This is a genomic window from Nannocystis pusilla (genome assembly GCF_026626665.1).
GTDB classification, from domain to species: domain Bacteria; phylum Myxococcota_A; class Polyangia; order Nannocystales; family Nannocystaceae; genus Nannocystis; species Nannocystis pusilla.
Genome location: NZ_JAPNKE010000002.1, coordinates 4915626 through 5029783, shown reverse-complemented (window position 1 = coordinate 5029783; position 114158 = coordinate 4915626). Strand labels below are relative to the sequence as shown.

The window sequence follows — 114158 nt, the reverse complement described above, 5'->3', positions numbered from 1 at the left end:
GCGACGCGTGACGGCGTAGGTCGGGGCGATACGGATGTGCCCGCCGAGGAGCGGGGCCGGATCGGTCGATTCACCGAACTCGACGCGACGACCTGCGCGAGTCACGAACCACGGCTCGACCGAGAGGTTCGCGGTCGCGCGCAGCTCGAACCGGCCGCGAGTCAGCCACGCACCCGCGCCCAGGCTGACGCGCACGCGCGCGAGCCCGAACCGCTCTTCACGACTTTCCGGACCCATGCCGACGGCGGTGTGGCCAGCCGCGCGCACCCCGGCGGTGACCAGCCAGCGCCGCGAACCGCGGAGATCGACGCGGACCTCGCCGCCGCCCCCCCGCACGCCAGGGTCGGGCCCCAGGCCGAAGAGCGGGCCGCCGGCGAGGCCGAGGCCGAGGATCGGGCGCCTGTCTTCGAGGACAGGTGAGGGCGTGGCGCCGGGCGGCGGCTCGACGAGGTCGTCGGCGAGCGGTGGAGGTGACATGTCCTTCGGAGCAGGCGCGGGCGGAGGCGGGACGGGCTGCGGAGGGTCGGGGGTCGGCGAGGCGGCGAGGGGCTCGGCGGTTGGTTCGGCAGGCGGCTCTCCAGTCTCCGAGGACATGTCCTCGGGGACCTGTTCCGCAGGCGTCGCGGCGAGCGCGGGGCTGGCGGCCCGCTCGGGCAGCGGGGCGAGGGCGTCGTCGGCGATGGCGGCGAGCATCGAGGCGCACAGGCGGGCGGCGTCGCGAGGGCCGCCGCGAGGGCCGCGGCGGACGAACACGCGGCCGTCGCGGAGGATGACGGTGACGGCCAACTCGCCGGCCTGCAGCTCGACGTCGACGAAGGTGTGGTCGGGGTCGACGCTGGCGACGTCGCGCAGCAAGACGACGTCGGCGCCGCCGGAGCGCGGCCGCAAGGCGTCGGCGAGGGCCCGCTCGTCGAGGCCGCGCGCGCGCACGACGAGCGTCGGGGCGCGCGCGGCCGCGGCCGGCGGGACCGCGTGGGTGGCCGGAGGAGCGGGAGCGGCGAGGAGCGCCGCGAGGAGGAGCGCCGCCTGCGTCATGCGAGGGCGGCGGATGTTAGCAGCGCGCCGCGGTCACAGGCACACACTCATGATGCACGCCTGGGCGGGGGCGCAGTCGGCGTCGGTGTTGCACGGCGCAGGGCCGCAGTCGGGGTCCTGCGGGACGTTGGGATCGCACACGTTGTCGGGGCAGGAGTCGCCGGCGCACACGCACACTCCGTTTTCGCACAGGCTGCCGGGGCCGCAGTCGGCGTCGCTGGTGCAGACGAAGCCGCAGTCGGGGTCGAACGGGAGCATGGGGTCGCAGACGCCGTCGAAGCACATCGGGTCGACGTTCGGATCGCACTGGTCGCAGTCCGGATCGGCGGGGTTCATCGGATCGCACACGCCGTCGGGGCAGCCGGGATCGTTGGGGTCGCAGCCGCCGCACTGGGGGTCGTTGGGGTCGGCGCAGAGGCAGAGGCCGTTCACGCACGCCTGTCCCATGGGGCAGTCGGCGTCGGAGACGCACATGAACCAGCAGTCCGGATCCATCGGATTCATCGGATCGCACCAGTTGTCCGGACAATTGGGGTCGCCGGGCGGGCAGTCGTAGCAGTCGGGATCGCCGGGGACGTTGGGGTCGCACATGCCGTCGGGGCAGGCAGGATCGGAGGGGTCGTCGCACTGGCTCTGGCAGTCCGGATCCTCGAGGTTCATCGGGTTGCACAGGCCGTCGCCGCAGTCGAGGTCGCCCATGACGTCGATGTCGCACCAGCCGTCGCCGCCGCCGTTGCAGTTCGGATCCATCGGATCGGCGCACTGGCAGGCGCCGTTGATGCAAGCCTGTCCCTGGGGGCAGTCGGCGTCGGCGTTGCACTGGTTCTGGCAGTCGGGATCCGACGGGTCCATGGGATTGCAGACACCGTCGCCGCACCCGGGGAGGTTGGGATCGCAGCCCTGGCAGTCGGGATCCTCGGGGTTCATCGGGTTGCACTGACCGTCGTTGCAGTCGGGGTCGCCCATGACCTTGTCGTCGCACCAGCCGTCGCTGCCGCCGTTCGGGCAGTCGGGGTCGCCGGGGTTCATCGGGTCGCAGACGTTGTCAGGGCAATCGGGGCTGTCATCCGGGCACGGCGGCTGGCAGTCGGGATCGCCGGGCTCCATGGAGCAGACGCCGTCGCCGGGCGGGGCCCAGCAGTCGGGGTCGTTGTCGGCGTTGTTCGGGTCGCACTCGCCGTCCCAACAATCGGGGTCCATGGCCTGATTGGGATCGCAGACGGGCTGGTCGCCGCCGGTGTCCTCGTCGAGGCCGGCAGTGTCGCCGCCCTTGATGTCGATCTGGCAGGCGAGGCCGACGAGCAGGGTGAGCGAGAAGACGGACGATGGAAGGCGCAAGAAGGTACGCATGGGACTCCTCGGGACAAAATTTTCAAAGCGGACGCCAGTCAGGGCCCGGCGGTCCATGTCTTGTTTTTTTAATGAAAAAGAAGGGGGAGCTCTCAACAGTCGGGGTCGGCGGGGTTCATCGGGTCGCAGACGCCGTCGCTACAATCGGGATCGAGCGGGACCATGGGATCGCAGAAGCCGTCGGGACAGTCGGGATCGCCCATGGTGTTGGGATCGCACATGCCGTCGCTGGCGCAGTTCGGATCGTTGGGGTCGTTGCACTGGCAGACGCCGTTGACGCACACCTGGCTCATGGCACAGTCGGAGTCGGCGGCGCACTGGCAGTCGGGGTCGCTCGGATCCATCGCGTTGCAGACGTTGTCGTCGCAATCGGGGTCGCCCGGGCCGTCGCACACCCCGTCCATGCAGTCGAGGTCGGTGGGGTCGAGCATGAGGTTGCAGACGCCGTCGTCGCAGTCGAGGTCGTCGAGGTCGACGATGTCGCAGATGTCGTCGTCGCAGTCGCCGTCGCCCATGTTCTGCGGGTTGCAGTCGCCGTCGTGACAATCGGGATCCATCGGGTCGTCGGCGGGGCACCAGCCGTCGTCACAGTCGAGGTCGAATGGATCGGCGAAGTTGCACAGATCGTCGTCGCAGTCGGGGTCGAGCGGATCGTCAGGATCGCAGGCGCCGTCGGGGATGGGGCCGCAGCCGGGCGTGGCGCAGGTGGTCTCGTCGGTGCCGGCGGAAGTGGTGGTGTCGTCCGGGCCGGTGGTGGTGAGCGGGAGGTCGCTGGTGGTGGGCTCGCCGGTGGTCCGCGGATCGGTGGTGGTGGCGGACGAGGTGGTGAGCGGGTCGCCGCTGGCGCTCTCGAGCTCGAGCACGTAGGTGTCGATGCCGCAGGCGCAGAGCAGCGGGAGCCACGGCAAGAGGCGAAGACTGGGGTGTTTCATGGGACAGTGGCCTCGTCGGCCTCGCGCCGGTAGGCGCCGCCCGGAAAACGCTCGCTGTAGGCCCGCCAGCAGGCGGGCGCGCGTCGGCGTCGGTGAGCCGGCAGACGCCGGCGCTGGCCTCGTCGGCGAACCGCCCGCGCGGGAATTCTTTCAAATAGGCCTGCAGGAGCTCGCGGTGGTCGGCTTCGTCGCCCCGCCGCCGGGCGAGCAGCCAGCGGTCGGCGAAGGCGTGCTCGACCGCGGCTCGCCGGCCGCCGATGGCGATCATCTGGCGGTAGCGCGCGTCGGCCTCGTCGAGCGCGCCGGCCAGCAGCAAGGCCTCGGCCTCGTCGTCGAGCCGCGCGAGCTCTTGCGCGAGCGCGTCGCCGGGAGGCTTGCGGGTCGAAGGGCCAGGTGAAGCGGGGACGGATTGTGCAGAGCCGCGGCGGTGGACGGCGGGGGACGGGGGTTCAGGTTCGGCGAGGGTCGACCCGGTGCCGGCGGAGGGGAGAGCGTCGCGGACGGCGGCCGGCGATTCTTCAGACAATGTCCTTGAAGACATGTCACTCGGGATATGTACGCCCGGCCCGCGGGGTTCGGACCGGTGCTGCTTCGGGCGGTCGTTCACGGTGTCGTCGGCCTGAGCGCCGGTGAGCGCGCCTTGGACATCGGCGAGCCGGCGCCAGGCGCCGGCGCCCGCGACGAGCAGCAGCGCGGCGGCAGCGGCGAACACGAGCGAGGGCACCCGCGAGCGAGGGCGCGGGAGCGGCGGCGGCGGACGGCGCAGCTGCACGGCGACGTCGGCGTCGGCGAGGTCGCGCGCGGCGACGAGGAAGGGCGCGAGGTCGGCGGCGTGGCGATCGGTGTCTGACCGATCGGACATGTCGGACGCGGCGGCGTCGACTGGCCGATCGGGCATGGCCGATGGGGCATGTCCGGAGGGCAAGGCAGTGAGCGCGGGGGCTGCGGCCGGCGGGGGCACGGTGCCGGGGGCGAGGCGGTGGGCGCGGGCGAGGACGGCGGCGAAGCTGGGCGGCGGGCGCGTGGTGGCGCGCTCGGCCTCGGCGGCGGCGGCGTCGAGGAAGGGGTCGAGGCGGCGCTCGTCGGTCACGGCTCACCTCCGGGGAGCCAGCCCAGACGGCGCAGCTCGGCGTGGATCTGGGCGCGCGCGCGGCAGACCCGGACGTGGAGGTTGCCGGTGGTGATGCCGAGGAGGGCGGCGGCCTCTTCGCTGGCGAGGCCCTGGAGCTCGCGCACGAGGAAGGCCTCGCGCAGCCGCTCGGGCAGCTCGGCGAGGACGGCGTAGAGGACCCGGCTGCGCTCGCGCTGGAGGTGGGCGTCGTCGGGGCCGACGCCGGCGGGCGGACAGCTGCGGCCCATGGCCTCGAGCCGGGCGTGGGCGGCGGAGGTGTTGCGTTGCCGCCGCCAATACTTGCGCACGACGTTGAGGGCGACGCCGTGCAGCCAGCCCTGGAAGGAGCGCGCGGGGTCGAAGCGCTCGCGGCTGGCCATGGCCTGGGCGAAGGCCTCCTGCGCGAGCTCCTCGGCGACGCCGGTGTCGCCGGTGTAGTAGCGAGCTGGCGGAGGACGGCCGGATAACAGAGCTGGTAGAGGTGAGCCCAGGCGCCGACGTCGCCCTCGCAGGCGCGCGTGACGAGCGCGGGCGTCGGGCCGGCCGAGTCACCCGCGGCGGGCTCGACCGCGCGGAGGTGACTGGCCGCCAGACGGGCAGCGCGTGGGCTCGGGACGCTCATGCGAGGGCTTCATGGCGTCTTACCGCGAGCTGCGGGGGCATTACACGCGAGGGGGAGAAAACCGAGGGGCGCGCGGTCGCGCGTGGGGAGGGCGGCCGCGAAGCTGTCGCGCGGGTCCGATCGGGTCAGCGCGACGGCGGTGGTGATCAGGAGCTGGCGCGCTGGTCGAATCGTGGCACCGGCATGTGGCAATACGGGGTCTTGCGGGTGCGCACATAATAATTTTGGTGGTACTCCTCGGCGGGCCAGAACTTGCCGGCGTCCTCGACGGTGGTGGCGACGGCGTAGCCGTTGGCCTTGAGGCGGGCGATCAGCGAGTCGACGATCGCGCGCTGCTCGGGGCCGGTGACGAACACGGCGGTGCGGTACTGCGGGCCGATGTCGGGGCCCTGGCGATCGACCTCGGTGGGGTCGTGGATCTCGAAGAAGCGCTTGGCCACCGCCTCGTAGCCGATCTGCTGCGGGTCGAAGGTGACACGCACGGTCTCGGCGTGGCCGGTGACGCCGCTCGAGACCTGCTCGTAGGTGGGCGCGTCGACGGGGCCGCCCATGTAGCCCGACTCGACGTCGATCACGCCCGGCATCTGCTCGAGGAAGTGCTCGACGCCCCAAAAGCAGCCGCCGGCGAAGTAGCCGAGCTCGGTGGCGCCGCTGGCGGTCGGCGTCGGGGCGGCGGCGGGCGCGGGCTTCTTGTGGTTGGACTCGGTGGTGCCGCAAGCGGCGAGGACGAGCAGGCCGATGAACAGTCTTCGCGTGGTGGTGAGCATGGCGAGCGCTCCGGGGCTACGCGGGCGGGGCCGACGAGGTTACACGGGCGAGGTGGGCGAAAAAGCGCCGGGGGGCGAATCAGGCGCCGGGGCGGGCAGGAACTCGGCGGTGAGGCTGGCGACGAGCTCGAGGACGGGCGCGACGCGCTCGGGATCGCGGGCGCGCCAGGCGGCGAGGACGGCGCGCACGGCCGCGGGATCGTCGGCGCGAGGCGGGTCGTCGAGGAGGGCGGCGCGCAGGGCCATGGCGGGCGAGGGGGCGGCGCCGGCGGGCCAGACCGGGCGCGGGTGGTCGTCGGCGACGAGGCGCAGGAGCAGGGCGCGCAGGACCGGGCGCAGCTCGACGGTTTGACCGTCGGCGAGCCGAGCGAGCAGCTCGCCCTCGAGCCGGGGGTCATCGGCTGTCCTCGGGGACAGGCTGCGGACGTGGACCGCGGCGCTGCGGATCGCCACCGGCGGACCTCGTCGTTGCAGTCGCCAGCCGCTGGTGTCGACGCGGATGAGGGCGATCCGGCCGCGCGCGGCCAGACCGGCGAGCGCGGCGGCGACGATCCGCGAGGGGTCGCCGGTGGAGTGCGCGGCTGCCTCGGAGGACATGTCGAAACAGTCAGGCGCCGGCACTGCCGAGCGGACGGTGCGGACGACGCCGCCGCGCACGGGAGCGCGGACGCGGACGAACACTTGGCCGACGACGCGGTCGTCGTCGCGGGCCGCGGCGTCGTGGAGGTGCCAGCAGCGGCCGCGGTAGAGCTCGGGGATGGCGAGGACGACGCCGATGGCGAGGAGCGAGCTCGGGAGGGCGACGAGGCCGATGCAGAGCGCGCCGGCGATGTGGAGGGGCGATTCGGGCGGCCAGAACGGGTACAGCCACCACAAGAGCGGGCCCAGGCCCATGAGCGCCGCGGCGAGCAGGAGGGCGAAGGAGGCCCGGACCAGCAGAGCGCCGAGACCGTCCCACCACGGCGGGCGCAGCCAGACGAGGCGAGGGTCGCGGGGGTGACCACAACGAGGGCGGCAGTCCGGCGACCAGGTGCCGCAGGTGGTGCAGAGCGAGAGCTCGCGCCGGGCCATCGCGGCGCATCGTAGCGCACCCGCGACGCGCGGGCCCGGGAGGCGGCTTCGGGGGCTGCTGCGAGGTCGGCCCAGCGCGAGAGCTCGCGCCGGGCCATCGCCGCGCACGGGAGCGCACTCGCGGCGCGCAGAGCCGGAGACGGCGCCGCCGATCGCTGCGAGGTCGCGGCGGGGCCGGGCTGTTCGCGGAGCGCGGGCGTGGGTGCGGTGCTCTTGCGAAGGGGCGGCGCGGCGGGTCTCACGGGCTCGTGCTCGGGCGCGCGAGGCGGGCCTTGAGTCGCGCGGCCTCGCGGCCTACTGTCCTTCGGGTCATGCCGCCGCCGCTGTACTGCGTCACCGACGCGACCGTGCCGGCGACGACGACCGAGCTGCTGGCGGAGGCCTGTGCGGCGCAGGGCGTGGCGTACGTGCCGGTCGACGTCGGGCGCTTCGACCCGTGCGAGGAGATCGAGCTGCGGGCCGGCGATCTGCTGTTCCGGCCGGCGGTGTCGTACGCGGCGGTGCGGGTCGAGCAGGCGCTGTTCGCCGACTCGGTGGCGACGTTCTACGCGAGCGGCGAGGCGCTGTGCTTCGACGGCGCGGCGGCGCCGCTGCTGTTCGCGCGCCGCGGTCTGCCGATCCCGCGCACCGTGACGCTGCTGCGCAACGATCGGGCGCAGCAGCGCCGCGCGGTCGAGCTGCTCGGCGGGCTGCCGCTGGTGGTGAAGGTGCCGGGCGGCGAGGGCGGCGTGGGGGTGATGCGGGTCGAGAGCTGGGCGTCGCTGGTGTCGCTGCTCGACCACCTGTTCGCGGGCGGGCGCACGCCGCAGCTGATGACGTACGTGGCCGACGCGGTCCACTGGCGGGTGGTGGTGGTCGGGTCGCGGGCGGTCGCGGCCTATCGCAATCATCCGTATCCCGACGACTTCCGCAGCGGGCCGTCGCACGACCCCGCCGACTACGAGGTGCCGTCGCCGTCGCCGCTGACGGAGCTGGCGGTGGCCGCGACGCGGGCGATCCGGCGCGAGCTCGCGGGGGTCGACATCCTCGCCCACGCGAGCGGCCGCCTGTACCTGCTCGAGGCCAACTTCCCGTGCTACTTCCCGCAGGCGCAGGTGGTCGGCGGGATCGACGTCGCAGGGGCGATGCTGGAGCACCTGCTGGCGAAGTCGCGGCGCCTCCTCGAGATTTGATAAAGTGGCGTTTCAGACATGTGCACGAGAGCATGTTCTTTCGGACATGCGCTTCAGGCTATGCTTCCAGGGTCATGTGATGCCCAGCGCGGGGGCGACTCGGCGCCGTGCCTCTGCATCCAGCGCACGTGCGAAGGTTCGGCGCGGCTGGCGACGTGCCCCTGCAGCCGGGACGCGTGCGAAGTTCAGCCCGGTGCGCCTGACGGCGTGCTCCGCTGCATCCGGGGCATTTTTAAAGAAATTCAGCGCGACTTGGCGGCGTGCTCGCGGGCTCGCAGCTCGACGCGGACGGTGTCGTGCTTGCCGGCCTCTTCGACGGCGCGGGTCTTGAGGGCCTGCTCGGCGACTTCGCTGCGGGCGGCCTGGGCGGCGCGTTCGCGGGCCTCGAGGGCGAGGGTGGCCTGGCGCCGCTGGAACTCGGCGAGGCGGTCGGCGCGGTGCTGCTCGCGGGCGGCCTCGGCTCGCTGGCGGTCCTGCTCGCGCGAGGGGCCGGGGGTCGCGGCGGCGCGCAGGACGGCCTTGTCGTCCTGCTCTTCGGTTCGGGCCCCGGCGATGTCGGCCCGCCAGCGGGCGTCCTGGGCCGCCTGGACCTGCTTGTCGCGCTGTTCGCCGGGCTGCAGGCGGCGCTCGGCGAGGGCGGCGACGAGGGCCTTGTGGGCCTGCTCGTGGGCCGGGCCGAACTCGCCGGCCAGCTTGGCGTGCTGCTCGCGGGCGGACAGCGCGGCGGCGGGGCCGACGAGGTCGCGGCTGAGTGGGTCGACCTCGGTTTTGGCGGCCTGCTCCTCGGCGAGCAGGGGGGCGACGGATCGTTTGCGGTCGGCCTCGCGGGCCGCGGCGAGTTCGGGGGCGAGCTCGACGCGCTGCTTGTCGGCCGCCTCGGCGGGGGAGTCGGCGCGCTTGGCCGCGGACTCGTAGGCGCCGAGGAGGTCGGCCTCGGCCCTCGCGTGCGCCTCGGCGGTGACGAGCTGCAGCGGCGCGGCGAGGCTGGACGCGCCGAGCTTGCGGTGCTGCTCGGCCTTGCCGCGGTGCTCCTTGTCGACGTGCTCGTGCGGCGGGGCCGCGGCGAGGTGCGGGTCGCCGAGCCCGGGCGGCGAGAGGGCCTGCTCGCCGGACCCGGGCGCGGCGACGGCTTCGGTGGGGACGACGCCGGCCGCGGCGGCGCCGACGAGGGCGCCGAGGACCTCGCGGCGGCCGAGGGGACGGACGGCAGCGGGCGGGCTGACGCGGGCGCGCAGGAGGCCGTGATCGGCGAGCTCGTCGAGGGCGCAGAAGATGTCCTCGGGGACAGCCGAGAGTATTCGCGCCAGCTCGGTCGGGCCGCGCCGGCCGTCGACGAGGTCGAACAGGCGGGCGGCGAGGCCGAGCAGGACGACCTCGCCGCGCTCGCGGCAGGTCAGGACGATCGACCCGGCCGCACGCGTGACCGCCCAGCCGTGGCGACAGAGCTCGGGGTTCACGATGCGGAGCGGGTCATCGCCGGAGGAGGAGCGGCGTCACTCGGCGCCGGCGGTGCGCGCGAGCTTGTCGTAGTCGCCGCTGGTGATCCACTCGTCGAGGTGCTTGGCGCGGAGGATCGGGAACGGGTGGGTGCGCATGGCGGTGATGAGGAACTTGTAGACCTTGTTGAGGGTCGACTCGTCGGCCTCCTCGTAGGCCCGGATCTGCCGCAGGAACTCGTCCTGGTCCATCTCGGCGTAGAGCTTCTGGGCCCCGCCCGCGAGCTTCATGAAGGTGCGGAGGGCGACGTCCTTGTCCTGCACGCACATCAGCGCGGCGCGGTCGGCCGACAGCTCGCTCTTGCGCATCCAATCATACAGCGGCAGCTCGATGCCCTTGCCCAGCAGCGAGCCGAGCCCGAGCGTGGCCTGGCTGAAGATCTCGATCACCGCGGCGATGTTGCGGGCCACGGTGGTGTAAAGCGAGTGCTCGCACTTGATGTGGCCGACCTCGTGCGCCACCGCGAAGAACTGCTCCTGCTCGCCGAGCGCGTCGACGAGGCCGGAGGTGAGGACGATGAAGGGCCGCGTGTGGCCGTAGGTGTAGGCGTTGGGCACGGGATCGAGGCTGACGTACATCTCGGGCTCTTCGACCCCGAGGATCGCGCAGCTCCACTTGAGGTAGCGGTACAGCCGCGGGAACATCTTCTCGGTCACGCGCACGTTGTCGGCGATGTTCTCGAGGTAGAGGATCCGCTCGAGGCCGTACTCCATGACCTTGGCGATCAGGCGGTCGAAGCCGGGCACGCGGTGGAGCGCGGCGGTGGCCTTGATGTCCCACGGGTGCATGAAGTCGCGGGGGCCGAGGCCGGGGTAGGTCCGCAGCTTGCGCTGCTTCTTGGCCGCACCCTGGTTGAGGTTGGGGTCGTTCATGGCGCTCGCAGGGTCTTCTCGATGCGCTGGTGCAGGTCGCGGCGCATGTTGGGGGGGACGGCGTGGCCGACGTCGGGCCAGACCTTGATGGAGACCGGCCAGCCGAGGTTTTGCAGGTGCTCGACGGCCTGCTCGGTGGGCGCGAGCTTGACGGCCTGATCGACGGCGCCGTGAAGGGCGGCGATCGGCGGGGCGCCGGCGGGCTTCTGCCGCGGCCACAGCGGCGGCGGGAGCCAGCCGCCGACCGGGAAGGCCGCCGCGAACAGCTCGGGCGCGCGGACTGCCAGATAGAACGAGAGCATGCCGCCCTGCGAGAAGCCGGTGACGACCGGCTTGCCGACGGTGGGCCGCGTCGCCACGAGCTCGCGCACGAACGGGACGAGGGCGTCGCCGGCGCGGGCGATGCCGCTGGACAGTCCGCTGACGTCGGGGCTGCGCGCGCGGATCGGGAACCACGAGTAGCCACCCTCGGGGAGCGGGTCGATGCCGCGCGGGAGGATCACGCGGGCGGCGACGGGGAGGTCGTCGACGAAGACGGAGAAGCGCTCGGGGCGATCGCCGAGGCCGTGGATGGCGACGACCAGCGGCAACCTGGCCTCCGGGTCAGCCTTGCCGGTGACGAGCTCGATGTACTCGACGCCGGCGAGCGCGCGGTAGGCGGTGGCGGTGGCGGTGGCGGGCGGAGCGGGGGCCGGGGCGGGAGCCGGAGCCGGAGTCGGGGCGGGGGCGGGGGCCGGCGCGGGGGGCGGGGCGCTGGCGGCGGCTGGCGCCACGGGCGGGTCGCAGGCGGCCAGCGCGGCGAGGAGGAGGTGACGGACGCGCAAGCGCAGGGACATCGGCGCGCGTAGCGTGGCACACCGAGGGGGCCCGGTCCAGAGGCACGCGGCCGGCGGACCGATCGGGTCGCTGTCGGTATACCGACGTGAATTCGGGGAAGGCGCGGGACGCCGTGGCTGGTCGTCTTGACCGCCGATGCCGAGGATGTCTGAAGGGACAGGTTCTGAGCTGGGCGGTGGGGTGGTGCGGCTGGCGCGGTGCGAGTGAAGGCGGCGAGGCTCATGCTGTCCGAAGGGACATGAGCGCCACAGGGGACGCGTGGCTCGTGGGTGTCCGAAGGGACATGTCTCGCGGGCTTCGGGCGAGGGGGCTCGTCGTACCTCGCCGGCGAAGCGTGCGCTCGCGCGGGCGGTCCTCGTGGTCAGGTGTGGACGAGGAAGTCGATGGTGCCGGTGGCGGCGAACTCGGGGGCGTCGATCTCGACCTTGCCGCTGCCGCCGGCGAGGACCAGCATCGCCTCGATCACGGCCAGCTGGCCGACCTGCCACACGCGCCGGCGCAGCAGCTCGGGCACGTGCTGGAAGCGGACGGTGGTCGGGCGGGCGAACAGGACCTCGCAGGTGCCGCAGTTGCGGGCGGTGAACTTCTGCGCGTGCGGGTAGGCCCGCAGCAGCTCGACGGGCTCGCGGCCGAAGATGTGGATCACGCCGCGCACCAGCGGCTGGAACATCGGCATCGCGGGCGCCGCGGTGACCATCTCGGCGGCGAGCTCGTAGACGCCGGTCTCGCCGAGGACCGCGGCGACGGCCTCGTAGATGGCGGGCCCCCACGCGCCGGGCAGCCACTGCGTCCGCGAGGCCTCGGCGATCTCTCGCTGGACCTGCGGCTCCATGCGGCGCCGCACCTCGTCCGCCTCGGGCAGCTCGTCGACGTGCTCGAGCATCATCTTGAGCACGCTGGCCTTGAAGGCCGGCTCGGTGTCGAGCAGCGGTCGCAAAGCCGGGCGAACATATCCGTGCGCAGGCCGCAGGTCGAGGGTCGAGGGGCGAGGCGCGGCGGTCGCGGCGCCAGGACGTCGCTCCGGCGATGCGGACGGCTGCTGTCCGAAGGGACATGTCGTGACGACCCGTGGGCCGCCGGGGACATCGCGTGGGGGCGACCGACTGCCGACGCGCGTGGCGACTACGCGGGCGCGCGAGGCAGGCGGCGGAACAGGAACAGGCGCTCGACGGCGAACAGCGGGGCGTAGGCGAGGCCGAGCAGCGGGTAGGGGAAGAAGATCGCCATGATCGCCCACACTCCGAGGTGGAAGGTCCAGGCGAGCAGCGACCACACGCGGGCGAACTTCGGGCCGAGCAGGGCGACGGGGGCCAGCAGCTCGAGCAGCAGGCTGGCGGCGGCCAGGGGCGGGAACAGCCAGGCGTGGCGGACCAGCCAGGCGCCGAGCGGCGAGTACCAGTCGCCGAGGAGGTGCTTGCGCAGGTTGTCGTAGGCGATGTAGTTGCGCAGCAGGTCGGAGGTGGCCCAGCCGAGGCCGGACAGGCGCAGCTTGGCGACGCCGGCGACGAAGTAGGAGCCGACGGTGAGCAGGGCGAGCAGGCGCACCGGCCAGCCGTATGTGGTCGAAGGGACAGGTGGGGAGCGCCGCGGCGACGGGCGCGGCGGGCGTCGAGCGACCAGGCGTCGGCGGCCCGCGAGCAGCCGAGCGCGAGCACGTGCATGACCAGCAGGTTCTCGGTGTGGAAGATCATGCCCCAGGCGTTGCGGTAGCTCAGGACCCACAGCAGGACCAGGGCGAAGGCGGGGCCGGTGACGCGGAAGGCGAGGCCGAGGGCGAAGGCGAGGCCGAGGACCAGGGCGACGAGGGCCTGGGCGAGCACCGCGGCCGGCGGGAGCGGGGCCCCGAGGAGCGAGACGACGCCGACCGGGCGGAAGCCGCCGAGGCCGTGCAGGCCGAGCAGGTTGGGCATCCGCGCGGCCAGGTAGACGACCGCGAAGCCGCCGACGAGCAGGCGCAGGGCCGCCAGGCGCTCGGGCGGGGCGACCGGGCGGTACCAGCGGTCGACGGCCCGGGCTGCCCGTGAGAGCATGTCGGAGAGGCCATGTCCTTGCGGACCGGTCGCTTGGGACATGTCCTTCATCGCGGGAGCTTGCAGCGGGCCTGCCGCTTGGGCGGGGCCAGCGGGGTGGGGTCGCCGGCGAAGTAGGCGAGGGCGTCGTGGCGCTCGCTCACCAGCTTGACCGCGACGGCCTCGGCGTGGGCGGGGTCGGCGGCGACGCGGCGGGCGACGGCCTTGCACAGCGCGGCGCTGGCCTTCTTGCCGCGGCGGATCGCGTGGCGCAAGCTGGTGTCGGCCTGCAGCACCTCGTCGCTGCCGAGCGCGCGCGGGGGCAGGACGACCTGGGTGCCGTCGGCCAGGACGGCGACGGCGCGGTGGACGGTGAACACCGCGTCCTTGCGGCCGTGGGCGAACATCGGGAAGCTCGAGAACGGGAAGGAGTCGTAGCCGAGCGGGCGCAGCATCGGCGACAGCGACAGGCCGAGCAGGGCGAGGCCGACCAGCCACGGCCAGGCGGTAGGACCTCGAGTCGCGGGTGGCGCGGAGGACATGTCCTCGGGGACATGCGTGTTCGGGCGCGAGGATGCGTCGCCGGGCGACGCTGGCTCGTCGGCGCCGCGTGGGTCAGCCACCCTGGCTCCGCGGCAAGAGGCCGAGCTCGCGGCCGCCGTGGCCGAGGGCCGACCAGGCGTGCTGGGTGTAGTCGATGCGCACGTCGAGCGAGCCGACCGACTCCGACCAGCCGCCGGTGACCTTCTGCTCGCGCGAGCAGGCGAAGCAGTTGGCGGCGGACCACTGCTGCTCGACGAGGAAGGTCAGGACGAGGGTCATCAGCGCGGCGTCTTCGGGGCGCTGCTGGCCGTCGGCGGCGCGCACGGCCATGGCCGCGGCGAGGGCCTCGCCGAAGCCGGCCGACGGGGTGTTGTGCGGCACGAGCACGTTGCCGAACCCGTACGAGCCGACCAGCTCGGGGGCGACGCCGCTCGACTCGTCCATGATCAGGCGCCGCTTGAAGTCGACGTAGTCGAGGCAGAAGCGCTCGTAACCCGCGTGGCGGTGGACGCCGAGGGCGGCGCGGGCGGCCAGGCAGTGCCAGTTCTCCTCGAGGAAGAAGAAGCCGTAGAGGCCGTGGGCCCAGTAGTCGGCGGCGAAGTAGTCCATGGCCCGCCCGACCGCGGCCTGGACTTCCGCGTGCGCCGGCAACAGCTCGCTCGGGGCGCTGGCGGTCAGCTGCTCGAGCAGGACCAGGGCGTACACCGCCTGGCCGGCGGCGTAGAGGAGGTCGGGGCCGACGTGGGCCTCGCCGGTGGCGAGGGTGACGCGGGCATGGAAGCCGCCGCCTTGCCGCTGCATCGCCAGCAAGTAGCGACCGAGGGCGCCGATCAGCTCGTCGTGCTGCGGGCCGGTGCGGTCGCGGCAGGCGAGGAAGGCGATCAGCGGCAAGGCGGTGCTGCCCAGGTCGCCGAGGACGGGCGGCCGACCTTCCTGATAGGACAGGACCGAATAGCCATGTTGGGGGTAGTCCTTGCGCAGGCCGGCGAGCATGGCGAGCGAGCTGCGGGCGGCCGGGACCGCGGCGGCGGTGCCGAGCTCGCACAGCGCGAGGGTGGTGCCGGCCTGGCGCGGGACGGCGAAGCCGCGCCAGGTGACCTTGCCGGTGAACGGGTGCAGGAGGTAGCGGAAGCGGCCGTCGTCGGCCTGGGCGGCGAGGATGTGGGCCTCGGCGCCGGCGACGGAGGCGGCGAGGCGCTCGGCGTCGAGCCGATCGATCGGGTCGCGCAGGCGCGGCAGCGGGCGCACGCGGCCGGTGCGATCGACGAGCAGGCTGACGGTGGCGAGGCGCGTGAGGCCGTCGACGCCGACGTCGGGCTCGGGGGCCGGGTCGCCCTTGCGCGCGAGGGCCTTGCGCAGGGCCGCCGGCGCGGCGCCGAACCGCAGGTCCTCGATGAACGGCAGCGGGGTGTAGGTGAGGAATTGATTGAGGCCGAGCAGCTGCCACGGGAGCAAGCAGCGCGCGCCGGCGCAGGCGCCGTCGAGGCCGGGCCGCAGGAGCAGCGGCAACGGGCCGGGCAAGCCGTCGCGCAGCGGCTGGGCGCCGCTGACGACGTCGATCTTCATCGGCCCGGGCGCCCCGGCGTCGGCGACCACGGCCCCCAGCGCGGTGACGAGTTCGGCGGCGCTGTCGGCCTGCACGCAGCGCGCGGCCGGGCGCAGCTTGGCCGGCTTGCCCTTCTGCGCCGGCTTGTCGGCGACGGGGTAGACGACGAAGGCTGTGGGGCGATCGACGGGGAAGTCGCAGGTGATCGGCGCACGTGTCCACAAGGACAGGTCGGCGTCGGGCCGCGGGCGCGGGCGCGGGAGGACGTCCTGGATCGCCGCGGCGAGGGCCGCGGGGTCGTGATCGATCACCGCGATCGGCTCGGCGGCGGACGCGGCGGCGGCGCGCCACAGCGAGAAGGTGACGAAGGCGATCGCCACCGCGAGGCCGCCGGTGACGCGGCGGCGCAGGCCGGGGCCGGAGCCGAGGCCCCCGGTGGCGGCCAGACCCCACACCGCGAAGGGCAGGGTGAGGAGGACGAGGACGCCCCACACGGCGGCCAGGGCCGCGAACACGCCCTTGCCCAGGCCGCCGTAGAGGGCGGCGACGTAGGTGCCGGCGCGCGCGGCCACGAGGGTCTGGATCGCGAGATAGAGCAGCGACAGGGCGGAGCCGATCCGCCACACGAGGCCGCGGCGGCGGCTGCCGGCCAGCGCGAACGCGGCGGTGACGGCGTGGGCGAGCGCGAGGCCGGCGGTCATCGCCGCGAACGCGGTCCAGCGCTGCCACGGGAGCACGCTCGCGGCCCAGGCGAAGATGCCCGCGTGGACGAGCGCGAGGGCGGCGAGCGACCAGCGCGGGACAGGACGGGGCGACGTGGACAGACCCGGCGCGCTCGGGTCCTGGGGCGAGACCATACGAGGCGTGTACCACATGCAGGCGATGTCCTGCTTCGCTTGTCCGCGCGCGCGCGTCGGCGTCGGGGGTGCAAGCGGCGAGGAAGGGTGCTATTGCCGAGAGCGGATGGTCGGTTCGGTCGTCGCGTCGGCGCTGTCGCTCGTGGTCGCCGTGTCTCCCGCTCTGCCGCAGGCGGCCGCGCAATCCGGTCGCGCGCCGCGCCGCGCAGACGCGGCCGAGGTGCGTCTGTCGCCGGACGCGCGGCTGGGGCTCGGGATGGGCCTCGGCCTGACCGGCGGCCTGACGATGGGGACGGGGATCGGCCTCGCCTTGCGCGACCGTCACGTGTATCGGACGTTCGTGCCGGCGCCCAACAACGCCGTCTACGTCGCGGCCGTGACCGCGACCAACACCGGCTCGGGGATGATCGGCGCGGGCCTCGGGCTCGGGGCGAGTGCGCTCACCGCGGGGCTCGGGGCGCGCGACCGGGCGCTGTGGAGCGAGGTCGCGGTCGGGGGGACGCTCGCCATCGCCGGGGTGGCGTGGTACGTCACCGAGTGGCAGCGCGTGCAGAAGATGCTCTACGACGGCGGCAAGGATGATGTGGCGCTCGACCTGAGGCCGATGCCCCGCGAAGCGGCGGCGGCGGCCTTCATCGGCGCCGGCGTCGGCCTGGCCTTCGGGGCAGGTGTGGCGCTGCTGACCCGCTACCTCGTGGCCCGTCGGCTGGTCCGCCCGGGCCGCGGGTCGCTCGCCGGCGCGCCGCTGGGCGTCGGGCTGGTGGCGCGCTTCTGACTTTCGACTCGCCATGGCCGCTGCGTCCCGCGTACTCCTCCCCGGCCTCGTCGCCGCCGCGCTGGCGGCCGCGACGGCGCCCGGCTGTCACTCGTCCGGCTGTCGCGACAGCGACTACGCCTGCGCCGCGCTGGCCGACACCAACACGAGCGGCGAGCCGGACACGACCACCACCGAGACGACGACGTCGACGCCGCCGCTGACGACGTCGACGGAGCCGACCTCGACGACCGAGCCGCCGCCGAGCTGCGGCGACGGGGTGGTCGCCGGCGACGAGCTGTGCGACGACGGCAACGCCGACGACCTCGACGCCTGCAAGTCGGACTGCACGCCGACGGCCTGCGGCGACGGGGTGGTCCAGGCCGGCGAGGAGTGCGACGACGGCAACGCCGACGACAGCGACATGTGCGTCGGCACGTGCCGGTGGGCCCGCTGCGGCGACGGCTTCGTCCACGCCGCCAACGAGGAGTGCGACGACGGCCCGGCCAACGACAACCAGGCCTACGAGGGCTGCACCACCGGCTGCGTCCGCGGGCCCCGCTGCGGCGACGCGCTCGTCAACGGCGACGAGGACTGCGACGACAACAACACCGACGAGACCGACGGCTGCATGTCGTCCTGCGTCGAGGCCAAGAGCTGCCTGCAAGTCAAGACGGCGCTGCCCGAGGCGAGCACCGGCCAGTACCGCATCTGGCCCGAGGCGCTCGGCAGCGAGAACAGCGTCGACGTGTGGTGCGACATGGACAGCGACGGCGGCGGCTACACGTTCCTCAAGGTCGACACCGAGTTCGGGCTCGAGAGCGACAAGGGCGCCAAGAAGGCCGAGGAGGTGTGCAAGAAGTACGGGATGCACCTGCTCGTCACGCGCACGCCGGCGCACGTGATGTCGTCCTACAAGGTCGCGACCACCGCCAACGTGGCGCCGGTCGGCGGCGGCACGGTGCCCGCCGGGGTCGACTACCTGGCGATCCTGGCGATCTATCCGGCGACGCCGGGGGCCACGTGCGAGATGAAGGCCCTCAACTCGACCGACTGCCCGGGCTGGCGCGCCGGCGACGACCAGCCGTACTGGGTCCGCGACACGCCCTACGCCGACCAGCCCGACGCCGACCACTGCGCCGGCTGCTCGATGATCTACAAGTGGAACCCCGACGGCACCGCCAAGAGCTACACGACCGTGAGCTTCGGCGAGGGCGCGAGCAGCTACCGCTTCCTCTGCGACATCGGCGACAAGCACCCGTGAGCCGCGGCCGGGCGGCCGATGGCCGTGAGTCGACGACGCGCCCCCGGGGGCGGACGAGGACTACAGCCTGCGCTGAAGTCGTGCCATAACCCGGCCATGATGATCCTCGCGCACCGCGGCGCCAGCGATACCCACCTCGAGAACACGCTGCCCGCGTTTCTCCACGCGCTGGAGCGCGGCGCCGACGGCGTCGAGCTCGACGTGCAGCTGTCCCGCGACGGGGAGGTGGTGGTGTTCCACGACGCCGAGCTCGTGCGCCTCGCCGGCCGCCAGCAGCGGATCGAGCACACCACGTGGGACGAGCTGGCGCAGGTGCAGCTCCACCGCAACCAGCGGATCCCCCGGCTGTCCGACCTGCTCGACGTGTGGCCGACCGACCGCTGGCTCAACGTCGAGCTCAAGGCCGGCGGCGCGGCGGTGGCCCAGAAGACGGTGGCGCTGCTGGCCGGCCGACCGAAGGTGATCCTGTCGAGCTTCGACCCGCGCCTCTTGCTGGCCGCCCGCGCGGCCGGCAGCGCCTACGAGCACGCGCTGCTGCTCGCGGCCCAGAGCCCGCCGTTCCTCCACGTCGGCGGCGCCCAGGCGTTCGGCTGCGGCGCGGTCCACCTCGACCACCGCCTCACCACCGCCGCCACGGTCGCCCGCTACCACGCGCAGGGCCTGGTCGTCGGGGTGTGGACCGTCAACAGCCTGCTGCGCAAGCAAGAGGTCGCCGCCTGGGGCGTCGACCGCATCATCACCGACTGTCCGTGAGGACATGTCGCCCGAGACATGGCCTCAGGCGCATGGCGCGAGGGTCATGTCCCGACGCGCGCCGGCCGCTCGGTGTAGAGCGCCTCGGCCAGGTGCAGCGGGAACCGGCGGACCGACAGCAGGTGGCGCGCCGCGCCGAGCGGGCTCTTGGGCAGCTTGCTGAAGTACCGCATGGCCCGCGGCAGCTCGCCGAAGGTCCGCTCGAGCACGCGGAAGTGGTCGTCGTCGAGGATGTTCTCGCGCACCAGCGAGGCGGTCATCGGCTGGCGGCGCCGGAACTCGCGCACGTAGGCGAGCAGGCGGTCGTGGTACTCGGGGTCCTCGACGGTGGCGAGGATCGAGGCGGCGCGCGGGTGGGTGCCGCCGAGGATCGCCACGACCTGCTCCTCCATCGCGTGCAGGCCGTCGGGGAAGGACTCGAGCAGCTGCAGGTCGTAGTCGGGGTTGGCGTGGACGACCTGGAGGACGTGGCCGATGATGGTGTCGCGCGCGCTGTTGAGGCCCGTGGGGTCGATCAGCGACGCCGGGTCGTCGAGGAAGCGCAGCAGGGTGTGAAAATAGAAGTTGATGCCCTTGGACCGGTAATAGTCGGCCGCGCAGGGGACGATGAAGAAGCGCAGCATGTCGATCGCGCCGAGCATCCGCTGGAGCCGCGTCGGGATCTCCTCGACCCACCCCAGCTCCTTGAGGCGCTGCAGCCGCGGCACGACCTGCCGCTCGTCGCCGTAACTGCGGAGCGCCAGGGCCAGGTTGAGGAGCTTGCGGCGCCGCGTCGGACCGTCACCCATCGCCCTGCGGAGTAAGGTGAAGGGTGGCTCTCGAAGACGGGAAGTCGTCGTCTCGGGTCGCGGTGGAGGCTCGGTCGCTTGCATGGCCATGCTTTCCTGGAACGTGAGGGCGAGGGGTCGGGTGTGCAAGCGCGTTCGCAGCCCCGGGGCTCGACTTGGGTCACACCCCGCAGAGCCCCGTCTGCGCCGTGCTAGCCTGGCTCTGGTGAAGCTCCGTGAGGCGCGCCGGCGCTTGCCCGTGGTGGAGTCGTTGCCGCCCGGTCGCGGCCGCCGCGTGCTCCCGCCGCCGCGGGGCGCGGTGCAGCGGCCGGCGCTGGCGGTGTGGGAGTTCACGCGCGCCTGCGACCAGCGCTGCAAGGCCTGCGGGCCCCGTGCGGGAGTCGCGCGGCCCGACGAGCTGACGACCGAGGAGGCGCTTCGCCTGGTCGACGAGTTGGCCGAGCTCGGCGTCGGCGAGGTGGCGCTGATCGGCGGCGAGGCGTACCTGCGCGCGGATGTCCTTGGGTCATCCGACGCATCCGCGAGCGCGGGATGAGCTGCTCGCTGACCACCGGCGGGCTCGGGCTGACGCAGACGCGCGCCGACGCGCTGGTCGAGGCCGGGCTGCAGCTGGTGTCGGTGTCGATCGACGGGCTCGAGGCCAGCCACGACGCGCTGCGCGGGACGCCGGGCGGCTGGCGCCGCTGCTTCGAGGCGCTGGCACATTGCCGCGAGGCCGGCGCGCGGATCGCCGCCAACACGCAGATCAATCGCCTGTCCTGGCGCGAGCTGCTGCCGCTGTGCGAGCTGCTGGCCGACGCGGGGGCCGAGGTGTGGCAGATGTTCCTGACGATGCCGCACGGCAACGCGGCCGACCACCCCGAGCTGCTGCTGCAACCATTCGAGCTGCTCGAGCTGTTCCCCGCGCTCGACCGCGTGATCGCCCGCTGCGCGGCGCGCAGGATGCGGTTCTGGCCCGGCAACAACCTGGGCTACTTCGGCCCGCTCGAGGGCAAGCTGCGGCGCCTGCAGCAGGAAGACGGCCACTACAAGGGCTGCTCGGCCGGCCGCACGGGGCTCGGGATCGAGGCCGACGGGACCATCAAGTCGTGCCCGAGCGTCGGCGGGGCGGTCAACGCGGGCGGCAACTGGCGCGACCACGGGCTGCGCGCCTTGTGGGAGCGGGCGCCGGAGATCCGCTACGTCGAGGACCGCGGCGTAGATTCGTTGTGGGGCTACTGCCGCGATTGCTACTACGCAGAGACGTGCATGGGCGGCTGCACGGCGATGAGCGAGCCGCTGCTCGGACGGCCGGGCAACAACCCGTATTGTCATCACCGCGCGCTCGAGATGGACCGCATGGGGCTGCGCGAGCGCGTGGAGCAGGTCGCAGGCGCGGACGACGAGGCGTTCGCGCACGGGCTGTTCCAGATCGTGCGCGAGCCGAAGGTGGCGGGGGCGCTGCCGGTGACGATCGAGGGGCCGCGCACGGGCCGAGAGGTGGCGTTCTTCGGCGCCGGGACGCCGCTCGAGCGAGCGGGGGAGACGGAGCCGTGACGCGAACGCGGCGGGCGAGAGCGGGCGCCGATCCGCAGGGCTGCATGCATGGCCCGGCCGTCGGGCAGCGCGTGAGCGGCGATGCGAGGCGCTCGTCTCGCGGCTGTCCGCGGGGACATGTCATTCCCGCGGGCGGCCCGAGCCTCGCGGTCGATCGTCGACCGGATTTGACGCGACATGTCCTCGGGGACAGCTTGACGCGATCGCTTCACGGGGCGGCCGGGAGCGCGCTGGCGAGGGCGACGGGGCGCTGCGGCTCGCCGAACACGCTGCCGGGGATCAGCAGGACCCGGTGGGTGCACAACAGCTCGCGGGCGTCGCCGTCGAGGCCGACGAGGTAGCCGCGCTCGACGGGGAACGGCGCGAGGCCGCGGGCGCGCAGGTCGGCGACGAGGCGAGCGCGGTGCTCGTCGATCGCGGCCACGAGCGCCGCGGGGAGCTCGGCGTGGTCGGCGAGGAGGCGCGCGGCGAGCCACAGGTCGGCCTGCGGGGGGCGGCGGCGCGAAACACCGGACCGAGGCGGTCGAAGTCGCGGGCCGGGAGGTGGGCCACGCCGAACACCCGCGGGTACAGCCAGCCCTTCGACAGTGAGTCGAGGTAGAGCACCTGGCCGCTGGCGAGCAGCTCGAGCGTGGCGGGGGAGAGGCGGCGGCCGAAGCTGTAGACGCCGTCGAGGACGAGGCGGCGGTGCGGATCGCGGGCGAGCCAGGCGAGCAGGGCGGCGCGCTCGTCGGCGGCGAGGCTTCGACCGTGCAGCTTGAGCGGGTCGGGCAGGACGAGGGCGGCGACGTCGGCCCGGGTGGCTCGATCGAGGAGATCGGCGATTGCGAGCTCGGGGAAGGTGGCGACGCCGACGGTGGCGACCCCGGCGGCGCGCGCGAGGTCCCAGTAGACGGGATAGACGTCGGTCGGCAAGGCGAGGCGCCGGCCGGCCACCGCCATGTGGGCGAACAACAGCGAGAGCGCGTGGCGGACACCGGCGCAGATCATGGCGCCGCGGGCCGCGGCGGGCGGGAGGCCGCGCAGCTCGCACCAGGCGCGCGCGAGGTCGCAGCGATGCACGGTGCGCGGCGGATCGGCGCGTTCGAGCGGCGGACGCAGGTCGGCGAAGGCGGCGGAGATCCGCGTCTCGCAGGCCCGCAAGACGGCGGGCTCGCGCACGCCGCCGCTCCAGGCGAGGAACTCCCGAAAATTCATGCGGCGGCCTCGTCGAGGCCGATCGCGCTGGCCCGATCCTCGAGCGAGACGAGGCAGGTGTGATCGGCCATGACGTTCCAGCTGCGCGCGAGGCCGTGGGTGCGCTCCCAGAACAGGCTGGGCTCGGTGTAGGCGGCCACGCGCATCGGGCTGCCGGCGATCGTGCCGGCGTAGACCGGCGCGCCCCAGGGGAGGCGCTCGCGCTCGGCGAATTCGCGGGTGCGTGCCCACTCGTGGACGCGCGACAGCGGGACCTGATGATCGGCGCTGTACTGATTGGCGGCCAGCGAGTGATAGACCGACTCGCGGCTGGTGGAGACGTAGAGCTCCTTGAAGCAGACCTCGTGGGCGCCGCGAGCGGCGGCCCATTGCACATAGGCGTCGATGTCGGCCACCGATTCGACGCCGCCGCGCTGAAGCACGCAGATCAGGCGCGTGCGCAGGGAGGTGCCGCGCGCGGCCTCGAGGACGCGCTCGGTGTGGGTCTCGAGGTTCATGCGCGCGGCGTTGACGGCCTCGTCCCAGTGGTGGCGCGAGACGGCCAGCACGCCGAGGCCCGCGGCCGCGAGGTCGGTGATCCACGCGCGCCGCTCGCCCGCGTCGGCGCCGGCGAAGCGCACGCCGTTGGTGATGAGCACGACCTTGGCGAAGAACTCGCGGCAGGTGCCGACGAGGCCGAGCAGGCGATCGCGGGGGAGCAGGGTCGGTTCGCCGCCGCCGGTGATGACGGCCCGCTCGGCGCCGCGGCGGCGGGCCGCGGCGAGCCAGCGCGCCGCGAGCTCGAGGTCGAGGCGCCCGCCGGCCTGCTCGGCGGAGGCCGAGGCCTCGGAGAAGCAGAACGGGCAGCTGGCCTGACAACCACGCGCGATCGGGAGGAAGGAGATCGATCGCGGAGCAATGCGCGGATAGGGGGCGAAGCGGGCGGCGTGGAGGGCGAGGGCGCGGGCGGTGGCGTCCTCGAGCGGGATGGCGGCACCGAGCTGACCGTCGCCGTCGATGGCGTAGACCCGCTGGACCGGGAGGTCGCCCGAGGGCCACACGCGGCCGAGGCCGTTGCGCTCGTTGACGCGCAGCTCGCCGGCAGGGAGCCGCGCCTCGAGGGCGACCAGTGCGTCGCCGGGCAGGGCCAGCCGCGCGAGCAGGCCCCGAGCCTTGCGCACGCCGATCGCCAGCTCGTCGGCGGCGAGGACGTGCACCACGTCGGGATAGGTGCTCTCGGAGATCAGCGATTTGCGGTAGCGCCGCTGGTACTTGTCGAAGCCGCGCGCGAATTGCTGAGCGTGACGACGTGATACACCGTCGCCCGGGGGAGGCGCTGTCCATGACCGGCGCCAATCTACCACGGCGATCGCAGGCCGGCAGCCGCGCGCAGGCCGCGAAATCGGCGCGGTTTGGCGCGACTCGGGCCCTCGTGCGGGCATTCGCGCGACCGCGCGAGGCGAGCATTCACCGCCCCTGGTGCCATGAATCGCAGGTTCACAGCGAGGCGAGCAGCAGGCAGGCGGCGATCCACAGGCCGCCGGCGAACATCCACAGCGTGCAATAGCCGATGATGTCGCGCGCGCGCACGCCGGTGATCGCGAGCAGCGGGACGGCCCAGAACGGCTGGAGCATGTTGGTCCATTGATCGCCGTAGGCGATCGCCATCATGGCGTGGGTCGGATCGACGCCGCGATCGAGCGCGGCGCTCATGACGATCGGGCCCTGCACGGCCCATTGCCCGCCGCCCGAGGGGACGAAGAGGTTGAGGAAGCCGGCCGAGACGAAGGTGAGGGTGGTGAAGACGCGCGGATCGGCGGCGGCGAACAGGCCCGCCAGCGCCGCGGCCAGGCCGGTGCCCTTCATGACGCCCATGATGCCGCCGTAGAGCGGGAACAGCAGCAGGATGCCGGCGGAGGCCCGGGCGCCCGCGTCGCAGGCGCGCACGAAGGCGTCGGGGCGGCCGTGCAGGACCAGCGCGAGCACCCACAGGGCGAGGTTGATGGCGTTGAGGTCGATGGCCGCGCCGGCGGTGTCACGGGCGGCGAACACCAGCGCGGCGGCGGCCGGCAGCGCCAGCGCCCACACGACCAGCGGCGAGCGCTCGAGGCGGTCGAGGCCGGTGGTGTCCGCAGGGGCATGCGCTTCGGGACCTGTCTCAGGGGGCATGTCGTCGGGAACATGTCCCGAAGGTGCGGGGTGTGGGTCGGGGTCGACGCCGGCGGCCGGGGTGAGGGCCATGAAGACGAGCGGGGCGAGCAGCCACAGGCCGACGGTGACCGCGAGGTTGAGGCCGCCGAGCAGGCTGTCCGTCAGGCCGATCGGGCCGACGCGGGCGGCGAGCTCGGGGCCGAGGACCTCGGTGAGGTCGGCGAGGGTGGTGGCCTTGAGCGGGGCGGTGCCGGACAGGCCGCCGTGCCACACCATCATGCCGGCGTAGCCGGCGGCGCACAGCAGGGGGTAATGCAATGAGAGGCCGCGACGCCGGGCCTCGTCGCCGGCGGTGCGGGCGAACATGGCACCGCAGACGAGGCCGAGCGACCAGTTGAAGAGGCAGAGGGTGCAGGAGACGAAGGCGACGAGGCCGACGAGCCGGCGCGGACCGGGCGCGAGGCGTGCCAGGGCCTCCAGGCCGCGACGCACGGGCGGAGCGGCGGCGAGGGCGGTGCCGAGGGTGAGCATCAAGGCCATCTGCCCGGCGAAGGCGAGCAGCGACCACAGGCCACCCGCGGCGCTCCACAGCCGCACGGCGCGGACGAGGCCGCCGTCGCCGACCGCGAGGGCGCCGGCGACGAGGGTGACGAGGGTCATGCCGACCGCGACGACGAACGGGTCGGGCGTGAAGCGACCGAAGCCGCGACGCACTGCGAACCCGAGGCGGACGAGCGGAGGGAGACGGGGCACCCACGAGGATGGTAGCGCCGTGCGGCGATTTGTGGGACCGCGGCCCGCATGCGCCAGGGACGGCCGTCGACTCGGAGGCCCGCGCGGTTCGCTGGCCGTCGGGAGCCGCGATCCGTGGGACGGGAGGAGCGGCGAAGGGACGGCGGTTGATGTGGGGCTCGTGTAGAGATCGACCTCGGCTCGGCGTCGGCGCGCCGAGCGTGCTCGACTACCGGCCCGGCGCGCCCGGGCCCCGGGGGCTGCGGGGCGACCGGTGGATCGTCGCGGCGCCCGGCTTCGCCGCGTTCGCGGCGGCGCTCGGGCTCACGAAGTGAACGAGGTCCGGAGGACATGGCCCATGGAGCATGTCCTCAAGGGCATGCTCTTCAGGGCATGCTCCGAAGGTCAGGCGCTCGCGGGCGCGGCGGCGGCGGCCTGGCACAGGGGGCAGGCGCGGGCGGCGTGGGGCTCGTCGCGGCGGTGCAGGTCGAGCACGGCGCGGGAGATCTCGGCCAGCTCGCGGCGGACCTCGCGGCGGGCGCCCTTGACCCGGGCGATCTGCATGTCGTCGTAGCCGGTGGTCTGGTGGCGCATCCAGGCGATGACGGCGGCGCGGGCCCGTTCCTCGACGGGGATCCGCTCGGTGCGGGCGACGGTGCCGCTGCCGACCGGCGTGGCGTGCTGGGTGACGCGGGCGGCGACGGTGCGGGCGAGCGCGTCCCAGCGCGGGGAGAAGCGCAGGAACTCGAGCACGGACTGCTCGAAGGTGACGACGTAGGTCGCCTGGGTCCGCTCGCGGCGGGCGACGTCGGCGGCGCGCTTCTTGGCGTGCGACTCGGTCGAGCGCTCGGCCTCGAGCGCGGCGCGCAGCGACTCGATCGTGTCCGCGGGCGCCCACAGCCCCTTTGAAAACACCTTGCGGCCCTTCTTCTCGACCACGGCCCACGACGGGCCGGCGAGCTTGACGCGTCGGGTCAGGGCGGCGTCGCCGGGCGGCAGGCAGGCCCAGCCCGGCGGCGGCGACAGACGGCGGCCGTCGGGGGCGACGAAGACCCGCGGATCGGCGGTCGGGGCGAGGGTCAGCGACTCGCTCATCGTGCGGCGGACTGTGCCAATCCGCGCGCGGGCTGTCGAGGGTGAAGCGCTTGCGCGTCGCGTCGGCGGCGGCGAGCCCGCTGCGGCAGCATTTTTTCGCGGCGCTCGCCGTGTTCGAAAGTGGGACGAGGGAGTGCCAGATCCGGACAGCGCGGCGCGGCTTCGACGGCGAAGCTCGTGAAATCGTTGGTGGCGCGGCGTTTGCGAGACGAGCGGGCGTGGACATCCCTCGCAGTCGGCGCGGATGGCTTGTGCGGCATGGGGGCAAGCTGCTCGCGGCGCTCGTGGTCGTGAGCGGTCTGGTGATCACGACCGTGGCGATCGGTCAGCTGCACGCCGAGCCGCCGACGGTCACGCGCGCGAGCCTATGGTTCGGGACGGTCGAGCGCGGCGAGATGCTGCGCGAGGTCCAGGGCAACGGGAAGCTGGTGCCCGAGCACATCCAGTGGATCACCGCGCTGTCGGCGGCGCGCGTCGAGCAGATCTTCGTCAGGCCGGGCACGGAGGTCGCGGCGGACACGGTGATCCTCGAGCTGCGCAACCCGGAGCTCGAGCTGCAGGCGCTCGAGGCGGAGCGACAGGTCGCGGCGGCGCGGGCCGAGCTGGTCAACATCCGGGCGACGATGCGCGGGCAGAAGCTGCAGCAGGAGGTCGCAGTGACGGCGCTGCAGATCGAGCAGTCGACGGCGCAGCGCAAGGCGGTGGCGAACGCGGAGCTCGGCGGCCGCGGCTATGTGTCCCGCGACGACGAGCACGCCGCGCGGGCGCAGCTCGAGTCGATCGACCGCCGCATGGGCCTCGAGGCCGAGCGGGTCGCGGTGCTGGGCGACGGGCTGAAGCAGCGGATCGCGGCGCACGCGGCCCAGATCGATCGACTGGTGGCGATCGCGGAGTTCCGCCGCGAGCAGCTGGCGGCGCTGGCGATCCGCGCGGGCGTGGCCGGGGTGCTGCAGGAGCTGCCGCTCGAGCCGGGCCAGTGGGTGCAGCCGGGCGGCCTGCTGGCGAAGGTGGCCCGCCCCGACCGACTCAAGGCGCGCCTGGCGATCCCGGAGACCCTGGCGAAGGACGTGGCGATCGGGCAGGTCGCCCGCGTGGACACGCGCAACGGGATCGTCGACGGCGAGGTGGTGCGCGTCGATCCGGCGGCGTCGGGCGGGACGGTGACCGTCGACGTCGCGCTGACCGGCGCGCTGCCCCGCGGGGCGCGACCCGACCTGAACGTGGTCGGCCGCGTCGAGCTCGAGCGCCTGCCCGAGGTGATGCACGTGCGCCGGCCGGCGTTCGTGCAGCCCGACGCGACGATGGGCCTGTTCGTGGTCGACGCCGACGGCGCCTACGCGACGCGGGTGCCGGTGCAGATCGGTCGGCTGTCGGCGAAGACCGTCGAGGTGGTGGCCGGACTGTCGGTCGGCGACCGCATCATCCTGTCCGACATGACGCAATGGGACGCGACCGACCGCGTCAAGTTCGAATAGCGCGAAGGGATGGCTCCGATGAATTCACCGCTCATCCACCTCGAGGCGATCCGCAAGGTGTTCCACACCGACGAGCTCGAGACGCACGCGGTCGCCGATGTCCACTTCGAGATCCCGCGCGGGCAATACGTGTGCATCGCCGGGCCGTCGGGCTCGGGCAAGACGACGCTGCTGTCGCTGATCGGGCTGCTCGACACGCCGACGTCGGGGACGTACGCGCTCGCCGGGCGGCCGGTGTCGAACCTGTCCGCGGCCGAGCGCGCCCGCGTGCGCAACGAGCAGATCGGCTTCGTGTTCCAGAGCTTCAACCTGATCGGCGACCTGACCGTGGCCGAGAACGTCGAGCTGCCGCTGACGTACCGCGCGATGGCGGCGGCAGAGCGGCGCCGGCGGGTCGAGGCGGCGCTGGGGCGCGTCGGGATGGCCCACCGCCAGCGCCACCTGCCCGCGCAGCTGTCGGGCGGGCAGCAGCAGCGCGTGGCGGTCGCGCGAGCGGTCGCGGGCGAGCCGCCGCTGCTGCTGGCCGACGAGCCGACCGGCAACCTCGACTCGAAGAACGGCGACGCCGTGATGGCGCTGCTGCACGACCTCCACCGCGCCGGGACGACCATCGTGATGGTGACCCACAACCCCGAGTACGCGCGCCAGGCCCAGCGGACGATCCACCTGTTCGACGGCCGCGTGGTCGAGGAAGACGTGCATGCACGGACTGCTTAGAGACCTGCGGTTCGCGCTGCGGATGCTGGCCCGGTCGCCGGGCTTCGCGCTGGTGGCGATCTTCACGCTCGCGCTCGGCATCGGCGCCAACACGGCGATCTTCAGCGTCGTCAACACGGTGCTGCTGCGCCCGCTGCCGTATGCCGAGCCGGAGCGGCTGGTGGTCGTGCTCGAGACCCAGCCCGAGCTCTACCGCGCGGCGGTGCCCTACCTCAACTACCTCGATTATCGCGACCAGAACCACGCGTTCTCCGACTTCGCGGCGTTGGCCTTCGACTTCATGACGCTGACCGGGAAGGGCGATCCCGAGTACGTCTCGGTGCAGATGTACTCGCACGACCTGCTGCCGACGCTCGGCGTCGAGCCGGCGCTCGGCCGCAACTTCCTCGCGGAGGAGGACGCGCCGGGCGGACCCCAAGTAATCATCCTGTCGCACGGCTTTTGGACCCGCCGCTTCGCCGCCGACCCCGACGTCCTCGGCGAGACGGTCACCCTCGACGGCGTCGATCGGACGGTCGTGGGCGTGCTGCCGGCGGGCTTCCGCTCGTTCTACGACAGCGCCGCGATGATCCCGCTCGGCGCTCGCGCCGACGAACCGACCTTCCGCGACCGCGCGGCGCGCCCCGAGCTCCACGGCATCGGCCGGCTGAAGCCCGGCGTGACGCTGACGCAGGCGATGGCCGACATGCAGGCGGTCGGCGACGCGCTGGGCCAGCGCTACCCGGCGGAGGTGGGCGCGAGCCGACCGCTGCTGCTGCCGCTGGAAGAGGTCGTCCGCGAGGACGGGCGCCTCGCCCTCTGGCTGCTGCTCGCCGCGGTCTCGTGCGTGCTGGTGATCGCGGCCGCCAACGTCGCCAACCTCATGCTCGAGCGAGCGATGCGCCGCCAGAAGGAGATGCGCGTCCGCGCGGCGCTCGGGGCCGGGCGCTGGCGGCTGGTCCGTCAGCTGCTGGTCGAGAGCACGCTGCTGGCGCTGCTCGGCGGGGCGCTGGGCCTGCTGCTGGCGCTGTGGGGCGTCGACCTGCTCAACGCGACCCGCCCTCCGTCGCTCGACAACTTCTACGACAAGATCGCCGTCGACGCGCAGGTCCTCGTCTACACGGTTCTGGTCGCGCTCGGCACGGGGCTCCTGTTCGGGCTCGTGCCGGCGCTCCACGCCTCGCGTCCGGACCTCGCGCAGGCGTTGAAGGACACCGAGCCGCACGCGACGGCCGGCGGACGAAGTCTACGCGCGCAACCTGCTGGTGGTCGGCGAGGTGGCGCTGGCGCTGACGCTGACGGTCTGCGCGGTGCTGACGATCCGCGCGCTGGCGCGGATGCAGGCGAGCGACCTCGGGTTCGATCCACGGCATGTGACGAGCTCGATGGTGGTGCTGCCGCCCGCGCGCTACGCCGAGGCGACCGCGGTCGAGCAGTTCTGGACGGCCCTCCAGCGAGAGGTGGCCGGCCTGCCGGGCGTCGAGTCGGTGGCGGTGTCGTCGACGGTGCCGCACTGGTTCCACGCGATCGAGTCGTTCTGGCCGCCGGACGTCGAGAAGACGCCGGCGAACGTGCGGACCGCGGTCGCCTATCACGTCGACGGTCCGTACGTCGAGCTGCTGGGGATCCCGCTGCTCGCGGGGCGCACGTTCGGGCCGCAGGACGGCCCCGGGACGCCGCCGGTTGTGCTCGTCGATCGCACGCTCGCCGACAAGTTCTTCCCGGGCCAGGACCCGATCGGGCGGCGCCTGCAGGACAACGTCAGCGGCGCGGGGAGCGTCGAGATCGTCGGCGTGGTCGGGCACGTGCAGCAGTTCGGGCCCCAGGAGATCGAGAAGACGCCGCACCAGATCTACTACGCGTACCGCCAGTTGCCCGCAGCGGCGCTGACGCAGCGGGCGATGACGATGAACGTGCTGACGCGCGTGCAGGGCGACCCTGCCGCCCTGGCGCCGCAGGTGCGCGCGGCCGTCGCGGCGGTCGATCCCCGGCAGGCGGTCATCGGCGGCAACTCGCTCGTCGAGCACATCTCGGGCAGCTTCCGGATCCGCCGCTTCGTCCTCGGAGTGCTCGCCGTGTTCGCGGGGCTGGCCCTGGTGCTGGCGGGCGTGGGCCTGTACGCGGTGATGGCCAGCTCGGTCGCCCAGCGCACGCGCGAGCTCGGCTTGCGCATGGCGTTGGGCGCGCCGGCGCGCGCGGTGGTCGGTCTGGTGGTCCGCCAGGGCATGACTCTGGTGCTGGCCGGCGTGGTGCTCGGCATCCTCGGCGCGGCGGCGCTGTCGCGGGTGATGACCGCGCTGCTGGCCGGCCAGATCAGCGCGACCGACCCTTCGACCTACGCGGGCGTGACGCTGGTCCTCGTGGTAGTCGGCCTGCTGGCGACGTATATTCCTGCGCGACGCGCCACGCGCATCGATCCGATGGTGGCGCTGCGCCACGAATGAGCCGCCGATGCCAGAAGCCAGGGTGCTGATCGCCGACGACCAGGCCGACGTGCTCGAGGCGCTGCGCCTGTTGCTCAAGGGCCAGGGCTTCCTGCTCCACCTGGCCCGCTCGCCGGCGGAGATCGTGGCGGCCGTCGAGACGCACGAGTTCGACGCGCTGCTGATGGACCTCAACTACACGCGCGACACGACGTCGGGGCGCGAGGGCCTCGACCTGATCGCCACCATCGCCGCGGTCGACGCGACACTGCCGATCCTGGTGATGACGGCGTGGGGCAGCGTCGACGGAGCCGTGGAGGCGATCCGCCGCGGCGCGCGGGACTACATCCAAAAGCCGTGGGACAACGGGCGGCTGCTGCTGACGCTGCGCACGCAGATCGATCTGGCGCGGGCGCTGCGGCGCAGCGGCAAGCTGGCCGAGGCCAACGAGCGGCTGGCGGCCGGCGGCGAGCTGCCGCGGCTCGTCGCCGGCTCGCGGGCGATGGAGTCGGTGCTGCGGATCGTCGAGCGCGTGGCGCCGTCGGACGCGAGCGTGCTCATCACCGGCGAGCACGGCACCGGCAAGGAGGTGGTGGCGCGCTGGCTGCACGCTGGGTCGCTGCGCGCGAGCCGGCCGTTCATCGCCGTCAACGCGGGGGCGCTCGGCGACGGGGTGTTCGAGAGCGAGCTGTTCGGCCACGTGAAGGGGGCGTTCACCGACGCCCGCGCCGACCGCATCGGCTGCTTCGAGCTGGCCGACGGCGGCACGCTGTTCCTCGACGAGATCGCCAACATGCCGGCGGGTCAGCAGGCCAAGCTGCTGCGCGTGCTGCAGACCGGCGAGCTGCACCGCGTCGGCTCGTCGAAGCTGCGCAAGGTCGACGTGCGGGCGCTGGCGGCCACCAACGCGCCGCTGGCTCAGCTGACGGGGAGCGGGGTGTTCCGCGAGGACCTGCTGTATCGCCTCAACACGGTCGAGATCCACCTGCCGCCGCTGCGCGAGCGCAAGGACGACATCCTGCGCCTGGCGCAGCACTTCCTGCAGGTCCGCAGCCCGTGCTACGGCGGCAAGGTGGTCGAGTTCACGCCGGAGGCCGAGAAGGCGCTGCTGGGGCACCGCTGGCCGGGCAACGTCCGCGAGCTCGAGCACGTGGTCGAGCGAGCGCTGCTGCTGGCGTCGGGCCCGGCGATCCGCGAGGAGGACCTGGTGCTGCGCGCCGGCGAGGGCGAGCGCGCGACGGCGATCGACGACATGACGCTCGACGACGCGGAGCGCTACCTCATCGTGCGCGCGCTGGCCCGCGCCAACAACAACGTCAGCGAGGCGGCGCAGCGGCTCGGCCTGTCGCGCAGCGCGCTGTACCGCCGGCTGGCGCGCTACGGGCTCGAGCCGTGAGCTGGACGCAGCGGCACGAGGTGCGCGTCGTGCTGCTCGTGCTCGCGGCGGGTGCCCCCGCGCTGGTGGTGGCGCTGACGCTGCTGACGCTCGACGAGCACTCGCCGAAGGTGCGCTGGACTCTGGCGTCGCTGTCGCTGGCGGCGTGGCTGGGCGGCGCCGCGGCGCTGTACGCCAGGGTGACGCGCTCGCTGCACCTGGTGTCGGCGCTGCTGGCCGCGCTGCGCGAGGAGGACTTCTCGCTGCGCGGACGAGTGCCGCGCGACGACGGGGGCGACGACGCGCTGACCGGGGTGATGCGCGAGATCAACGGGCTCGCCGACACGCTGCGCGAGCAACGGCTCGGCGCGTTCGAGGCCGACGCGCTGCTGCGCACCGTGATGACGGAGATCGACGTCGCGGTGCTGGCCTTCGACGCGCAGGGCACGGTGCGGCTGGCCAACCGCTCGGCGGAGCGCCTGCTCTCGGGGAGAGGTGGGCTGCTCGGGCGCGCGGCGGGGGCGCTCGGGCTCGCGGCATGTCTCGAAGGACAGGTTCCTCGCACCCTGATGACCGTGTTCCCCGGCGGCGCCGAGCCGTGGGAGCTGCGGCGCAGTCAGTTCCGCCAGCGCGGGCTGCCGCACACGCTGGTGGTGCTGACCGACCTGCGCCGGGCGCTGCGCGAGGAGGAGCGGCTGGCGTGGCAGCGGCTGGTGCGGGTGCTGGGCCACGAGATCAACAACTCGCTGGCGCCGATCCGCTCGATCGCCGAGCACCTGCGGGAGCAGCTGGCGCGGCCGCCCGGCGAGCGAGCGAGCGACCTCGAGGACGACCTGACGGGCGGGCTCGAGGTCATCGCCCGCCGCTCGGCCAGCCTGACCCGGTTCCTCGCCGCGTACGCGCGCCTGGCCCGGCTGCCGCCGCCGACGTTCGCCACGGTCGAGGTGGCGGCGTGGGCCGGCCGGGTCGCGGCGCTCGAGCGACGCGTGCGGGTGATCGTCGAGCCCGGGCCCGACGCGGCGCTGCAGGCCGACGGCGATCAGCTCGATCAGCTGCTCATCAACCTGGTGCGCAACGCCGCCGACGCGGTGCTGCAGGCCGGCGCGGGCGAGGTGCGGGTGCGCTGGCGGGTCGACGCCGGTCAGCTCGCGCTGGTGGTCGTCGACGACGGCCACGGTCTGGCCGAGACCGCCAACCTGTTCGTCCCCTTCTTCACCACCAAGCCGGACGGCAGCGGCATCGGCCTGGTGCTGGCGCGCCAGATCGCCGAGGCCCACGGCGGCGCGCTGGCTCTGACCCCTCGCAGCGACGGCCGCCGCGGCTGCGAGGCGTGCGTCACGATCGGCGCGAGCGCGGTGCGGCCGCTGTCACAGTCGGCGTAGCTGCGACGGGCTCGCAAGCGTCGATGCCTGGCGCCGCGTCGCTCGTGACGCGGTCGCAGGCGGGGCCTCGACGGGCGCGAGGAGCGAGCACATCGACGATGCGGCTCACGCGGCGAGCAGGATGATCGTGCGAGGAAGCGCCGCGGTCGCGGCACGTCCTCACGGCGCGACGACCAGCGGCTCGATGCGGGCGCGCAGGTCGGCGGGCAGCTCGACGGGGCGGCGGAAGGTCGGGCGGCGTGGGTCGAGGTCCATGACGACCGACACCGTGGCGCCGGTGAGGCGGGTCGGCGAGTCGGGCTCGCCGTGGGTGCGCACGCGGTAGGCGAAGCGGATCGACGTGCGGCCGAGGCCGACGACGCGCTGTTCGACCGCGATCTCGTCGCCGAAGGCGCAGGGGATGGCGAAGTCGGCCTCGGTGTGGACGGCGGGGAAGCCGAGGCCGCGGCCGCGGATCATCTCGGCGTAGGGGAGGCCCAGCACCTCGTCGAACCACGTCTCCATCGCCTCGTGGAAGAAGTGGAAGAAGCGCGGGAAGTAGACGATGCCGGCGGGATCGCAGTCGCCGAAGCCGACGCGGACGCGGTGGACGTGCACAGGATCGGGTATAAGCCCGGGCATGCCTCACGTCGAATACCACGCCGAGGGCGGCGTCGCCCAGCTCACGATCAACGTCCCGCCCGCCAACTGCTACTCGTACGCGATGATGCAGGACCTCGACGCGGCGATCCTGCGGGCCCGCTTCGACGCCGAGGCGCACGTGATCGTGGTCGTCGGCGCGGGCGAGAAGTTCTTCTGCGCCGGCGCCGACATCCGCATGCTCAAGGGCGCCGACCCGACGTTCAAGTACAACTTCTGCCTGCACGCCAACGAGACGATCGCGCGGCTCGAGCAGACGCCGAAGCTGGTCATCGCGGCGCTCAACGGCCACTGCGTCGGCGGCGGCCTCGAGATCGCGCTGGCCGCCGACATCCGCATCGCCCGCCGCGGCGCCGGTCAGTGCGGCCTGCCCGAGGTGGCGCTCGGCGTGCTGCCGGGGACGGGCGGCACGCAGCGATTGACGCGGCTCATCGGCAAGTCGGCGGCGATCGAGCTGATGGCGGAGGGCCGGACGATGGACTTCGACGAGGCGCAGAAGCTCGGCGTCGTCAACAAGGTGTTCGACGCCCCGAGCGCCGCCGACTTCGTCGGTCAGGTCCGCGAGTACGCCAAGCGCTTCGTGCCGCCGGCGAAGGCGTCGCTGGCGGTCGGCCTGCTCAAGCGCGCCTGTCAGACGGGCGGCGAGCTCAGCCTGCTCGACGGGCTGGCGCTCGAGCGCGAGCTGCAGCAGCGACTGTTCCAGAGCAACGACGCGCTCGAGGGCCTGGCGGCGTACGTCGAGAAGCGGACGGCGAACTTCACCGGACGCTGAACCGGTCGCTGGACCGGTCCGCGCGCGCGGGCGCCCGCGTCCGCGCGCTCGTCGTTCGCGGAGCGTCGGCGCTCGTGCTCACCTGGCCCAAGAGCCATGTCGCAAGCGCCGCCGTTCCGCCGTCCATGACCTAGGTGCTGGGCTCGGGACGGCTGCCGCGGGCGGGCGGCCACTCGATGCCGAGCTTGATGATCCGCCGCTTCAAGGCGTGACGGGTGATGCCCAGCAGGTCCGCAGCGCCGACGATGTTGCCGGCGGTGTTGAGCGCCTCGGAGCACAGGCGCCGCTCCGCGGTCTCGAGGTTCAAGTCTTCAAGGATGAGCTGCGGCAATTTCCTCTCTCCGGTGTGTCAGGGCCTATACCACCCTGGCTAACGCTCTTGGAGATCAAGGTCGCGCATACGGCAGCGAGGCTCATCACCCGAACGGCGCGTCGATCGAACCGGCCCGCGGGCCGAATATCTCGGGCTCGCCCTCGGTGATGGCGACGATGTCCTCGAGGCGGACGCCGAGCTCACCAATCAAGTAGACACCTGGCTCGTCGGACATGGTCATGCCGGGTCGCAGCAGGTCCTGATTGCCGCGCACGAGGTAGGGGTCCTCGTGGGTCTGCAGGCCGATGCCGTGGCCGAGTCGATGCGTGAAGTTGCCGTAGTCGGCGGCGTAGCCGGCCGCGGCGACCGCCGCGCGCGCGGCGGCGTCGGCGGCCTCGCACGTGCGACCCGGTCGCAGCTCGGCGAGCGCCGCCGTCTGAGCGCGATGGACCGCCTGCCACGCGCGCGATTGCGCCGAAGAGACAGGTCCGAAGGGCCATGTGCGGGTGACGTCCGACTGATAGCCGTGGAGCGCCCCGCCGGCGTCGACGAGCACGAGCTCGCCGCGGACGAGCCGCTTCTCGCCCTGGGTACCGTGGGGGTAGGAGGCGTTGGCGCCGAACAGCGCCAGCGCCCAGGTGTCCGTCAGGCCAGCTGCGGTCTGGGCGGCGTGCACGAGCCCGGCGAGTTCACCTTCGGACATGCCCTCGGAGACATGCGCGGAAACGGCCCTCAGCGCGGCCTTGGTGGCCTCGTTGGCGCGGCGGAGAAGCGCGAGTTCGCTCGCGCTCTTGACCATGCGACAGGCGCGGAGCACCGGCGTGGCCGGAGCGATCTCGACCTCGCAGGCCGCGCGCGCCGTCGACGATGAAAGCGCGCGTCCACGGATCGACGCCGAGCTTGCCGTGATCGATCCCCGCGGCCCGCAGCGCCTCGGCCAGCTTCGCGTACGGCGATTCGTGCTCGTGCCAGAGGTGCTGCGCGAGCGCGTCGCCGGCCCGCTCGCGCAAGGTCCGGGTCTCGAACGCGGGCGCGATCAAGGCCGCAGGTCCGCGCGCCGGCAACAGGTACAGCATCGGCCGCTCGCTCCGCCCCCAGCGGATGCCGGCGAAGTAAGTCGAGAGTCACCTGGCTCGAAGAGCATGGCCGAAAAGCCATGCTCTTGCATGAGCTCCTGGGCCCGCTCGCGCCGGCGCGCCCGCTCGTCGTCGCCGATCGGGAGGGCGCCGTCGCAGAAACCCGCCAGCGCGGCGAAGCGCTCGTCGGCCGGAGCGGTCGCGGGCCGCGGGGAACGACATGACCCAAGAGACAGAGCGGCGAGCGTGCCGGTGACGAACGCGCGACGATGCACGCGTCGACTATAGCCCCCGACCCGCAGGCGCGTGCGCCGTCACGCGGTGGTCTTCTTCAGATCACGCACGCAATCTACGATCGCCAGACCTCGCGGGCGCCGCGGCCGACAACACCGCTCTTGTCCTCGAAAGTCGGGGCCCGATCTCCGCGCCCCCAGCGGAAGCGACAGATGGCGGCTCCTCGCCCGCAGCGCCCGCGAGGTTACTTTGTTCGAGAGGCGCGGCGAGCCCGGCGCGCCGGCGTTGCTGGGCACGTCCGGGATCGTGTTCGGAGCCGATGAACGAGGTGCATAGAGACGTAAATCCCGTACCCGGAGCGCCCGACTCTTGTGCGTCGCCGCTGCAGCGAGGCGGCGGTCGCTGCGGCCCGAGGGGGCGCCAGTGGATGACCGACGCTGGCCTGCGTGGCGCAGGCCGATGGAGCGGCTAGGGCGTGGAGCCGACGACGACAGGGGGTGGGCCGAAGGCGGCGCGCACGGCGACGGCGAACGGGGCGAAGCCGATGGGGCAGGCCTTGCACAGCTCGTCCGGGTCCGTCAGCGAGGCGATCTCCTCGCGGAGCTCCAGGCTGTCCTTCATCCGGGCGAGTTCGTCGGCGAGGCGCTGCAGGATGTGTTTGGGCCGGCGCGAACGATCCCCGGCGCCCTCGTAGAGCTCCTCGACAGAGCTCGATGGACATGTCTTTTCAACCATGTCCACCTTGGTGCGGAGCGCCTGGGCGAGGGCCGTGCGAGCTCCGAGGGTCCACGCCTCGATCGAGCGGACTGCGACGCCGGCTGCGATCGGGCAGCGCTCGCTGGCGTGGACGTGAAGGACGTCGGGCAGGTTGCGGCGCTCGGGATCGTTGTCCTCGTCGACCACGCACACGAGGCCGTCGACGCGGAGGACGCCGCGCTCGATCTGCAGCATGGCGGCGCGGACCTTCGCTTCGTAGCCGCGCGTACGCTGGGCGCGATTCTTGGGCTGGAAACGGGAGAGCCGCGGATGCGACCAGGGCATGGCCAACGAATGGGCGCGATCCACCGCAGCGACTCGCTCGGCCAGGTGGGGAACGACGCCGCGAGCGGGGAAAGGCTCGTCGGTCGGCCAGTCGGGGACGCCGATGTCGTGCTTGCCGTCGCCGACGAACAGGACCCGCTTCACGGCTTTTTGCCCTCCACGAGGGCCTGCTCGCCGAGCAGATACCACAGCTCGCCGGTGCCGAACTCGTCGAGGAGCTCGTGGACGTCCGGCACGTCGCTCATCGGCGTGACGATGGTGCCGCGCTCGCGGTCTCGCTGGACGATCCGGACCTCCTCGGGCTGTGTGTAGTTGAGGAGGAGCGGGCTGTGGGTGGTGACGATGACTTGCCTCGGCGTGTTGCCCACGGCGCCGGTGCTGATCTTGCGCAGCATCTCGACGACCTCGCGGAGGCGCGACGGGTGGAGGCCGTTCTCGGGCTCTTCGACGAGGATCATTCCAGGCTCGTCGCTGAAGGCGAGCGCGAGGAAGGCGGTGAGAAGCATGGCGCCGTCTGAGGCGTGGGCGCAGGGGATCGTAACAGGGGGACCGTTCTGAGCGTTGTCGAGGACGAACTCGAGGGTTTTGGTGCCTGCTTGCCCGGCGACTGCGGGGAGAGAAATTCCGCGAATTGTCGGAATCGCTTCGTGTAGGGCCTTCTCAAGACGAACGATCACGCTGCGGTCCGGGCCGGAGATGAGCCGATCGAGCACGGCGACGAGATTGTCTCCCGTGGGCGCGAGTACGGCGTCGCGTAAGGTCGGAGCAGTACTTCTAAGGTGTTCGGGATTCAGGTGGTATCGAGGTATCTCAACAAGAGCGTGCAGGTCCGACTTATGCGAGCCGTAGAATGATCTAAGCGAATGATCAGCAGCGATGTTCGAACCTTTTATAGAAGGGACAAATGCACCTCCGGCGTGATCACGAAGGCGAGTTCCGGCCCTACGAGGCACTTTGAAAACATGCACAGGCCCAGCGTTGTCTTCCGATATGTGCTCCTCGAAGACATTCAGAGCGGAAAGGACGAGCTTGTATGTTCGTTCCTGCGGTCCATTTTTGTACCCCACTTCAAGCGCGAACGAGGAAACGTTGGTCCCCTTCCACGCCAGGTGGCGCCACTCGTCATCGCCGCGGAAGATGTCGGCGAGCGGCTCGCGCATCGTGCGGCCGAGGATCCGCAGCGCGTCGAGGATGCTGGACTTGCCGCTGTCGTTCGGGCCGATGAGGACCGTGAACGGGCCGAACGCGATGTCGACGTCGCGCAGGCACTTGAAGTTCTGGACGTGGAGGCGAGCGAGCATGCGGGTCGGCTACAGGATAGCTCGACTCGCTCGCGGGCGCAGGCGGCTCAGGGTTTGCGGGCCTGCGGGTGCTCGTCGTACCAGGTGCGGATCGACTCCTGGGTGAGCTCGACGACGAGGTCGGTGGTGCCGACCTTGACCTGGCAGCCGAGGCGGCTGTAGGGGCGGACGTCGAAGCCCATGTCGAGGCGGTCGCTCTCGGCGTCGGACATCTCGGGCAGGGTCTGGAGGCCCTGGCGGACGTAGCAGTGGCACGACGAGCAGGCGCACACGCCTCCGCAGGCGGAGCCCATCATGATGTCGTGGCGCTCGGCGACGTCGAGCAGGGTCTCGCCGGGCGCGGCCTCGACGACCGTGGTGCCATGGGGGCCGATGAAGGTGACGTTCGGCATGCGTTCTCAGGGCTCTTCGGGTTCGAGCAGCTCGGGGGTGTGGCCGGCGCGCTTCTCTTGCAGCGCGTCTTCGTCGGCCAGCGCCCGCTCGATGTCGTGGAGGCTCTTGCCGGCCATGCCGGCGTTGAGGGCCCGCTCCATGCGCCGGCGGGCGAACGGCTCGCTGACCTTCTCGAGCGCCGTGCGGGCGCGGTTCAGCGGGTCGGCGACGGCGTCGGCGTCGGCCATCACGGCGTCGGCGTCGGCCAGCGCGGCCTCGAGGCGGGCGCGCTCGTCGTCGGGCAGCAGCTCGCGCAGGTGGCCGACCTCGGCCACGGCTGTCCGCAGGGCCAGGACGACCCGGCCGAGCTCGACGCGCGCCTCGGCGGCGTTGCGGCGGGCGTAGTCGTCGCCGGCGTGGTCGAGGCTGTCCATCACCAGGCGGTCGACTTCCTCTTCGGACAGGCCGTAGGTCGGCTTGACCTCGACCGACTGGCGCACGCCGGTCATCAGCTCGCGCGCCGACACGGTGAGGAGGGCGTCGGCGTCGAGCTGGAAGGTGACCTCGACGCGGGCCATCGACGGCGGCAGCCGCGGGATGCCCTTGAGGTCGAAGCGGGCCAGGCTGCGGCAGTCGCGGGCCAGCTCGCGCTCGCCCTGGACCACGTGGATGACCATGCCGGTCTGGTGCTCGGCGTAGTTGGTGAACACCTGGCGCGCGGCGATCGGGATCGTCGCGTTGCGCGGGATGATCTTCTCGACGATGCCGCCCATCGTCTCGAGGCCGAGCGAGAGCGGGACGACGTCGAGCAGGGTCACGCCCTCGCGCGCGGAGCCGCTGAGGATGTCGGCCTGGATCGCCGCGCCCCAGGCGACGACCTCGTCGGGGTCGATGTCGGAGAGCGGCGGGCGCTTGAAGGTCTCGGCCACGAGCTCGCGGATCTTCGGCACCCGCGTCGAGCCGCCGACGAGCACCACGCCGTCGAGCTCGGGCGCCCGCAGGCCGGCGTCCTTGAGCGCCTGGCGGCAGGCGCGGAGGGTCCGCTGGGCGAGCGGCTCGATCAGCGCCTCGAACTCGGCGCGCGTGACCTCGAGCTCGGGCAGGCCGGGCAGGGCGACACGCGTGGCTGTCTCTTCGGTCAGGCGCTCCTTGGCCGCGCGGGCGGCCAGGCGGGCGGCGTCGAGCTGGTTGCGCGTGGGCTCGCCGACGCCTGCCCGCTCGAGCAGCCGGGCCGCGAGGGCGCGGTCGAAGTCGTCGCCGCCGAGGGCGCTGTCGCCCCCGGTAGCGAGCACCTGGAACACGCCCTTGTGAAGGCGGAGGAGCGAGACGTCGAAGGTGCCGCCGCCGAGGTCGTAGACGGCGAACAGACCCTCGCCGCCGCGGTCGAGGCCGTAGGCGAGGGCGGCTGCGGTCGGCTCGGCGAGCAGGCGGTAGACCTGGAGGCCGGCGATCCGCCCGGCGTCGCGGGTGGCTTGGCGCTGGGCGTCGTCGAAGTAGGCGGGGACCGTGATGACGGCGCCGTCGCACGGCTCGCCCAGCTCGGCCTCGGCACGCAGCTTGAGCTCGCGCAAGATCGCCGCCGAGACCTCCGTCGGGGTCACCCGCCGCGACGCGCCGGGCGAGCCGAGAGGCGAGCCGACCTGCGAGCCCACGTCGATGCGGAGGAGGCCGGGTGTCTCTTCGGACAGGTGATACGGGTGGGCGAAATTGATGTCGGCGAGGCCGCGGCCCATCAGCCGCTTGACGCTGCTCAGCACCTGCGACGGGTGCTCGGCCTGCAGCGCCTGCGCGGCGCGGCCGACCAGCGGCGGGTCGACCGTGTAGGCGACCACCGAGGGGACGAGGCCGCTGCCCGAGCTGTCCCGAAGGACACGCGGCGCGGCGCCGTGGGGGGCGAGGGCGACGAGGCTGTTGGTGGTGCCGAGGTCGATGCCGATGCCGCGGCCGGGGCGGCGCTGGGCGCGGCGCTGGTCGGTCGGTTCGGCGATCTGGAACAGCGCGCCGGTGTCGTGGATGGGGACGCTGGTCATGGGGCGCTGCTGTCCGTCTCGTCGAGGAAGCGCTGGAAGTAGCGGCGGGCCACCAGGTGCTCGGCGGCGCGGCGGAACTCGCCGGCGTCGAGGGCGTCGACCGCGGCGTCGAGGGCGGCGTCGCAGCGGGCCTCGACGTCGTCGCGCAGGGCGGCGACGCCGTCGGGGCCGCCGTCGTCGAGGCGCTCGCGCAGGTCGATCATCTCGAGCAGGAAGGCCTGCGTGGGGTGCGGAGCGCCGCGCTCGGGGTCGGTGCTGTCGAGGTCGATGCCGCCGAGCTTCACCAGGGCCTCGGCGCGCAGGACCGGATCTCTCAAGACCCGGTAGGCGGCGTTGACGGCGCTGGCGCGCTCGACCGCGGCGCGGCGGGCGGCGGTGCCCTCGCCGACGACGTTGTCGGGGTGGGCCGCCCGCGACAGCTCGAGGTAACGCTGCTCGATCGCGTCGCGCGAGGCGGCGTGCCGGCGCGGCAGGTCGAACAGGGCGAAGGGGTCGGTGTCGACGGACATGGCCGAAGGGTCGGAGAGAGCAGGTCCGAAAGAACAGGCCCGTTCAGACAGGGCCGTTTGGACAGGGCCGAAGGAACAGGCCCGAACGGGCAGGTGAGCGGCGCGCGGGGCGGCGGGCTAGAAGGAGATCGACTCGCCGCAGCCGCACGCGTCCTTGGTGTTCGGGTTCTTGAACTTGAAGCCGTGGCCGCGCATGCCGGTCTCGAAGTCGACCTCGGTGCCGTCGAGGTAGAACAGGCTCTTGGGGTCGACGACGACGCGCACGCCGTCCTGCTCGACGACGAGGTCGTTGGCGCGGGGCGGCTTGTCCTCGAACTCGAACAGGTAGGAGTAGCCGGTGCAGCCGCCGCCGCGGATGCCGAGGCGGATCGACGCCTGCGGGGTGCCGCGGCGGGCGAGCTGGTCGCGCATGACCTTGGCGGCGCGCGAGGTGACGGTGACGCTGGGCATGACGGTCAGTGCTTGGACTCGCCCTCGGAGCCGGGGGCGCCTTGCTTCTGCTGGAAGTCGCGGATCGCGGCCTTGATCGCGTCCTCGGCGAGGACGGAGCAGTGGATCTTCACCGGCGGCAGCGACAGCTCCTCGGCGATCTGACTGTTCTTGATCTGCATGGCCTGGTCGACGCTCATGCCCTTGACCCACTCGGTGACGAGGCTCGAGCTGGCGATGGCCGAGCCGCAGCCGTAGGTCTTGAACTTGGCGTCGGTGATGACGCCGTTCTCGACCTTGATCTGGAGCTTCATGACGTCGCCGCAGGCGGGCGCGCCGACGATGCCGGTGCCGACGCTCGCGTCGCCCTTGTCGAGGCTGCCGACGTTGCGCGGGTGCTCGTAGTGGTCGATGACTTTGTTGCTGTACGCCATGGCGGTTCTCTTCGCGGGCCCGGTGAGAGCCGGGTAGGGATTTGGGCCCGGAGGCCCGAGAAGTCAATCAGTGCGGGGTCCACTCGATGGTGCGCAGGTCGATGCCCTCCTGCACCATCTCCCACAGCGGGGACATGTCGCGCAGGCGAGCGACCTCGCGCCCGATGAGGTCGGCCACGAAGTCGAGTTCCTCGCGGGTGGTGAACCGACCGATCGTGATGCGCAGGCTGGAGTGCGCCAGCTCGTCGTCGAGGCCCATGGCCCGCAGGACGTAGCTGGGCTCCAGGCTGGCCGAGGTGCAGGCCGAGCCCGAGGAGACGGCGATGTCCTTGAGTCCCATGAGCAGGCTCTCGCCCTCGACGTAGGCGAAGCTGATGTTGAGGGTTCCGGGCAGGCGATGCTCGAGCGAACCGTTGACGATCGCGTGCGGGATCTCCGTGACCAGGCGCCGGCGCAGGTGCTCGCGCAGCTCGAACACGCGGGCCGACTCGCTGGCGAGCTCCTCGCGCGCCACCTTGGCCGCGTAGCCGAAGCCGACGATGCCCGGGACGTTGAGGGTGCCGGAGCGGGTGCCGCGCTCGTGGCCGCCGCCGTGGATCTGCGGGGCGATCCGGACGCGCGGCTTGCGGCGGCGGATGTAGAGCGCGCCGACGCCCTTGGGCCCGTAGAGCTTGTGGGCGCTGAGGCTGGCGAGGTCGATGTTCATCGCCTCGACGTCGACCGGGATCTTGCCGAACGCCTGCACGGCGTCGGTGTGGAACAGGACCCCGGCGGCCCGGCAGGCGGCGCCGATCTCGGTGATCGGGTGGAGCACGCCGGTCTCGTTGTTGGCGAACATCAGCGAGACGATGGCGGTGTCGGGGCGCAGCGCCGCGGCGACCTGCTCGGGCGTGACGCGGCCGTCGACCGCGACCGGCAAGTAGGTGACCTCGCAGCCGTGGCGCTCGAGGTGCTTGCAGGTGTCGAGGACGGCCTTGTGCTCGGTGACCGCGGTGACGATGTGCTTCTTGCCGGCCTCGGCCAGGTACTCGACGACGCCCTTGATCGCGAGGTTGTTCGACTCGGTGGCGCCGCTCGTGAAGGTGATCTCCTTCGGGTCGGCGTTGAGCGAGGTGGCGATCTCGCGGCGCGCGGCCTCGACGGCCTCCTCGGCCTGCCACCCGAACACGTGGGTGCGGCTGGCGGCGTTGCCGTAGCGGTCGGTGAAGTACGGCAACATGGCCTCGAGGACACGCGTGTCCACGGGGCAGGTCGCGGCGTAGTCGAGGTAGATCGGGCGCTTGGTGTCGGTCATGGGAAGGTCCCCTCGGGCTCGGTGGGGGCGGCGGCTCGCTCGGCGGGGCGGGCGGCGAACTCGCCGGCGCGCGGGGCCAGCTCGGGGCCGGATGTCCGCGCGGACAGGTCGGGAGCAGATGTCCTCGGGGACAGGTCGGATGTCCTGGGGGGCAGGTCGGCGAGGCGGCCGCCGGAGGCCGCGGTCTCGATCGCGCACGCGCGGGCGACCGGCTCGGCGCCGGGCTTGCGGTGGATGCCGACCACCAGCGACGGCGTGGGCTCGTCGCTGCGGCGCTCGCTGATGCAGTTGGTGCAGGCGTCCGGCTTGGCAGGCTCCTGGCAGAGGCGGCAACCCTCGAGGTAGGCGAGAGATTCGGACAGGTCGCGCTCGAGCTGCAAGAGCCGGGTGACCTGCGCCCGCGTGTCGTCGAGCTTGCCCCGGAACAGCTCGCGCACGCTGTTCATCGCCTCGGGGGCGGTCTGCGAGGCGGCCACGGTGCCGAGGAGGCTCTGGATCTGCGGCAAGCTGAAGCCGATGTCCTGCAGCTTGGTGATCCAGTAGACCCGCGCGACCTCGTCGGGGCCGTACAGGCGGAAGCCGCCCTCGGTCCGCGCGCTCGGGACGAGCAGGCCCATCTCCTCGTAAAGGTGCAGCGCGCGCGGGGTCTTTCCGGTCTTGCGCGCGAGCTCGCCGATCTTGATCCGGCCGGGCCGCGTCACCCCGTTCGGGGGTGCGAGCGTGGACTTGGCTTCGCTGATGCTCATGAGGCCCTCAACCTGTCCGTCGGGAGGAAAGTATCTCTTACGTACACGTAAGAGTTGAGGCGGTGGTCAAAAACTGACACGCGCGCGCTTCGCTGTCAACCGCCGTTCCCTGCGAGGAAACGCGATTAAAAAGGCCAAGGGCGACCGCGGAATGGCCGGGGCCGGTCCGCGATCGCCCGAGGTCTCAGGGCTCAAGCTTACGTGCGAGTATGAGTCCGGAAAAGTTCAGCGCGGACTCGCGCGCGCTCCGCCGTCACTCCGAGCGGCCGACGCGCTTCGGCGGGACCCGCTCCACCTTCGACGAGTCGATCTTGAGACCGCCGGTCTTCGGGGTCTCGGTCTTCGGGGTCTCGTCGGTCTTCGGGGTCTCGGTCTTGGGCGTCTCGGTCTTCGGAGTCTCGGTCTTCGGAGTCTCGGTCTTCGGAGTCTCGGTCTTCGGAGCCTCGGTCTTCGGGGTCTCGGTCTTCTTCTCCTCGACCTTCTTCTCCTCGACCTTCTTCTCCTCGGCGGGCGGCTCGGCCACGACCGGCGGCTCGGCCACGACCGGCGGGCCGGCGTCGATCACCGGGCGGAGGAAGGCGGCCATGCCACCGGCGGCGAGCAGCAGCGCCGGAGCCGAGCCGCCGACCAGCGCGCCCGCGCCGCCCTGGCCCGCGCGGGTCTGGTAGGCGGTGATCCGCGGCGAGCTGGGGTACTTGGCGGCGAGGTCGGTGAAGGCCTTGGCCGGGTCGGGGCTGGCGGCCGCGGCGAGCGCCGCCTTGCCCTCCTCGTCGGTGGTGTTGCCGATGGCCTGGACGGCGAAGTGAATCACGCCGGCGTTCTGGTGCTCGCTGATCCACATCGTCGTGCTCGACAGCGGGGCGAGCACGTTGAGGGCCGAGCGGGCGGTGCTCGACGAGTAGCCGGGCAGGCTGGCGAGCGCGCCGTCGAGGAGCTTGAGCAGGGCGGGGCTCTGCAGGCCGTCGAGCGGGACGTGCGTGACGAAGCCGACTTCGCCGGCGCGCAGCGAGGCGGCCAGGGCCGGCGGCAGGGCGGCGATCGTGGCCTCGCTGTCGGCCGCGGCCTTGACGAGGCCGACCTTGGTGGCGTCGGCGCCGACGACCGCGGCGAGGGTGCCCTCGGCCGGGAACACCCAGGCGTCGAGCGACAGGCCGAGCTGATCGGCCAGGGCCTTGGCCTGCGGCACGCCGCTGGCGCCGAGGTGCAGCGCCTTGACCTTGTCTGTCCCGAAGGACACGTTCTCGGCCTTGAAGGAGACCTTGCTGCCCGGGACGTCGGGGATCGGCTTGTTGTGGATCATCGGGCCGCCGAACGCGACCGCGAGGTCGGCCAGCGGGGCCAGCGAGCTGGTGTCGCTGAAGCCGAAGCGGGCCTGCAGGGCCGCCGGATCGGCGCTGCCGCCGAACAGGACCTCGCCGGTGAAGGCGCCGACGGTGGCGCTGAACGGCGGGGGGACCTCGTTCAGGCCCTTCTTCTTGAGCTCGTCGAGGTCGAGCTTCATCCACAGGAAGCCGGTGCCGGCCGGGGCGAACTTCAGGAGGTCGGCCTGGCCCGGGGCGAGGGTGGTGACCATGTCCTTGGCGTCCGGCGGGGCGCTGACGTGGAGCGTCGCGCCGCCGGCCGGCTTGTCGAGCCCGAAGTGGACGTCGCCGTCGGTGACGTAGCCGAACAGCGCCAGGTCGTCGATCGCCACCGCCGGGAGGGCGGTGTTGAGGCGGGTGCGCGCGGCCTTGCCGTCGCCCGGCTTGTAGGCGGCGAGGGTCGGCTGGTCCTTGGCGCAGGTGACGTAGCCGGGCCGGCCGGCGGTGGCCTGACACTCGGTGGTGGCGGCGTCGGGGATCTTCAGCGCCGCGAGCAGGCCCTTGGCCGCGTCGGCGCTGCTGGCCGAGAAGGTGATCACGGTGTCGTCGCCGGACAGCGAGGTGCTGGTGACGACGATGCCGCGCGCGAGGTCGGTGCCGGACTTGGCCAGGGCGTCCTTGGCGTCGGCGACGCCGTGCTTGAACAGGGCGAAGCTCTCGGTGAGCCGCGAGAGCTGGTCGGGCGAGGTGGCGCCGACGAGGGTGGTGAGCGGCTGCTCGAAGGTGCTCGCGGCGGTCTCGGCGAGCGACAGGAGCGCGTCCGGAGCCTTGAAGACGACGTACGAGGAGGCTCCGTCATGGACGAGGCCGAGCAGCTCGTCGACGGACGCCGGCCCGGTCGGGGCGGGCGCGGCCACCGCCGGGGCGGGCGGCGCCTTGCTGTCGGCGGGCGCCACGGCCTTGGTGTCGGCGGCCTTCTCTTCGCCTCCGGAGGAAGCTTGATTGCACGCAACGAGCAGCACCAGCGTGCTCAGAGGGAGGGACAGGCGGGGGTTCGACATGCGGCGCATGGTAGCGAAAACCGGGGTGGGTGTGTGACATGTGGCGAGCGATACCGCGCATGGCAGACCCGCCAGTCGGCGTGCGATGCTCCGCGCGTGCTTCGCCCATACACGACCGGCTTTCTCCTGGCTTTTGTAGCCGCCTGCGGCGATCCGGGGCCCTCGCGCCTGCAACAGCGGGACGCCGACGCGGCGCCGAAGACGGCCACGCCGGAGGTGCAGGCGCCCGTGGGGGGCCAAAGCCCCGCGACGCCCGCGGATTCGCCGAGCAAGGCCGATCCTTCACAACCGTCGAGCCCGCCGCCGCCGTCCGAGCTGGCGGAGATCCGCCTGGCCCTTCGGGAAGGTACGAACTACCGCGTCACGACCATCGGCAACATCCGCTTCGGCTCGCTGGTCCAGCCGACAGGGTTCGCCCGCGAGGAGCGGCTGAGCCTCAAGGACTGCGCAGGCGAGGGCTACGCCCGCGCGTGCACGCTCGAGCACCGCTACGTCAACTTCGAGGCCGAGCCGCCGAACGGCAAGTTCCTCGACAGCGACGAGAAGGTCGTCAACCAGCTGGTGACGAGCCACCGCCTGCTGGCCACCGGCGAGCGCTCGGGGACGACGACGGTCACCGGCCCCAAGGAGCAGGCCGAAGGCAAGCCCGGCCTGGCGCTGGCCGACGCCAACCGGTTCTTGTGCATCCGCTTCCCGGAGCAGGCGATCGGCGTCGGCGCCAAGTGGCGCTCGAAGTGCCAGATGCGCTCGGGCGGGGTGATCGACACCCGCGACGTGCTGTGGGAGCTGAAGAAGCTGGAGCGCGACCCGGACACGGGGCTGCGCGCAGAGCTGTCGTACATCGGCGAGTACACGGCGCCCGGCGCGAAGACGGCGCTCGAGGGCGTGGTCCGCGGGACGCTGCTGTTCTTCGTCGACGCCGGCGAGCCGCACCTGCTGCGCGAGGAGTTCACGACCGCGACCGACAAGGCCGCCAAGTACGTGACGCACACGACGCTGGCGTATCAGTTCGCCAAGCTGGTGCCCGGACCCGACGGCAAGGAGGTGGCGATGCGCACCGACGGCAAGCCGTTCCCGGAGGCGCCGGCGATGAACGAGCGCACCGCCGCGGAAGCGACCCCGGCCGCGAGCGACGCGGCCGGCGACGCGAAGGCGGGCGCGAAGGCGGAGGGCGACGCGAAGGCGGAGAGCGGGGCGAAGACGAAGAGCGGCGGGGCCGGGGTTGAAGCCCGGGCCGGCCCGGGCTACGAAGGTCGGGCATGCCGATCCAGCGCCTCAGCACGCCCGAAGCGATCGCCAAGGTCTCGTCCGAGGGCGACCTCGTCCATATCGATGTCCGCAGCGTCCCGGAGTTCGAGGCCGGCCACGCGCCGAACGCCTACAACATCCCGCTGATGCACATGGGGGCCGGCGGGATGGTGCCGAACCCCGAGTTCGCGGCCGAGGTCCAGGCCCACTTTAAAAGGACCAGGAGATCCTGGTGTCGTGCAAGGCGGGCGGGCGCTCGGCTCGCGCCGCGGCCGTGCTGGAAGGCCTCGGCTACTCCCGCCTGCTCGACCAGGTCGGCGGCTGGAGCGGCGGCAACGGCGACGGCGGCTGGGTCGCCGGCGGCGGGCCGTCGACGACGACGACGCTGCCCGGTCGCGACCACGCGTCGCTCAAGCGCTAGCGGGTAGAGCCCGCGCCGCTCGTGCGCCCGCGGCCGGCCCTGCGCCGGCTTGCGGGCGAGGCGCGACGTCGCGGCGGTCCGCGGAGTCGCGGCGGCGTGGCGAATGGCCTTCGGGCAATGTCCCGAAGAGCATGTACTCGTAGACATGCTTTAAAGCATGTCCTCGGCGACATGCTGGCGAGCCACCCGGCCTACCAGGACGACTTCAACGCCGACAGCACGAGCGCCGCGGAGGTTGGGTCGTCACACGCGCCAGGTCTTCCGGAGCGCGTCGAGGACGCGGTCCCGGTTGGCGGGCGTCAGCTTCCTGATCTCGCGCGGCTCCCAGGGCTCGGGGCGCCTGCCGAGGATGTTCTCGTTGAACACGCAGGCCATCTCGTCGCCGAGCTTCGGCGTCGGCCTCGCGCACGAGAAGGGGCCCTCGAACTCCGCGAAGGGGGCGTCCTGGGCCAGCGCGACGCGGAAGGTTTGCTTCTGCAGCGTCTCCGATTCGACCGCGCCGACGTCGACGACGCGCCCGACGCAGAGGAGGTTCCTCGGGGCCCGGTAGCGCGCCAGCACGTCGGCCTCTTCGGCGGGAGCGAAGTAGTGCAGGGAGTACTCGGGGGCCCGTGGTGCTTGAGCCTCCAGCCCTGCCGCGAGAGCGCGATGGCGCGAGGCCCGGCCCAGACCGTCCGCTCCCGGCTGCCGACGTCGGGCTTGAAGTCCGACGCGTACACGAACGAGTTCTCGAAGTTCGCCTTGATCCAGCGGCCGAGCGCGTTGAACCATTCGGTCATCGCGCGCGCGGTCTTCGGGTTCGTCGCCGGCGCCCCTTTCCAGCCCGTGGCGAGCGCGATGCGGCCCACCCCGATCGAGGTGTTCTTGACCGGAGAGCGCAGGAACTGGATGAGCGACTCCTCGGAGCGCAGATAGTAATCGTCGCAGGAAGCGATGTGCTCGACCCGCGGTCGCGGGAGGATGGCCGCGTCCCACAGCATGCATTGCAGGCTGTCGATCGCACCGACCGCGCGCGTGTGGGGGAACTCGGGGGTCGGGCTCCGCTCGTCGGTGATCAGCGAGACGGTCGGTCGCTCGAACACGAAGCTCAGGAAGGCGGCTTCGTCCTCGGGTGCCATGAGCGTGACGAGCTGCGAGCGCACGCCGGTCACTTTGCCCCGGCCGAGCTCACACGCGGACGCCGAGCAGCGGGTCGGCGTCGGGCCGCTGCAGGCGGGCGTTGCTGAGCTCGAAGGTGGCGCCGAGAGCGTCGTCGCGGGTGAGGGCGGCGACGAGGGCGCGGGCGACGTGGTTGCAGTCGATCATGCGCGGATCGTCGGTGGGGCCGTCGTGCAGGCCGCCGGGGCGGAGGATGGCGAAGGGGACGCCGCTGGCGCGCAGGACGGCCTCGGCCTCGCCCTTGGGCGCGAACCACTCGAGCATGTGCGCGGGGACGCCGGGCGTGGGCACGGCGCCGATCGTCGAGCACAGCACGAAGCGGGCGGCGCCGGCCTCGCGCGCGGCGGACACCAGACGGGCGGTGGCCGGGAGGTCGACCGTGCGCAGGCCGCCGCCGTGGACGTCGCGGCTGCCCAGAGTGCTGACGACGCGCTCGACGCCGGCGAACGCGGGGCCGAGGTCGAGGTCGAGGGCGTCGCCGACGACGAGGTCGAGGCCGGGGCCGAGCTCGGCCTCGGCCCGCGCGGTCGCGGACGAGCAGCCGCAGCGGGACGCCGGCCTGGCGCAGGAGCGAGACGACGTGACGACCCGTGCGGCCAGTGCCGCCGACGACGAGGACCCGACCAGGCGAGGTGGACATCGCCCGCACGCTAGCAAGCCGGGCGCCGCCTGCCAACCTGCGTCATCGAGCCGGCGCGGCCGAGCGAGAGCCCGGGGAGCCGGCCGACTCGAGGTCGCCTCCGGGACATGTCCGAACGGTCATGTGACTGGCGAGGCTCGCGCCGAGATGTCCGAACGGTCAGGACCGGCTGGTGCTGAAGCCGCTGCACGACTTGGTGATGAAGACCTGCGAGACCGACTTGCTGTACGTGAAGTTGCTGACGCCCTCGCCCTTGTCGTCGACGATCCACAGCGTGTCGCCCTCGTTGCCCTGGACGCTCATCGTCGTGTTGGAGCCGATCGAGTCGGTGCGCCCGCCGCTGTGCCGAGGGTGGCGGCCGTGGAACAGCAGCACTTTCCGCGGGCACTCGTTGTGGAGCCGCGTCGACACGAACGTCGATGTCGGAGCGCCGCCGCTGCTGCTGCCGCTGCCGGAGCTTGCGCCGCCGGCGGCCTGGCGTTCGGCCTGCTGCTGGCGATAAGCCTGGTAGCGGGCCTCTTCCTCGGCCTCGCGCGCGGCGATCTCCTCGGGGGTATGGCTGCGGCAGCCGAACAGCGTACATTTGGCGCTGTAGTCCTGGCTACGCTCGCAACCCTGGGCGCGATAGAGGCCCTCGTTGAAGCCGCGATCTTCGACCCTGTCGATCTTCAGCGAATCGGCGCTGCATGAGAGATCTGCGGCGGCTCGCGTCCGCACCGACTGGTCGAGCCGACCGGCGCACGCAGACAAACAGAGGAGGGCGAGAAACATCCACGGAGGTATCTTCACGCGGACAGGGTATCGCCCATGGCCGCGCGAAAGTACGCGCGGCGCGACGTCGATCAAGCGTCGCGAGCGGCCGAAAGCGGGCGAATCAGCGTCCGGGAGGCGAATGACGCCGGACTTGCGACGGAGCGGCGGCGTCGCTGGGGGATCGCCTTGGGGGCGCCGCGCTGGGGGCATTCACCGAACTGCGGAGCGGGTGTCCCCGACGGTGATTTCGCGGGCGGCTTGGCCGACAATCACGCGCGTGTCGATCCGGACGAACCATGCGTGGGTGCTGCTCTCGGGCTGGCTGATCGCGTGCCCTGGCGGCGGCGAGCAGCGGCACTGCGGCGACGACAGGCGACAACCCCGGCAGCGCGAGCGAGGCCAGCGGCGTCGGCAGCACCGCGGGCACGGAGGCGCCGACGACGGGGAGCAGCGCCGCGACGAGCAACGGAACGACGGGCCCGGGGACGACGAACCCGGGGACGACGAACCCCGGGACGACGAACCCCGGGACGACGAACCCCGAGACGACGAACCCGGGGACGACGAACCCGGGGACGACGACCGAGGCGGACACCACCGGCACGACTGCGACGACCGACCCGAACACCAGCGATTCGACGACGGGGGCGGTCGATCCGCCGCCGCTCGACGGGACCGCGTGCCAGGGCTACGCGACGCGCTACTGGGACTGCTGCAAGGCCCACTGCGGCTGGCAGGGCAACGTCAATGCGGCGACCGAGCCGCTGCAGAGCTGCGACAAGAACGACAACAACCTGGGCTCGGCGTACGACGTGGTGAGCTCGTGCCAGTCGCCGGCGCAGAACAGCGCATTCACCTGCTACAGCGGCGCGCCGTGGGCGGTGTCGGACTCGCTGGCCTACGGCTTCGCGGCGGTGCCGGCCCAGGGCGACATCTGCGGGCGCTGCTACCAGCTCGACTTCGACGGGACGGGCCACTACAACGCGCAGGACCCGGGGTCGGTGGCGCTGGGGAGCAAGACGATGATCGTGCAGGCGACGAACATCGGCCACGACGTCGCCGGCGGACAGTTCGACATCCTGACGCCCGGCGGCGGGGTCGGCCTGTTCGACGCCTGCTCGTATCAATGGAATGTCAATACATCGGAGCTCGGGGCGACCTACGGCGGGTTCATGACGTACTGCCAGCAGCAGGGCGGTAACCACGAGCAGATCAAGCAGTGCGTGCTCGGCCGCTGCGCCGCGGTGTTCGACGAGCCGGGCCTGGCCGAGCTGGCCGCCGGCTGCGAGTGGTACGTGGAATGGTACGAGGCGGCCGACAACCCGAACCTGCATTATCAAGAGGTGGCCTGCCCGCCGCAATTGGTGGCCATCTCCGGGATCGACCGCGGATCCCTGAACGACATCCAGGCCTGCAAGGGGGGCGGCGGCAGCTGCTCGCAGGAAGAGATGGACGCCTGCGACTGCGGCTGGACGAACGGCGGGCAAAACTGCGGACAAGACGACGGCTCGTGCTGCTGGACGGCCTGCTGCGGGCGGTGACGCGAGAGCGGGGCGGGCGCCGGCGTCAGTGTGCAAGTCTGGCTCGGGCCTGGCCGCTTATGGGGCCCTGGCCGATCCGAGCGCCCTGAGCTGGGCCGCTTTCCGCGCCTTGACCAGCTACGATTCATGAAATAATCGCCGCCCCGTGTCACACGGGCGCGCGCCCGCTTGTCCTCGGCAGCGAGGGAAACGACGATGAACGCACGGATGAATTCACGAACATCGGCGGCGCGAATCCGCGCACTGGGCCTCGCAGTGCTCTCCACCATGGGCGCCTGCCGGGCTCAGGACTCCGGCCCCGGGGACGCTCTCCGAGGTTCGGCCGGCAGTCGAGACGGCGCAGGACGACGACGGCGAGCAGCGGGCGGTGGCCGCAGGCGCCGGGCTGATCGGCCGACCCGCGCCGGCGATCACGCTCACGACGATCGACGGCCAGGCGATCGACCTGGCGCGGCTCGTCGGGAGGAAGCCCGTCTACCTCAAGTTCTGGGCGACCTGGTGCGTGCCCTGTCGCGCGCAGATGCCGGGCTTCGCGGAGATCCACGCGAAGATGGCGGACCGGATCGAGGTCATCGCGGTCAACACCGGCTTCACCGACGACGAGGCGTCCGTACGCGCCTTTCGTCAGGAGCTCGGCTTGCAGATGCCGATCGTCATCGACGACGGCAGGCTCGCCGAGGCGTTCAACCTGCGCGTGACGCCGCAGCACGTGCTGATCGGCCGCGACGGACGCATCGCCCACGTCGGTCACCTCGCCGACGCGCGCCTGGACGAGGCGCTGCGCGCGGCGCTCGCCGACGACGGTCAGGCCCCCGCCGCGAGCCTCGCCGCGACGCGTCCGGAGGCGCGCCCGCTCGCGCCCGGGGACCTCGTCCGCGATCTCTCGCTCACGACCGGCGGCGAGACCGTGTCCCTGGGCGGCGTGGGCAAGCCGAGCGCCCTGGTGTTCTTCGCGCCGTGGTGCGAGTCGTATCTCGCCGAAAGCCGGCCCGTCACCGCCACCGCCTGCCGCCGCGTGCGTGAGCAGGTCGAGTCTCTCGCGGCGAAGAGCGATGTTCATTGGCTGGGAGTCTCCAGCAATCTGTGGACGTCGGAGCACGAGTTGAACGAGTACAGGACGACCACCGGGACCCGCCTCCCGCTCGCGCTCGATACCTCGGGGGCGGTCTTTCGTGCCTTCGGCGTGCGGGAGATCCCCGCGGTCGCGGTGCTCGACGCCGCGGGACGACTGGTGCGCGTGCTCGGTCCCCAGGACCAGGACCTCGCCGCGGCGCTCGCTGCCGCGAACGATTAGAAGCATCGTACGCGAATGCCGGCACGCCAACCGGACCTCGTGGCGGAGCCACGTGCTCCGTGAGGAGCACGATTCGGCCGGGCGCTCACTGCGGCACGAGCACGCTGACGCTGTAGGCCGGCATCTCGTAGAGGAACGCGTTGGTGGCGGTCGGCGAAACGGCTGGCCCGGCGGTCAGCTCGGGCTGGGGGCCGGTCAGTTGCCACACTGCGACGCTCGGATAGTCGGCGTAGGCGGCGAGGGTGACCGCGGCGGTCAGCGGGCCGGCGGTCTTGTTGATGGCGACGATCACCGTGCGCGCCGGGTCGGCGACGTCGGTGCTGGCGTAGACGCTGGTGGCGGCGACGTCGGAGGTCACTGCGCTGATCGAGGTGTCGCCGAACTTGCTGCCCTGGCCGTCGTAGCTGGTAAAGGCGCGGAAGGCGGCCCAGATCATGGAGGTCTGATCGGTCAGGGCCCAGTAGGCCGCCATGGTCACGCCCTCGCGGCCGAAGATGCCGAGGACGTCGGCCTGGGCGATCGCGCCGGAGATGTGGCCGCCGCCGCCGTAGTTGTACTCCGTGAAGCCGAGGCCGGTGCCGGGGTAGTGCGCGTCGATGCGCTCCTTGAGCCAGGGGATCAGGCGCACGGGGCCCTGGAGGACGTCGTTGGCGATCCAGCTGTCCTCGTGAAAAGAGTCGTCCCACAGCGAGCGCGGGGCCTGCACCCGAGCCTCGACCGACTCGGGCGAGTTGTCGTCGCCGGTGATCCGCTGGCCGTTGGCGTAGACCTCGGTGTACCAGTGAAGATCGAGGACGTCGACGATGCGATGGCCCTCCTGCGCCTCGGCCTCGGCCATCGCCTGCAAATAATAAGAGATGAATTCACCCTGGGCGTCGGGCGCGTCCTGCAGGGTGGTGTAGCCGCCGTAGCCGTAGGAGACGAAGCCGGCGACGATCGCGTTGGCGGCGACGTCCTTGATCGCGGCGGCGAACTCGGCGTTCTTGTCGACGAGCTCGGCGTAGCCGACCGGGTCGGGGTGGATCCGCTCGTGCGTGTGCGACCAGAGGTCGGGCTCGTTGTCGAGCGAGAACAGGACGCGGGCGCGCTCGGGGTAGAAGGCGTCGGGGATTGGATTGCAGCCAGGCGACGAACTCGTCCTGGTAGACGGCGTCGTCGTTCGGATCGGGGTCGCCGTCGAACGGGCCGTCCTTGCGGGCGACGGTCGGGTGGAAGCGCGTCTCGAGGTAATGGGGGTCTGGTTGACGTCGCCGCCGCCGTCCTTGTCGGCCGCGACGTAGCCGCAGATCGGGACGGTGACCAGCATGTCGGCGCCGGCGTCGAGGGCCTCGGCGGTGGCGGCCCGCACGACCTCGCCGGGGATGTCGCCGTCGACGCCGAGCTGCGAGGCGAGGTAGTCGTCGTTCTGGTGCTGATAATCGGCGCCGGCGTTGCTGGCGTTGTTCTCCCAGTTGTACGCGGTCATGCGATTGCCGCCCTGCCGCACGAGGCCGAGGCCGCGGTTGGTGGTGGCGAGGTCGTCGTATTGATTGGTGCCGTAGATCCACGGCGAGATCGGGTGACGATCGGTGTCGGCGCGGATCGTAAAGGTGACGTCGCCGCTGCCGGGATCGCCGGGCTCGACGATCGGGCCGGGGTCGGGGCCGTCGGTGGTCGGATCGCTGGTGGTCGGGCCGTCGGTCGGATCGACAGTGGTCGGGTCGCCGCCAGGGCCGGCACCGGTCGGGCCGTCGGTCGCGCTGCCGGTCGGGCCCGCTCCGGTCGGATCGCCGCCAGGGCCGGCGCCGGTGCCCTCGGTCGGGTCGCCAGTGGCCTGCGTCGAGGCGGTGGTGGTCTCGCCGCTGTCGGGGCAAGCAGCGAGGAGGAGGGCGAGCGGGGCGGCCATTTTAAACGAAGTTGCATGGCCGCCAGGGTAGCCGAGCGCGGGGAGGGTGATGCTGTCCTGAGGGACATGTCGGCGAGCGCGGCCGGCGAGCTCGCGCGAAACAGTCCAGGCGATGCAGCGAGCGGGACACTGCGACGCGCGCTCGCGGGTTCGCGAGCGAGGACGGCTCGCAGCGAGCGGGACGCTGTCGAGCTCGCTGATGACGAAGCGAGGCGGCGAGGGGGACGTCGGTGCGCGGCGGCGATGTTTCGTCGATGAAGTAGAGCCGCCGCGACGGGGATGCCGGGCGGGACGCGTCGGTGCGCGCCAGCGATTCGTCGCTGCAGCAGACCCGTCGCGAGCGGACGCCGTCCGGGTCGCTGTGTGGATGCGCGGCGGAGCGGTGCGGGTTCGCGAGCAGACCTCCCAGCATGCAGCGGGCGGGTCTTGTTGCGTGAAGCGCGCTGTTGCGCCGAGACGATCGGTCAAGTAGAAACGAGCCCGTGAGCCGAGGCGACGCACGCGACCGTCTGGTCCAGGCGGCCATCGACCTGATCTGGACCTCCAGCTACGGGGCGGTCAGCGTCGACGCCATCTGCGAGCGCGCCCAGGTGCGCAAGGGCAGCTTCTACCACTTCTTCGCCAGCAAGGACGATCTGGTGGTGACGGCCCTCGACACGCACTGGGGCACCCGCCGGCCCGTGCTCGACGAGATCTTCTCGGCCTCGCGCCCGCCCTTGCAGCGGCTGCAGCGGTACTTCGCCCACATCAGCGAGCGCCAGGGCGAGGTCCGCGAGCAGTACGGGCGGGTGCTGGGCTGCTTCCACCACGCCGTCGGCAGCGAGTGCGTGCAGAAGCCGACCGCGGTGGCCGCCAAGGCGCAGGAGCTGAGCCTGGCGCTGCGCCGCTACCTCGAGACGGCGCTGCGCGACGCCCAGGCCGAGGGCGCGCTGCCCCCGGGCGACCCGGTGGCGGCCGCCAAGAGCCTGTTCGCGTTCGTGACCGGGGCGCTGACCCAGGCCCGCGTCCACGACGACCTCGAATTGCTGCGCCAGCTGCCCCAGACCGCCTGGCTGGCGCTGGGCATGGCCGGGCCGCCGCAGCGCAGCACGTGAGCCGCTCGGAGCCGGCCCTGCTGCGCGTTTTTGCGCCCTCGAACTTGACTAAACAGTCATCTACCACGCTCTCCTTCGACCTCGCTCCGCCCCGGTAACCGCCCATGTGGATCGTCCGACTCGCGCTGCGCCGCCCGTACACGTTCGTGGTGATGGCCCTGATGCTGCTGCTGTCGGGCATCTGGGTGGTCCGGCAGACGCCCACCGACGTGCTGCCGGATGTCGACATCCCGGTGATCAGCGTGGTGTGGACATACACGGCCTGCCGGCGCAGCAGATCGAGCAACAGGTCACGCTGTTCAGCGAGCAGTCGCTGGCGGGCAACGTGGCCGACATCCAGAGCATCCAGAGCGACAGCTTCGACGGGGTGTCGGTGATCCGGCTGTTCCTGCAGCCCGACGCCGACGTGGCCTCGGCGATGGCGCAGGCGACCGCGGTGTCACAGACGATCGTGCGCCGCATGCCGCCCGGCATCGTGCCACCGATCATCCTCCGCTACACGGCGTCGAGCGTGCCGATCCACAGCTGGCGTTCTCGAGCGACACGCTGTCGGAGGCCGAGGTCTACGATCACGTCAATCAGCGCGTGAGGACGATGCTGAGCGTGGTCCGCGGGACCCGCTTCCCGCTGCCCGCAGGCGGCAAGCAGCGCCAGATCACCGTCGACCTCGACCCGGCGGCCCTGCGCGCGCACGGGGTCTCGCCGGCGGAGGTCAGCCAGACGATCGCGGCGCAGAACCTGACCCTTCCGACAGGCGCGGCGAAGATCGCCGAACGCGAGTACCGCATCAGCCTCAACAGCAGCCCGGAGGCGATCGCGGCGCTCAACGAGATCCCGATCACCGGCGCGGCCGGGCGCCAGCTGTTCGTCCGCGACGTTGCCCATGTCCATGACGGCTACGCGATCCAGACCAACATCGCCCGTCGCGACGGCCGCCGCTCGGTGGTCCTCAGCGTGATGAAGACCGGCGACGCGTCGACGACGGAGGTGGCCGAGCGGGTCAAGGCGCTGGTGCCGGTGATCCGCGCGGCGGCGCCCGAGGGCCTCGAGGTCGAGCTGCTGTCCGACCAGTCGACGTTCGTGACCCGGGCGATCGACGGCCTCCTGGTGGAGGGCGTGATCGCGATGGTGCTCACGGCGGCGATGATCCTGCTGTTCCTCGGCAGCGTGCGCGCGACGGTGCTGGTGGCGATCAACATCCCGCTGGCGGTGATCATCGCGCTCTTGTGCCTGCGCGCCCTGGGGGCGACGATCAACGTGATGACGCTCGGCGGCCTGGCGCTGGCGGTCGGCATCCTGGTCGACGACGCGACGGTGGAGATCGAGAACATCCACCGCAACCTGGCGATGGGCAAGCGCTTGACGCGGGCGATCCTCGACGGGGCGCAGCAGATCGCGGTGCCGGCGTTCGTGGCGTCGCTGTGCATCAGCATCGTGTTCGTGTCGGTGGTGTTCCTCGAGGGCCCGGCTCGCTTCATCTTCCTGCCGATGGGCATGGCGGTGGCGTTCGCGGTGATGGCGTCGTACCTGCTGTCGCGCACCCTGGTGCCGACGCTGGCGCAGTACCTGCTGGCAGAGCACGAGGACCACGCGCCGAAGCGCGGGGTGTTCGCGCGGATCCACCACGGCTTCGAGGCGAGCTTCGAGCGCCTGCGCGCGCGCTACGTGGGCCTGCTGGCGTGGGCGCTCGGCCGCCCGCGCACGGTGGCGACGCTGTTCGCGGCGGTGGTGGCGGCGACGGTGGCCCTGGCGCCGTTCGTCGGCCGCGACTTCTTCCCGCAGGTCGACGCCGGGCAGGTGCGCCTGCACGTGACCGCGCCGCCCGGCACGCGCATCGAGGAGACCGAGCGGTGGTTCTCGCGGGTGGAGGACCGGATCCGCGAGATCGTGCCGGCCGACCAGCGCGAGAGCATCCTCGACTTCATCGGCATGCCGAGCGGCTACACGCTGGCGATCACCGACAGCAGCAACGTCGGCTCGTCCGACGGGGAGATCCTGCTGACGCTGGCCCACGCGCGCACGCTCGCCACCGCCGACATCGTCCGCGAGCTGCGCGAGGTGCTGCCGCGCGAGTTCCCCGAGCTGTCGTTCTACTTCCAGCCGGCCGACATCGTGACGCAGATCCTGAACTTCGGCCTGCCGTCGCCGATCGACGTGCAGGTGTCGGGGGCGCAGCGCGACGCGACGCTCAAGGCGGCCCGCTCGCTCGAGGCCGAGCTGCGCGCGGTGCCCGGGGTGGTCGACGTGCACCTGCATCAGATCGTGGCGGCGCCGCGGCTGCACGTGGAGGTCGACCGCCAGCGCGCGCACGAGGCCGGCCTGAGCGAGCGCGACGTGGCGGCGAACCTGCTGCTGATGGTTTCGTCGTCGACGCAGGTGAGCCCGACGTTCTGGACCGACCCGAAGTCGAACTTCGCCTACCCGGTGGCGATCCAGGTGCCCGAGCACCGCGTCGACTCGCTGGCGGCGCTGCAGGGGCTGTCGCTGCCGACGGCGACGGACGAGCAGAAGCTGCTGGTCGACGTGGCCGACTTCCGCCGCGCGACGACGCCGGTGTTCGTCAGCCACATGAACGTGCAGCCGACCTACAACGTGCGCGCGGACGTGCAGGACTCGGACCTCGGGTCGGCGGTGGCGCAGATCGAGGCGATCGTGCAAAAGCACCGCGAGGCGCTGCCGCCGGGGGCGACGATCGCGGTGCGCGGGCAGGCGGAGAGCATGCAGGTCGGCTTCGCCAGGCTCGGGGTGGGGCTCGGGTTCGCGGCGCTGCTCGTCTACGCGTTGATGGTGATCAACTTCCAGTCGTGGAAGCTGCCGTTCATCATCCTGATGGCGCTGCCCGGCGCAGCGGTGGGCATCGTGTTCACGCTGTTCGCGACCGGGACGACCTTCAGCATCCCGTCGCTGATGGGCGCGGTGATGAGCATCGGCGTGGCGACGGCCAACTCGATCCTGGTGGTGTCGTTCGCCAACGAGCTGCGACCGCAGGGCATGTCCGCCGCCGAGGCGGCGCTGACGGCCGGCAGCGTGCGCCTGCGCCCGGTGTTGATGACGGCGACGGCGATGTTCATCGGCATGCTGCCGATGTCGCTCGGCCTCGGCGAAGGCGGCGAACAGAACGCGGCGCTCGGCCGCGCAGTGATGGGCGGCCTGGCCGGGGCGACGCTGGCGACGCTGGGCTTCGTGCCGGTGGTCTACAGCGTGCTGGCGCAGCGCTGGCGCGCGCCCGCGATCGACCCCGATCTCGCCGATCCCGGTGACTTTGACGCGAGGGAGAGCACATGACGACGATGCAGTCCAAGAGGGCAGGTTGGCCGGTGATGGCGATGATCGCGGCGGTGCTCGCCGGGGCGGTGGTGCTCGGCGTCGGCCCGCGGCTCGAGCAGCGCGACGCGCGGGCGCGGACGCTGGCGCAGGCGACCGGGCCGAAGCGCGTGCGCACGGCGGCGGTCCGCGCCGGCGAAGAGGCGCACGAGCTGACGCTGCCGGCCAGCTCGACGCCGATCCGGCAGTCGACGCTGTACAGCAAGTCGACCGGGTTCGTGCGCCGCTACCTGGTGGAGCTCGGCGACCCGGTGAAGGCGGGCCAGGTGCTGGCGGAGATCGAGGCGCCGGAGACGGACGAGGAGATCCGGCTGGCGCGCGCGCCTGGCCGAGGCGCGCGCGAACGTGGGGATCCACCAGACGACGTCGGATCGCACGCGCACTCTGGCGGGCAGCGGCGCGGTGTCGCGGCAGGAGGCCGACGACGCGCTGGCGCTGGCCAACTCGGCCGACGCGCTGGTGGCGACGCGCAAGGCCGACCTCAAGCGGCTGCAGGCGCTGCGCGGCTACCAGCAGATCGTGGCGCCGTTCGACGGGGTGGTGACGCGCCGCCTGGTCGACTCGGGCGCGCTGGTCGGCCCGGCCGCGGCCGGCGGGGCGCCGCTGTACGAGCTGGCCGACGTGTCGAAGCTGCGCGTGCTGGTCGACGTGCCCGACAGCCACGCGGCCGACGTGAGGGTCGGCAACGCGGCCGAGCTGTACTCGCCGCGCGACCCGTCGCGCACGGTGAAGGAGTGGTGACGCGCACGAGCGGGGTGCTCGAGACGCGGACCCGCACGCTCCGCGTGGAGATCGAGGTCCCGGGCGACGAGTCGGTGCTGCCGGGCTCGTTCGTGTACGCGCGCCTGCAGGTGCCCCGCGCCCGCCCGGTGCCGATGATCCCGGCGAGCGCGCTGGTGGTGCGCAAGGAGGGGACGCTGGTGGCGAAGGTGAGCGAGGGGGCCGTGACGCTGGTGCCGGTGAAGCTCGGCCGCGACCTCGGCAAGGAGATCGAGGTGCTCGAAGGGGTGGCCGCGGGCGACGAGGTGGTGCTGCAGCCGCCCGACACGCTCGAGAGCGGGCAGGCGGTCGAGGTGGTGCCGACCGTGGGGTGATCATGTCTCGAATGACATGTCCGATGGGGCATGGTGATTCGGACATGTTTCACGGGCATATGCCTCGTGCGAGGCAAGGCCATGAACGGGCGGTTTGCCGGTCCAGCGCGCGCGCGGAGCTCGTCGAGGAGCGCTCCCGTCAAGGGGGCGCTCCGCTCGGTGAGCTCCTCGCCGGCTCAGAGCAACGCCTGGATCGCCGCGACCGCCTCGTCGTCGGTGATCGTCTCGGCGTCCGCGCCGGGCTGTAGTTCGATGTCGAGGAAGCCCGGGACGCGAGCTCGCCCCGCTCCGTGCGCCACCCAGATCTTGTGGTCGCGGGCGACCTGCTCCAGCCGCTTCGGGAACTCCGCCGCGTCGATGCGCGCGTAGACGTGGAACAGGTTCGTGGGCGGGACCTCCGGCGCCACGATGACCCGCGCGTCCTTGGCGAGCCGGGCCGCCAGCTGCTGCGCGCGCGTCACCCACCTGGGGATCCGCGCCAGCACGTCGTCGATGCGCATCGCGGCCGAAGCCGCGTAGGGAAAATACGCCGCGACGTTGCCGCCATGCCGGTGCCGCCACAGCCGCGCCCCGTCGATCAACTCCTTCGAGCCGGCCACGACCGCGCCTCCCAGCGCGCCGATCGTCTTGTACAGCGAGACGTACACCGACGAGCAGCCCCGGCAGACCTCGGCGAGAGGACGTCCGAACGCCGGCGCCGCCTCCCACAGGCGCGCGCCGTCGACGTGCAGCGGCACGCCTCGCTCGCGGCACGCTGCCTTCAGGTCCTCGAGCTCGGCCCACGTCTGCATCTGCCCCGTCCAGCGGATCGGCAGTTCGACCGACACCACGGCCAGCGACTCCTGCGCGCGGCGGACGTCGTCGCCGAGCAGCGGTCGACCCCACGGCGACAGGACCACCTCGTGCATCCCGTGCAGCACCTCGACCGCGGCGTTCTCGTGGAGCAGGTGGTGCGACGACGGGTGCACGCCGAGCGCGCGACCGCGGCTGCGATCCGCGTACAGCCGCAGGAGACAGAGCTGACCCATCGTGCCGGTCGGCATGAAGCACGCCGCCTCGAAGCCGAGCAGCGCGGCGATCTTCTGCTCGAGCGCCTCGACGAGGTCGCCCGCGCCGTAGCGATCGGCGACCGCGTGGTGCTGCTGGCACCATTGACCGATGCGCACGAGCTCCGCGCCGTCGGAGATGCGGGCGCCGGTGACCAGCGCGCCGCGGCAGGCCGCCAGGAGCTGGTCGAGGCCGCCGGGCGGCCCACCCGGCGGTGGCGCGGGACGCACGGGCGGGGCCGCCGTCGCGGATCGCGGAGCGCAGCCAGCGAGCGCGCCGCCCATGCCTGCCGCCAGCGAGATCATCCAGTCGCGTCGCGAGCTCGGTCATGCGTACGACTCTAGCCGAGCTCGCCGGCAAAGGGCAGCGCCCGCGGGAAGGGCCACGGACGGATCGTGGGTTTGAAGAGACATGTCTGTTTGGTCATGTCTCTGCGGTCATGTGACGATCAGCAGTCGTCGCCGAGGGTGCCGTTCGGGCCGCCGGTGGGCGGGAGCTCGAGCACGCTGCCGTTGCCGTTGAAACAGCCGGGCTTCTCGCCGTCGTCCTCGGTGGTCGCGGCGGTGGTGGTCTGGACCTCCGCGGTGTCGTCGCCGGTCGAGGTGCTGTCGTCCTCGCCGCCGGTCGACTCGTCGCCGGTGTCGGTGCGCTCGATGTTCTTGTCGTCGGGCTCGTCGCAGGCGACGGCGGCGGTGAGGGAGAGGGCGATGAGGAGGGCTGTGAAGATCTTGGACATGACGCGGTCTCCGTGGCGACGCGCGGGCTCCGGCGGCGGAGGCTCGCGCGGCGCGATCGATCGGGTAGTCGGGGGGTGAAGGCGGGCCGACGACGGCCCGGCAGAGGCGGACGGACGGGGGCCGCGCGGCCGCCCGTCTTGCGCGGCCGCCCGGGCGAGGCACGGCCCGCAGCGCCGTGACTCGGATAGCGGTGGATGGGGCCCGAAGGGCGAAGTTACGGGGCTGGGAGGTCGTGGCCGCGGGCGCGCCGGGGGTCGGTGGCGCGCCGCGAGCTCAGGGTCGTGCGGCGGTCGGTGGCGGTATTAATCTGGCGCGAAGGACAGGTCCCAAAGGACCGGTCAACATCGACGTCAAGTGAGACCGGGGCGTCGGCGGGAGAGTTTTCGCGGTGCAGCGAACTGGAAGCGCGTGCAGGGAGCGGCCGCCTGTGGCAGGATACGTAGCTATGGAGCACCGCACCCGAACAGTCGCGCAAAACGAACAATGCACCGTGCTGCAGTGCAGTTGTGGGATGCTGCACGTGAGCGTCGGTTCGGTGACGGTGCGCATGCGGCCTGCGGCGGCGGCGGGCCTGCGCGACGCGGTGGCGGCGGCGCTGCAGAAGATCGAGGCCGACGATCCGTCGCGCGGCGTCCCGCGACCTGCGTCGCGCGGCGACGACCTGCCGTCGTGATCTGCGGCGCCGAGGCAGTCGCGTGGCGACGACCTGCCGTCGCGCTCTGCGGCGCCGGCTCAGCCGCGTGGCGATGACCTGCCGTCGCGCTCTGCGGCGCCGGTTCCGTGGCGCGGCGATGACCCGCCGTCGTGATCGCCGGCGCCCCCGCGCCCGCCTCGTGCGAGGACCTGCGGTCGTGACGCCGACGCCGCACCTGCGATCGCGCCGCGAGCCCGGGGCCTGCATGTACAAGCGCGGCGCTCGAACTCGCGCTAAAAGCCGATCCGCTGGCGATTTGGGGCGAAAAGGCGGTTTCGTGCGGCTGTGGGGAGGTCCAGGAGATCGAGTAGAGTGGGCCTCGGTAGCCCGCCATGAGTGAAGCGCAGTCTGTCGTCGACCGCAGCCCGAAGGCGAGGATCGGGAACGTCTTCGCCGACGAGTTCAAGATCCTCCAGCACCTCTCGCGCGGCGACGTGGCCGACACGTTCCTCGCCGAGTTCATCGACCCACCGACGCAGGTGTGGATCAAGATCTGCCGCGCGGAGTTCTCGCAGGACCGCGCGCAGGCCGAGCGCCTGCTGCGCGAGGCGCGGGCCGCCGCGGCGGTGCTGCACGCGAGCGTGCTCGAGGTGCTCGACGCCGACATCGCGCCCGAGGGCGACGTGTACGTGGTGACCGAGGCGTTCGAGGGCGAGGACCTCGGCCTGCTGCTGCGCCGCACCGGCCGCCTGCCGTGGCCGCGCGTGCGAGCGATCGCCCTGCAGGTGGCGGAGGGGCTGCAGGCGGCGCACGAGGCCGGGGTGATCCACCGCGCGATCAAGCCGGGCAACGTGCTGCTCGGCGCGGACGACCTGGTCAAGGTCGCCGACTTCGGCATGGTCGCGGTCGAGGCGGTGACGCAGGACCGCGAGGCCGGCACCGTGGTGCTCGGCGACGCGGTCCACTTCATCGCCCCCGAGCAGGCGCTCGGCGAGGCGGTCGACCAGCGCAGCGACATCTATTCGCTCGGGGTGCTGATGTACACGCTGCTCTCGGGCCGCGTGCCGTTCTTCGGCCGGCCGACGCAGGTGACGATGCAGCACAAGTTCGCGGCCGCGGCGGCGCTCGGCAGCGTGGCGCCGGAGGCCGAGATCCCGCCTTTGGTGGAAGCGCTGGTGCTCAAGGCGATGTCGAAGCGCCGCGAGGATCGCTACCAGGACATGGGCGCGCTGGTGGCCGCGCTGCAGCAGATCGACGAGGAGGGCGCGCAGGCGGGCGGGGGCAAGGCCAAGGCGGCCGCGCGCAAGCAGCAGCCGACCACCGACAGCGCGATGTTCTACTCGCTCGAGGCGCTGCAGACCGCGCTGGGCCAGACGCAGGACCCGCAGGCGCAGATCGACATCCTGCGCAAGATGGAGAAGGCGCTGACGCAGCTGGCCGGCGGCGCGGGCGGCAAGGAGGGGCAGGCCTGGCAGCAGTGGATCGCGCAGGGCCTCGACTACGCCTACTACAACCTGGCGGCGCAGCACCTCGGCGCCGAGCAGTGGCAGGAGCTGGTGCAGACGTACCGCGAGCACGCCGAGCTCACGGGCGACCGGACGATGAAGACCGGGCTGTACGGGGCGATGGGCTACGTGCTCGACAAGTCGCTCGGCGACATCCCCGGGGCGATCGCGGCCTACCGCAAGATGATCCAGCTCGACCCGACGTCGCAGGACGCGGTGCTGGCGCTGGCGCGGCTGTACGAGCGCGGGCAGCAGTGGGACGCGGCGGTGCAGACGCTCGACCACTTCCTGTCGCTGTGCGCCGACCCGGCCCTGCGCACCGAGGAATTGACGCACGTCGGCAAGCTGCTGCACGAGAAGCTGGTGGCCTCGGAGCGCGCCGAGGCCTACCTGCGCGGCGCGCTCGAGCACACGCCCGGGCACGTGCCGGCGCTGACGCTGCTGGCCGACATGTACCGCGGGCGCAAGGACTGGCGCGAGCTGGCGGCGGTGTGCGAGGCGCTCCTGACCCACGCGACGAGCTACTACGAGCGGGTCGAGTTCGGCATCGAGGCCGGCTTCATCCACTACCGCCAGCTCGGCGACATCGCCAAGGCGACCGAGATCTTCGCCCGCGTGATCGAGCTCGACCCGGAGAACGTGCGCGTCGGCACGGTGCTGTCGAAGATCTACTACGAGGCCGGCAACTACGTCGGCGCCGCGCCGATCTACGAGATGCTGGTGCGCAAGGCCCCGGGCGCGCCGATCAGCGTCAAGGCCCACGTCGAGCTGTGCCTGCGCGCCGCCCGGGTCGAGCGCCTGCTCGGCCGCTCGCAGCGGGCGCTCAAGCTGTTCAAGAAGGCGCTCGACCTCGAGCCGAACAACTGGACGGCGATGCTCGGCCGCGCCGACCTGACCTTCGAGGCAGGCGAGTGGGAGGCCGCGTTCACCTACTACGAGCAATTGCTGGCCGCGTCCGCCAAGGAGAAGACCGAGAAGGTGTCGGCGGCGATCCACGTGCGCCTGGCGGAGGTGTGCAAGCGGCGGGGCCAGACCCAGAAGGCGCCGGGCTACCTGCGCAAGGCGCTCGAGCTCGACGCCAACAACTGGCAGGCGCTCGAGGCGACGCTCGAGCACCAGCTGGCCGCCGAGGACTGGCAGGGCGCGCTCAACACCCGCCGGGCGATGATCAACGCGTCCGGCGACGACAACGTCAAGTTCGAGCTGTTCGTCGCCAGCGGCAAGCTGTTCCGCGATCGCCTGCGCGACCCGCAGAAGGCCGTGATCGCGTTCCAGCGGGCGGTCGAGCTGCGGCCGCGCGACCTGGTGGTGCTGCACCTTTTGCTCGACACCTTCACCGAGCGCAAGATGTGGCAGGAGGCCGTCGGCGTGCTCGACCGGATCGTCGACGTCGAGCCCGACCCGGTCCGTCGGGCCCGCTTCCACTACACGGCGGCGGTGCTGCTGCGCGACAACCTGGCCCAGGTCGACGGCGCGCTGGCGCGGTTCGACCGCGTGCTCGACGAGGACCCGAGCCAGCTCAAGGCGTTCCAGGCGATCGACAAGCTGCTGACGCAGCGCAAGGAGTGGAAGGGCCTCGACCGCGCGTACCGCAAGATGATCAATCGCCTGCCGCCCGACGGCGAGACGCCGCTGCGGACGATGCTGTGGTCGAACCTGGCCGAGATCTACCGCACCCGCCTGGGCGACTTCCGGGCCGCGGCCAAGGCGTTCGAGGTCGCGGCGGCGCTCGACCCGGGCAACGCCGACCGCTGGCAGATTCTGGTCGAGCTGTACGAGGCGCTGGTCCGCAACAACAACGCGCGCGAGTTCTCCGAGCCGCTGATCCGCGCCCACTTCACGCTGCTGCGCATCGAGCCGCACCGCTACGCCAGCTACCACCGGCTGTTCGAGATCTACGTGGCCCGCCGCGAGCTCGACAAGGCGTTCTGCGTCGCCCGCACGCTGGTGTTCGTGAAGCAGGCGAACGCGCAGGAGACCACGTTCTACAACCGCTATCCGCAGCCGGAGTTCCGCCGGATCAAGCAGCGGCTGGGCGAGGATCTGCTGTGCCGCTGTGTGTTCCACGCCGACGAGGACGCGGGCGTCGGGGCGGTGCTCGGCCTGCTCGCGCCGGTGCTGGCCGGCTGGCGGCCGAAGATGCTGCCGTACCCGCTGCGCCCGTCCGACCGCGTCGACCCCGAGGACGACGGCTCGCTGGTCAGCAAGATGTTCGTCTACGTGACGCAGGTGTACGGCCACCCGCAGCCCGACCTGTACTTCCGGCCAGACGAGCCGGGCGACGTGGCGGTGCTGAACGTCGAGCGCGGCGGCAGCGTGCGCCCGACGATCATCGCGCTCGGCGGGGCGCTGGCCGAGAAGGCGGAGAACAACCTGGCGTTCACGCTCGGCCGCCACGCGCTCGACCTGTACCCGCCGCACTACGCGTTCATGATCATCGACCGCTCGCCCGAGAACCTGAAGGACGTGCTGATGGCGAGCATGCACGTGTGCAAGGTCGGCGCGCCGGAGCTGTCCTCGGGGGCGCAGGCGCTGGCGCGCGAGGTGACGAAGCACCTGCCGCCGGCGGCGCTCGAGCGGCTCGCGTCGGCGCTGCAGCGGCTGGTCAAGGGCGGCGAGGTCGACGTCAAGCGCTGGGCCCGGGCGGCCGAGCTGGCGAGCTACCGCGCGGGGTTCCTGTTCTGCAACGACCTCGCCACCGCGGCGCACGCGATCGGCCAGGAGCAGCGGGTGTTCGGCGCGATCCTGGCGCCGAAGGAGGCGCTGCGCGAGCTGGTGGTCTACAGCGTCAGCGAGGAGTACTTCGAGGCGCGGCGCGGGCTCGGGCTCAACGTGGCGTGACGCGGTGACCGCAGCGAGTCCGCGACGTCGAGGGTGGCTGCGAGGCCATCCTCGACGAGGATGCGGCCCGCGAGCGCGAGGCTCCATGGCTCCGGAGCGCCAGGGCACAACCCGCGATCGCGCAGCGAACCAACCGTCCATCGAAGTTGCATGATCACGCGCCCGGCCCCTGCCCGGGTGCGCCACACCTGCAGCCAAACCCGCTTCTGCGGCCGTTCTCGCGGTTTGCGGCGCGGGCTCGCGCTTGCCGGCCCGGGCGAAGGGTGATACGACCGCTCAATGCAGCGAGCGAAGCAGTGGTTGCGTTGGCCGATCGGGTGCGGGCGTGCGGCGGCGTTGGCGACGGTATTGGCGGTCGCGGGCGTGGCGGGCTGTTCCAAGTCGAACGAGCAGGTGGCCGCCGCGGCGCTGGCAGATCCGGGCGTGCAGGCGCTGCTGAGCAAGATCCCCGCGGACACGCCCTACGCGTTTATCAGCTTCGGCGGCTCCGCTCGGCCGATGATCGAGAAGATCTACAAGAGCATGAGCCCGATGATGGAGCGCGTCTGGCCGACGATCGAGCAGATGCCGATGGACAACGAGTGGGGCCCGCTGGCGAAGGCGATCCTCGCCGAGGTCCGGGCGATCATGAAGGACGGCGGCCTCGATCGCACCGGCATCGACATCGACGGTCGCGCCGCGTTCTACGGCATCGGCATGATGCCGGCGGTGCGCTGGTCGTTGAAAGATCCGCAGGCGCTGCGCGACCTGCTCGCCCGCGTGCAGACGGCCGGCAACGTCACGATCCCGGTGTGCAAGCTCGGCGAGGCCGAGTACTGGTGCGGCGGCAACAGCGAGGTCAAGGTCGCGGCGGCGATCGTCAGCGGGGAGCTGATCCTCGGCGCCGCGCCGGCGTCGATGGCCGACAAAGTGTTCGAGCTGCTGTTCGGCAAGACGGCGCCGGAGCGGTCGCTGGCCGACTCGCCGAAGCTGCGCGACCTGCTGACGAGCTGGAACCTCGGCAAGCACAACGTCGGCTACGTCGACACGCGGGTGGTCGTCGAGGCGTTCCTCGGCGAGGGCGACCCGCTGAACAAGGAAGTGCTGGCGGCGCTGGTCCCGAAGTTGACCGATCAGTGGCCGAAGCTGACGCAGGTGTGCAAGGACGAGGCCCGCGGCCTCGCTGCGATCGCGCCGATGCTGGTGTTCGGCACCGAGGCGATGGACGAGAACGGCTTCGAGGGGGTCTTCGGCGTCGCGCTGCGCTCCGACGTGGCGCAGGACCTGAAGTCGCTGCGCGCGTCGGTGCCGGGCCTGTCGAAGGAAGTGCGCGGCGAGGCGATCTTCGCCCTCGGCGGCGGCTTCGACTTCGGCAAGGCGATCGAGTGGGCGCTGCGCAAGGGCGCGGAGGTGACGAAGTCGCCGTATCAGTGCCCGGAGCTGGCGGAGCTCAACCAGTTCGCGGCGAAGATCGGGCAGGACACCTCGTCGATCCCCAAGTGGGTGCCGGGGCTGCGCGGCGGCAGCCTGGTGCTCACCGACATCAAGATGTCGGGCTTCTTGCCGTCGTCGATCACGGCCTACGCGGTGCTGTCGGCGGCCGATCCGCGGGCGATCTACGAGGCGATCAAGGCCGAGACGCCGGCGATCGCGGCGTACGAGTTCAGCGACGACGGCTCGGTCAAGACGCTGCCCGACGGCACGGTGCCGTTCGTCAACGGCATCGCCTACGGGGCGAAGGCCGGGACGGGCGCGGTGGTGGCGATCGGGCCGGGCTCGGAGGGCACGGTCGGCAAGCTGCTGGCGGCGCCGGAGGTCAAAGATCCGCCGCTCGGGCTGTTCGCCTACGACCTGGCCAGGATCATGGACCAGCTCCAGCCGGTGCTCGGGGGCATGGCCGGCCAGCCCGAGGTCGCCGCGGTGTTCGACATCTACAAGGTGTTCGGGCCCTCGGGCTACGAGATGTACGCCGAGGACCGCGGGCTGGTGTTCAAGGCGGGGATGAGGCTGCGCTGAGCATGTCGTTGGCCGCCTGCATGCGCATGGTGCAGGCGTCGCGCAGGCGGCCGACCACGACGTCGCCGTACCACGCGCCGTGGGCCGGGAGCTCGCGCGCGCGCAGGGCCTCGAGCAGGGCCGGCAGCTCGTAGACGCCCGAGCGGACCAGGTTCTCGATCTCGCGCTCGGTGCGGTGCTCGTTGCGGTCCTGCAGGACGCGGCGGATCGCGGCGCCGAGGTGCGGCAGGCGCTGGTCGTTGGCGGCGCGACGCAGGCGCAGGGCGATGCCGGCCGGGTCGTTGTCGCAGAAGTCGAACCACAGCGCCGCCGCGAAGAAGCGCAGCGACTCGGCGTTGCGGCGGGCGGCGAACGCGGCGTGCAGCTCGCACGGGGTCAGGTCGGTCACGGCCCGCGACAGCGGCACGATCGAGCATGGCCCATCGGACATGTACGCGAGCAGCTCGACGAGCTGCAGCTGCTCCCACGGATCGGGGCCGAACCAGAGCACCCGCTCGCAGTCGGTCGGCAGCTCCTCGGCGCGCTGGATCTCCGCCAGGTCGGTCTGCCAGAACGCCATGCGGAGGAACACGTGCCGCCCGCGCTCGCGCGAGCAGGGTCCGACCGCGGCGCTGTCGCGCCAACCGAGCACCTCGCCCTCCAGGTCGATCTCGCGAGCGAACCCGGCGGCGCAGTCACCTGCATGGATGTGGAGGATCGGTAGCACGCCCCGGTAATGGACCTGGTCCCGGGGCCGTGCAACTTGAGCGCGTCACCGTCGGCGAGTCGCCTTGCGATCGTCGCGGACGGGGAGCACCGGCGTTCCGCAGGGACGGCGCGTCTCTCTGCGCGGGTGATCGCCGGCACGCGAGGTTTGGAGCGCGCGAAAGCGGGTGTGCGAGGCTCTGGGGCGGGGTAGCGGGCCCTAACGGTTTATTGATGGGCTGCGCAAAACCCGGACGCGGCCCGGGGGCCCTTGGCAGCAGGTCGGTCCACCGCTAGCGTCCGGTGCGATGGACCAGGCGGACGCGCCGGAGGCTAGCGAGGTGCCGCCCCACGTGGCCGCCGCGCGGGCGCGCTACCACGCCGGATTGCCGCGCACGTACCGGCCCTGGCTGCATCTGGCGGCTCCCTTCGCGTGCGGGGCGGCGGTGATCGCGGGCTGCATCGCCTGTCTCGAAGGACCTGCCCTATCGGACATGGCCGTCGTGCCAGCCATGTGGATCGCCTCGATCGCGGTCGAGTGGCGGTTTCACCGCGACTTGCTCCACCGGCGGGTGCCGCCGCTGCAGTTGCTCTACGACAAGCACACGGTCTCACACCACTCGCTCTACGTCGACGGGGCGATGCAGATCGCCTCGGCGCGCGACTTCCGAGCGATCCTGTTTCCGTGGTGGGCGCTGCCTGCCCTGGCTGCGGCGCTGGGCCCGCCGGCGCTGCTCCTGGGGCTCGTGTGCGGCGGCGATGTCGGGCGGCTGCTGATGGCCACCGGCGTGCTCTACGTGATGGTGTACGAGGCGATGCACCTCACCTATCACCTGCGACCGTCGCACCCGCTGCGCCGGCTGCCGGGCGTCGAGCGGCTGGCGCGGCATCACGCGCTGCACCACGACCCGCGACGGATGCAGCGCGAGAACCTCGGGGTCACCAGCAGGCTGTGGGATCGCTTGCGAGGGACGCTGGCGCGGTGATGCGCGAAGGCTCGGCTCGCTGGCCTCGCGGACGCGACGGGCCCGGTCGCGCGCGGGCGATCGCCTTCCGCGACGTCACGGCCGAGTCCGCCGACGGCACATGGCCGAGGCCGGTACGACGGGTGTTCTTCGGGAGGCCGTCTCGGGCCGGCGGGCTCGACGGGAGGCCGGTGGCAGATCACTCGGCGAGCGTGGCGAGCACGCTGTGCGCGCCGGGACCGAGCTTGACGCGCAGGGTGCCGCCGAGGTCGTCGGTGTAGATCCAGCCGTCGGCGGCGGCGTCGAGGGCGGTGGCGCTGTCGCGCTTGCCCAGCGCGACGTCGTCGACCGTGACCCCGGCGATCGGGGCGAGGGCGTGGACCTCGACGTCGACGCCGCTCGTGAACACCGCGCCGGGGGCGACCTCGAGGTGCAAGGCCGCCTTGCCGAGGCGCTGCTTCAGGGCTGTCCCATCGTACAGGTCGAACTTGCTGGCGAGCGGGCCGGGGGCGACGCGGGCGAACAGGACGCCGGGGTCGCCGACGAACGAGTCGACGTCGGCCGCGGTGGTCTCGGCGAGGGTGTCGATGCTCGGGCGCAGCATGGGGACGATGCCGCCGACCCGCAGGAACAGCGGCAGGGTGCCCAGCGGCGCGTCGACGGTGACGTCCGTGTCGCCCTGCAGGACCTCGCCGGTCCACCAGTCGAGCCAGGCACCGGGCGGTAGGGACAGCTTGCGCGTGGTGGCCCCGCGGGCGACCACGGGCGCGACCAGCAGGTTGTTGCCGAGCAAGTAGGCGTCCGAGGGGTGCGCGCCGAGCTCGGGGTAGGCGAGGCCGAGCGGGCGCTGGAGCGGGCGGCCGCCGGTGGCGAGCGACTGCGCGAAGGTCCACACGTACGGGAACAGGCGCAGGTGCAGCCGCGCGTATTGGCGGTACCAGGCCAGGCTCTCGTCGTCGAGGCCGTTGTCGGGGGTGAACTCCCACGGGACGTCCGACGAGCCGGTGCCGACCTGCATCACCGGGGTGAGCGCGGTGTACTCGAACCAGCGGACGAAGGTCTCGCGGTCGGGCGGGGCGTGGCGGTAGCCGCCGGTGTCGGAGGCGAAGAAGGGGAAGCCGCTGGGGCCGAGGCTGAGCGAGGCGGTGAGCGCGGCCGGGAGCCCGCCGACGGCCACGTACGACTCGCCGTCGTCGTCGACCTTCTCGCGGTGCGCGGCCATGTTGGCGTCGAGGTCGCCGGGCCAGATCACGCTGACGTTCTGCTGGTCGCCGTAGGTGCCGGCGCGGCACAGCAGGAAGCCGCCGGACTCGGGCAGCAGCTCGGCGTAGGCGCGGTGGTACAGCAATTGATAGAGCTTGTGCATCGTCCGCTCGCTGCTGCCGTCGGCGAACTGCCACACGGTGCGCGCGCCGCCGAGGCCGACCGTGATGTCCTCGGCGTAGTCGAGCTTGAAGCCGTCGACGCCGTGGTCGGTGTATTCGCGGATGTGGTCCTGCCACCATTCGAACGCGGCGGGGTTGGTGAGGTCGAGCGGCTCGCCCCAGTTCGAGGTGACGAGGCCGACCTCGGGCGGGAAGAAGTCATTGGCCTCGGCCTCGTCGCGCATGGCCGCGGCGGCCGGGTCGTCGTCGACGTAGGGCACGTGCCACAGGGCCAGGCGCAGGCCGAGGTCGTGGATCTTGGCGATCATGGCCTGCGCGTCGGGGAACTGGGTCGGGTTCCAGTCGAACACCCCGACGGCGCTCTGGTAGGGGCGATCGATCCAGATCGCGGAGGTCGCCAGGTCGAGCGCGCGGATCGTCGCGATGTCGTCCTCGACCTGGGCCTGGTCGTCGTTCTCGTCGCGCCAGATCCACGGGCCCAGCGCCCACGGGGCCGGCAGCTTGGGCGCGCCGGTGGTGGCGTAGTAGTGCTTCGTGACGTCGAGCGGGTGATTGGCGGCGTAGAGGTGGAAGGCGAGGCCGGCGGCGGTGTCGGGGCCGGTGCCGAAGGTCGCCTCGACGCGGTCGTCCGCGGCCGCGGCGACGTCGAACACCGCGGCGTGCGGGTCCGCGACGAACAGGCCCCAGCCGCGCGTGCCGGTGATGAACGGGACCGGCACGTGGGCCTCGTTGTACTGGCTCTCGATCTGCGGGTCGTACTCGAGCTGCATCGCCCGCACGCGGCCGCGGTGCTCGGCGGCGTCGAAGTACTCGCCGAGGCCGTAGAAGCCCTCGCCCGCGTCGACGACCGGGCGCAGGCGCATGTACGCGAGGACCGGTCCGCCGGGCTCGGGGACGAGGCTGGCGGCGAAGCGGCCGGGCGCGGCCTCGGTGACCGTGAGGCGCGCGCGCACGTCTGTCCCGAAGGACAGGCGCACGTCGACCGCGGCGCTGCCCCCGAGGTCCTCGGCGGCGGTGACCGTGAGCCACTGGTCGGGCGCGAGGAAGAACGGGTCGTAGGAGGAGCCGTCGTCGAGCGCCGCGACCACGCCGAGCTGGAAGCCGTCGGCGGGGAAGCGCAGGAGGACGTCGCCGCCGCGCACGAGGCGGAGCTCGAGCTCGGACCACTCGACCGTGACGGGCTGCTCGGGCTCGCTTTCGGTCTCTTCCTCCCAGGCGGTCGTGCCGCTGGTGGTCGGCGCGGTCGACGAATCCGAGCTGTCGCCGGTGGTCGAGTCGGTGTCACTGTCGGTGGCGCCGGCGTCGTCGGCCGGGGCGCCGCCGCAGGCGACGGCGAGCGCGAGGAGCGGGAGCGGCGAGGTTCGGAGGGCGCGGCGCGTCGGCATACGGGCGATGCTGGCAGCATGGCGGTGAGTCCGGCTCGCTGTCCACCGCGATCGTGCGTCCGCGTGGGCTGGTGTGCCGCAGCCGTCCTGCTCGTGGGGGCTCGCACAGGGGGCGCGCAGGGCCGGTTGTCGGCGCATGCGGCCAGGTCATCCTGAACGATGGGTCAGTCCCGGAGGTTCGCATGTCCGTCGCGTATCGCCGCTTCGTGGTCGCATTCGTGTGCGTGGCGTCGTGCCTCGGTCCGCTGCCCGCGTCGGCCACCCCCAAGGCGCGCCGGCCCGCGGCCCCGCAGCAGCCGGGCAAGGCGGACGATCCGCTGCGCGCCGCGGCGGCCGAGCGCGACGCGCTGGTCGCCAGGATCGGCGAGCTCGAGGCGATCCAGGGCGTCGAGCACTGCGCGCGCTGGCTCAGCGGCCAGGCCTGGGACACGCAAGATCCGTGGATTCATATCATGGCCGCGAGGACATGGCTCAAAGTACAGACGTCGGCCGCGACGCTCGACCGCGCGGCGTTCCACGCCCGCGAGGCGGTGGCGCTGGCCGACGCGCCGCCGGTGCCGCGGATCGACGCGGACGAGGTCGCGCGGGTCCACGCGGAGTCGGAGTCGCTGCAGCTGTCGGTGGCGGAGCGGCGCGCGGAGATCCGGCGGGTCCGCGCCGACCTGCGCGCGGCGGACCGCCAGATCCGCCGCGGCCGCCGCGAGCTGATCGTGGGCGGCGCGATGATGGCCGTGGCGGCGCTCGGCGGCGGGCTCGCGCTCGGCGGGTCGGCCTACAAGCGCCGCTTCGACGAGGCGATCGCGCCGGTGCTGGCGGCGGAGCTGCCGGTCGACCTGGCGCCGCTGCGCGCGCTCGACGTCCAGGGCAGCCAGATGCTGGTCGCGGGCGCGGTGCTGGCCGCGGTGGGCCTGATCGCGGGCGTGCCCCTGCTGGCGCTCGGGGGCCGCGACCTCCGCCTCGGCCGCCAGCAGCGCGGGCGGCTGTCGCTGCAGGTGCAGCCGGGGCCGGGCGGCCTGAGCCTGGTCGGTCGGTTCGGCGCGCGTTGAGGCTACACTGACGGCGATGCGCTCCGCACCGCTGCGCCTGATGCTGTTCGACCGCACCTGCACCGGCAAGCGCCTGCGGCCGGGGCTGTCGCACGCGTGGTGGGCCGGCTCGCACCTGTACCGCGGGCTGTCGCGCTTCGACGCGTCGCTCGGGGTGACCTGCTGGGAGGACGGGCTCGAGTGGCTGGCGACCACCCACCCGGACCGCGAGATCGCCGAGATTCAGTACTGGGGGCACGGGCACTGGGGCGAGCTGTTCGTCGACCGCAAGGGGCTGACCGCGGACGCGCTGCTGCCGACGCACCCGCTCCACCGCAAGCTCGCGGCGATCCGCGAGCGGATGGTGCCCGATCACCTGTGGTGGTTCCGCACCTGCGAGGCGTTCGGGGCGGTGCGCGGGCAGGAGTTCGCGCGCCGCTTCACCGACTTCTTCGGCGGGCGCGCGGCCGGGCACACGTACATCATCGGCCTGTGGCAGAGCGGGCTGCACAGCCTGCGCGCGGGCGAGGCGCCGACGTGGTCGACCGAGGAGGGGCTGTCCCGAGGGACAGCCGACTCGCCGGTCGAGGCGCTGTGGTCGCGCCGGCGCGAGCCCAACACGATCCATTTTAAATGGCAAGATCCCCGAGGGGTACTGAGCGTCGCCGGCGATTCGGGGCGCCGCGATCGTCGGCGACGACCCGGCGACGCGCCGCGTCGCTCCAGCGGCGGCGTCGATGACTTTGGCCGAGAGGGCGCAGACCGATGTTCGGGCCGCTCGCGCAGGTCCGCGCGCGCAGGTTGAGTCACGCGGTCGCAGCGGCGCCGGGCGATCGGTCGGTGCGACAATGGCCGGGTGTTCGACCTCGGGACCTTCCTCGACTGGTTCGTGGTGCTGGTGTTCGCGCACGGGGGGCTCACGCTGCTGACCGTGGCGCTCGGTCGCGCGGCCGAGCGGGCGCCGGGGGGCAAGCAGATCCAGGGCGACGGCTTGCCCGAAGGACAGGTGGCGCGGGAGATCCGGGCCAACATCCGCTTCTGCTTGCTTGTCCCCGCGGCGCTGGCGCTGGCGCTGCAGGGGCGGTGGATCGCGTGGGGGCCCGACACTCTGGGCTGGGCGATCGCCAGCTTCTTTCTGTGCAGCGTGGTGTTCGACGTCTACTTCTACGGGCTGCACCGGCTGCTGCACACGCGCCCGCTGATGCGGTTCCACCGGCTGCACCACCTGTCGCGGGTGACGACGCCGTGGAGCGCGCAGTCGGTGTCGACGGTCGAGGCGCTGGGGTGGGCGCTCGGGTACGTCGGCGTACCATGGCTCTTGGGACATGTCGCCCCGGTCAGCCTGATCGGCTACTCCGTGTATCTGTTCTACAACGTGTTCGGCAACATCATCGGCCACGCCAACGTCGAGCTCGGGCCGCCGGCGCTGACGCGCAGGCCGACGGTGTGGTTCGCGCATCCGTACACCTTCCACGCGCTGCACCACGCGCGGTTCACGAGGCACTTCGGGTTCGGCTCGACCTTCATGGACCGGCTGGCCGGGACCGAGTGGGCCGACTGGGTGCCGGCCTACGAGCAGGTGATGGCGGGCAGGCCGCTGCGTGACCACGGGAAGACCGAGCCGCACGCCTGACGAACGGTGATAGCCTGGCGGCGTGAACCGACGACCATCCTTCTACTTGTGCGCGCTCGCGCTCGCAGGCTGCCCCGGGGCGGCTCGGACTCGACGGGCAGCTCGGGCGGCCAGACCGGCTCGACCTCCGGCGGCCCCGAGAGCGAGACCGGCGGGCCGACCGCGGGCAGCACCGACATGACCACGGGGACAGGTACTTCCGGACCTGTCCAAACGACCAGCACCGGCGAGGCGCCGACCAGCGGCGAGCCGACGACCGGGCCGATGGCGACGACCTCGACCTCGACCTCGACGACCGGCGACACCGACACCGAGACCACCGGCGAGCCGGGCGGTCCGGCGCCCGACTGGGCGCTCGTCGACGTGAACCCCGACTCGGCGACCTACGAGCAGACGCGCGCCCGCAGCGACTACGCGGGCCAGGTGTCGGGCTGGTACTTCGCCCACGCGACTTGAGGCTATTGCCGTAGCCAGTTCGGCTACCTGAACGACCTGCAGATGGAGCTGAGCGGCGAATTCCCGGACCTGGGGATCGCGCTGCTGGGCGTGAACGGGATCGGCTTCGAGTCCGGGATCCCGCAGATGGTGAGCGGCCGCTTCATCCCGCTGCTGCAAGACGTCGCCGAGGTCGACGCGTGGACGCAGTGGGAGGTGGTCTACCGCGACGTCATCATCCTCGACCGCGACGGCGCGCCCGTCGGCGTGTTCAACCTGACCGAGCACGACCTGTCGATGATGGGCGAGTACGAGGCGCTCAAGGGGATGCTCCTCGACGTGGCGATGATGTGATGATTGGGACATGTCCGAAGGGGCATGTCTAGCCCGTGCGCGCGAGGCCTGTGACGGCCTCGCTGGCGGCGAGCGGGGCGTGGTCGGGTTCGCCGGTCGAACGGCAGACCGCGCACCTCCGGGCCCGGGCGCTGCGCCGTTCCCTGCAAAGCGGGCGGCGGGGGCCGCAGTCCTCGCTCGCCGCGTGCGCCTGAACGGCGGTCGCGGCCCTCGCGACCGCGAACGACGAGGTCCGCGGCCGGTGGGCGACCGCCGGCGGTAAGGTTACGCGGGGTGATCGGCCGCGGACGCGGTGCTAGCGTGGTGACGCGAGGACACCACGTCATGGCGAAGCTCCGCGGGTCGGTTGCTGCTGTCTGTCTGTTGGGCGCCACGGTCGTCGGCTGTACGCCGTGGCGCGACGAGGCCCACGCCTGGGGGCCCGAGCAGCGCGCGATCAGCCGCGAGCTCGAGGCGCAGGCGCGGGCGATCGTCGACGGCGACGGCGCGCTCGACGTCGGGCCGGTGTGGGCCATGACGCGAGGCGCTCGCGTGGTGGGGGTCGGTGAGCCAGGCCAGGGGCTCGCGCTGTTCCACCGCTTCATGCAGGCGATGGTCGAGCGCGCCGCCGCCGACGCGAGGCCGCTGGTGGTCGCGCTCGACGTCTGCTTCGTCGACGGCCTCGAGCTCGACGCCTGGGGCCGCGGCGACTGGGACCCGTCCGACCCGGAGCGCTTCGACCCGCAGGGCTTCGAGGCGGCCGGGGCGTACCGGCCGCTGCTGGCGTGGATCCGCGAGCACAACCAGTTCGCCGCGCCCGGGCGGGCGATCCAGATCGCGGGCGTCGACGGCTGCCTCGGCGCGGGCGGGCTCGATCCGCTGGCGGCGTACTTCGTCGACCTCGACCCCGAGTTGGCTGCGAGCGTGCCGAACCTGCTGGCGCCGGTGCGGGCGCTGAAGAGCGCGAGCCGGCGGACGCCGGCGCACGTGGCGGAGGCGCGGGCCGGCCTGGCCGAGCTGCGGGGGCGGCTGCTGGCGCAGCGCGAGGCGCAGGTCGCCGCGCACGGGGCGGCGACGCACGCGGTCGCGCTGCAGCTGGTGTGGCTGGCCGAGCGCCGCGTCGACACGTACGACGACACCGGCGCCACGCCGCGAGCGCAGCGCGGCAGGGTCATGGCCGACACGGTGGCGTGGCTGGCAGAGCAGCGGCCTGACGCGCGCATCGTCGTGCTGGCCGACAACGAGGACACCCGGCGCGGGTCATCCTCCGACATGGGCCGGCGGCTCGGCGAGCGCTTCGGGGCGGATTACGCGGTGGTCCACACGACCTTCGACAGCACGACCTACCTGGCCCAGCGGCAGCGCATGTGGGCGCCGCCGGGCACGCTCGAGGCGGCGCTGCGCCGGCCGGGTCGCGCCTACGCGCTCGACGTGCGAGCGGCGGCCGCAGGTCCGGGCTCCTTGGCCCGCTACCTGCGCGAGGAGCACTGGACGCGCGCCTACGCCGAGGGCCTGCTCGACCAGGCCCGGCCGGGCTGGTCCACGGTGGTCCCGCAGCACGACTACGACGTGCTCGTGCACGTCGCGTTCGTGCCGCAGGCCCCGTACTCGCGGCCCGCCTTCGGGGCCGAGCCGAGCAGCCGGCGCGCGGCGCTGTGAGCGGCCGGCCACGGCGAGGGCAGGGACGGGCGCTCGGGGGCACGCGGCGTTCGGGGTCGTCGATCGGGCGCCAGGCCGAGTCCTTGTCGTCGCACACGTCGTCGGTGCAGCGCCGGGGTGCACGTGATCGACGACGACATCTCATCGCCGCAGGCGCGGTCCTCCGGCGGGCCCTCGGAGCGGCCGGCACGACGGCACCTCTTCTCGCGAGCGGGTCGCCGCGGCCGCGCCGCGTCCACGCGGGCCGGGGCGCCGGGAGGTGTTCAAGGCACGCCTCAAGGACATGTCGTAAAGAGCATGGCCCCGAGAGCATGTCCCGAGAGGCATGCCCGAACGGTCAGCCCGGCGTCTCGCGCAGGGCCTTCTGCCACGGGGCGATCTCGAGCTTGAAGCGCTCGAGCGTGGTGCCCTTGAGCGGGGCGCCGACCACGGCGGGGCGGCGGTCGCCGCCGGCGGCCAGCAGCAGCGGGTCGAGCGCGGTCGCCTCGCCGTGCTCCTCGCGCCACAGCTCGAGGCGGACGCGGTCGGTCGCGGTCTTGCCGGAGTGGCCCGCGAGGCCGACGAGCTGGCCCTGGCGCACGGGCTGGCCGGGGCGGAGGTCGCCGATCGTGCGCGAGAGGTGGGCGCAGCGGGCGACCACGCCGTCCTCGTAGGCGAGCTCGAGGACCAGGCCGGCGTCGCCTTGCTCGCCGAGGGAGCGGACCACGCCGTCGCCGAGCGCGACCACGGGGGCGCCCTCGGGGCGGCGGTAGAGCGCGCCGGCGCGGCCGGCCACGACCTCGACCGAGGGCGGCATCATGGCGCGCGCCGGGCTGGAGCGCGTGGAAGGCCAGCGGCGAGCGCAGCAGGGTGCGGCGCACCGGCTTGCCCTCGGCGTCGAAGTAGGCCGCCTGGCCGCCGCCGGTCTGGAAGCGGAACGCGGCGAAGCGGCCGGCCTCGCCGCGGAAGCGCACCGCCAGCAGGCTGCCGTAGCGGTGGAACTGCTTGCCGAGGAAGCGGCGCTCGATGACGAGGTCGATGCGGTCGCGCGGGCGGGCGTCGGCGACGAGGTCGACCTCGAACGCGAGCGCCGCGGCGATCCTGTCCGCGAGTTCAGGCCGCTCGCCGGCCTCGACCACGGCGGCGCGCAGGTCGGCGTCGGGCCCGAGCTCGAGGTGGACGGCGACGACGTCGCTGACCGGCGGGTGCTGGATCGCGCGGACCGTGATGCCGGCCTGTCCGCCGGCGCGGCAGGCCTGCAGCAGCCGACCCTCGGCTTGCTCGATCTCCACCGCGAGGATCGCGCCGTGGCGGTCGGTGGCGAGGCGCAGCGGGGCACCTGTCCCGGCGACCAGGCCGAGGTCGATGGTCGGGCGCAAGGCGGCCTCGAGCGCGTCGATCTCCGTCGCGGCGACGCCGAGCTCGAGCAGCGCGAGGCGCAGCGTGCGGCCCTTGTCGAGCGCGGTGGCCTGGTGGATCTGGTCGTTCAGGCCCTCGAAGATCCGCACCGGGTCGCCGCTGCAGGCCGTCTCCGGCGGCTCGGCGAAGGCGCCGAGCGGGCCGTGGCCGCGGTCGTCGTGCTCGACGATGGCGGCGGCGCGCGGCGCCCCGAGCTCGAGCACGCTGGTGCCCTCGCGCCACACGAACACGTAGAGGTTGACGACCGCGAGCAGCATCAGCAGCGCGACGGTGCGGTTGCGGGTCTTCCGCTCGACCGGGTCGACGTAGGCCTTGGCGGCCTTCTGCCGCTGCTCCTCGGTCATCCGCCGGTTGCGGGTCATCCGCGTCGCCGGGCGGCCGGACGTCTGCAGGCCGAGCCACGCGCGCAGGCCCTCGGTCCGCTTGGAGGTCCGGCGCCGGCCCGTGGCCATCCGGCGGTTCTTGCTGCTGCGCACCTGGGCGGCGCTATCAGATCGGGCGCCGCGGGGGCAACAACTCGGGGAATTCAGGGCCCTACGAGGCCGCCCACGGGCTCGCGCGGGCTGAATAACTGTGCAGGTCGCGCCGCTCGCGTACCCGCCGGGCGCCGCCCGCGAGACGAATTTGACAGCGCGTGACTGCGCGCTCCGGCGCACGCCCGAGGATGCGGACTCGTGGCTCGTGGCCGCGCATGATCCGGGCGAGACCACGCGCTAGTTCACGAGCCCCGCGCGCCCCGCGAGGCCCCGGGTTGGCATAGCATCCCGGGCAATGGCGAATATCCCGCTCGTGCTGACGTGCGCCGGACGGCGGATCGGCGTCGGCACCGACGAGTTCTCGATCGGCCGCACCCGCGACAACGACCTCCCGATCCGCAGCGGCTCCGTGTCGCGCAAGCACTGCAAGATCGTGCGGCGCGGCGAGAACTTCTACATGGTCGACCAGAACTCGACCACCGGCCTCGAGCTGCGCGGCTGCAAGATCACCAACTACCGCATCGAGGACGGCGACGTGTTCTCGCTCGCCGAGGACATCACCGTCCGCTGCTCGCTGAGCCCGGCGCCGCTGACCGAGCTGCACCTCGACGACCTGCGCGTCATCACCGTCGACCCGGGCCCGCTGCAGGTCTCCCCGCAGGCGGCCGACGTGCGCCACCGCGAGGCCCTGCCGTTCGACGTCCGCGGCGTGCTGCTCGCCGGTCCCAAGGGCGCAGCCGTGTTCTGGCGCGACGACAGCACCGGCCGCTCCGGCCTCGCCCGCGGCACCGAGTCGTACGTGTGGAGCACCGCCGCGTTCCCGCTGCTGCGCGCCGACGCGGCGCCCGACGGCATCACCCTGCGGCTGTTGCCGTCGCGCACCGCCGAGCCGGTGACGCTGCTCGAGACGACCACGCGGGTCGAGGAGTCGACCTGGCGGGTCGTGCAGGACATCGTCTATTTGACGTCGCGGCTGTTCCCCGCGGGCGCCCGGACGGGCGACGAGATCGAGCGCCAGCTGACGTCGTCGCGGCTGTGAGGCGCGGCGGCGGTGGCCGCCGCCGGTGGATGTCCTCGAGGACATGGCGAAAAGGTCAGCCGCTCAGTCGAACGCGGCGACGTAGGCCAGGTTCTCCGCGCCGTCCTGGAAGAGGATGCCGGCGAGGAACATGCGGCCGGCCTCGTCGATGGCGATCGCCTCGCCGCGGCTCTCGGGCTGGTCGCAGTGGTGCTGCGCGACGATCTCGCCGGCGGCGTCGAGGCGCAGGGCGAACGCCTTCCAGCCGTCGGTCTGGGTGTAGCCGGCGACCGCGACGGTGCCGGCGGCGTTGACGGCGACGTCGGCGATCTCGTCGAACTGGTTGCGGAGGGTGAACTTCGTCTCCCACGCCAGGGTGCCGTCGGGGTCGAAGCGGGCGACGGAGAGCGGAGCGCCGGCCTCCGCCGTGCCGGCGACGACGACGTTGCCGAGGTCGTCGAGGTCGGCCGCGCCGGGGTTCCACAGCGGCCAGTCGATGTCCCATTCGGTCTGGCCGTCGGCGCCGAGCTTGACCACGCCGTCGCGGCTGCGGAGGGCGACGGAGGTGCTGGCGGCGTTCACGGCGTGGACGTGCAGCGCCGGGGCGTTGACCTCCCACAGGACCGCGAAGTCGGGGCCGCGGCGGGTGACGACGTCGTGGTCGACCGGGTCCAGGCTGGTGATCACGACGCTGCCGTCCGGCGCGACGGCGAGGTCATAGGGGCGCACGCCCTGCGACGCGGTGCCGAGGTCGAGCTCGCCGACGAGGGCGCCGCCGGTGTCGAACTTGCGCAGCCAGAAGCGAGCGTCGAGCCCGTCGTCGGTGGTGAAGCCCTCGTTGACGAGGGCGTAGACGTTGTCGTCGCCGTCGACGCCGCTGCCGCCGACCGAGTCGTACTCTCCCGGCGCGCCCGCGCCGATGCTGTGAACCGGCACGCCGTCGGGGCCGACGTCGACGATCAATGCGTCGGGGAAGGTGAGGCTGGTCTGGCTGGTGCCGAAGCCGATGGCGTGGCCGCGCGAATCGGCGGCGACCCCGAGGAACTCGCCCGGCTCGACCGGCGTGGCCCACGACGCGCCGGCGCACACGAGCTCGGGCGGCGCCTCGCCGGTCGTGTCGGTGTCCGTATCGTCGGGCTCGCCCGTCGGGCCCTCGCTCGCGGCGGTCGTCGGCATGTCGACGGTCGTGGTGTCGGTGTCGCCGGCGGTGGCGTCGGTGTCGGTGTCGCCGGCGGTGTCGCCGGACGCAGGGCCGCAGGCGGTCAGCGCAGCAGCGACGAGGAGGGCGAGCGTGGCGGAGCGGTCGGTCGAGGTCATGCCCGGGCCTCGTGCACGGCACGTGCCACGCGCCGCGTCCCGGGCGAGGCGCGCGGGCGCGGCCGCCGGTGCGATGCGTCATGACGCGTCTGTCCTGGCGGGGGCGACGTCGCGCCGCGCTCGCAGGGGCTTCGTGGCATGTCTTTTAGAGCATGTTTTGGAGGGCATGTCCCGAAGGCAAGAGCGCTCGGCGTGGCGGCGGAGTTCGTGAGCTGGACTTCGCTGTCGGGGGCGCCCGGGTGGCGAGAGCGAGCGTCGCGTCGCGCGGTGGGCCCGACGCGAGGGGCTCGGCGTCAGGGCGCGGCGAGGGCGTCGAGGTTGCCGCCGGCCTCGGCGATGAGGCGCATCACCATCGCCTCGCCCTCGCGGCGGTAGTCGGCGACCTTGTCGCGCTCGGCGGCCGCGAGCGCGGCCCGCAGCGCGGCGGCGTCGAGGTCGTGGCAGTAGGCGGGGGCGCCGACCTGCTGCCGCCACGAGTCGGCGAGGGTGCCGGCGTCGACGCCGTCGAAGCCGAGGGCGTCGAACAGTTGCAGGACCTTCTGCTTGGCCGCGACGTCGTCGCCGGCGACCGACAGCGCGATCCGCCCGGGCGCGCCCGCCGGCAGGCCGCCGCGCGCGAGGGTGCGGGCCACGACGTTGTTGAAGGCCTTGAGCACCGGCCGGCCGAGGTGGCGCGCCACCCACTCGCTGTCGTTCAGCCCGGCGTCGAGCTCGGCGATCTGGCCGTCGCGCAGCTCGGGGTAGTAGTTGCCGGTGTCGACCACGACGTTGCTCGCCGGGGTGGCGGCGAACAGGTCGCGCGGGAGGCTGGGGATCGCCTTCTGCGGGATGGTGACGACCACGAGGTCGCGCGCGCGGGCGGCCTGCTGCACGGTGCCCGCGGTGGCGCCGGTCTCGGCCGCGAGCGCGGCCAGGCTGGCGGGGCCGCGCGAGTTGGCGACCGTGACGCGGTGCCCGAGCGCGGACAGCCGCCGGGTGAGGGTGCCGCCGATGTGTCCTGAACCGATGATGCCGATGTCCATGCTGGGCTCCTGAGGGTCGTGCCGGCGCCGCTGCGCGCCGGGCGGTTAACTGTATCTCTTATAGTACTATTTCTGTGGATCGCAACGCGAGGTCCGCGGGCGGGCGAGCGGTCGCGCGCAATGAGAAGTGTTCTTATGATGCTTGCACTTAAAGGTGAACTGAACTAGTCAGGAATACATATGGACGAACACGTCGATTCCGTGCTGCTCTCTCCCCTGCGGCTCGGCGCCCTGACGCTGCCGAACCGGGTCGTCATGGCGCCGATGACCCGGCTGCGCGCCGACGCCGGGCTGGCGCCGACCGAGCTGGTGGCCGAGTACTACGAGCAGCGGGCAGGAGCCGGGCTCATCATCTCCGAGGCGATCGCGGTGCGGCCGTACGGGGCCGGCTTCCCCGACATCACGGCGATCTTCTCGCCGGCGCAGCAGGCCGGGTGGGCCCGGGTGGTCCGGCGGGTTCACGCGGCGGGCGGGCGGATCGCCGCGCAGCTGTGGGACGTCGGGCTGCCGCGCCCCGAGCGGCCCGACGCGCCGCCGTGGTGGGGGGTCACCGACGAGGTGCGGCCGGCGATGCTGGCGCCCGCCGACATCGCGGCGACGATCGCGGCGTTCGAGCGGGCCGCGCGGGTGGTGAACGACGCGGGCTTCGACATGATCGAGATGCACGCGAGCAGCGGCAACCTGTTCGACCGCTTCCTCCGCTCGGCCACCAACGCCCGCACCGACGAATACGGCGGGTCGCTCGCGGGCCGGCTGCGGCTGCTGCAGGAGCTGCTCGATCGGCTGCAGGCGGTGGTCGGCGCGGGGCGGGTGGGGCTCAAGCTGTCGCCGAGCGCGATGGTCGACGGGGCGCCCGATCCGGCGGCGCGCGACGAGTTCCCGGCGATCTTGCGCGAGCTGTCGGCGCGCGAGCTGGCCTACGTCCACGTGACGCGCACGACCGCCGACGACCGCGGGCGCGGCAGCGGTCCGGGGCTGTCGTTCGCGAGCTGCGCCCGCACTACCGCGGCACGCTGCTCGGCGCCGGCGACCTGACGCAGGCCGAGGCGGAGGTGCTGCTGAAGGAGGGGCAGATCGACGGCGCGGTGTTCGGGCGGCTGTTCATCGCCAACCCCGATCTGCCGGCCCGCTTCGCCGCGCGTGCGGCGCTGAACCCTCCCGATCGGGCGACGTTCTACACGCCGGGCGCGGCCGGCTTCACCGACTATCCGCGCCTACCGGGCTGAGGGTCCGCGTGGTACACCTCGCGGCATGGTGGACGTGCGGTTCGCCTCCGCGCTGCAGCTGATGCTGATGCTGGCGCTCGCCGAGCGCGAGGGCGCGGGGTTGCTGTCGTCGTCGGAGCTGGCCGGCGGGCTCGTCACCAACCCGTCGCTGATCCGCAAGCTGCTCGCCTCGCTGGCGGCGGCGGGCCTCATCGTCACGACCATGGGGGTCAAGGGCGGCTCGCGCCTGCAACGCCCGGCCCGCGAGATCACCCTGCGCGACGTCTACCTCGCGGTGCTCGGCGAGCGCGGCCTGTTCGCCGGCCGCTCCGACCTCCCGCACCGCTGCGTGGTCACCTCCAACATGGAGGTGATGTTCGAGGAGCTGTCGCACGAGCTCGAGGCGGCGACGCTGAAGGTGCTGGCGGGGCGCACCCTGGCCGGCGAGCTCGACGAGCTCGAGCGGCGCGGCGGGCCGTGCTCGCACCACAAGAAGAAGGGCGCGAAGGCCAAGGCGGCCGCGCGCGCGCCGGGCGTGAGCCGGGAGCGCGCGACGCTTCGGCGCTCGCGACCGCGGTGCTCGGCCTCGAAGACAGCTCGACGGGCGCCTGATGGCGTTAGCGACATGCTCCAACGTACATGTCCATGAAAACATGTTCATGGGGGCATGTCTCATAGGCAAGCGATCACGGCGCCGCTCGACCTGCGAGCGGCGGCGGGCGGGCCGGACTCAGGGGCGCAGGAGCGCCTCGATGCGCGCGCGCGGCTGGTTGCCGACGAGCTGGCCGATCGGCTTGCCGTCGCGGAAGGCGACCAGGGTCGGGATGCTGCGCACGCCGAACTGCTCGGCGAGGGCGTGGCTGGCGTCGACGTCGACGTCGAACACCGACAGGTCGCTGCGGTCGCGGGCGATGGCGTCGAGGGTCGGCTGGAGGGCGCGGCAGGGCGGGCACCAGGCGCCGGAGAACTTGACGAGGACGAGGGGCGAGGCCGCGAGGTCGGCGGCGAACGAGGCGTCATCGGTGCGGCGCGGGCGCGAAGAACTGGGCGAGGTCGTCATCGGGGAGCGTTCCTTTCGTGGGACTCGCCGATGCAGTGCGCCGCGGGGCGGGGAGTGTGTCACGCGCTTCGAGGGCGGCGCGCAGGACCTTGCGGGCGCGCTTGAGGCGGCTGCGGACGGCGTCGTGCGTGAGCGAGAAGCGCTCGGCGATCTCGACGCTGCTGCAGCCCTCGGCGGCGAGCAGGAAGGCCAGGCGATCGGTGCGCGACAGGGTCATGAGCGCGTCGCCGAGGGTCGCGCCGAGCTCGCGCCGCTCTGCGACCTCGGCCGGGTCGTCGCAGGTGCAGGGGACGTCGGCGACGTCGGCGGTCCGCGTGGCCTTGCGGTTGAGGCGCCAGCAGGTGCGGGTCACCAGGGTCGACAGCCACGCCAGCGGCGAGCCCTCGCCGCGATAGCCGGTCATCGCCGCGCCGGCCGCGAGCAGGGCCTGCTGCACGGCGTCCTCGGCGTCCTCGGGCAGGTCGCAGCGCCGCCGCGCGACCGCGAGCAGGCGCTCGCCGTAGGCCCGCGCGAGGTGGTCGAGCGCGCGCAGGTCGCCGCTCTGCATCAACGCGAGCAGCGTCTCGACGGGCGGGGCAGGCCGGGAGGTGGGCATGTCGCGGGGGTGCAGGCTGCGAGGCGAAGTGTGTCACGAAAAATGCGGCGCGCCCACGGCGCGGCGCGGGATGGCCGCGGGGGCGGTCGCGCGGACGGATGCGGGGCTGTCGCGCGGTCGCGCCGGGCTGCGGCCAGCCGAGATCGGGTGAGACCTGCGGTGAGAGCCGCAGGGCGGTCCGCGGTCGCTGCCCGGGCGGCCAGCGGTGCCGGTGACATGTCCCTGCGGACAGGTACCTCGGCGCGCTCGAGTCACCGTGATCGTCAGGGTCGGCGGCCGCGTTCGCGGTCGGGCGAGATGCGATCCCGCTGCGGCAGGGCCTGCAGGACGGCGGGCCACGACTCCACGGACTCGAGCGGAGCGCCGTCGACGCGGCGCAGCACGTCGCCGTGCTGACGCGAGCGTGGTAATGGCGCCGGCCATGACCACCGCGACTCCGCCACGTCCCGCGGACGTCCCCGCCTCGGCCACCTACGCCGGTGACTCCGAGCTTTCCCGTGGCTCGGCCTGCGCTTCGACGTGTCGGGCACGTACGGCTTCGACTGCGTCCGCAACGCGCTGGCCGGCGCGAGCGACGAGCGCTACGTCGGCCTGTCCGCCGACGGCTCCGGCAACATGCACCTGCTCGACACGACCACCGGCCGCGTCCTCGGCTACGAGCACGAGGAGGGTCGGTTCGACCCGCGGCGCGGCTTCGACGACCTCGACGCGTTCGCGTTCGCCATGACGCGCGTCGAGGCGGCGGCCGCCAAGCGCATCCCGGCGAAGAAGCTGGCCGACCTGTTCAAGGCCCTGGGCTTGCCCGGAGGGATCGCCGAGCTCGGCTGACCGCGCAGGCAGAGCGGCCCGGGGAGCGCCCGGGCCGGGCGGGCGCCGCGAGGCGGGCTCACATATGCACGAAGGGGCATGTGTGCGCCAAGGAAGCCTGGCGAAGGAGGAAGCAAGGAAGCAGAAACCTTTGAGAGTGACCCTGTGCGAGGGGACCTGCCCTCGTCCGGCAAGGCCGAGTCCCGGCCGGAACCGAGTGTTGCGCGGGATCCGGAGACGGAAACGCGAAGCGTACACAGGGAGCACGTGGGCCGTGGAATCAGCCTCGAAAGGTTCTGAAAGTCGAGGAGGCCGACGCTCTACATGCGGCGGAAGGCAACATCCTCGGGCTGAAGGCTCGGTCGTTCCCGAGGACTCCTCCGGGGTCGTGGAACACGGCACGTGTGCAAGGGGGTCACCCAGGAACTTGGGAGGCCCTGCTGTCTCCACGGACAGGTGGTACATGCGACGCGAGGGCGAACCGAAGCGCGCGTGGAAGGGCAGCAGGGAGTCGGAGCGCCTCGTAGTACCGAGGAGGCCGGGGAACTCGACCCGCGAGGACCCGGCGGAGGGAAGGGGGCGCCTTGTCAGAGAACCGAGGAGGGAAAGATGTCGGGAACACCGAAACCCACCAACATCTCAACGAAACAAGATCGGATAGCGAAGCTTGCGCAGCAGATGCCCGGGACGGCGCTGAGGACGCTGGCGCACCACATCGACATCGAGTGGCTGACGGAGGCCCATCGGATGACGCGCAAGGATGCGGCACCCGGGGTCGACGGCGTGACCGCGGAGGCGTACGAGCGCGACCTCGAGGGAAACCTCGAGCGCCTGCTCGGGTCCGCGAAGACGGGGCTGTACAGGGCCCCGCCGGTGCGGCGCGTGGAGATCCCGAAGGGCGACGGCAAGACGCGGCCGCTCGGGATCCCGACGCACGAGGACAAGGTCCTGCAGCGCGCGGTGGCGATGGTGCTGGAGCCGCTCTACGAGACGGAGTTCTACGACTTCTCGTACGGCTTCCGTCCGGGCGCTCCGCGCATCAAGCGTTGGAGGCGTTGTGGCGGGGCCTGATGAACAAGCGGATCGGTTGGGTGCTGGACGTCGACGTCCAGAGCTTCTTCGACACGCTCGATCATCAGGTCTGCCGGGACTTGCTGAGCAAGAGGGTGAGCGACGGGGTGATCGTACGCCTCGTCGGCAAGTGGCTGAACGCGGGTGTGCTCGAGGGCGGCGTCGTGAGACGGTCCGAGGCGGGCACGCCGCAAGGGGGCGTGATCTCGCCGCTGCTGGCGAACATCTACCTGCATGAAGTGCTCGACCGATGGTGGGTCGAAGACGTGCTGCCGCGCATGCGTGGCGAGGCGTTCCTCATCCGCTACGCCGATGACTTCGTCATCTGCTTCGAGCACGAGGACGACGCGAGGAGAGTGCAGGCCGTGCTGCCGAAGCGATTCGAGCAGTACAACCTGCGCCTGCATCCGGAGAAGACTCGCTTGCTGCGATTCGAGCGCCCTCGCGGCGACGAAGCGCCGAGAAGCGGACCGGGTCAGTCGCGCTCGTTCGACTTCTTGGGCTTCACCCACACGTGGGCGAAGACGCTAAGAGGCGGGTGGGCCGTGCTGCGCAGTACGATGCGGTCGCGCTTCACGCGGGCGGTGCGAGCGATCACCGACTGGTGTCGCCAGCATCTCCACGCACCCGTGGCCTATCAGGCGAAGATACTCGCGGCGAAGCTCCGCGGACACGACCAGTACTACGGGATCACGGGCAACTTCCGTGCTCTTCGCAGGCTGCGATACTGGGTCGAGCTCGCCTGGTGGAAGAGTCTGAGGCGACGCTCGCAACGGAGACTCTCCGCGGCGCGCTTCTCCAAGACCATCCTGGCCAGGTTCCCACTCCCACTGCCACGCGTCGTGCACTCCGTGTACCGCTCAGCGAACCTCTGACAAGAAGAGCCGGATGCGGGAAATCTGCACGTCCGGATCCGTGGGGGGAGGACCGCGAGGAGACCTATCCGAGCGACCAGAGCGCTCGGCAAGACTCGGTGAACCTCGCGGCCCTCTCTACCCGACCCTGGTGGACATGCCTCTTCGCACATGACCTCTCGGGCATGCCCGTGAGGACAGGCGCCTCAGCCGAGGCCGAGGTCCTTGAGCGCGGCCATGGCGGCGTTGTGGCCGCCGCAGCCGATCACGCCGCCGCCCGGGTGGGTGCCGGCGGACGCGGCGTAGAGGCCGGCGATCGGCTGGCGGTAGGGCACGCGCTGGTCGAAGCCGTAGGTGTTGTCGACGTGGAGGATGTGGCCGCGGGTGATGCCGAAGTGCTGCTCGATCTTCTTGGGGTGGAGGACGAAGGTGTCGACCACCAGGTCGCTGGTGCCGGGGGCGAAGCGGTCGCAGATCGACAGCAGGTGCTTGACGTAGCGGCTCTCCTCCTGCTCCCAGGTGGTGCCGGCCAGCTCGTAGGGCACCCACGACACGAACAGGGCCGAGTTGTGGTGGCCGTCCTTGTCGCGCATGGTCGGGTCGACGGTGGTGTGGATGTACCAGTCGATGACCGGGAGGTCGGGCAGCTGGCCGGCCTGGACCGCGCGGAAGGCCTCGCCGAAGCTGCGGATCACGACCTCCTCGTCGGGCAGGAGGTGGATCGTCGGGCCGTACTGGCCGCGGTCGACCGGCAGGCAGGTGAACTGCGGCAGGCCCTTGAGCGCGAGGTTGACCTTGAGCGAGGTGCCGTCGCGGCGCATCGAGTCGAGGCGGGTGTTGTAGTCGGCCGGGAAGTTGTCGCGGCCGGCCATGTCGCGCATGCGGAACGGGTCGGCGCCGACGAGGACGACGCGCGCGCAGCTCCTCGCCCTTGTGGGTGAGGACGCCGACGGCGGTGCCGTTCTCGACCAGGATCTGCTTGACCCCGTTGCTGGTGTCGATGACCGCGCCGGCGGCCCGCGCGGCGGCGGCGAACTTCTGCGAGACGGTGCCCATGCCGCCCTCGACCAGCATCCACGTGCCGCCGGCGCCGGGCAGGCGGCACATGTTGTGGACGAGGAAGTTCATGCCGGTCCCGGGCGTGTCCCAGGTGCCGTAGACGCCGGTGAAGCCGTCGGTCGAGGCGTACATCGCCCGGATGAGGTCGCTCTTGAACGGGAAGCGGTCGATGTACTCGCCGACGGGCTTTTTGCACAGGTCGACGAAGACCTGGCGCAGCGAGCTGCGGACGTAGCGCTCGGCGGTGTCCTCGAGCGACAGCGGCTCGTGGAACCACGACGGCGCGAGGTCGTCGCGCAGCTGGGCGAGCTCGGCCTGCATGGCCTGGTCGGCGTGCCAGTCGGCCTCCGACGAGAAGGCGGCGTACTGGCGCCGGGTCTCCTCGGCGTCGCTGCCGAGCAGCAAGTAGCGGCCGTCGGTGGTGGGCAGGAAGTAGTGCGGGTCGCGGCGCCGCAGCGGCAGGTCGACGCCGGTGATCTGCAGCAGCTCGGGCTGCATGAGCCCGAGCAGGTAGGCGCCGGTCGAGATCGCCAGGTCGGGGCGCGCGCGAACGGCTTCTCGGTGCGGACGGCGCCGCCGACGACGTCCTTCTCCTCGAGCACCCGCACCTTCAGGCCGCGTTTGGCGAGCAACAGCGCGGCCACCAGGCCGTTGTGGCCGGCGCCGACGACGATCACGTCCGTGTCCGTTTTCATGGGCCGCACCATACTCAATGCTCGCCGCCCGCGCGACCTTCGGCGCGGGCGGCTTGCTGACGCTGCGGCACTAACGCTGTTCGACCGAGATCTTGCCGGCCGTGGCGGGACCCCGGGCGGCGATCCACGCGAGCAGCGCGCTCGCCACCAGGGCGAGGCCGACGGTCAGGCCCCACCACAGACCGGTGATGCCGTGGCCGCGCTCGAACGCCAGCCAATACGCCACCGGCAGGGCGATCGCGTAGTAGCCGACGAAGTTGACCAGCGCGGCGTTGCGGGTGCGGCCCATGGCGCGCAAGACCCCGAAGCCGACCACCTGGATGCCGTCGAACACCTGGAAGGCGGCGGTGACGGGGATGCTGACGATCGCGAGCGCGTAGACCTCGGGGTCGGCGTCGAACAGCGCCGGCAGCTGGTGGCGCAGCCCGTACATCAGGGCGGCCGAGGCGAGCATCACACCTGCCCCGAGAGACAGGGCGACCCACGCCGCCCGCTCGGCCTCCCGCGGCCGCTCCGAGCCGAGCAGGTTGCCGACGCGGGTGACCGCGGCCATGGCGATCCCGACCGGCAGCATGAAGCTGAGCGAGGCGATGTTGAGGACGATCGTGTAGGCCGCGAGCGGGGCGTCGCCGAGCCAGCCGGCGAACAGCATCGCCGCCTGGAAGGCCCACAGCTCGAGGCCGAGCTGGAAGCCGATGCCGACGCCGACGCCGGCGATCGCGGCCAGCGCGGCGCGGTCGAGCGCCGCCCGCGACCACGGGACCCACGCGCCGATGTGCAGGCCCTGGCGGAAGATGATCCACGCCAGCGCGACGGTCATGAGCAGGCGCACCACGCCGGTCGAGATGCCGGCGCCCACGGCCCCGAGCGCGGGCAGGCCGAGAGCGCCGAAGATCAGGACGTAGTTGAGGCCGACGTTGACGACGTTGGCGCCGATCATGACGAGCAGCGCCGGGCCGGTGATCCCGCGGCCCTGCAGGTACGAGCGCATCGCCACGTAGACGAACACCGCCGACGCGCCGGGCAGTTGCGCGAGCAGGTAGTCGTGGGCCTGCTCGGCGAGGTGCGGGGCCTGGCCGAGCAGCACCAGCGCGGGGCCGGCGAGGGTCCACAGCAGCATCACCGGGACGCTGACGAGCAACGCGAGCACGACGCCGCGCTGCAGCGTCAGGCCGAGGGCGCGGCCGTCGCCGGCGCCGTGGGCCTGGGCGATGAACGGGTCGCAGCCGAGGACCACGCCCATGCCCACGGTCATGATCGCAAAGCCCCACAGGTTGCCGAGCGCGGCGGCGTCGAGCGCCTCGCGACCGACGCGCCCGAGCATCAACATGTCGACGATGCCGAGCAGCATGTTGCCGAGCTGGGTCAGCGCCAGCGGCACGGCGAGCACGGCGAGCCGCCGCAACTCTGCGAGGATCTCGCGCATAAAAAGGTCTCTTAGCGCAGGCACGGCCGAGCCCGCCAGAGCGCGACCGCGTGCTCCTGCGCACGCGCGGGCGCGAAACCGCCGATCTGGGCTAGGCTCGCCGCGTGCGCCGCAGCATCCCCGAGCAGGACCACACGACCGGACGCGACGAGCGCCCGAGCTTCTCGTTTACGCCGATCGGAGTGGTGCGCTCGCCGTACACCGAGCGGTTCGGCACCCCGCGGCAGCCGACGATCACGACCCAGGTCAAGGAGGACCGCGCGCTGCCGGGGCGCATCGAGCTGCTGCCCGAGTTCGCCGGCGGGCTCGCCGACCTGGCCGAGTTCGAGCGGATCTGGTGCGTGTTCGTGTTCCACCTCAATCAGGGATATGGCCTGAAGGTCAGGTCGCCCCGCGACCCGGGGCGCAGCGTCGGCCTGTTCTCGACCCGCGCGCCGCACCGGCCGTGCCCGATCGGCCTGTCGTGCCTGCGCGTGACGGCGGTCGAGGCGAGCCAGATCCACGTGCTCGGGCTCGACATCCTCGACGGCACCCCGGTGCTCGACATCAAGCCGTACGTGCCCTACGCCGACGCGTTCCCCGAGGCCCGCGCCGGCTGGCTCGAGGGCCGCGTGCAGGACGAGCCCGACGCGTTCCGCCCGCGCTGAGCGGCGGCGGCGGCGGCGGCTCGCGGGCGGGGCCCGAGCATGCTCGAGAGGGCATGTCGTTTCAGAAATGTCCATACGGTCATGTTTGAAGGGGCATGTCCGGGCGGGCATGCCCGTTCGGGTATGTGGCGGGGGCGCCGGTCCGGCCGGCGCCACGGCCGAGCTCGCTCGGCGTCGACGGTTGACGCCCGTCACAATTGGCAGGGCTGCGGCGCTTCGGTTCGGGGCCTGCGGCCCGCAGGCGTCGTGCCGCGGCCGCACCCGGCGGGGCTTTTCGCGTCTGCGCGAAGTCGTCTATCCTCGGCGCCGGAGTTCAACCACATGCACAAGCACACAGTCAGTGTCTCCGCCGGCGCGTTCGCGCTGGCGCTGCTGCTGCCGGCGGCCGGACGGGCCGACCTGCCCCCCGGTCCGCCGCCGGTCACCGCGGCCGCGACGCCGGTCGCCACCGCGTCGGCGTCGGCCAACATCAAGGTCTCCGACGAGGAGGCGCTGAACGACGACATCCTCGCGGTCATCGACCTGCCGCTCGCCGCCGCCGACGCGCGCTCGGCCGGCGTGCCGGAGGCCGACCTGAAGGAGGCGCTCACGGTCACGCAGGAGGTCGGGCTCGGCGCCGGCGAGGCCAGCGACCTCGTCGCCGAGGAGGCCGACGCGACCGCCAAGCGCGGCAAGGCCCACGCGGGCTTCGGCAGTGGGTCCGCGTCCAGGTGGCGAGCGGCCTGCGCGGGCCGAAGCTGGCGGCCAAGCTCAAGGACCGCAAGGAGGACGCCAAGGAGCTGACGCCCGAGGAGGCCGACAAGCTCAAGACCAAGCTCGACGCGCTGTCCGAGCAGTACCGTGCGCGGCGCGAGAAGCTGATGGAGAAGCGCCAGGAGCTGGTGGCCAAGGGCCAGAAGAAGGTCCTGGTGGCCAAGGAGCGCCACGAGAAGCGCCAGGAGAAGCTGGCGTCGTCGTCGGCGGCGGTCACCGAGAAGAGCGGGCAGGTCGAGCTGCGGCTGCGCGAGATCGACAGCAAGCTGGCGACCGCGACCGGCGAGGAGAAGACCCGGCTCGAGATCGAGAAGAAGCGCCTCGAGGCGCTCGGGCAGCGGCTCGACAAGGCCGCGGAGAAGCTCGACAAGGCCGAGGACAAGCTCGAGAAGAAGGAAGAGAAGGCCGAGGACAAGCTCGACAAGAAGGTCGAGAAGCTCGACAAGCGCGAGGAGAAGCTCGAGCAGCGTCAGGACAAGAAAGAGGCCAAGATCGAGGCCAAGGCCGAGAAGGCCGAGGCGAAGAAGGACAAGGCCGCCCCCGCGCCGCAGTGAAGAAAGGAGCCACCGTCATGCACAATCCAAGCATTCATTCCTCCGTGCCGGTCGCTTCGCCGTGCTGCTGGGCGCGCTCGCGCTCGCGCTGCCCGCCTGCGGCGGCGACGGCAAGAAGACCGAGGTCGCCAAGACGACCAAGGTCGAGACCAAGACCACCACCGTGACCAAGACCGAGACGCCGAAGCCCGAGGTGAAGACCGAGGAGCCGGCGCCGAAGCCGGAAGAGGCGCCGAAGCCCGACCCGGGCTCGGAGAAGGTCCAGATCGCCGCCACGGTCGCCAAGGAGATCGCGGCCGACCCCGAGCACGCCGACGACGTGCTCGCCAAGCACGGCCTCGACCGCTCCAAGCTCGAGGCGATGATGTTCGAAATCGCGGCCGACCCGGCGCTGACCGAGGCGTACATGGCCGCGCGCAAGACCGCCTGACGCCCGCTCGGCGTCAGGGACCTGGGGCCGGGCGACTCGTCCAGCGAGTCGTCCGGCCCTGTCGCATTGCGACATCGTGCCAGTGGGCCCGACACCTGGCCAATGATGCCAGGAGGTCGTGACACGACGATTTGAAGGCGCGCCGCGGTCCGCCGGGATCGCACGCGCGGGCGCGACGTCGGCCGCGACGGCCTGCGTGGCGTCCGCCGCTCCGGGCGAGCGCCGCGACCGGCCCGGCGAGGCGCCCGTGGCCCCGCCGCTCTGCGCTGGATCACGGTCGCGGTGCGCGGCCGGCGACCGCGGACGAACGACGACGCCGGGCCGCATTCGATCGTGCCACCGCGGACGGCCGCGCCGGCGCGGGCAAGCGAGCAAGCGTCGCCGGTCCGGCGCGTGATCCGCCCCACCCGCCGGCAAATCCGGCGCCGGGACGCGGCCCACCATGTTCGGTGGCCGCGTCGGAGTGCGCGGAGAAAGAGGAGCGCGAGCGGGCCAATGATCGGACCACCACGAACGCGGCGACGCCGTGCGCCGCCCACCGTCGGATCGGCGCTTCGCCGGCTCGACGCGCGGTCCAGCCTGCACCCTCGCGGCATTCGGCCCTGAATGCCCCGCGCCGCTCCGACGCGGCCATTCATCACACCTCGATTCGCGTGCTCGCTTAGCCTGTCGCCCATTCGTCGAGTCGTAGCAGCGCCGCCGGCGGCCCATTCGCCCGCCGCCGCGGGGCCGTCGTTTCGCAACCAGGAGTGAATGTCATGAGTGCGACCCACAGGCGCGGAGGCGTCGTCGATCCCCGGCTGCTCCGCACGCTCGCGCCGCTGTGCCTCGCGCTGGCCTGCTCCGGGGTCGACGTCCACGACGTCGACGAGCACGGCGGCAGCGACGACGAGACCGGCGCGCTGCCGCTGCCGAGCGCCACGATCGAGGCGCCGTACCTGGTCGGCGACCTGGCGTGCAGCGAGCCGTCGCAGGTCGGCGCGGTCGAGCGCGAGCTGGAGCCGCACGAGGAGGAGACCGAGCTGCCGGTGCCGGCCGGGCTGCCGGAGCTGCTGGCGGAGATCCGCGCCCGCGGCGGGCGGCCGGCGCTCCACTTCGACACGCGCGCGGCGGGCCGCCTCCTCAACGTGCGCGTGCCGGTCCGCGGGGCCCAGATCCACCGCATCGCCGACGGCGTCAGCGAGGTCGCGCTCGACCTCGGCGCGCTGACCGTGCGCCTGACCCACGCGCCCGGGAGCGGCGGCGGCGAGCCGGAGCTGGTGCTGCCGACGACCTTGCCTTGGACCAGGTGGTCGTGCTCAAGACCTACAGCCGCGAGCCGACGGCGGGCGGGCTCGGCGGGGCGGCGCTGACGATGGTGTCGGTGTTCGACCGCCGCGACGAGGCCGCGGGTCCGGTGGCGACGCTGGCGATCGACGACCAGGTGCCGCAGGCGCGCGAGGCCGACTGCGACGCGCTGGCCTACGAGCTGGCCTCGGAGGTGCCGCCGGTGGCGGTCAGCTTCCCGCCGCTGTCGAGCTGCACGGTCGACGAGTGCGCCAAGACCCGCGCCGCCTGGCTGCGCGCCAACCACGACCTGTTCCGCGTGCGGCAGATGCTCGACTTCGTCGCCTCGAGCCCGCCGGAGCAGCGCGCGTTCCTGTGGGCGGCGCAGGGCGGGTCGGAGAGCGGCGAGCGGCTGATGAGCTACGAGAGCGACGACGTCGGGCCCAACACCGCGCTCGAGTTCTACTTCGGGCCCTACGCGGAGTACCGCCTGCAGGCGATCCGGATCGCCTACGCGCGGCTGTGGAAGATCTTCCACGACCACGAGGTCGGCGGGCTGCAGCTCGACATCGAGTGCACGCCCGACGGCCCCGGCGACATCTGCAACACCACGCGGCCGGGCGGTCACCACGCGGTCAAGAGCAACATGAAGCTGTGCGACAAGGCCTACTCGACGCCGAGCCAGGCGTTCGACGTGCCGCGGCTGGTGCTCCACGAATCGATGCACCACATGTTCGTGCCGTGGCAGAACACCACGCCGCGGCTGTCGCCGATCATGGACACGCACACCCACGGCCACGGGGCGCTGTGCGCCGGCCAGCTGGTCACCGACAAGGGCTACGGGCTGAAGAAGATCAAGCACTTCGCCTCGTACGAGAACGACCGCGAGGACGATTGCTGGCACAACAACTTCGCGTTCCGCAACAACGACACGTACGCCTACGCGGCCGCGACCATCGGTACGTACATTCGCTTCGGCTACCTGGCCCGCTGGCCGCTCGAGCACCCGCCGGAAGAGCAGGAGGAGGGGTACTTGCCGGATCCGGACTGCGGCACGCCCGGGGTCAACACGCCGCCGCCCGGCTTCAGCGATCCGCTCAGCAAGTGCTACAAGTCGAACGGCGAGCTGGTCTGCCCCGGCGCCCACGGCGGACTGCTGCCGGGCGACCTCGACATCGCGGTGATCTGTCCGCCGCTGTGACAGCGATGCGAGCGCCGGGCCGACGCGCGCCGGGTCGTCTGCGACGACTGCGAGATCGCCCGTGACTCGTCCGCGATCCACGGCGAGCTGCGGGTCGGCCGCGAGGGAGCCTCCAAGGCGCGCTTCGCCTCGATGTTCCGTCAGCTCACCCGCGCGCGACGGGTATGATGCCGCGAACAGGAGGACGACGTTCGATGGACATTGAGCTCGCTGATGCGGTTGCAGCGCTGAAGGACATCTTCACCCGACGAGGCATCCCGACGAGGTTCGGCAGGGCGGCTCCTGCGATGATCGACGAGCTTCGCCGTGAGCTCAGGATCCCGTCGCGCTACCGGGGGTTCTTGCAGGAGTCCGATCCCGTCGACGTCGAGACCGTGACCCCGGCCGAACGTGTGCGGCTCTTCCCCGCCGCCCGGCTCGCCGCGGAGCAGCCTGGCGGGCAGGCGGGTTGGCAGAACGACTGGGTCGTCATCGCGCGGAGCACAGTCCACAGCGACCTGTACTTCCTCGACATCTCGAAGCTCGACGCCGAGGGCGACTGCCCCGTCTTCCGCGTCACGACGGGCGCCGCCTCCTACAGGCCGGAGGCGTGCGCGTCGAGCTTCGAGCAGTTCATCCGCGGCCTGGCGAAGAGCATGGAGGCGGCCGCCTAGGTTCGGCGGCCTGCGAGACCCGGCCGCCGAGGCGGCGGCGCGGGCTAGCCCTCGGCCTGGGCCTCGAAGCGGCCGATCACCCGCCCGAGGTCCTCGCGCAGGCAGGCGATGCAGTCCTTCGCGGTGAACCACTCGCGGCAGCCGTTCTTCGGCGTCTTGGCGACCATCTGCAGGCCCGGCAGCGCCCGCAGGTCGCCGGCCTCCTCGAGCTTGAGCAGGACCTTGCGCTTGTCCTCGCAGCGCGACAGCTTCTCGAGCCACGCGAGGTTGCGGACGTACTCGGGGATGGCGGCCTTGTCGGCCTCGCTGGCCTTCGTGATCGCCTCGGCCGCCTTCTTGCGCGCCTTGTTGCCGCTGCCCGTGAGCAGCGTCTGGGCGGCGTCGGCGAAGGCCGCCGGGATCTCGGTGACGTCGGCGGGCGGCGGCGCAGCGGGCTCGGGCTTCGGCTCGGGCTTCGGCTCGGCCTTGGCTTCGGGCTTCGTCTCGGTCTTGGCCTCGCCCTTGTTCGGCTTGCCCTTGCCCGGCTTGCTCGGCTCGGGCTCGGGCGTCGGGGCGGCGGCGACGGCCGGCTCCGGGACGGGCTCGCTGTGGCGGCCGCACTGATACACCAGCACGAGCACCAGCAGCGCCAGGCCCAGGGCGCCGTAGCGGAACAGCTGCGGCCGCTGGATCGCCAGCGCGCGCAGGCGCAGCCCCAGCGGCGCCGGCCCCGGCGGGCCCGCGATCAGGGTGCCGCCCGGAGTGGAGAACTCGGGCCGCGGCCCGGCGCTCGACCAGCCGGCGGAGGTCGGCGCGTGCGACATGCTGATCGGCGCGCCCGAGACGCGCAGCTCGGGGGCGGTGCTGAGCAGCGGATCGCCGCTGAAGGCGATCCGGCGCAGCTCGTCGCGCACCAGGGCGACGACGCCGGGGCGCACGGCGGGGTCGGCGGCGATGAGCTGGGCTGTCAGATCGGACAGGGCCTCGGGGACCTGTCCCGGGAGCATGTCGCGCAGCGGGGTGGCGGCGCCGGCGAGCTGACGGGCGAACAGCCCGGTCAGGCTGTCGGACATCCACAGCCGCTGGCCGGTGGCGCACTCCCAGAGGATCACGCCGAGCGCGTAGATGTCGACGCGGTGGTCGATGGTCTGGCCGACCGCCTGCTCGGGCGCCATGTAGCCCGGGGTGCCGATGATCGCGCCCATGCGCGTGATGGGCTGGCTGGCGTCGACGACCGCGCCGTCACCTGTCTCTCCGGACAGGCGGGCGATGCCGAAGTCGACGACGCGGGCGTGGAACGAGCCGTCGTCGCGCTGCTCGAGCAGGATGTTGTCGGGCTTGAGGTCGCGGTGGATGATGCCGGCGGCGTGGCAGGTGGCCAGGGCGTCGGCGATCTGACCGCCGAGCTCGGCGACTTGACGCCACGGCAGCGGGCCGCGCTCGAGCCGGCGGGCCAGGCTCTCGCCGCGCACCAGCTGGATCACCAGGTACGCGCCGCCGTCGGGCAGGTGGCCGTAGTCCATCGCGCTGGCCACGTGCGGGTGATCGATCTGCGCCGTCGCCAGCGCCTCGCGGGCGAACCGCGCCTCGGCCTGCCCGTCACCGGCGAACTCGGCCCGGATCGTCTTCAGCGCCACCAGCTTGCGCAGCTTGAGGTGTTCGGCGACAAACACGGCCCCCATGCCGCCCTCGCCCAGGACCTCGACGATCCGGTAGCGCTCCTCGATCAGCCGCCCGAGCCACAGCTCGGACAGCTCGCCTCCGGGGCTCGGCGTGGCGCTCGGCTCGGTGTTCACCAAGACGCGGCCTCCGGGTCAGGGGGGACATGGCGCGCGGAGTATACCTGGGACCGTCGTTTCAGGGGCTAGAGCGCGGCCACGCAATGACGCTGAGGCCGCTTGCCGTCCGTTTCCGACCGGCCCGCGGGCGAGGAACGTGCGTCGATCTCGGCGAACCCCACGCGGGCGAGCTTGAGCCCGTCCTGTCGCCGCGGACAGGCCTTCGTCTTCGGACACCGGCGCGGCGAGCGATGGTCTGCAGCGGTCATGAGGCTTCGGGCCGGTTCCGCGAAGGCTCCTTCGGGGCCGGTGCGGGTCGTGCGCGGGCCGGTGGCCTCCCGCTGCAGCGCTGCCGGGCTCGTGCGTTCGGGTGTTTGCTCATGTCCACGCGCGAGCCTCGGGATGGGATCGGGCAGGCTCGACAGTTCGAGCGAGTGCTCATCCTCGTTCGGTCGGGGCTCGCGGCGAGCGCGGCGAGAGCGGCGCGTGGGACGGCCCCTTCCTCGTGCTTCGGGGTGTCCTGGAGGCGCCTGCGAGGGAGGTTGCGGGCGATCTCCATGGTTTTCCCTCGAAGTCGCGGTTCGGCCGCATGAGGCCGGCGGTCTCTTCGATCCGAAGGCCCGCGCCCGGCTTGGTAGCGTGCGACGATCGGGGCCACAGAGGAGACGCCATGAGCAAGATGATCGCGGTGCAGGTCTCGCGGGGCGGAGGCCCCTTCGAAATCGTCGAACGTCCGCTGCCGACGCCCGGAGCGGGGCAGGTGCGGCTGCGCGTGGAGGCGTGCGGCGTGTGTCACTCCGACGCGCTGGTCAAGGAGGGCCACTGGCAGGGGCTCCCGTACCCGCGCGTGCCGGGACACGAGGTCGTCGGCACGGTCGAGGCGGTGGGGCCCGGCGTGGAAGGTTGGGCCGTCGGCGACCGGGCGGGCGTCGGCTGGCACGGCGGGCAGTGCTACAGCTGTCATCCCTGCCGCAAGGGGGACTTCGCGATGTGCACGACGTCGCGGGTCACCGGCATCACGCACGACGGCGGCTATGCCAGCCACATGATCGCGCCGGCGGAGAGCATGGCGCGGCTGCCGAAGGACGTCGACGCCGCCGAGGCGGGGCCGCTGCTGTGCGCGGGGCTGACGGTGTTCAACGCGCTGCGCCACACCGCAGCGCGGGCCGGCGACGTGGTGGCGATCCAGGGCATCGGCGGGCTCGGGCACCTCGGGGTGCAGTTCGCGGCCAAGATGGGTTTCGAAACCGTGGCGGTGTCGCGGGGGGCGGACAAGCGGGCGTTCGCCACGCAGCTCGGGGCGCACGCGTACATCGACACGAACGACGGTGACCTCGGCGAGCAACTGCAGGCGCTCGGCGGGGCGAAGGTCGCGCTGGCGACGGCGCCGAGCGGCGCGGCGATCGCCTCGCTGATCCCGGGGCTCGGGATCGACGGGCAGCTGATGATCGCGGCCGCGCCGCACGACGCGATCACGATCGGGGCGATGCCGCTGATCATGGGCCGCCGGTCGATCAGGGGCTGGTACAGCGGGGTCGCCACCGACTCCGAGGAGACGGTCGCGTTCGCAGCCCAGGCGGGCGTCAAGCCGATGATCGAGACCTTCAAGCTCGAGCAGGCCGAAGAGGCCTATCAGCGGATGATCACGAACAAGGCGAGGTTCCGCGCCGTGTTGACGATGGGGCATCTGCACGGCGCCTGAGCGCTCGGTGCGTCCGGAGCGCGGCCGCTCGCCGGCGGCCGCGCGTTCTCGGATGCGTCGAGAGTCGCTCTACAGCTCGACGACGGCGCGCCTGCGCATCCATCCGACCCGTGGCAATGCATTGTGAGGCAGAGGAGACGCAGCGTCCTGTCATCGCGGTCGCTGCAGTTTGCACACTTGCGGGCAGTGTGATGATTGTGCTCGTGCCGATCGGCAAAGCCGGCGTGTCTTACGCGACGGCGGCTGTATCGAGTGTGTCGTCTCCGGGTCAGGATCATTCTGATGATGATCAGTGACTTCCATTACAGGTGTTTCACACATCGATCGACCGGACGCGCTCGCCGCTGGGTTTCCCGCGATTTCTGTTGACAGCGAGTGGAACTCCGACTCTACGATGGCCGCCATGACAGTGCACGCGCGCTACAGCGACCTGATTAGAACGATCCCGTCCGAGGGAATTCAGATGCGCGACGCCCCCGTGGTGGTGACGCCGGATGAGGAGGCGCTCGCATTCGAGATCGCGGATTGGTCGATTCGCCTGACCGACGGTCTTCGCGCGTGCTTGGCGAGCCTGTCGAGGGTGAAGATCTCGTGGCATCTTGCGCCTGGTTCGGCCCTGGCGCGCGCGCTGGAAGCCGACGCGTGGATCCGGTCGAACTATCTCGACCAGGGCTACAGCTTCGGCTTTCTGGACGAGCTCTTCAGTGGAGACATGGCCTATTTCGACATCGGGTCGATGATCCTCCAGAACCGGGCACCCGACGCTGGATACAAGAGTGCGTTGAAATCCTGCGAGATCGATGGGCAGCCAGTCGACGTCAGCGCGTTCTACCCCTTCGAGTACCATTGGGGCCTGGTCGCCTTGCTCCGCGAGGATGCTTCGGGCGCCTTGAGCGACCGGGTATGGCTCCTTCAGCAAGAGCAAGACCCGTGGATCGTCGACATGAACCTGACACTCGCGCAGTACGTCGAGCTCGCCTACCGGGCACGGGGCTTCCACCACTGGCAGCTCGCCTACCTGAACCGCAACGACCCGACGTTTGCGCGGATGAAGTTCGCGTTGCCGAAGATGTTCCCGACCGCGAGCTTCGGGGAGTCCATTTCGAATCGAGTCCATGATCGATATGGGCCGCGATCCATGCGTCGAGGACGCCGGATCTGCGAGTTTGCGATGAATCGCGACGGAAGACCCGCCGGCACGGCGGCGGATCCCCATGCGGATGGTGCGAGCCTCAGCCGCCCTTGGGGTGATAGACGATCTGGTCCCAGACGAGCTCGCCGGTGGCAGCGTCGATGGTGCCGCCGTGGGAAGCTGCTGCATGTCGACCGCGTCGATGATGCCATCGACGCAGGTATAGGTGCCCTGCAGGCCGAAGTCCGAGAGTTGATGATCGAAGGTGTCGGCCGTGAAGGTGAGCTGCCAGGGGCACATCTCGACGCCGTTGGGCCCTTGCCGCACTCGAGCTCCTCGTCGCTGAGGAAGACCCTGCCGACCAGGAAGGCGCAATCCTCGTCGACGGGCGCTCCCGTCGTGCTCGAGGATTCATCGGTGTCGGTGCCCGGATCGGTGCTGGTGGCGGCGGTGGGGTCGGTGGTGCCGGTGGTGCTGGTCGGGTCGGTGGTGCCGGTCGGAGCGGTGGTGCCGGTCGGAGCGGTGGTGCTGGTGCTGGTCGAGTCGGTCGAGTCGGTCGTCGCGGCCGACTCGGTCGAGTCGGTCGAGTCGGTCGTCGCAGTCGAGTCGGTCGTCGCGGTCGAGTCGGTGGCGCTGCCGCTCTCCTGCGGGGAGCAGGCCGAGGAGGCGGCGCAAATCAGGGCGAAGCCAGTGAAGAGTCGCATGCGCGGAGCCTACGAGAGGCCCCTGGTCCCGTCGAGCGCGGGGTGTCCGCGAGCCCGGAGGAGAGGGGATCGCGGCATCGCCGTTCGCTGCAAGGCGCGCACGCTGGAGCTACGGCGGCCACATCCGTTCCGGTCCATCGAGCCACCGAGCAAGTGACGCGCGGGAGACTGGCCGCCGGGCGCACGCGAGGCTTCGCGCGACCGCTCGAGCTGCGCGCGCCCGCTCGGCGGTCCAGGCCCGGGCGAGCCGCGTCACGCGTGCGCGCCGCTGCATGCCCGACCGGGGCCGTGAGGCCGAGGTCCTGGTCACCGCGGACGAGGCGTGGGTGCGGACCGACGCGATCGAGATCGATCGCGCCGGTGTCGATCTCGAGAAGGAAGCGCTCGCCCGACGCTTCACCGGGCCGTCTCGGTCCAGGTGACCGGCAGTTCGTGGACGCCGTAGATCTGCATGTTCGTCCTGAGTCTCACCTCGCCGGCAGGAATGGCGAGCTCGAGGGTCGGGAAGCGACGCAGCAGCCCCGCCAGGCCGGCGCGCATTTCGATGCGGGCCAATTGCTGGCCGAGGCATTGGTGGCAGCCGTGGCCGAAGGCCAGGTGGCCGCGGGCGTTGCGGTGGATGTTCAGGGCGTCGGGGTCGTCGAAGCGCCGGGGATCGCGGTTGGCGGCCAACAGCGAGACGACGACGGTCGAGCCCTCGCGGATCGTCTCGCCGCCGAGTTCGAGGTCCTCCGTGGCATAGCGGTAGAGGATGTCGACGACGGACAGGTAGCGCATGAGCTCCTCGACGGCGCCGGGCAGCAGCTCCGGGTCGGCGCGCAGTTCGGCCAGCTGCTCGGGGTGCTCCAGGAGCGCGAAGGTACCCAGGGCCAGCATGTTGGCGGTGGTCTCGTGGCCCGCGAGCAGCAGCAAGAAGGCGCAGCCGGTCAGCTCTTCGATGGTGAGTTCGTCGTGGCGCGCCAGATCGGACAGGATGTCCTCGCCGGGCGCGGCGCGCTTGCGCGTGACCAGTTCGGAGAGGTACGTGGTCAGTGCGCCGTAGGCGGCCATCTTCTCGTCGAGCTGCACGTCCTTGAGCAAGAACCTGGCGGTGTTGACCTGAAAGTTGTCGCGGTCCGCGTAGGGGACACCCAGCAGTTCGCAGATCACCAGCGAGGGCACCGGCAGCGCGAATTCCTGGACCAGGTCGACCGGCGGGGTGAGGCCAGCCAGATGGTCCAATTGACGCTCGGCGATGGTGACGATGTGCTCTTCGAGCGTCCTCATGCGCTTGACGGTGAAGGCGCCGGTGAGCATCCGCCGCAGCCGCGTGTGGTCCGGCGGGTCCATGGCGATGAACAGGCCCGGCACCTGCGGGGACGGTTCGGTCGGGGCGGGCATGCCGGGGGTCTCGTACGGCACGTGGAGAACACCGAGGTCCTGGCGGGAGCTGAAGCGGGTGTCGGCCATGAGCTGACGGACCGCGTCGTAGCCGGTGACGAGCCAGCCCTCGTGGCCGTCGGGGAAGATCATGGGACTGACAGGGCGAGCTCCGCGGAGCCGAGTGATGGCGCGCGGTGGGTCGAACGGACCCGCATCGCGCTCCATGGGCAGGCCGTGCGGGATGGGAACCAGGTCGGTCGATGAGGTATCGCTCATGACGTCCTGTGTGCGCGTTGACCTCGGGTCAAGGTCAAGCGGCGATCGGCGGGCGATGCGAAGCTCCTCCACGCTCTGCGGATCGCATTCGCGGGACCGAGCGCCGCGGCGAGAGTCCGCGGCGGCCACGCGGATGATCAGCGCGGGATGGGTACGCCGGCGGCGCGGAGCTTCGTCTCGATCAGCCGGGTCAGCCGAGCGAAGGCCGGGGCCTGATCGTTGCCGTAATCGCTGATGATCCTGTACCGGGCGGCGTCGTCGTCGGAGGGGCCCTGGAGGCTGGTCAGGATCGCCAATAACTCGGGGTTGGCGAGGAAGTGTTCGACCGTGGCGGTCGCCAGCTCCTCGATACGAGGGTCGTCCGGTCCCCAGGCCTCGGCCTCCCAGGAACGCTTGGCCAGGGCGACAAAACGGGCGTCGTGGAGGGCGTGCTCGACCCGGGTGAGGTAGTCGTCGAAGCCGCCCGGGACCAGGGCTCGGGTCAGCACCAGGCCCTCTCGAATCTTCGACACGTCGTCCGGGGAGAGGCCGAAGTCGGGGAGTCGGCTCAGGAACGCGCGCGCCCGCTCGGGCAGCAGGACGCCGTCGCCGTCGGCGAGTCGGTCCAGAGTGTCGCGTCGGGCGATCAGCGCCTCGATTTGCTCGCTCAAGCGGCGCTGGACATCGGCGATGGCGACGGCGAACTGTTCGGGATCGGCGTCGAGGAGCGGACCTACCTCGGCCAGCGGCACGCCGGCGGCGGCCAGCGTCCGGACCCGGACCAGCCGCAGCAGGTCGGCCGATCCGTACCGCCGGTAGCCGGAGCTGTCCCGTCGCGGCTCCTCGACGAGACCGTGCTTGTGGTAGTGCCGCACGGTCTTCACCGTGACGCCGGCGAACGTCGCCGCCTGGCTGATCGTGACGCCCTTGCTCATCGGCGGGGTCCGGGTTCGGCGAGGAGCTGCCGCCGAGGATGCTGGCTGTCGTGGGAGTCGTTCAGGACGGGGGTGACGGTGATTGCCGGGTGTTCGAACCGCACCATGCGGGACCAGGTTGGGCTCACCGAGGTTGTCCTTTGCCTGGTGCTCACGCGAGAAGCTTGAACCCTGACCCAGGGTCAAGGTCAAGCCCGCGCGAGCAAGATGCGAGGAATCCCGCCTCCGCCCGCGAGAGCATTGGCTCGCGCAGCGGCTGCCGAAGCCGTGCGCTCGTGAGCGAAAAAGGCAAGAGATTGCTCGGAACTGGCGCGCGGGCGGCGGCCCTCCTGCCTACCTTTTCGGTGCTGCTACCGCCGAGGAGACGCCGATGAAGACCGCTGCCTACGCTGCCACCGCTGCCGATCGCCCGCTCGCTCCGTTCGCCGTCGAACGACGCGAGCCTGGGCCGCGAGACGTCGCTATCGACATTCTTTATTGTGGACTCTGCCACTCGGACATCATGCAGGTGCGCAACGAGCTCGGGCGCTCGCGCTATCCGTTGGTGCCCGGCCACGAGATCGTCGGGCGCGTCGCTCACGTCGGCGCCGAGGTCACGCGCGTGAAGGCGGGGGACATCGTCGGCGTCGGCGGCATGGTGGATTCGTGCCGGGAGTGCTTCTATTGCCACCAGGGGCACGAGCAGTTCTGCCAGAAGGGCGCCGCGAGCACGTACAACGGGACCGAGATGGATCGAAAGACGGTCACCTACGGCGGGTACTCGAAGCACATCGTCGTGACCGAGGCGTTCGTCCTGAAGATCCCGTCCTCGCTCGATCCAGCGGCCGCGGCGCCGCTGCTCTGCGCCGGGATCACCACCTACTCGCCGCTGCGTCAGTGGAACGTCAAGCCGGGCGATCGCGTCGGCGTCGTGGGCCTCGGGGGGCTCGGTCACCTGGCGGTTAAGATCGCCGCTGCGATGGGCGCCGAGGTCACGATGCTGAGCACCTCGCGCGCCAAGGAGGCCGACGCGCAGCGCCTGGGCGCCAGACACTTCGTCCTCACGACCGAGCCCGACGCGCTCGACGGGCTCGCGTTCCGCTTCGATCTCGTGCTCGACACCGTCGCCTCGCCGCAGCACGACTACGCGCCCTATCTCGGCACCTTGAAGCCCTTCGGCACGCTGGTCGTCCTCGGCCTCACCGCGCCGTCGGCCGTCTCCGGGCTGTCGCTGATCATGGGCAACAAGCGGGTCGCGGGCTCGGCCATCGGCGGCATCCGCGAGAACCAGGAGATGCTCGACTTCTGCGGGGAACACGGCATCGTGGCGGACATCGAGACGATCTCCGCCGCCGGGATCGAGGATGCCTACGCGCGGATGATCCGAAACGACGTGCGCTACCGGTTCGTCCTCGACGCGGCCACCATTTGATGCCCGAATCAATCACACGAGCGCCGCCCGCGCGCAGCCGTTGCGCGATACCCTGCGCACGAGGCATGCACGCCGCATGGACGCCCTGACCGAGCTTCGTGCGCTCGTCGACCGGCTGGCGCGGAAGGGCAAGCCGCCGAGCGAGCTGCCGCACCTGCGATGGGGGCGCTCGACGCAGACGAGCAGGCCGAACGACGCCACGGAAGAGTCGATGACTGCCTTGATCGCGGTGGTCCTGCAGGGCGAGAAGCGTAGCGCCCTCGGCTCCCACGCCTTCAAGTGCGGCGCCGGGGACCTCCTCGTCGCGTCGATGAAGGCGCCGCTGCCCGGCCAGATCACGCGAGCCAGCGCGCGGGAGCCGTTCCTCGCCGTCGGCCTGCTGCTGCGACCGGTGCTGGTGGCGTCGCTGCTGCTCAAGGCGCCCGACGTGCCGCTCGGAGCGACGCCGCTGGCCGTAGCGACGGGCAAGGCCTCCGACGAGCTGCTGGACGCGTTGCGCCGTTACGTTCGCCTGGTCGAGGAGCCGGCCGACATCCCCGTGCTCGCCGAGGCCATCGAGCGCGAGATCGTGTGGCGCGTGATGCGAGGCCCGCACGGCGCCGCGCTGCGCACCATCGGCCTGGCGAACAGCAGCCTGGCGCGCATCAGTCGGGCGATCGATCTGCTGCAGGCGCGCTTCGCCGAGCCGGTGCGGATCGCGGAGCTCGCACGCGTCGCGCACATGAGCGAGCCGACCTTCAACCGCCACTTTCGCCAGGCGACCGCGATGAGCCCGCTGCAATTTCACAAGCTGCTGCGATTGCAGGAGGCACGAGCGCGCCTCCTGGCGGGCGGAGCCGATGTGACCTCGGTCGGCTTCGCGGTCGGCTACCAGAGCCTGTCGCAGTTCAGCCGCGAGTACCGGCGCCAGTTCGGCGTGCCTCCGGGAGAGGACGCCGCACGCGTGCGAGGAGCCGCCCGCCGGCGATAGGTGGGTCCCTCGCCGCGAGGGGCCGTCGCCTCCCGGCGAGCGTTCACTGACCCGCGATGTTGCAAGCCTGGAGGCGCATGATCAGCGCGTCCTCGTTGGTGAAGAAGTAGAACGCCCCGTTGGAAGAGAACACCCCGCCGGTCGAATAGAGGCCGTAATTGAGCTTCGGGCCGGTGAGCACCGTCTCCCAGCTGCCATCGGGCGCGACCCGGACGACCGCCTGCAGCGTCGCCGACAGGTGATAGAAGTGATCACGAAACGCCGACGTGGGCCCGGCGAAGCTCATCTCCTCGCCGATGCCGAAGCCGAGAGAGTAGGGGTAATCGAGCGTGAGCACGTCGGCGGCGTCGAGGCGATGCACGCCGAGGTGGGTCTGGTTGATCGCGTACAGCCCCGGCTTGAACATCGAGGTCGGCGGGGGGATCGCCAGGTCGACCACGACGTCCAGATCCGGGCCCTGCGCCAGCGCCGTGCGCGAGCCGTCTTCGCCGATCCTGTAGATCGCGTCCAGGCCGTAGTGGCTCGCGTAGAGCGTGCCCGTGCCGTCGCCGCGGTCGCCGTAGATCAGGCCCTCGCAATTGCCGTGCTGGACCACCTGCTCGGTCGTCCCGTCGGGGTAGATCTTGTAGATCCACTCGTTCACGTTGACCGTGTGACAGGAGTACAGCACCCCGCCGTAGGCGTATTCGAGGTAGGGGTTGATCGGCAGGGCGGCGTCGGTCGGATCGATCAGCCAGCCCTTGAACCCGCCGTCCTGATCGAGCAGGCCGATCCCGCTGGCGGTGTTCTGCGCGTTGTTGACGGTGAACAGCACGCCCTCTCCGGGCTCGCTCCAGTACTCGCCGAGCGCGCGCTCGACGTCGCCGAGAAAGCCATACGCGCCGAGCTGCATCGGGACGTCGAAGACGACGCGCGCGGTATAACCCTCGATCGCCTCCAGCTCCAGGTCGGGCGGGGTGCAGTCGCAACCCTCGTCGAACAGGTCGTTGCAATTGTTGTCGAGCGCGTCGCAGACCTCCGGCTGAGCCTCGCACCCGGCCGCGGTCGTTTCGCTCGCTCCGGTCGTCTCGCTCTCCCCGGTCGTCGACGCCTCGCTCGTCGAGGTGGTCGCCGCGGTCGTGGTCGCGGTCGTCGATGTGCCAGTGCTCGGCGTCGTCGCGCTCCCGTCGGTGGTCGACTCCGTCGCGCTCGCGCTACCACCGGTCGTCGTCGGGACCTCCGACGCGCTCGACGAGGCGGCGTCCGTGCCGGTCGCAGCCGTCGTGCCCGCGCTGGCGGACGAACCAGTGAGACCCGGTCGCCCGTCCTCACCGCAGGCAAACACCGCGAGCACCGCAAGCGTGAGGCCACCGGGTCCGTACTTCATCGGTGAAAAACGTAGCAGCGGCAGGGTTGCTTGAGAACCCTCCTCGTAGCGTCCGCGGTTGCGTCGATCGCCGCGAATTCGTAGCGAGGTGCGGGCGAGCGGATGATGACCGGACGTCGGCTCGACGCGCCGAGAGCTCCGGGCGAAACCACATCGGGGTGCTCACGGATCGGAGGCCGTGCTCCGCCGGAGCCGACACGCGGTGACGCTGCGGATGGCGTCGATGGTTCGGATGCGGACCGCTTGCGATGGGCGTTTCGCTCGGCGTGCACGGACCCGATGCGTCGGAGGATCAGCGCGAGTGCCGAAGCGACCCGCGCACGAGTACGTGGCGCTCGCCGAGCAACTGCAACGCCTGCAGGGCGGCGTGGCGGACCGCCTCGGCCGGGCGCTCGGCGTGACGCGCGGCGGCCTCGTCGAGCAGCGCCGCCACGAGGCGTCCGTCGCCGGCGGCGGTCGCCAAGCGCACGAGCTCCTCGTTCATCACGTGCGCGCGGGCGGCGGTGGCTCCGCGTCGGGGCGTGAACGCGATCACCGTCGCGGCCGGCTCGACGGGTGCGCCGGGGCCCTGCGCGACCAGGCGATGCACCGGGTGATCGAAGCGCTCGACGACCACCCCGGGCGCGAGCGCGACCCGATCTTCGGGCGTCAGGACGGTGGCACCGAGGCCGGGCGGCTCGGCGATCCGCATGTCGAGCAGGCGCTCGAACGGGGGCGCGGCGGCGTCGTCGGCGGTCTCGGCGCGCCACAGGCATTCGTCGTAGCGCACCAGATCGCGCAGGTGGGCCGGCCACGGCGCGACGAGCAGTCGGCGCAGAAATTCGCCGAAGTACGCGACGTCCTCGGCGGGCGGGCGCCAGCGGAAGTCGAACTCGCGCGCGAACCGCTCGCGCACCGCGGCCTCGTGCGATCGCAGGTGCGGCGCGGTCGCGCCGAACAGCTCGAGGAAGTAATCGAGGCGCTTGTGCACGAGCATCTGGCCGAAGCGCTCGACCTGCGGCATGAGGCGGCGCGCGAGCTCCAGCACCGCCGCGCGCTCGCGGGCGTCGAGGTCGCGGCCTCGCAAGGCTGTCTCGTCGGTCGCCAGCGCGGCGCGCAGCGCCGGGTCGGCGTAGAGCTCGCTCAAAGTCTGCTGCAGGCCCTCCAGGGACATCGCCTTCGCCTCCTCGATCGTGCGGCGCAGCCGCGTCACCACCGCAGACACATCCGGCGCGGTGAACCGCCCGGCCACGAACTCGCGCCCGCGCACGCCGATCCTCTGCGCGCCGACAGGATCGTCGATCACCCGCGTCAGCGCCCGCCGCACCTGCGCGACGTCGGTCGGATCGTCGACGACGAGCGCGTGGGCCCCGTCGACGAGATCGGCGCGCCGCTGCGTCTTCGCTCGCACCTCTTCGGAGACGATCAGGCAGCGGCCGCACGCGAGCACCTCGAAGCCGACCTGCGGCGTGTGGATGGCGATCGGAAAGCGGTTCTCCAAGAAGCACACCGCGGTGCAGGTGCGGATGAATCGCGGCACCATCCAGTGCGGCAGGAAGGGCAGGGCGTACGTCGATTCGGCGATCCCCGCGCGCAGGACCGCCTGCTGCAGCGCCGCGGGCCCGGGCCCGTGGGCGCCGACCAGCGTCAGCAGGTTGAAGCGGCGGCCCGCGGCCGCGAGCTCGCCGAGCGCGGCGACGACCTCGAACATGCCCTTGTACTCGCTGACCTTGCCGTAGACGCCGATCGTCGGCAGCGCGGGGTCGAAGCGCCGCGTCGGTCGCGGCCACGGCCCGCGCTCGCCGGCGCATTCGTCGAGCAGCGCCTCGACGTCGAGCGCGGGACCGTCGGGCTGAAACCCCGCGCTCGCGTACGCCGCGAGCGGGACCGCGAACATGTGCGCGTGCGGGACGCCGGCGCGCTCGAGCGTCGGGCGCAGGAACGGCGCGGTGATCACCAGGCTCGCGTGGCGGAACACGTCGAGGTAGAGGTTCTGCCGCGCCGGCAGCTGCGCGAGCCCGGCGATGTCGCTGCCGGCGTGGCGCACCGCGTAAGGTACCCCGGTCAGCTTCGACGCCAGCGCCGCCGCGACCCCGTACGGCTCGAGGTACGCGGCCCAGATCAGGTCGCAGGCGTGCTCGCGGACCACGTCGCGGGCCAGCGCCGCCAGCTTGCTGACGTACGGGTTGGCGTACGGGATGTAGTTGCCCGCGAGGCCGGCCTCGTCGCTGGCGTGCAGGCGGACGAACCCGCCGCCGGGGTACTCGCCCTCGAGGTGCCGGCGCTCGGCCGCCGGCAGGAACATGCGATAGTCGGACGCGGCCTCGAGCGCGTTGGTGACGACGTGAATGCGGTGACCGGCGCGCGCGAGGTTGTGGGCGAGCCAGTAGCTCTGCTGGCTGACGCCGCCCTGGATCGGCGGGAACTTGACGATCATGCACAGAGTCAGCGGCGTCACGGGGCGACCTCCGGCCTTTCGGCGAGCGAGCGCATGCGATCGACCTCGGCCAGCAGCGAGGCGTACGGCGGGAAGTTGCCGTCGCGCTCGATGACCGCGGTGGCCGGGCGCACGCGCGTGAAGGTGTACGCGAGCAGGTCCCACAGCTCCTGCTGGATGTCCTCGTCGTGGGTGTCGGCGAGCTCGCCGTGCTCGTAGCGGCCGAAGCCGACGGCGTGGATCATCTGCACCGCCTCGGCCGGCAGGGCGGCGACGAAGGCCCGCGGGCACTGGCCGGAGTTGCGGGCGTTGATGAAGACGTTGGTGACGTCGAGGTGGATCCCGCAACCGCACGCGCGCCAGACCTCGGCGGCGAAGCGGGCCTGATCCCACTGCGCGCCCGGCAGGGCGAACGGCTCGGCGATGATCTCGAGGCAGATCGGCACGCCCAGCAGGCGGCGCGCCGCGGTCAGGTTGCGCACGACGACCTCGAGCGCCTGCTCGCCGTACCAGATCGGCGTCAGGTGGCCGAGGTCGCGCCCGCCGGCGTAGG

General features: G+C 72.1%; 101 protein-coding genes and 4 pseudogenes (2 of these 105 cut by a window edge). 53 read left to right on the top strand and 52 right to left on the bottom strand.

The genetic code is table 11. The features are described from left to right. The 3 genes from OV079_RS22240 to OV079_RS22230 all read right to left on the bottom strand — a co-directional run. Positions 1-1035 carry the 5' portion of a hypothetical protein gene (locus OV079_RS22240; protein WP_267770868.1) on the bottom strand. The gene continues 168 nt to the left of window position 1, outside the view, so 1035 of the gene's 1203 nt are visible here — the first part of the coding sequence; it begins with the start codon at positions 1033-1035; the stop codon falls past the left edge of the window. 33 nt (positions 1036-1068) lie between these two features. Then, positions 1069-2385, bottom strand: a complete 1317-nt coding sequence (locus OV079_RS22235; protein WP_267770867.1) for a hypothetical protein — start codon at positions 2383-2385, stop codon at positions 1069-1071. A gap of 92 nt (positions 2386-2477) precedes the next feature. Beyond that, a complete protein-coding gene (locus OV079_RS22230) occupies positions 2478-3317 on the bottom strand; it encodes a hypothetical protein (RefSeq protein WP_267770866.1) in 840 nt (279 codons plus the stop codon). Between the two features lie 175 nt (positions 3318-3492). Here OV079_RS22230 and OV079_RS22225 point away from each other — a divergent pair, with 175 nt between their 5' ends. Beyond that, positions 3493-3714, top strand: coding sequence for a hypothetical protein (locus tag OV079_RS22225; protein WP_267770865.1), 222 nt, complete (start codon positions 3493-3495; stop codon positions 3712-3714). A 243-nt stretch (positions 3715-3957) separates the two neighbouring features. Then, the gene (locus tag OV079_RS22220; RefSeq protein WP_267770864.1) at positions 3958-4167 is read left to right on the top strand and encodes a hypothetical protein; all 210 of its coding nucleotides are present in this window, start codon (positions 3958-3960) and stop codon (positions 4165-4167) included. Between the two features lie 236 nt (positions 4168-4403). On the opposite strand, the gene OV079_RS22215 is transcribed toward OV079_RS22220, so the two are convergent. The 3 genes from OV079_RS22215 to OV079_RS22205 form a co-directional block, all read right to left on the bottom strand. Beyond that, entirely contained in the window at positions 4404-4898 is a 495-nt protein-coding gene (locus OV079_RS22215; RefSeq protein WP_267778615.1) for an RNA polymerase sigma factor, read from the bottom strand. 298 nt (positions 4899-5196) lie between these two features. Continuing rightward, complete coding sequence (gene msrA / locus OV079_RS22210) at positions 5197-5817, bottom strand: peptide-methionine (S)-S-oxide reductase MsrA (RefSeq protein WP_267770863.1); 621 nt, start codon at positions 5815-5817, stop codon at positions 5197-5199. Positions 5818-5856: 39 nt separating this feature from the next. Continuing rightward, complete coding sequence (locus OV079_RS22205) at positions 5857-6888, bottom strand: hypothetical protein (RefSeq protein ID WP_267770862.1); 1032 nt, start codon at positions 6886-6888, stop codon at positions 5857-5859. A gap of 311 nt (positions 6889-7199) precedes the next feature. On the opposite strand from OV079_RS22205, the gene OV079_RS22200 reads away from it, so the two are divergent. Further along, entirely contained in the window at positions 7200-8060 is an 861-nt protein-coding gene (locus OV079_RS22200) for an ATP-grasp domain-containing protein (protein ID WP_267770861.1), read from the top strand. A 242-nt stretch (positions 8061-8302) separates the two neighbouring features. Here the strand turns inward: OV079_RS22200 and OV079_RS22195 are convergent, their stop codons facing one another. From OV079_RS22195 to OV079_RS22175, 5 genes are all read right to left on the bottom strand, one after another. Beyond that, complete coding sequence (locus OV079_RS22195; RefSeq protein WP_267770860.1) at positions 8303-9517, bottom strand: hypothetical protein; 1215 nt, start codon at positions 9515-9517, stop codon at positions 8303-8305. A 36-nt stretch (positions 9518-9553) separates the two neighbouring features. Next, positions 9554-10429, bottom strand: coding sequence for a M48 family metallopeptidase (locus OV079_RS22190; RefSeq protein WP_267770859.1), 876 nt, complete (start codon positions 10427-10429; stop codon positions 9554-9556). Continuing rightward, positions 10426-11265, bottom strand: coding sequence for an alpha/beta hydrolase (locus tag OV079_RS22185; RefSeq protein WP_267770858.1), 840 nt, complete (start codon positions 11263-11265; stop codon positions 10426-10428). Before OV079_RS22185 ends, OV079_RS22190 begins: the two co-directional genes overlap by 4 nt. Before the next feature lie 362 nt (positions 11266-11627). After that, entirely contained in the window at positions 11628-12203 is a 576-nt protein-coding gene (locus tag OV079_RS22180; RefSeq protein WP_267770857.1) for a hypothetical protein, read from the bottom strand. A gap of 185 nt (positions 12204-12388) precedes the next feature. Further along, positions 12389-12811, bottom strand: a complete 423-nt coding sequence (locus OV079_RS22175) for a hypothetical protein (protein ID WP_267770856.1) — start codon at positions 12809-12811, stop codon at positions 12389-12391. A 110-nt stretch (positions 12812-12921) separates the two neighbouring features. Here OV079_RS22175 and OV079_RS22170 point away from each other — a divergent pair, with 110 nt between their 5' ends. Further along, positions 12922-13290 carry a hypothetical protein gene (locus tag OV079_RS22170; RefSeq protein WP_267770855.1) on the top strand — a complete coding sequence of 123 codons (369 nt, stop codon included), beginning with the start codon at positions 12922-12924 and terminating at the stop codon, positions 13288-13290. A 53-nt stretch (positions 13291-13343) separates the two neighbouring features. Here the strand turns inward: OV079_RS22170 and OV079_RS22165 are convergent, their stop codons facing one another. Next, on the bottom strand, positions 13344-13817 hold the full coding sequence (locus OV079_RS22165; protein ID WP_267770854.1) for a hypothetical protein: 474 nt from the start codon (positions 13815-13817) through the stop codon (positions 13344-13346). 73 nt (positions 13818-13890) lie between these two features. Further along, the gene (locus OV079_RS22160; protein ID WP_267770853.1) at positions 13891-16221 is read right to left on the bottom strand and encodes an SLC5/6 family protein; all 2331 of its coding nucleotides are present in this window, start codon (positions 16219-16221) and stop codon (positions 13891-13893) included. Between the two features lie 220 nt (positions 16222-16441). Here OV079_RS22160 and OV079_RS22155 point away from each other — a divergent pair, with 220 nt between their 5' ends. From OV079_RS22155 to OV079_RS22145, 3 genes are all read left to right on the top strand, one after another. Further along, positions 16442-16996 (top strand): hypothetical protein, encoded by a 555-nt coding sequence (locus tag OV079_RS22155; RefSeq protein ID WP_267770852.1) that lies wholly within the window; start codon positions 16442-16444, stop codon positions 16994-16996. A 13-nt stretch (positions 16997-17009) separates the two neighbouring features. Beyond that, positions 17010-18239 carry a DUF4215 domain-containing protein gene (locus tag OV079_RS22150; RefSeq protein WP_267770851.1) on the top strand — a complete coding sequence of 410 codons (1230 nt, stop codon included), beginning with the start codon at positions 17010-17012 and terminating at the stop codon, positions 18237-18239. A 96-nt stretch (positions 18240-18335) separates the two neighbouring features. After that, positions 18336-18992: a glycerophosphodiester phosphodiesterase gene (locus tag OV079_RS22145; protein ID WP_267770850.1), complete on the top strand. Its 657-nt coding sequence runs from the start codon at positions 18336-18338 to the stop codon at positions 18990-18992. Between the two features lie 44 nt (positions 18993-19036). Here OV079_RS22145 and OV079_RS22140 read toward each other — a convergent pair whose 3' ends face one another. Further along, the gene (locus tag OV079_RS22140; protein WP_267770849.1) at positions 19037-19780 is read right to left on the bottom strand and encodes a hypothetical protein; all 744 of its coding nucleotides are present in this window, start codon (positions 19778-19780) and stop codon (positions 19037-19039) included. A 205-nt stretch (positions 19781-19985) separates the two neighbouring features. Between OV079_RS22140 and OV079_RS22135 the strand changes: the two genes are divergently transcribed. After that, on the top strand, positions 19986-20315 hold the full coding sequence (locus OV079_RS22135; RefSeq protein WP_267770848.1) for a radical SAM protein: 330 nt from the start codon (positions 19986-19988) through the stop codon (positions 20313-20315). Then, a complete protein-coding gene (locus OV079_RS22130; protein WP_267770847.1) occupies positions 20312-21316 on the top strand; it encodes an SPASM domain-containing protein in 1005 nt (334 codons plus the stop codon). Before OV079_RS22135 ends, OV079_RS22130 begins: the two co-directional genes overlap by 4 nt. 279 nt (positions 21317-21595) lie before the next feature. Here OV079_RS22130 and OV079_RS22125 read toward each other — a convergent pair whose 3' ends face one another. From OV079_RS22125 to OV079_RS22110, 4 genes are all read right to left on the bottom strand, one after another. After that, positions 21596-22513, bottom strand: a complete 918-nt coding sequence (locus tag OV079_RS22125) for a PLP-dependent aminotransferase family protein (protein ID WP_267770846.1) — start codon at positions 22511-22513, stop codon at positions 21596-21598. Next, on the bottom strand, positions 22510-23856 hold the full coding sequence (locus OV079_RS22120) for a radical SAM protein (protein WP_267770845.1): 1347 nt from the start codon (positions 23854-23856) through the stop codon (positions 22510-22512). The genes OV079_RS22125 and OV079_RS22120 overlap by 4 nt, the downstream gene beginning before the upstream one ends. Before the next feature lie 133 nt (positions 23857-23989). After that, positions 23990-25396, bottom strand: a complete 1407-nt coding sequence (locus OV079_RS22115; protein ID WP_267770844.1) for a TIGR00366 family protein — start codon at positions 25394-25396, stop codon at positions 23990-23992. A gap of 384 nt (positions 25397-25780) precedes the next feature. Then, complete coding sequence (locus OV079_RS22110; protein WP_267770843.1) at positions 25781-26470, bottom strand: DUF2293 domain-containing protein; 690 nt, start codon at positions 26468-26470, stop codon at positions 25781-25783. 284 nt (positions 26471-26754) lie between these two features. Here OV079_RS22110 and OV079_RS22105 point away from each other — a divergent pair, with 284 nt between their 5' ends. The 6 genes and pseudogenes from OV079_RS22105 to OV079_RS56145 all read left to right on the top strand — a co-directional run bounded on the left by OV079_RS22105 (position 26755) and on the right by OV079_RS56145 (position 33821). After that, positions 26755-27945 (top strand): efflux RND transporter periplasmic adaptor subunit, encoded by a 1191-nt coding sequence (locus tag OV079_RS22105; RefSeq protein WP_267770842.1) that lies wholly within the window; start codon positions 26755-26757, stop codon positions 27943-27945. Positions 27946-27963: 18 nt separating this feature from the next. Then, on the top strand, positions 27964-28662 hold the full coding sequence (locus OV079_RS22100) for an ABC transporter ATP-binding protein (protein ID WP_267770841.1): 699 nt from the start codon (positions 27964-27966) through the stop codon (positions 28660-28662). Further along, a pseudogene (locus tag OV079_RS58330) lies at positions 28646-29815 on the top strand (ABC transporter permease); the annotation flags it as partial. The gene OV079_RS22100 and the pseudogene OV079_RS58330, both read left to right, overlap by 17 nt. Before the next feature lie 91 nt (positions 29816-29906). Continuing rightward, a complete protein-coding gene (locus OV079_RS22090) occupies positions 29907-31085 on the top strand; it encodes an FtsX-like permease family protein (RefSeq protein ID WP_267770839.1) in 1179 nt (392 codons plus the stop codon). Positions 31086-31092: 7 nt separating this feature from the next. Next, on the top strand, positions 31093-32460 hold the full coding sequence (locus tag OV079_RS22085) for a sigma-54-dependent transcriptional regulator (protein WP_267770838.1): 1368 nt from the start codon (positions 31093-31095) through the stop codon (positions 32458-32460). Then, positions 32457-33821, top strand: coding sequence for a sensor histidine kinase (locus OV079_RS56145; RefSeq protein WP_267770837.1), 1365 nt, complete (start codon positions 32457-32459; stop codon positions 33819-33821). The genes OV079_RS22085 and OV079_RS56145 overlap by 4 nt, the downstream gene beginning before the upstream one ends. Positions 33822-33980: 159 nt before the next feature. Here OV079_RS56145 and OV079_RS22075 read toward each other — a convergent pair whose 3' ends face one another. Further along, positions 33981-34418, bottom strand: a complete 438-nt coding sequence (locus tag OV079_RS22075) for an acyl-CoA thioesterase (RefSeq protein WP_267770836.1) — start codon at positions 34416-34418, stop codon at positions 33981-33983. A gap of 22 nt (positions 34419-34440) precedes the next feature. Here OV079_RS22075 and OV079_RS22070 point away from each other — a divergent pair, with 22 nt between their 5' ends. Beyond that, positions 34441-35232 (top strand): enoyl-CoA hydratase/isomerase family protein, encoded by a 792-nt coding sequence (locus tag OV079_RS22070; protein ID WP_267770835.1) that lies wholly within the window; start codon positions 34441-34443, stop codon positions 35230-35232. Positions 35233-35362: 130 nt separating this feature from the next. Here OV079_RS22070 and OV079_RS22065 read toward each other — a convergent pair whose 3' ends face one another. The 12 genes from OV079_RS22065 to OV079_RS22010 all read right to left on the bottom strand — a co-directional run bounded on the left by OV079_RS22065 (position 35363) and on the right by OV079_RS22010 (position 47373). Further along, complete coding sequence (locus tag OV079_RS22065; RefSeq protein ID WP_267709321.1) at positions 35363-35539, bottom strand: helix-turn-helix domain-containing protein; 177 nt, start codon at positions 35537-35539, stop codon at positions 35363-35365. Positions 35540-35648: 109 nt separating this feature from the next. Further along, positions 35649-36344: a M24 family metallopeptidase gene (locus OV079_RS22060; protein WP_267778614.1), complete on the bottom strand. Its 696-nt coding sequence runs from the start codon at positions 36342-36344 to the stop codon at positions 35649-35651. Positions 36345-37323: 979 nt separating this feature from the next. Beyond that, on the bottom strand, positions 37324-38040 hold the full coding sequence (locus OV079_RS22055; RefSeq protein ID WP_267770834.1) for a hypothetical protein: 717 nt from the start codon (positions 38038-38040) through the stop codon (positions 37324-37326). Beyond that, positions 38037-39197: an AAA family ATPase gene (locus OV079_RS22050; RefSeq protein ID WP_267770833.1), complete on the bottom strand. Its 1161-nt coding sequence runs from the start codon at positions 39195-39197 to the stop codon at positions 38037-38039. Before OV079_RS22050 ends, OV079_RS22055 begins: the two co-directional genes overlap by 4 nt. A gap of 47 nt (positions 39198-39244) precedes the next feature. Next, positions 39245-39589, bottom strand: coding sequence for a 2Fe-2S iron-sulfur cluster-binding protein (locus OV079_RS22045; RefSeq protein WP_267770832.1), 345 nt, complete (start codon positions 39587-39589; stop codon positions 39245-39247). 6 nt (positions 39590-39595) lie between these two features. Then, positions 39596-41599, bottom strand: a complete 2004-nt coding sequence (gene hscA, locus OV079_RS22040) for a Fe-S protein assembly chaperone HscA (RefSeq protein WP_267770831.1) — start codon at positions 41597-41599, stop codon at positions 39596-39598. Then, positions 41596-42108 carry a Fe-S protein assembly co-chaperone HscB gene (gene hscB / locus OV079_RS22035; protein WP_267770830.1) on the bottom strand — a complete coding sequence of 171 codons (513 nt, stop codon included), beginning with the start codon at positions 42106-42108 and terminating at the stop codon, positions 41596-41598. The genes hscA and hscB overlap by 4 nt, the downstream gene beginning before the upstream one ends. A gap of 117 nt (positions 42109-42225) precedes the next feature. After that, positions 42226-42558, bottom strand: a complete 333-nt coding sequence (locus tag OV079_RS22030; RefSeq protein WP_267770829.1) for a HesB/IscA family protein — start codon at positions 42556-42558, stop codon at positions 42226-42228. Between the two features lie 5 nt (positions 42559-42563). After that, positions 42564-42971: a Fe-S cluster assembly scaffold IscU gene (iscU, locus tag OV079_RS22025; RefSeq protein ID WP_267709315.1), complete on the bottom strand. Its 408-nt coding sequence runs from the start codon at positions 42969-42971 to the stop codon at positions 42564-42566. A gap of 67 nt (positions 42972-43038) precedes the next feature. Continuing rightward, the gene (locus tag OV079_RS22020; RefSeq protein WP_267770828.1) at positions 43039-44265 is read right to left on the bottom strand and encodes an IscS subfamily cysteine desulfurase; all 1227 of its coding nucleotides are present in this window, start codon (positions 44263-44265) and stop codon (positions 43039-43041) included. After that, complete coding sequence (locus tag OV079_RS22015) at positions 44262-45011, bottom strand: MerR family transcriptional regulator (RefSeq protein ID WP_267770827.1); 750 nt, start codon at positions 45009-45011, stop codon at positions 44262-44264. The genes OV079_RS22020 and OV079_RS22015 overlap by 4 nt, the downstream gene beginning before the upstream one ends. A 253-nt stretch (positions 45012-45264) precedes the next feature. Continuing rightward, the gene (locus OV079_RS22010) at positions 45265-47373 is read right to left on the bottom strand and encodes a hypothetical protein (protein ID WP_267770826.1); all 2109 of its coding nucleotides are present in this window, start codon (positions 47371-47373) and stop codon (positions 45265-45267) included. Between the two features lie 96 nt (positions 47374-47469). Here OV079_RS22010 and OV079_RS22005 point away from each other — a divergent pair, with 96 nt between their 5' ends. Together OV079_RS22005 and OV079_RS58325 are read left to right on the top strand one after the other, a co-directional pair. Then, entirely contained in the window at positions 47470-48768 is a 1299-nt protein-coding gene (locus OV079_RS22005) for a hypothetical protein (protein WP_267770825.1), read from the top strand. After that, complete coding sequence (locus OV079_RS58325) at positions 48666-49049, top strand: rhodanese-like domain-containing protein (RefSeq protein WP_420829532.1); 384 nt, start codon at positions 48666-48668, stop codon at positions 49047-49049. The genes OV079_RS22005 and OV079_RS58325 overlap by 103 nt, the downstream gene beginning before the upstream one ends. 236 nt (positions 49050-49285) lie before the next feature. Here the strand turns inward: OV079_RS58325 and OV079_RS21995 are convergent, their stop codons facing one another. The 3 genes from OV079_RS21995 to OV079_RS21985 all read right to left on the bottom strand — a co-directional run bounded on the left by OV079_RS21995 (position 49286) and on the right by OV079_RS21985 (position 51629). Next, positions 49286-49603 (bottom strand): hypothetical protein, encoded by a 318-nt coding sequence (locus OV079_RS21995; RefSeq protein WP_267770823.1) that lies wholly within the window; start codon positions 49601-49603, stop codon positions 49286-49288. Between the two features lie 606 nt (positions 49604-50209). Beyond that, on the bottom strand, positions 50210-50857 hold the full coding sequence (locus tag OV079_RS21990; protein ID WP_267770822.1) for an NAD(P)H-binding protein: 648 nt from the start codon (positions 50855-50857) through the stop codon (positions 50210-50212). A gap of 142 nt (positions 50858-50999) precedes the next feature. Beyond that, positions 51000-51629, bottom strand: a complete 630-nt coding sequence (locus tag OV079_RS21985; protein ID WP_267770821.1) for a hypothetical protein — start codon at positions 51627-51629, stop codon at positions 51000-51002. Between the two features lie 299 nt (positions 51630-51928). Between OV079_RS21985 and OV079_RS21980 the strand changes: the two genes are divergently transcribed. Next, positions 51929-53134, top strand: a complete 1206-nt coding sequence (locus OV079_RS21980; RefSeq protein WP_267778613.1) for a hypothetical protein — start codon at positions 51929-51931, stop codon at positions 53132-53134. A 367-nt stretch (positions 53135-53501) separates the two neighbouring features. Then, complete coding sequence (locus tag OV079_RS21975) at positions 53502-54428, top strand: redoxin domain-containing protein (protein WP_267770820.1); 927 nt, start codon at positions 53502-53504, stop codon at positions 54426-54428. Between the two features lie 85 nt (positions 54429-54513). On the opposite strand, the gene OV079_RS21970 is transcribed toward OV079_RS21975, so the two are convergent. Next, the gene (locus OV079_RS21970; RefSeq protein ID WP_267770819.1) at positions 54514-56313 is read right to left on the bottom strand and encodes a glycoside hydrolase family 44 protein; all 1800 of its coding nucleotides are present in this window, start codon (positions 56311-56313) and stop codon (positions 54514-54516) included. 482 nt (positions 56314-56795) lie between these two features. Here OV079_RS21970 and OV079_RS21965 point away from each other — a divergent pair, with 482 nt between their 5' ends. From OV079_RS21965 to OV079_RS21945, 4 genes and pseudogenes are all read left to right on the top strand, one after another. Then, entirely contained in the window at positions 56796-57407 is a 612-nt protein-coding gene (locus OV079_RS21965) for a TetR/AcrR family transcriptional regulator (RefSeq protein ID WP_267742289.1), read from the top strand. A 104-nt stretch (positions 57408-57511) separates the two neighbouring features. Continuing rightward, positions 57512-60692, top strand: a pseudogene (locus tag OV079_RS21955) (efflux RND transporter permease subunit). Between the two features lie 363 nt (positions 60693-61055). Next, on the top strand, positions 61056-61472 hold the full coding sequence (locus OV079_RS21950) for an efflux RND transporter periplasmic adaptor subunit (RefSeq protein WP_476703790.1): 417 nt from the start codon (positions 61056-61058) through the stop codon (positions 61470-61472). Then, on the top strand, positions 61469-61825 hold the full coding sequence (locus OV079_RS21945; protein ID WP_267770815.1) for an efflux RND transporter periplasmic adaptor subunit: 357 nt from the start codon (positions 61469-61471) through the stop codon (positions 61823-61825). Before OV079_RS21950 ends, OV079_RS21945 begins: the two co-directional genes overlap by 4 nt. 176 nt (positions 61826-62001) lie before the next feature. On the opposite strand, the gene OV079_RS21940 is transcribed toward OV079_RS21945, so the two are convergent. Next, on the bottom strand, positions 62002-63102 hold the full coding sequence (locus OV079_RS21940) for a threonine aldolase family protein (RefSeq protein ID WP_267770814.1): 1101 nt from the start codon (positions 63100-63102) through the stop codon (positions 62002-62004). 218 nt (positions 63103-63320) lie between these two features. Continuing rightward, positions 63321-63608, bottom strand: a complete 288-nt coding sequence (locus OV079_RS21935) for a hypothetical protein (RefSeq protein ID WP_267770813.1) — start codon at positions 63606-63608, stop codon at positions 63321-63323. A 446-nt stretch (positions 63609-64054) separates the two neighbouring features. Here OV079_RS21935 and OV079_RS21930 point away from each other — a divergent pair, with 446 nt between their 5' ends. The 3 genes from OV079_RS21930 (at position 64055) to OV079_RS21920 (ending at position 70584) form a co-directional block, all read left to right on the top strand. Next, positions 64055-64282, top strand: coding sequence for a hypothetical protein (locus OV079_RS21930; RefSeq protein ID WP_267770812.1), 228 nt, complete (start codon positions 64055-64057; stop codon positions 64280-64282). Positions 64283-64635: 353 nt separating this feature from the next. After that, positions 64636-68589 carry a serine/threonine-protein kinase gene (locus OV079_RS21925; RefSeq protein WP_267770811.1) on the top strand — a complete coding sequence of 1318 codons (3954 nt, stop codon included), beginning with the start codon at positions 64636-64638 and terminating at the stop codon, positions 68587-68589. Positions 68590-68952: 363 nt separating this feature from the next. Continuing rightward, positions 68953-70584 (top strand): hypothetical protein, encoded by a 1632-nt coding sequence (locus OV079_RS21920; protein WP_267770810.1) that lies wholly within the window; start codon positions 68953-68955, stop codon positions 70582-70584. Here the strand turns inward: OV079_RS21920 and OV079_RS21915 are convergent. After that, the gene (locus OV079_RS21915) at positions 70559-71290 is read right to left on the bottom strand and encodes a hypothetical protein (RefSeq protein ID WP_267770809.1); all 732 of its coding nucleotides are present in this window, start codon (positions 71288-71290) and stop codon (positions 70559-70561) included. The genes OV079_RS21920 and OV079_RS21915 overlap by 26 nt on opposite strands. Positions 71291-71576: 286 nt before the next feature. Between OV079_RS21915 and OV079_RS21910 the strand changes: the two genes are divergently transcribed. Beyond that, on the top strand, positions 71577-72254 hold the full coding sequence (locus OV079_RS21910) for a sterol desaturase family protein (protein WP_267770808.1): 678 nt from the start codon (positions 71577-71579) through the stop codon (positions 72252-72254). Between the two features lie 178 nt (positions 72255-72432). Here OV079_RS21910 and OV079_RS21905 read toward each other — a convergent pair whose 3' ends face one another. Beyond that, a complete protein-coding gene (locus OV079_RS21905; protein WP_267770807.1) occupies positions 72433-75003 on the bottom strand; it encodes a TIM-barrel domain-containing protein in 2571 nt (856 codons plus the stop codon). A 182-nt stretch (positions 75004-75185) separates the two neighbouring features. On the opposite strand from OV079_RS21905, the gene OV079_RS21900 reads away from it, so the two are divergent. The 6 genes from OV079_RS21900 to OV079_RS21875 all read left to right on the top strand — a co-directional run bounded on the left by OV079_RS21900 (position 75186) and on the right by OV079_RS21875 (position 80088). After that, positions 75186-76049 (top strand): hypothetical protein, encoded by an 864-nt coding sequence (locus OV079_RS21900; RefSeq protein WP_267770806.1) that lies wholly within the window; start codon positions 75186-75188, stop codon positions 76047-76049. 16 nt (positions 76050-76065) lie between these two features. Beyond that, a complete protein-coding gene (locus tag OV079_RS21895; RefSeq protein ID WP_267770805.1) occupies positions 76066-76833 on the top strand; it encodes a hypothetical protein in 768 nt (255 codons plus the stop codon). 51 nt (positions 76834-76884) lie between these two features. Then, positions 76885-77661, top strand: a complete 777-nt coding sequence (locus OV079_RS21890; RefSeq protein ID WP_267770804.1) for a sterol desaturase family protein — start codon at positions 76885-76887, stop codon at positions 77659-77661. 48 nt (positions 77662-77709) lie between these two features. After that, positions 77710-78117 carry a hypothetical protein gene (locus OV079_RS21885; protein ID WP_267770803.1) on the top strand — a complete coding sequence of 136 codons (408 nt, stop codon included), beginning with the start codon at positions 77710-77712 and terminating at the stop codon, positions 78115-78117. Positions 78118-78159: 42 nt separating this feature from the next. After that, complete coding sequence (locus OV079_RS21880; RefSeq protein ID WP_267770802.1) at positions 78160-78450, top strand: TUGYCR motif thioredoxin fold (seleno)protein; 291 nt, start codon at positions 78160-78162, stop codon at positions 78448-78450. A 363-nt stretch (positions 78451-78813) separates the two neighbouring features. Further along, positions 78814-80088, top strand: coding sequence for an erythromycin esterase family protein (locus OV079_RS21875; RefSeq protein ID WP_267770801.1), 1275 nt, complete (start codon positions 78814-78816; stop codon positions 80086-80088). Positions 80089-80425: 337 nt separating this feature from the next. Here the strand turns inward: OV079_RS21875 and OV079_RS21870 are convergent, their stop codons facing one another. Continuing rightward, positions 80426-80887, bottom strand: coding sequence for a M23 family metallopeptidase (locus OV079_RS21870; protein WP_267770800.1), 462 nt, complete (start codon positions 80885-80887; stop codon positions 80426-80428). Here OV079_RS21870 and OV079_RS21865 point away from each other — a divergent pair. Next, positions 80886-82124: a hypothetical protein gene (locus tag OV079_RS21865; protein ID WP_267770799.1), complete on the top strand. Its 1239-nt coding sequence runs from the start codon at positions 80886-80888 to the stop codon at positions 82122-82124. The genes OV079_RS21870 and OV079_RS21865 overlap by 2 nt on opposite strands. Positions 82125-82257: 133 nt before the next feature. Then, on the top strand, positions 82258-83001 hold the full coding sequence (locus OV079_RS21860; RefSeq protein WP_267770798.1) for an FHA domain-containing protein: 744 nt from the start codon (positions 82258-82260) through the stop codon (positions 82999-83001). A gap of 63 nt (positions 83002-83064) precedes the next feature. Here OV079_RS21860 and OV079_RS21855 read toward each other — a convergent pair whose 3' ends face one another. After that, a complete protein-coding gene (locus OV079_RS21855; protein WP_267770797.1) occupies positions 83065-84297 on the bottom strand; it encodes an NHL repeat-containing protein in 1233 nt (410 codons plus the stop codon). Positions 84298-84590: 293 nt separating this feature from the next. Then, positions 84591-85325: pseudogene (locus tag OV079_RS21850) on the bottom strand (NADPH-dependent F420 reductase); the annotation flags it as partial. Positions 85326-85520: 195 nt separating this feature from the next. Between OV079_RS21850 and OV079_RS21845 the strand changes: the two are divergent. Genes OV079_RS21845 through OV079_RS21835 form a run of 3 tightly spaced genes read left to right on the top strand, consistent with a single transcriptional unit; the run spans position 85521 to position 87173 of the window. Next, the gene (locus OV079_RS21845; protein ID WP_267770796.1) at positions 85521-86354 is read left to right on the top strand and encodes an oxidoreductase; all 834 of its coding nucleotides are present in this window, start codon (positions 85521-85523) and stop codon (positions 86352-86354) included. Positions 86355-86371: 17 nt separating this feature from the next. Beyond that, positions 86372-86545, top strand: coding sequence for a hypothetical protein (locus tag OV079_RS21840; protein ID WP_267770795.1), 174 nt, complete (start codon positions 86372-86374; stop codon positions 86543-86545). Positions 86546-86570: 25 nt separating this feature from the next. Continuing rightward, positions 86571-87173 carry an Rrf2 family transcriptional regulator gene (locus tag OV079_RS21835; RefSeq protein WP_267770794.1) on the top strand — a complete coding sequence of 201 codons (603 nt, stop codon included), beginning with the start codon at positions 86571-86573 and terminating at the stop codon, positions 87171-87173. An 81-nt stretch (positions 87174-87254) separates the two neighbouring features. Here the strand turns inward: OV079_RS21835 and OV079_RS21830 are convergent, their stop codons facing one another. Both OV079_RS21830 and OV079_RS21825 read right to left on the bottom strand, forming a co-directional pair. Then, on the bottom strand, positions 87255-87584 hold the full coding sequence (locus OV079_RS21830; protein WP_267770793.1) for a thioredoxin family protein: 330 nt from the start codon (positions 87582-87584) through the stop codon (positions 87255-87257). Further along, the gene (locus tag OV079_RS21825; protein WP_267770792.1) at positions 87541-88179 is read right to left on the bottom strand and encodes an RNA polymerase sigma factor; all 639 of its coding nucleotides are present in this window, start codon (positions 88177-88179) and stop codon (positions 87541-87543) included. The genes OV079_RS21830 and OV079_RS21825 overlap by 44 nt, the downstream gene beginning before the upstream one ends. A 519-nt stretch (positions 88180-88698) precedes the next feature. Between OV079_RS21825 and OV079_RS21820 the strand changes: the two genes are divergently transcribed. The 3 genes from OV079_RS21820 to OV079_RS21810 all read left to right on the top strand — a co-directional run bounded on the left by OV079_RS21820 (position 88699) and on the right by OV079_RS21810 (position 90932). After that, complete coding sequence (locus tag OV079_RS21820) at positions 88699-89007, top strand: hypothetical protein (protein ID WP_267770791.1); 309 nt, start codon at positions 88699-88701, stop codon at positions 89005-89007. Between the two features lie 657 nt (positions 89008-89664). Beyond that, the gene (locus OV079_RS21815; protein ID WP_267770216.1) at positions 89665-90057 is read left to right on the top strand and encodes a reverse transcriptase family protein; all 393 of its coding nucleotides are present in this window, start codon (positions 89665-89667) and stop codon (positions 90055-90057) included. After that, positions 90057-90932: a reverse transcriptase domain-containing protein gene (locus OV079_RS21810; protein ID WP_267770215.1), complete on the top strand. Its 876-nt coding sequence runs from the start codon at positions 90057-90059 to the stop codon at positions 90930-90932. Before OV079_RS21815 ends, OV079_RS21810 begins: the two co-directional genes overlap by 1 nt. 185 nt (positions 90933-91117) lie before the next feature. Here OV079_RS21810 and OV079_RS58315 read toward each other — a convergent pair. Then, positions 91118-92677: pseudogene (locus OV079_RS58315) on the bottom strand (phytoene desaturase family protein). Positions 92678-92735: 58 nt separating this feature from the next. Beyond that, positions 92736-94091 (bottom strand): MATE family efflux transporter, encoded by a 1356-nt coding sequence (locus OV079_RS21785; RefSeq protein WP_267770788.1) that lies wholly within the window; start codon positions 94089-94091, stop codon positions 92736-92738. A 104-nt stretch (positions 94092-94195) separates the two neighbouring features. On the opposite strand from OV079_RS21785, the gene tsaA reads away from it, so the two are divergent. The 7 genes from tsaA to OV079_RS21750 all read left to right on the top strand — a co-directional run bounded on the left by tsaA (position 94196) and on the right by OV079_RS21750 (position 99595). Then, a complete protein-coding gene (gene tsaA, locus OV079_RS21780; RefSeq protein WP_267770787.1) occupies positions 94196-94738 on the top strand; it encodes a tRNA (N6-threonylcarbamoyladenosine(37)-N6)-methyltransferase TrmO in 543 nt (180 codons plus the stop codon). A 321-nt stretch (positions 94739-95059) separates the two neighbouring features. After that, positions 95060-95521, top strand: coding sequence for a hypothetical protein (locus OV079_RS21775; RefSeq protein ID WP_267770786.1), 462 nt, complete (start codon positions 95060-95062; stop codon positions 95519-95521). Further along, positions 95449-96045 (top strand): hypothetical protein, encoded by a 597-nt coding sequence (locus OV079_RS21770; RefSeq protein ID WP_267770785.1) that lies wholly within the window; start codon positions 95449-95451, stop codon positions 96043-96045. Before OV079_RS21775 ends, OV079_RS21770 begins: the two co-directional genes overlap by 73 nt. 61 nt (positions 96046-96106) lie before the next feature. Continuing rightward, complete coding sequence (locus OV079_RS21765) at positions 96107-96475, top strand: hypothetical protein (protein ID WP_267770784.1); 369 nt, start codon at positions 96107-96109, stop codon at positions 96473-96475. A gap of 758 nt (positions 96476-97233) precedes the next feature. Beyond that, positions 97234-97827: a hypothetical protein gene (locus tag OV079_RS21760; RefSeq protein WP_267770783.1), complete on the top strand. Its 594-nt coding sequence runs from the start codon at positions 97234-97236 to the stop codon at positions 97825-97827. Beyond that, the gene (locus tag OV079_RS21755; RefSeq protein WP_267770782.1) at positions 97755-98942 is read left to right on the top strand and encodes a hypothetical protein; all 1188 of its coding nucleotides are present in this window, start codon (positions 97755-97757) and stop codon (positions 98940-98942) included. The genes OV079_RS21760 and OV079_RS21755 overlap by 73 nt, the downstream gene beginning before the upstream one ends. A gap of 287 nt (positions 98943-99229) precedes the next feature. Next, positions 99230-99595, top strand: a complete 366-nt coding sequence (locus tag OV079_RS21750) for an SMI1/KNR4 family protein (protein WP_267770781.1) — start codon at positions 99230-99232, stop codon at positions 99593-99595. 44 nt (positions 99596-99639) lie between these two features. On the opposite strand, the gene OV079_RS21745 is transcribed toward OV079_RS21750, so the two are convergent. Continuing rightward, on the bottom strand, positions 99640-101370 hold the full coding sequence (locus OV079_RS21745; RefSeq protein ID WP_267778612.1) for a serine/threonine-protein kinase: 1731 nt from the start codon (positions 101368-101370) through the stop codon (positions 99640-99642). A gap of 652 nt (positions 101371-102022) precedes the next feature. Between OV079_RS21745 and OV079_RS21740 the strand changes: the two genes are divergently transcribed. Both OV079_RS21740 and OV079_RS21735 read left to right on the top strand, forming a co-directional pair. Next, positions 102023-103054 (top strand): alcohol dehydrogenase, encoded by a 1032-nt coding sequence (locus OV079_RS21740; RefSeq protein WP_267770780.1) that lies wholly within the window; start codon positions 102023-102025, stop codon positions 103052-103054. A 292-nt stretch (positions 103055-103346) separates the two neighbouring features. Beyond that, positions 103347-105047 (top strand): hypothetical protein, encoded by a 1701-nt coding sequence (locus OV079_RS21735; protein ID WP_267770779.1) that lies wholly within the window; start codon positions 103347-103349, stop codon positions 105045-105047. A gap of 239 nt (positions 105048-105286) precedes the next feature. On the opposite strand, the gene OV079_RS56140 is transcribed toward OV079_RS21735, so the two are convergent. Together OV079_RS56140 and OV079_RS21725 are read right to left on the bottom strand one after the other, a co-directional pair. Beyond that, positions 105287-106528: a cytochrome P450 gene (locus OV079_RS56140; RefSeq protein ID WP_420829530.1), complete on the bottom strand. Its 1242-nt coding sequence runs from the start codon at positions 106526-106528 to the stop codon at positions 105287-105289. A 137-nt stretch (positions 106529-106665) separates the two neighbouring features. Beyond that, on the bottom strand, positions 106666-107442 hold the full coding sequence (locus OV079_RS21725) for a MerR family transcriptional regulator (RefSeq protein WP_267770777.1): 777 nt from the start codon (positions 107440-107442) through the stop codon (positions 106666-106668). A gap of 370 nt (positions 107443-107812) precedes the next feature. Here OV079_RS21725 and OV079_RS21720 point away from each other — a divergent pair, with 370 nt between their 5' ends. Both OV079_RS21720 and OV079_RS21715 read left to right on the top strand, forming a co-directional pair. Beyond that, positions 107813-108853: an NAD(P)-dependent alcohol dehydrogenase gene (locus OV079_RS21720; RefSeq protein WP_267770776.1), complete on the top strand. Its 1041-nt coding sequence runs from the start codon at positions 107813-107815 to the stop codon at positions 108851-108853. Positions 108854-108929: 76 nt separating this feature from the next. Further along, the gene (locus OV079_RS21715; RefSeq protein WP_267770775.1) at positions 108930-109823 is read left to right on the top strand and encodes an AraC family transcriptional regulator; all 894 of its coding nucleotides are present in this window, start codon (positions 108930-108932) and stop codon (positions 109821-109823) included. A gap of 43 nt (positions 109824-109866) precedes the next feature. On the opposite strand, the gene OV079_RS21710 is transcribed toward OV079_RS21715, so the two are convergent. The 3 genes from OV079_RS21710 to OV079_RS21700 form a co-directional block, all read right to left on the bottom strand. Next, positions 109867-111189 carry a hypothetical protein gene (locus OV079_RS21710; RefSeq protein WP_267770774.1) on the bottom strand — a complete coding sequence of 441 codons (1323 nt, stop codon included), beginning with the start codon at positions 111187-111189 and terminating at the stop codon, positions 109867-109869. A gap of 292 nt (positions 111190-111481) precedes the next feature. Continuing rightward, positions 111482-113626: a glycosyltransferase family protein gene (locus OV079_RS21705; protein ID WP_267770773.1), complete on the bottom strand. Its 2145-nt coding sequence runs from the start codon at positions 113624-113626 to the stop codon at positions 111482-111484. Then, positions 113623-114158: the 3' portion of an MbnB/TglH/ChrH family RiPP precursor modification enzyme gene (locus tag OV079_RS21700; protein WP_267770772.1), read on the bottom strand. It continues 304 nt past the right edge of the window; the window shows 536 of its 840 coding nt (coding positions 305-840); its start codon lies beyond the right edge, outside the window — the gene reads right to left on this strand; its stop codon occupies positions 113623-113625. Before OV079_RS21700 ends, OV079_RS21705 begins: the two co-directional genes overlap by 4 nt.

Bases quoted from the DNA above. Each gene is read 5' to 3' on its own strand.
- OV079_RS56140 (WP_420829530.1), bottom strand. From the start codon at position 106,528: ATGAGCGATACCTCATCGACCGACCTGGTTCCCATCCCGCACGGCCTG.
- OV079_RS22100 (WP_267770841.1), top strand. From the start codon at position 27,964: ATGAATTCACCGCTCATCCACCTCGAGGCGATCCGCAAGGTGTTCCAC.
- OV079_RS22030 (WP_267770829.1), bottom strand. From the start codon at position 42,558: ATGCCCAGCGTCACCGTCACCTCGCGCGCCGCCAAGGTCATGCGCGAC.
- OV079_RS21720 (WP_267770776.1), top strand. From the start codon at position 107,813: ATGAAGACCGCTGCCTACGCTGCCACCGCTGCCGATCGCCCGCTCGCT.
- msrA (WP_267770863.1), bottom strand. From the start codon at position 5,817: ATGCTCACCACCACGCGAAGACTGTTCATCGGCCTGCTCGTCCTCGCC.
- OV079_RS21835 (WP_267770794.1), top strand. From the start codon at position 86,571: ATGGTGGACGTGCGGTTCGCCTCCGCGCTGCAGCTGATGCTGATGCTG.
- OV079_RS21760 (WP_267770783.1), top strand. From the start codon at position 97,234: ATGAGTGCGACCCACAGGCGCGGAGGCGTCGTCGATCCCCGGCTGCTC.
- OV079_RS22010 (WP_267770826.1), bottom strand. From the start codon at position 47,373: ATGTCGAACCCCCGCCTGTCCCTCCCTCTGAGCACGCTGGTGCTGCTC.
- OV079_RS22185 (WP_267770858.1), bottom strand. From the start codon at position 11,265: ATGTCCCTGCGCTTGCGCGTCCGTCACCTCCTCCTCGCCGCGCTGGCC.
- OV079_RS22085 (WP_267770838.1), top strand. From the start codon at position 31,093: ATGCCAGAAGCCAGGGTGCTGATCGCCGACGACCAGGCCGACGTGCTC.
- OV079_RS22230 (WP_267770866.1), bottom strand. From the start codon at position 3,317: ATGAAACACCCCAGTCTTCGCCTCTTGCCGTGGCTCCCGCTGCTCTGC.
- OV079_RS21865 (WP_267770799.1), top strand. From the start codon at position 80,886: ATGGCGCGCGCCGGGCTGGAGCGCGTGGAAGGCCAGCGGCGAGCGCAG.
- OV079_RS22190 (WP_267770859.1), bottom strand. From the start codon at position 10,429: ATGAACGACCCCAACCTCAACCAGGGTGCGGCCAAGAAGCAGCGCAAG.
- OV079_RS22205 (WP_267770862.1), bottom strand. From the start codon at position 6,888: ATGGCCCGGCGCGAGCTCTCGCTCTGCACCACCTGCGGCACCTGGTCG.
- OV079_RS21815 (WP_267770216.1), top strand. From the start codon at position 89,665: ATGCCCGGGACGGCGCTGAGGACGCTGGCGCACCACATCGACATCGAG.
- OV079_RS21925 (WP_267770811.1), top strand. From the start codon at position 64,636: ATGAGTGAAGCGCAGTCTGTCGTCGACCGCAGCCCGAAGGCGAGGATC.
- OV079_RS22145 (WP_267770850.1), top strand. From the start codon at position 18,336: ATGATGATCCTCGCGCACCGCGGCGCCAGCGATACCCACCTCGAGAAC.
- OV079_RS22165 (WP_267770854.1), bottom strand. From the start codon at position 13,817: ATGTCCTCCGCGCCACCCGCGACTCGAGGTCCTACCGCCTGGCCGTGG.
- OV079_RS22015 (WP_267770827.1), bottom strand. From the start codon at position 45,011: ATGAGCATCAGCGAAGCCAAGTCCACGCTCGCACCCCCGAACGGGGTG.
- OV079_RS21825 (WP_267770792.1), bottom strand. From the start codon at position 88,179: ATGCCCACCTCCCGGCCTGCCCCGCCCGTCGAGACGCTGCTCGCGTTG.
- iscU (WP_267709315.1), bottom strand. From the start codon at position 42,971: ATGGCGTACAGCAACAAAGTCATCGACCACTACGAGCACCCGCGCAAC.
- OV079_RS22125 (WP_267770846.1), bottom strand. From the start codon at position 22,513: ATGAATTTTCGGGAGTTCCTCGCCTGGAGCGGCGGCGTGCGCGAGCCC.
- OV079_RS22045 (WP_267770832.1), bottom strand. From the start codon at position 39,589: ATGCCGAACGTCACCTTCATCGGCCCCCATGGCACCACGGTCGTCGAG.
- OV079_RS22060 (WP_267778614.1), bottom strand. From the start codon at position 36,344: ATGGTCAAGAGCGCGAGCGAACTCGCGCTTCTCCGCCGCGCCAACGAG.
- OV079_RS21775 (WP_267770786.1), top strand. From the start codon at position 95,060: ATGCACAAGCACACAGTCAGTGTCTCCGCCGGCGCGTTCGCGCTGGCG.
- hscB (WP_267770830.1), bottom strand. From the start codon at position 42,108: ATGTCCGTCGACACCGACCCCTTCGCCCTGTTCGACCTGCCGCGCCGG.
- OV079_RS21880 (WP_267770802.1), top strand. From the start codon at position 78,160: ATGGAGCTGAGCGGCGAATTCCCGGACCTGGGGATCGCGCTGCTGGGC.
- OV079_RS21750 (WP_267770781.1), top strand. From the start codon at position 99,230: ATGATCGACGAGCTTCGCCGTGAGCTCAGGATCCCGTCGCGCTACCGG.
- OV079_RS22150 (WP_267770851.1), top strand. From the start codon at position 17,010: ATGGCCGCTGCGTCCCGCGTACTCCTCCCCGGCCTCGTCGCCGCCGCG.
- OV079_RS22140 (WP_267770849.1), bottom strand. From the start codon at position 19,780: ATGGGTGACGGTCCGACGCGGCGCCGCAAGCTCCTCAACCTGGCCCTG.
- OV079_RS21830 (WP_267770793.1), bottom strand. From the start codon at position 87,584: ATGACGACCTCGCCCAGTTCTTCGCGCCCGCGCCGCACCGATGACGCC.
- OV079_RS22020 (WP_267770828.1), bottom strand. From the start codon at position 44,265: ATGACCGACACCAAGCGCCCGATCTACCTCGACTACGCCGCGACCTGC.
- OV079_RS21900 (WP_267770806.1), top strand. From the start codon at position 75,186: ATGTCCGTCGCGTATCGCCGCTTCGTGGTCGCATTCGTGTGCGTGGCG.
- OV079_RS21935 (WP_267770813.1), bottom strand. From the start codon at position 63,608: ATGTCCAAGATCTTCACAGCCCTCCTCATCGCCCTCTCCCTCACCGCC.
- OV079_RS21710 (WP_267770774.1), bottom strand. From the start codon at position 111,189: ATGAAGTACGGACCCGGTGGCCTCACGCTTGCGGTGCTCGCGGTGTTT.
- hscA (WP_267770831.1), bottom strand. From the start codon at position 41,599: ATGACCAGCGTCCCCATCCACGACACCGGCGCGCTGTTCCAGATCGCC.
- OV079_RS21725 (WP_267770777.1), bottom strand. From the start codon at position 107,442: ATGAGCAAGGGCGTCACGATCAGCCAGGCGGCGACGTTCGCCGGCGTC.
- OV079_RS21715 (WP_267770775.1), top strand. From the start codon at position 108,930: ATGGACGCCCTGACCGAGCTTCGTGCGCTCGTCGACCGGCTGGCGCGG.
- OV079_RS21860 (WP_267770798.1), top strand. From the start codon at position 82,258: ATGGCGAATATCCCGCTCGTGCTGACGTGCGCCGGACGGCGGATCGGC.
- OV079_RS21970 (WP_267770819.1), bottom strand. From the start codon at position 56,313: ATGGCCGCCCCGCTCGCCCTCCTCCTCGCTGCTTGCCCCGACAGCGGC.
- OV079_RS21810 (WP_267770215.1), top strand. From the start codon at position 90,057: ATGAACAAGCGGATCGGTTGGGTGCTGGACGTCGACGTCCAGAGCTTC.
- OV079_RS21895 (WP_267770805.1), top strand. From the start codon at position 76,066: ATGCGCTCCGCACCGCTGCGCCTGATGCTGTTCGACCGCACCTGCACC.
- OV079_RS22110 (WP_267770843.1), bottom strand. From the start codon at position 26,470: ATGAGCGAGTCGCTGACCCTCGCCCCGACCGCCGATCCGCGGGTCTTC.
- OV079_RS21785 (WP_267770788.1), bottom strand. From the start codon at position 94,091: ATGCGCGAGATCCTCGCAGAGTTGCGGCGGCTCGCCGTGCTCGCCGTG.
- OV079_RS22200 (WP_267770861.1), top strand. From the start codon at position 7,200: ATGCCGCCGCCGCTGTACTGCGTCACCGACGCGACCGTGCCGGCGACG.
- OV079_RS21930 (WP_267770812.1), top strand. From the start codon at position 64,055: ATGGAGCACCGCACCCGAACAGTCGCGCAAAACGAACAATGCACCGTG.
- OV079_RS22235 (WP_267770867.1), bottom strand. From the start codon at position 2,385: ATGCGTACCTTCTTGCGCCTTCCATCGTCCGTCTTCTCGCTCACCCTG.
- OV079_RS21905 (WP_267770807.1), bottom strand. From the start codon at position 75,003: ATGCCGACGCGCCGCGCCCTCCGAACCTCGCCGCTCCCGCTCCTCGCG.
- OV079_RS22130 (WP_267770847.1), top strand. From the start codon at position 20,312: ATGAGCTGCTCGCTGACCACCGGCGGGCTCGGGCTGACGCAGACGCGC.
- OV079_RS22070 (WP_267770835.1), top strand. From the start codon at position 34,441: ATGCCTCACGTCGAATACCACGCCGAGGGCGGCGTCGCCCAGCTCACG.
- OV079_RS21870 (WP_267770800.1), bottom strand. From the start codon at position 80,887: ATGATGCCGCCCTCGGTCGAGGTCGTGGCCGGCCGCGCCGGCGCGCTC.
- OV079_RS21740 (WP_267770780.1), top strand. From the start codon at position 102,023: ATGAGCAAGATGATCGCGGTGCAGGTCTCGCGGGGCGGAGGCCCCTTC.
- OV079_RS22050 (WP_267770833.1), bottom strand. From the start codon at position 39,197: ATGCTCGCTCGCCTCCACGTCCAGAACTTCAAGTGCCTGCGCGACGTC.
- OV079_RS21855 (WP_267770797.1), bottom strand. From the start codon at position 84,297: ATGACCTCGACCGACCGCTCCGCCACGCTCGCCCTCCTCGTCGCTGCT.
- OV079_RS22160 (WP_267770853.1), bottom strand. From the start codon at position 16,221: ATGGTCTCGCCCCAGGACCCGAGCGCGCCGGGTCTGTCCACGTCGCCC.
- OV079_RS21910 (WP_267770808.1), top strand. From the start codon at position 71,577: ATGGACCAGGCGGACGCGCCGGAGGCTAGCGAGGTGCCGCCCCACGTG.